The organism is Flavobacterium sp. LHD-80, from assembly GCF_030929605.1.
Taxonomy (GTDB): domain Bacteria; phylum Bacteroidota; class Bacteroidia; order Flavobacteriales; family Flavobacteriaceae; genus Flavobacterium.
Genome location: NZ_JAVFVS010000005.1, coordinates 173,014 through 288,356 on the forward strand (window position 1 = coordinate 173,014; position 115,343 = coordinate 288,356).

Annotated in this window: 94 protein-coding genes, 1 tRNA gene and 1 other RNA gene (1 of these 96 running past the window's edge); 51 read left to right on the top strand and 45 right to left on the bottom strand. The window is 33.6% G+C overall.

The window, feature by feature from the left end; translation table 11 throughout:
- Window positions 1-175, bottom strand: the 5' end (the start) of a protein-coding gene (locus tag RB619_RS08805; RefSeq protein WP_308096488.1) for a cation:proton antiporter. Its footprint begins 1,973 nt before the window's first position; 175 of the gene's 2,148 nt are visible here — the first part of the coding sequence; the start codon lies at window positions 173-175; the stop codon falls past the left edge of the window.
- A 300-nt stretch (window positions 176-475) separates the two neighbouring features.
- Between RB619_RS08805 and RB619_RS08810 the strand changes: the two genes are divergently transcribed.
- From RB619_RS08810 to RB619_RS08840, 7 genes are all read left to right on the top strand, one after another.
- Window positions 476-1,903, top strand: a complete 1,428-nt coding sequence (locus RB619_RS08810; protein WP_308096490.1) for an L-serine ammonia-lyase — start codon at window positions 476-478, stop codon at window positions 1,901-1,903.
- Window positions 1,904-1,994: 91 nt separating this feature from the next.
- On the top strand, window positions 1,995-2,813 hold the full coding sequence (gene panB, locus RB619_RS08815; protein ID WP_308096492.1) for a 3-methyl-2-oxobutanoate hydroxymethyltransferase: 819 nt from the start codon (window positions 1,995-1,997) through the stop codon (window positions 2,811-2,813).
- A 209-nt stretch (window positions 2,814-3,022) separates the two neighbouring features.
- Window positions 3,023-3,712: an RNA pseudouridine synthase gene (locus tag RB619_RS08820; RefSeq protein WP_308096495.1), complete on the top strand. Its 690-nt coding sequence runs from the start codon at window positions 3,023-3,025 to the stop codon at window positions 3,710-3,712.
- Window positions 3,713-3,789: 77 nt separating this feature from the next.
- The gene (locus RB619_RS08825; RefSeq protein WP_308096498.1) at window positions 3,790-5,118 is read left to right on the top strand and encodes an aldehyde dehydrogenase; all 1,329 of its coding nucleotides are present in this window, start codon (window positions 3,790-3,792) and stop codon (window positions 5,116-5,118) included.
- Between the two features lie 119 nt (window positions 5,119-5,237).
- A complete protein-coding gene (locus RB619_RS08830) occupies window positions 5,238-6,032 on the top strand; it encodes a hypothetical protein (protein WP_308096500.1) in 795 nt (264 codons plus the stop codon).
- Between the two features lie 89 nt (window positions 6,033-6,121).
- The gene (locus tag RB619_RS08835; RefSeq protein WP_308096502.1) at window positions 6,122-9,805 is read left to right on the top strand and encodes a response regulator; all 3,684 of its coding nucleotides are present in this window, start codon (window positions 6,122-6,124) and stop codon (window positions 9,803-9,805) included.
- 93 nt (window positions 9,806-9,898) lie between these two features.
- A complete protein-coding gene (locus RB619_RS08840) occupies window positions 9,899-10,747 on the top strand; it encodes a neutral zinc metallopeptidase (RefSeq protein ID WP_308096504.1) in 849 nt (282 codons plus the stop codon).
- A 388-nt stretch (window positions 10,748-11,135) separates the two neighbouring features.
- Here RB619_RS08840 and RB619_RS08845 read toward each other — a convergent pair.
- The 4 genes from RB619_RS08845 to RB619_RS08860 all read right to left on the bottom strand — a co-directional run bounded on the left by RB619_RS08845 (window position 11,136) and on the right by RB619_RS08860 (window position 13,684).
- Window positions 11,136-11,209 (bottom strand) — tRNA-His (locus RB619_RS08845).
- A 77-nt stretch (window positions 11,210-11,286) separates the two neighbouring features.
- Window positions 11,287-12,003 carry a bacillithiol biosynthesis deacetylase BshB1 gene (gene bshB1, locus RB619_RS08850; RefSeq protein WP_308096506.1) on the bottom strand — a complete coding sequence of 239 codons (717 nt, stop codon included), beginning with the start codon at window positions 12,001-12,003 and terminating at the stop codon, window positions 11,287-11,289.
- 181 nt (window positions 12,004-12,184) lie between these two features.
- Window positions 12,185-13,249 carry a chorismate-binding protein gene (locus RB619_RS08855; protein WP_308096508.1) on the bottom strand — a complete coding sequence of 355 codons (1,065 nt, stop codon included), beginning with the start codon at window positions 13,247-13,249 and terminating at the stop codon, window positions 12,185-12,187.
- A gap of 3 nt (window positions 13,250-13,252) precedes the next feature.
- The gene (locus RB619_RS08860) at window positions 13,253-13,684 is read right to left on the bottom strand and encodes a PaaI family thioesterase (protein ID WP_035647170.1); all 432 of its coding nucleotides are present in this window, start codon (window positions 13,682-13,684) and stop codon (window positions 13,253-13,255) included.
- 297 nt (window positions 13,685-13,981) lie between these two features.
- On the opposite strand from RB619_RS08860, the gene RB619_RS08865 reads away from it, so the two are divergent.
- From RB619_RS08865 to RB619_RS08890, 6 genes are all read left to right on the top strand, one after another.
- On the top strand, window positions 13,982-15,496 hold the full coding sequence (locus RB619_RS08865) for a hypothetical protein (protein ID WP_308096514.1): 1,515 nt from the start codon (window positions 13,982-13,984) through the stop codon (window positions 15,494-15,496).
- A 346-nt stretch (window positions 15,497-15,842) separates the two neighbouring features.
- Entirely contained in the window at window positions 15,843-17,690 is a 1,848-nt protein-coding gene (locus RB619_RS08870; RefSeq protein WP_308096516.1) for an endonuclease, read from the top strand.
- 351 nt (window positions 17,691-18,041) lie between these two features.
- Entirely contained in the window at window positions 18,042-21,695 is a 3,654-nt protein-coding gene (purL, locus tag RB619_RS08875; RefSeq protein WP_308096518.1) for a phosphoribosylformylglycinamidine synthase, read from the top strand.
- A gap of 358 nt (window positions 21,696-22,053) precedes the next feature.
- Window positions 22,054-24,459, top strand: coding sequence for an outer membrane beta-barrel family protein (locus RB619_RS08880; protein WP_308096520.1), 2,406 nt, complete (start codon window positions 22,054-22,056; stop codon window positions 24,457-24,459).
- A gap of 133 nt (window positions 24,460-24,592) precedes the next feature.
- Window positions 24,593-25,045 carry a hypothetical protein gene (locus RB619_RS08885; RefSeq protein ID WP_308096522.1) on the top strand — a complete coding sequence of 151 codons (453 nt, stop codon included), beginning with the start codon at window positions 24,593-24,595 and terminating at the stop codon, window positions 25,043-25,045.
- 148 nt (window positions 25,046-25,193) lie between these two features.
- Complete coding sequence (locus RB619_RS08890; protein ID WP_308096524.1) at window positions 25,194-26,972, top strand: long-chain fatty acid--CoA ligase; 1,779 nt, start codon at window positions 25,194-25,196, stop codon at window positions 26,970-26,972.
- Window positions 26,973-27,209: 237 nt separating this feature from the next.
- On the opposite strand, the gene RB619_RS08895 is transcribed toward RB619_RS08890, so the two are convergent.
- Window positions 27,210-27,647, bottom strand: a complete 438-nt coding sequence (locus RB619_RS08895; RefSeq protein ID WP_308096526.1) for a hypothetical protein — start codon at window positions 27,645-27,647, stop codon at window positions 27,210-27,212.
- A 1,604-nt stretch (window positions 27,648-29,251) separates the two neighbouring features.
- Here RB619_RS08895 and RB619_RS08900 point away from each other — a divergent pair.
- From RB619_RS08900 to RB619_RS08930, 7 genes are all read left to right on the top strand, one after another.
- Window positions 29,252-29,710, top strand: coding sequence for a MarR family winged helix-turn-helix transcriptional regulator (locus tag RB619_RS08900; protein ID WP_035647209.1), 459 nt, complete (start codon window positions 29,252-29,254; stop codon window positions 29,708-29,710).
- A gap of 54 nt (window positions 29,711-29,764) precedes the next feature.
- Window positions 29,765-32,155 (top strand): 3-hydroxyacyl-CoA dehydrogenase/enoyl-CoA hydratase family protein, encoded by a 2,391-nt coding sequence (locus RB619_RS08905; RefSeq protein ID WP_089053191.1) that lies wholly within the window; start codon window positions 29,765-29,767, stop codon window positions 32,153-32,155.
- 105 nt (window positions 32,156-32,260) lie between these two features.
- A complete protein-coding gene (locus tag RB619_RS08910) occupies window positions 32,261-33,442 on the top strand; it encodes an acetyl-CoA C-acyltransferase (protein WP_308096531.1) in 1,182 nt (393 codons plus the stop codon).
- Between the two features lie 125 nt (window positions 33,443-33,567).
- Entirely contained in the window at window positions 33,568-33,933 is a 366-nt protein-coding gene (locus RB619_RS08915) for a four helix bundle protein (RefSeq protein WP_308096533.1), read from the top strand.
- 31 nt (window positions 33,934-33,964) lie between these two features.
- A complete protein-coding gene (locus RB619_RS08920) occupies window positions 33,965-35,770 on the top strand; it encodes an acyl-CoA dehydrogenase family protein (protein WP_308096535.1) in 1,806 nt (601 codons plus the stop codon).
- A gap of 243 nt (window positions 35,771-36,013) precedes the next feature.
- A complete protein-coding gene (locus tag RB619_RS08925) occupies window positions 36,014-37,105 on the top strand; it encodes a glycoside hydrolase family 18 protein (RefSeq protein ID WP_308096537.1) in 1,092 nt (363 codons plus the stop codon).
- An 88-nt stretch (window positions 37,106-37,193) separates the two neighbouring features.
- The gene (locus RB619_RS08930; RefSeq protein ID WP_308096539.1) at window positions 37,194-39,701 is read left to right on the top strand and encodes a mechanosensitive ion channel domain-containing protein; all 2,508 of its coding nucleotides are present in this window, start codon (window positions 37,194-37,196) and stop codon (window positions 39,699-39,701) included.
- Between the two features lie 72 nt (window positions 39,702-39,773).
- Here the strand turns inward: RB619_RS08930 and RB619_RS08935 are convergent, their stop codons facing one another.
- The 4 genes from RB619_RS08935 to RB619_RS08950 all read right to left on the bottom strand — a co-directional run bounded on the left by RB619_RS08935 (window position 39,774) and on the right by RB619_RS08950 (window position 42,275).
- Window positions 39,774-40,259 (bottom strand): hypothetical protein, encoded by a 486-nt coding sequence (locus RB619_RS08935; protein WP_308096541.1) that lies wholly within the window; start codon window positions 40,257-40,259, stop codon window positions 39,774-39,776.
- A 79-nt stretch (window positions 40,260-40,338) separates the two neighbouring features.
- On the bottom strand, window positions 40,339-41,253 hold the full coding sequence (locus tag RB619_RS08940) for a transporter (RefSeq protein ID WP_308096543.1): 915 nt from the start codon (window positions 41,251-41,253) through the stop codon (window positions 40,339-40,341).
- Between the two features lie 40 nt (window positions 41,254-41,293).
- A complete protein-coding gene (locus RB619_RS08945) occupies window positions 41,294-41,815 on the bottom strand; it encodes a DUF4251 domain-containing protein (protein ID WP_308096546.1) in 522 nt (173 codons plus the stop codon).
- 34 nt (window positions 41,816-41,849) lie between these two features.
- Window positions 41,850-42,275 (bottom strand): META domain-containing protein, encoded by a 426-nt coding sequence (locus RB619_RS08950; protein ID WP_308096548.1) that lies wholly within the window; start codon window positions 42,273-42,275, stop codon window positions 41,850-41,852.
- A gap of 213 nt (window positions 42,276-42,488) precedes the next feature.
- Between RB619_RS08950 and RB619_RS08955 the strand changes: the two genes are divergently transcribed.
- Window positions 42,489-43,016 (top strand): superoxide dismutase family protein, encoded by a 528-nt coding sequence (locus tag RB619_RS08955; protein ID WP_133524462.1) that lies wholly within the window; start codon window positions 42,489-42,491, stop codon window positions 43,014-43,016.
- A 110-nt stretch (window positions 43,017-43,126) separates the two neighbouring features.
- Window positions 43,127-44,329 (top strand): LETM1-related biofilm-associated protein, encoded by a 1,203-nt coding sequence (locus RB619_RS08960; protein WP_308096551.1) that lies wholly within the window; start codon window positions 43,127-43,129, stop codon window positions 44,327-44,329.
- Window positions 44,330-44,366: 37 nt separating this feature from the next.
- Here RB619_RS08960 and can read toward each other — a convergent pair whose 3' ends face one another.
- The 4 genes from can to RB619_RS08980 all read right to left on the bottom strand — a co-directional run bounded on the left by can (window position 44,367) and on the right by RB619_RS08980 (window position 47,740).
- Window positions 44,367-45,002: a carbonate dehydratase gene (gene can, locus RB619_RS08965; RefSeq protein WP_308096553.1), complete on the bottom strand. Its 636-nt coding sequence runs from the start codon at window positions 45,000-45,002 to the stop codon at window positions 44,367-44,369.
- A 121-nt stretch (window positions 45,003-45,123) separates the two neighbouring features.
- A complete protein-coding gene (locus tag RB619_RS08970; RefSeq protein WP_308096554.1) occupies window positions 45,124-46,773 on the bottom strand; it encodes a SulP family inorganic anion transporter in 1,650 nt (549 codons plus the stop codon).
- Between the two features lie 80 nt (window positions 46,774-46,853).
- Window positions 46,854-47,066: a hypothetical protein gene (locus RB619_RS08975; RefSeq protein ID WP_308096556.1), complete on the bottom strand. Its 213-nt coding sequence runs from the start codon at window positions 47,064-47,066 to the stop codon at window positions 46,854-46,856.
- A gap of 194 nt (window positions 47,067-47,260) precedes the next feature.
- Complete coding sequence (locus RB619_RS08980) at window positions 47,261-47,740, bottom strand: Dps family protein (protein WP_035647250.1); 480 nt, start codon at window positions 47,738-47,740, stop codon at window positions 47,261-47,263.
- Window positions 47,741-47,847: 107 nt separating this feature from the next.
- Here RB619_RS08980 and RB619_RS08985 point away from each other — a divergent pair, with 107 nt between their 5' ends.
- Entirely contained in the window at window positions 47,848-48,792 is a 945-nt protein-coding gene (locus tag RB619_RS08985) for a LysR substrate-binding domain-containing protein (RefSeq protein ID WP_308096560.1), read from the top strand.
- Between the two features lie 32 nt (window positions 48,793-48,824).
- On the opposite strand, the gene RB619_RS08990 is transcribed toward RB619_RS08985, so the two are convergent.
- Together RB619_RS08990 and mnmD are read right to left on the bottom strand one after the other, a co-directional pair.
- Window positions 48,825-49,022, bottom strand: coding sequence for a hypothetical protein (locus RB619_RS08990; protein WP_133524471.1), 198 nt, complete (start codon window positions 49,020-49,022; stop codon window positions 48,825-48,827).
- Window positions 49,023-49,188: 166 nt separating this feature from the next.
- The gene (gene mnmD, locus RB619_RS08995; protein WP_308096563.1) at window positions 49,189-49,854 is read right to left on the bottom strand and encodes a tRNA (5-methylaminomethyl-2-thiouridine)(34)-methyltransferase MnmD; all 666 of its coding nucleotides are present in this window, start codon (window positions 49,852-49,854) and stop codon (window positions 49,189-49,191) included.
- Window positions 49,855-50,164: 310 nt separating this feature from the next.
- Between mnmD and RB619_RS09000 the strand changes: the two genes are divergently transcribed.
- The gene (locus RB619_RS09000) at window positions 50,165-51,235 is read left to right on the top strand and encodes a branched-chain amino acid aminotransferase (protein ID WP_308096565.1); all 1,071 of its coding nucleotides are present in this window, start codon (window positions 50,165-50,167) and stop codon (window positions 51,233-51,235) included.
- 253 nt (window positions 51,236-51,488) lie between these two features.
- Here the strand turns inward: RB619_RS09000 and RB619_RS09005 are convergent, their stop codons facing one another.
- Window positions 51,489-51,869 carry a nucleoside triphosphate pyrophosphohydrolase family protein gene (locus RB619_RS09005; protein ID WP_308096567.1) on the bottom strand — a complete coding sequence of 127 codons (381 nt, stop codon included), beginning with the start codon at window positions 51,867-51,869 and terminating at the stop codon, window positions 51,489-51,491.
- Window positions 51,870-52,313: 444 nt separating this feature from the next.
- On the opposite strand from RB619_RS09005, the gene RB619_RS09015 reads away from it, so the two are divergent.
- The 4 genes from RB619_RS09015 to RB619_RS09030 are packed head-to-tail and all read left to right on the top strand — an operon-like array spanning window position 52,314 to window position 55,058.
- A complete protein-coding gene (locus RB619_RS09015) occupies window positions 52,314-53,528 on the top strand; it encodes a transcriptional regulator (RefSeq protein ID WP_308096569.1) in 1,215 nt (404 codons plus the stop codon).
- Between the two features lie 58 nt (window positions 53,529-53,586).
- Entirely contained in the window at window positions 53,587-54,129 is a 543-nt protein-coding gene (locus tag RB619_RS09020) for a sigma-70 family RNA polymerase sigma factor (protein ID WP_308096571.1), read from the top strand.
- A gap of 33 nt (window positions 54,130-54,162) precedes the next feature.
- Entirely contained in the window at window positions 54,163-54,576 is a 414-nt protein-coding gene (locus tag RB619_RS09025; protein ID WP_308096573.1) for a hypothetical protein, read from the top strand.
- Window positions 54,577-54,593: 17 nt separating this feature from the next.
- Complete coding sequence (locus RB619_RS09030) at window positions 54,594-55,058, top strand: sensor of ECF-type sigma factor (RefSeq protein WP_308096574.1); 465 nt, start codon at window positions 54,594-54,596, stop codon at window positions 55,056-55,058.
- 88 nt (window positions 55,059-55,146) lie between these two features.
- Here RB619_RS09030 and RB619_RS09035 read toward each other — a convergent pair whose 3' ends face one another.
- A complete protein-coding gene (locus RB619_RS09035) occupies window positions 55,147-56,208 on the bottom strand; it encodes an oxidoreductase (protein WP_308096575.1) in 1,062 nt (353 codons plus the stop codon).
- 237 nt (window positions 56,209-56,445) lie between these two features.
- Here RB619_RS09035 and RB619_RS09040 point away from each other — a divergent pair, with 237 nt between their 5' ends.
- The 3 genes from RB619_RS09040 (at window position 56,446) to RB619_RS09050 (ending at window position 61,207) form a co-directional block, all read left to right on the top strand.
- Window positions 56,446-57,735: a hypothetical protein gene (locus RB619_RS09040; protein ID WP_308096576.1), complete on the top strand. Its 1,290-nt coding sequence runs from the start codon at window positions 56,446-56,448 to the stop codon at window positions 57,733-57,735.
- Window positions 57,736-57,869: 134 nt separating this feature from the next.
- Complete coding sequence (locus RB619_RS09045) at window positions 57,870-59,846, top strand: KUP/HAK/KT family potassium transporter (protein ID WP_308096577.1); 1,977 nt, start codon at window positions 57,870-57,872, stop codon at window positions 59,844-59,846.
- A gap of 146 nt (window positions 59,847-59,992) precedes the next feature.
- Entirely contained in the window at window positions 59,993-61,207 is a 1,215-nt protein-coding gene (locus RB619_RS09050) for a methyltransferase domain-containing protein (protein WP_308096578.1), read from the top strand.
- A gap of 301 nt (window positions 61,208-61,508) precedes the next feature.
- Here the strand turns inward: RB619_RS09050 and RB619_RS09055 are convergent, their stop codons facing one another.
- Together RB619_RS09055 and RB619_RS09060 are read right to left on the bottom strand one after the other, a co-directional pair.
- Window positions 61,509-62,549, bottom strand: coding sequence for an AMP-binding protein (locus RB619_RS09055; protein WP_308096580.1), 1,041 nt, complete (start codon window positions 62,547-62,549; stop codon window positions 61,509-61,511).
- 5 nt (window positions 62,550-62,554) lie between these two features.
- Complete coding sequence (locus RB619_RS09060; protein WP_308096582.1) at window positions 62,555-63,493, bottom strand: CPBP family intramembrane glutamic endopeptidase; 939 nt, start codon at window positions 63,491-63,493, stop codon at window positions 62,555-62,557.
- A gap of 112 nt (window positions 63,494-63,605) precedes the next feature.
- Here RB619_RS09060 and arsC point away from each other — a divergent pair, with 112 nt between their 5' ends.
- From arsC to fumC, 3 genes are all read left to right on the top strand, one after another.
- Window positions 63,606-63,950 (top strand): arsenate reductase (glutaredoxin), encoded by a 345-nt coding sequence (arsC, locus tag RB619_RS09065; RefSeq protein ID WP_308096584.1) that lies wholly within the window; start codon window positions 63,606-63,608, stop codon window positions 63,948-63,950.
- Window positions 63,951-64,044: 94 nt separating this feature from the next.
- On the top strand, window positions 64,045-66,507 hold the full coding sequence (locus RB619_RS09070; protein ID WP_308096586.1) for an outer membrane beta-barrel family protein: 2,463 nt from the start codon (window positions 64,045-64,047) through the stop codon (window positions 66,505-66,507).
- An 833-nt stretch (window positions 66,508-67,340) separates the two neighbouring features.
- Window positions 67,341-68,726 (top strand): class II fumarate hydratase, encoded by a 1,386-nt coding sequence (gene fumC / locus RB619_RS09075; RefSeq protein WP_308096588.1) that lies wholly within the window; start codon window positions 67,341-67,343, stop codon window positions 68,724-68,726.
- 184 nt (window positions 68,727-68,910) lie between these two features.
- Here the strand turns inward: fumC and RB619_RS09080 are convergent, their stop codons facing one another.
- A complete protein-coding gene (locus RB619_RS09080) occupies window positions 68,911-70,119 on the bottom strand; it encodes an NAD(P)-dependent oxidoreductase (protein ID WP_308096590.1) in 1,209 nt (402 codons plus the stop codon).
- A gap of 240 nt (window positions 70,120-70,359) precedes the next feature.
- Between RB619_RS09080 and RB619_RS09085 the strand changes: the two genes are divergently transcribed.
- A complete protein-coding gene (locus RB619_RS09085) occupies window positions 70,360-71,562 on the top strand; it encodes a serine hydrolase domain-containing protein (RefSeq protein ID WP_308097196.1) in 1,203 nt (400 codons plus the stop codon).
- A gap of 67 nt (window positions 71,563-71,629) precedes the next feature.
- Window positions 71,630-72,027: a transfer-messenger RNA gene (gene ssrA, locus RB619_RS09090) on the top strand.
- Window positions 72,028-72,110: 83 nt separating this feature from the next.
- Here the strand turns inward: ssrA and RB619_RS09095 are convergent.
- The 7 genes from RB619_RS09095 to RB619_RS09125 form a co-directional block, all read right to left on the bottom strand.
- On the bottom strand, window positions 72,111-72,593 hold the full coding sequence (locus RB619_RS09095; RefSeq protein ID WP_308096591.1) for a hypothetical protein: 483 nt from the start codon (window positions 72,591-72,593) through the stop codon (window positions 72,111-72,113).
- Between the two features lie 174 nt (window positions 72,594-72,767).
- Window positions 72,768-73,346, bottom strand: coding sequence for a DUF4833 domain-containing protein (locus RB619_RS09100; RefSeq protein WP_308096592.1), 579 nt, complete (start codon window positions 73,344-73,346; stop codon window positions 72,768-72,770).
- Between the two features lie 202 nt (window positions 73,347-73,548).
- Complete coding sequence (locus tag RB619_RS09105; RefSeq protein WP_308096593.1) at window positions 73,549-73,980, bottom strand: GtrA family protein; 432 nt, start codon at window positions 73,978-73,980, stop codon at window positions 73,549-73,551.
- 1 nt (window position 73,981) lies between these two features.
- The gene (locus RB619_RS09110) at window positions 73,982-74,668 is read right to left on the bottom strand and encodes a CDP-alcohol phosphatidyltransferase family protein (RefSeq protein ID WP_308096595.1); all 687 of its coding nucleotides are present in this window, start codon (window positions 74,666-74,668) and stop codon (window positions 73,982-73,984) included.
- Window positions 74,669-74,822: 154 nt separating this feature from the next.
- Window positions 74,823-75,629, bottom strand: a complete 807-nt coding sequence (locus tag RB619_RS09115) for a phytanoyl-CoA dioxygenase family protein (protein WP_308096596.1) — start codon at window positions 75,627-75,629, stop codon at window positions 74,823-74,825.
- Window positions 75,630-75,856: 227 nt separating this feature from the next.
- Entirely contained in the window at window positions 75,857-76,645 is a 789-nt protein-coding gene (locus tag RB619_RS09120) for an SDR family oxidoreductase (protein ID WP_308096597.1), read from the bottom strand.
- Window positions 76,646-76,797: 152 nt separating this feature from the next.
- Window positions 76,798-77,118: a helix-turn-helix domain-containing protein gene (locus RB619_RS09125; RefSeq protein WP_308096599.1), complete on the bottom strand. Its 321-nt coding sequence runs from the start codon at window positions 77,116-77,118 to the stop codon at window positions 76,798-76,800.
- 131 nt (window positions 77,119-77,249) lie between these two features.
- Here RB619_RS09125 and RB619_RS09130 point away from each other — a divergent pair, with 131 nt between their 5' ends.
- From RB619_RS09130 to RB619_RS09180, 11 genes are all read left to right on the top strand, one after another.
- The gene (locus tag RB619_RS09130; RefSeq protein ID WP_308096602.1) at window positions 77,250-77,951 is read left to right on the top strand and encodes a hypothetical protein; all 702 of its coding nucleotides are present in this window, start codon (window positions 77,250-77,252) and stop codon (window positions 77,949-77,951) included.
- A 156-nt stretch (window positions 77,952-78,107) separates the two neighbouring features.
- Complete coding sequence (locus RB619_RS09135) at window positions 78,108-78,395, top strand: hypothetical protein (protein WP_308096604.1); 288 nt, start codon at window positions 78,108-78,110, stop codon at window positions 78,393-78,395.
- A gap of 11 nt (window positions 78,396-78,406) precedes the next feature.
- Entirely contained in the window at window positions 78,407-78,868 is a 462-nt protein-coding gene (locus tag RB619_RS09140) for a hypothetical protein (protein ID WP_308096606.1), read from the top strand.
- Window positions 78,869-79,272: 404 nt separating this feature from the next.
- Window positions 79,273-80,682 (top strand): NADP-dependent phosphogluconate dehydrogenase, encoded by a 1,410-nt coding sequence (gndA, locus tag RB619_RS09145; protein ID WP_308096608.1) that lies wholly within the window; start codon window positions 79,273-79,275, stop codon window positions 80,680-80,682.
- Between the two features lie 26 nt (window positions 80,683-80,708).
- Window positions 80,709-82,235 (top strand): glucose-6-phosphate dehydrogenase, encoded by a 1,527-nt coding sequence (zwf, locus tag RB619_RS09150; protein ID WP_308096610.1) that lies wholly within the window; start codon window positions 80,709-80,711, stop codon window positions 82,233-82,235.
- Window positions 82,219-82,935, top strand: coding sequence for a 6-phosphogluconolactonase (gene pgl / locus RB619_RS09155; RefSeq protein WP_308096612.1), 717 nt, complete (start codon window positions 82,219-82,221; stop codon window positions 82,933-82,935). Before zwf ends, pgl begins: the two co-directional genes overlap by 17 nt.
- A gap of 337 nt (window positions 82,936-83,272) precedes the next feature.
- Complete coding sequence (locus RB619_RS09160; RefSeq protein WP_308096614.1) at window positions 83,273-84,997, top strand: hypothetical protein; 1,725 nt, start codon at window positions 83,273-83,275, stop codon at window positions 84,995-84,997.
- Between the two features lie 43 nt (window positions 84,998-85,040).
- Complete coding sequence (locus RB619_RS09165; protein ID WP_308096616.1) at window positions 85,041-85,616, top strand: Crp/Fnr family transcriptional regulator; 576 nt, start codon at window positions 85,041-85,043, stop codon at window positions 85,614-85,616.
- Window positions 85,617-85,907: 291 nt separating this feature from the next.
- Entirely contained in the window at window positions 85,908-86,678 is a 771-nt protein-coding gene (locus tag RB619_RS09170) for an antibiotic biosynthesis monooxygenase family protein (RefSeq protein WP_308096618.1), read from the top strand.
- Window positions 86,679-86,733: 55 nt separating this feature from the next.
- The gene (locus tag RB619_RS09175; RefSeq protein ID WP_308096620.1) at window positions 86,734-87,519 is read left to right on the top strand and encodes a type 1 glutamine amidotransferase domain-containing protein; all 786 of its coding nucleotides are present in this window, start codon (window positions 86,734-86,736) and stop codon (window positions 87,517-87,519) included.
- A 69-nt stretch (window positions 87,520-87,588) separates the two neighbouring features.
- The gene (locus RB619_RS09180; protein WP_308096622.1) at window positions 87,589-88,698 is read left to right on the top strand and encodes an alkene reductase; all 1,110 of its coding nucleotides are present in this window, start codon (window positions 87,589-87,591) and stop codon (window positions 88,696-88,698) included.
- Between the two features lies 1 nt (window position 88,699).
- On the opposite strand, the gene RB619_RS09185 is transcribed toward RB619_RS09180, so the two are convergent.
- Window positions 88,700-89,275, bottom strand: coding sequence for a Crp/Fnr family transcriptional regulator (locus RB619_RS09185; protein WP_308096624.1), 576 nt, complete (start codon window positions 89,273-89,275; stop codon window positions 88,700-88,702).
- A 212-nt stretch (window positions 89,276-89,487) separates the two neighbouring features.
- On the opposite strand from RB619_RS09185, the gene RB619_RS09190 reads away from it, so the two are divergent.
- From RB619_RS09190 to RB619_RS09200, 3 genes are read left to right on the top strand one after another with little or no spacing between them, the layout of a single operon-like run.
- Window positions 89,488-89,745, top strand: coding sequence for a 2TM domain-containing protein (locus tag RB619_RS09190; protein ID WP_308096627.1), 258 nt, complete (start codon window positions 89,488-89,490; stop codon window positions 89,743-89,745).
- Window positions 89,720-90,286: a cupin domain-containing protein gene (locus RB619_RS09195; RefSeq protein ID WP_308096630.1), complete on the top strand. Its 567-nt coding sequence runs from the start codon at window positions 89,720-89,722 to the stop codon at window positions 90,284-90,286. The genes RB619_RS09190 and RB619_RS09195 overlap by 26 nt, the downstream gene beginning before the upstream one ends.
- Before the next feature lie 17 nt (window positions 90,287-90,303).
- Window positions 90,304-90,867 carry a hypothetical protein gene (locus RB619_RS09200; RefSeq protein ID WP_308096632.1) on the top strand — a complete coding sequence of 188 codons (564 nt, stop codon included), beginning with the start codon at window positions 90,304-90,306 and terminating at the stop codon, window positions 90,865-90,867.
- Between the two features lie 63 nt (window positions 90,868-90,930).
- On the opposite strand, the gene RB619_RS09205 is transcribed toward RB619_RS09200, so the two are convergent.
- A complete protein-coding gene (locus tag RB619_RS09205) occupies window positions 90,931-91,578 on the bottom strand; it encodes an NAD(P)H-binding protein (RefSeq protein ID WP_308096634.1) in 648 nt (215 codons plus the stop codon).
- A gap of 246 nt (window positions 91,579-91,824) precedes the next feature.
- Window positions 91,825-92,385, bottom strand: a complete 561-nt coding sequence (locus RB619_RS09210; protein WP_308096637.1) for an NAD(P)-binding domain-containing protein — start codon at window positions 92,383-92,385, stop codon at window positions 91,825-91,827.
- Between the two features lie 210 nt (window positions 92,386-92,595).
- Between RB619_RS09210 and RB619_RS09215 the strand changes: the two genes are divergently transcribed.
- Entirely contained in the window at window positions 92,596-95,607 is a 3,012-nt protein-coding gene (locus tag RB619_RS09215) for an ATP-binding protein (RefSeq protein ID WP_308096639.1), read from the top strand.
- Here RB619_RS09215 and RB619_RS09220 read toward each other — a convergent pair.
- From RB619_RS09220 to RB619_RS09280, 14 genes are all read right to left on the bottom strand, one after another.
- On the bottom strand, window positions 95,604-96,230 hold the full coding sequence (locus RB619_RS09220; RefSeq protein WP_308096642.1) for a response regulator transcription factor: 627 nt from the start codon (window positions 96,228-96,230) through the stop codon (window positions 95,604-95,606). The two genes, RB619_RS09215 and RB619_RS09220, sit on opposite strands and share 4 nt — an antisense overlap.
- Before the next feature lie 431 nt (window positions 96,231-96,661).
- On the bottom strand, window positions 96,662-98,728 hold the full coding sequence (locus RB619_RS09225) for a cytochrome c biogenesis protein CcdA (RefSeq protein WP_308096645.1): 2,067 nt from the start codon (window positions 98,726-98,728) through the stop codon (window positions 96,662-96,664).
- Window positions 98,729-98,854: 126 nt separating this feature from the next.
- Window positions 98,855-101,665 (bottom strand): insulinase family protein, encoded by a 2,811-nt coding sequence (locus tag RB619_RS09230; protein ID WP_308096648.1) that lies wholly within the window; start codon window positions 101,663-101,665, stop codon window positions 98,855-98,857.
- Window positions 101,666-101,713: 48 nt separating this feature from the next.
- Window positions 101,714-102,169 (bottom strand): hypothetical protein, encoded by a 456-nt coding sequence (locus tag RB619_RS09235; RefSeq protein WP_308096650.1) that lies wholly within the window; start codon window positions 102,167-102,169, stop codon window positions 101,714-101,716.
- 31 nt (window positions 102,170-102,200) lie between these two features.
- Complete coding sequence (locus RB619_RS09240; RefSeq protein ID WP_308096652.1) at window positions 102,201-103,583, bottom strand: TlpA disulfide reductase family protein; 1,383 nt, start codon at window positions 103,581-103,583, stop codon at window positions 102,201-102,203.
- Between the two features lie 26 nt (window positions 103,584-103,609).
- A complete protein-coding gene (locus RB619_RS09245; protein ID WP_308096655.1) occupies window positions 103,610-105,082 on the bottom strand; it encodes a retropepsin-like aspartic protease in 1,473 nt (490 codons plus the stop codon).
- 6 nt (window positions 105,083-105,088) lie between these two features.
- Complete coding sequence (locus RB619_RS09250) at window positions 105,089-105,961, bottom strand: thioredoxin fold domain-containing protein (RefSeq protein ID WP_308096657.1); 873 nt, start codon at window positions 105,959-105,961, stop codon at window positions 105,089-105,091.
- A 73-nt stretch (window positions 105,962-106,034) separates the two neighbouring features.
- Window positions 106,035-107,528, bottom strand: a complete 1,494-nt coding sequence (locus RB619_RS09255; RefSeq protein WP_308096659.1) for a PKD-like family lipoprotein — start codon at window positions 107,526-107,528, stop codon at window positions 106,035-106,037.
- 33 nt (window positions 107,529-107,561) lie between these two features.
- Complete coding sequence (locus tag RB619_RS09260) at window positions 107,562-108,335, bottom strand: DUF4843 domain-containing protein (RefSeq protein WP_308096661.1); 774 nt, start codon at window positions 108,333-108,335, stop codon at window positions 107,562-107,564.
- Window positions 108,336-108,351: 16 nt separating this feature from the next.
- The gene (locus RB619_RS09265) at window positions 108,352-109,797 is read right to left on the bottom strand and encodes a RagB/SusD family nutrient uptake outer membrane protein (RefSeq protein WP_308096663.1); all 1,446 of its coding nucleotides are present in this window, start codon (window positions 109,795-109,797) and stop codon (window positions 108,352-108,354) included.
- Between the two features lie 10 nt (window positions 109,798-109,807).
- Window positions 109,808-113,134 (bottom strand): SusC/RagA family TonB-linked outer membrane protein, encoded by a 3,327-nt coding sequence (locus RB619_RS09270; RefSeq protein ID WP_308096665.1) that lies wholly within the window; start codon window positions 113,132-113,134, stop codon window positions 109,808-109,810.
- 169 nt (window positions 113,135-113,303) lie between these two features.
- Window positions 113,304-114,449 (bottom strand): FecR domain-containing protein, encoded by a 1,146-nt coding sequence (locus RB619_RS09275; RefSeq protein ID WP_308096668.1) that lies wholly within the window; start codon window positions 114,447-114,449, stop codon window positions 113,304-113,306.
- A 170-nt stretch (window positions 114,450-114,619) separates the two neighbouring features.
- A complete protein-coding gene (locus RB619_RS21090; RefSeq protein ID WP_374119689.1) occupies window positions 114,620-114,826 on the bottom strand; it encodes a sigma factor-like helix-turn-helix DNA-binding protein in 207 nt (68 codons plus the stop codon).
- Between the two features lie 12 nt (window positions 114,827-114,838).
- A complete protein-coding gene (locus RB619_RS09280; RefSeq protein ID WP_308096670.1) occupies window positions 114,839-115,210 on the bottom strand; it encodes a sigma factor in 372 nt (123 codons plus the stop codon).
- Between the last annotated feature and the right edge of the window lie 133 nt (window positions 115,211-115,343).

Genomic DNA, 115,343 nt, shown 5'->3' on the forward strand with positions numbered 1-115,343 from the left:
CATGAGGCCCAATAATAACTCCCGAAATTATCAATCCAATGATCCCCGGAATATTGATTTTTTTTAATAAAATTGGAGACAGCAGAATTATAAAGAGTATTAAAGAAAAAATCAATACTGGGTTTGTGAGCGGTAATTCGAATTCGTGTAAAAAATGCCTGAAAAATTCTATCATATTGTAATTTTATGCTTTGTGGTATTGTAATCGCAAAAAGACATTTTCAGAATTCAAAAAATTCTTTGAAGTAATTTTTAATTATACCAAACAATTTAAGCTGTTTTAGTGTTAGGCTCTTTACAAAAATACCGAAAAAACACTAACTTTCTACGTAAACTGCATATTAAGCAATTAAATTTATTTTGTTGCCAAATTATTAATATTTAATACCTTTTTTAACAAAAATGCAACATTAACAATCAAAAGCGAATCATCGTTGCATTATTCAATTATCTTTGTAGTAACAAAAATGAAACAATGGAAGAATGTATCTCTGTTTTTGATATGCTTAAAATTGGTGTTGGACCTTCATCCTCACATACTTTGGGTCCTTGGAGGGCTGCAGAACGCTTTTTAGAAGAGTTAAAAAGCGAATCTATTTTAGATCAAATCAAGCGTATAAAAGTCGATTTGTACGGCTCGCTTTCGCTAACCGGAAAAGGGCACGCTACAGATTTGGCCGTTATGCTGGGTTTGAGCGGACAAGATCCTGAATATATTCCGGTTGATGATATTGCCGGAATTATCAAAACTATTGAAGACAAAAATGAAATTATTTTGGCGAATCAATACACGATTCCATTTTATTTTCTTCAAGATATTGTTTTCAATAGAGACTTTCTACCCTTTCATGCCAACGGTTTGAAATTTACAGCGTATAAAAATGATGATTCTGAATATGAATCGACTTTTTATTCGATTGGCGGTGGTTTTGTTGTTAAAGAAGAACGCGAAAATGCCAAAATAAAAGAAGTTATAAAATGTGCTTTTCCGTTCCCTATTCAAAATGCTGTTGAGCTTTTGAATTATACGATTTCTGAAAACAAATCGATTTCTGAAATTGTTTATGAAAATGAAAAATCAATGCGCTCTGAAGATGAAATTCATTCCGAATTAATGCGCATTTGGAATACGATGCTCGAGTGTATGTACATTGGTTGTCACTCTGAAGGAATTCTTCCTGGCGGACTTCATGTTCGAAGAAGAGCTTTTGATATGCATCAAAATTTGATTGGTTTATCAAATTACACTGATCCGCAATCTTGGTTGGAAGAAATCAGAAAAACTGAAGTTAAATTCCGCCAAATTTTAAAATGGGTAAGCTGTTTTGCATTGGCAGTAAATGAAGTAAATGCATCTTTAGGAAGAGTTGTTACAGCGCCAACTAACGGAAGTGCGGGTGTAATTCCGGCCGTTTTGATGTATTATATGGTAATTGAAAACCACAATGCTGGCGAAAAAGAAATCAAACAATTTTTGATGGTTGCCGGAGAAATTGGAAGTATCTTTAAAAAAGGATCTACAATCTCCGCTGCAATGGGAGGCTGTCAGGCAGAAATTGGAGTTTCATCATCAATGGCGGCTGCGGCACTTTGTGAATTGATGGGCGGTACTCCAGCTCAAGTTTTAATGGCTGCTGAAATTGCAATGGAACATCATTTAGGTTTAACCTGCGATCCTATTGGCGGACTGGTTCAGATTCCGTGTATCGAAAGAAATACAATGGGCGCCATAAAAGCTATAAATGCAGCAGAATTAGCCCTTGAAACCGATTCTAAAAACGCGAAAGTGCCTTTAGACAAAGTAATCAACACGATGTGGCAAACAGCTAAAGACATGAATTCTAAATACAAAGAAACCTCAGAAGGCGGATTGGCAATTGCGGTAAATATGGCCGATTGTTAGAATTTATTACTTAATTTTGCAAACTTAAAATCACGTTTTAAAAACATGTATTGTTTTTAAAATCATTATAAAAAACTAAAACTACTACAGAATGTCAGTTGCTAAAAAAGATTATAAAAGAATCACTACCAAATCGTTAATTGAAATGAAAAGCAATGGAGAAAAAATCTCTATGCTTACCGCGTACGATTATACAATGGCCAAAATTGTTGATACCGCAGGTGTTGATGTGATTTTAGTGGGCGATTCTGCATCAAATGTAATGGCGGGTCATGAAACAACTTTGCCAATTACTTTAGATCAAATGATTTATCATGCTTCATCTGTAGTACGTGCTGTTGATAGAGCTTTAGTTGTAGTTGATTTGCCTTTTGGAAGTTATCAATCAGATCCAAAAGAGGCTTTACGTTCTTCTATCAGAATCATGAAAGAAAGTGGCGGACATGCTGTAAAATTAGAAGGCGGAAAAGAAATTAAAGAATCAATCAAAAAAATATTAAACGCAGGAATTCCAGTTATGGGGCATTTGGGTTTAACGCCTCAGTCTATTTATAAATTTGGAACTTATACCGTTAGAGCAAAAGAAGAACAAGAGGCAGAAAAACTAATTGAAGATGCTAAAATCCTTGAAAAACTTGGGTGTTTTGCTGTAGTTCTAGAAAAAATTCCTGCTGATCTTGCTAAAAAAGTAGCCGATAGTATTTCAATTCCTGTTATCGGTATTGGCGCCGGAGGTGGTGTTGACGGGCAAGTTTTAGTAATTCATGATATGCTTGGAATGAACAATGAATTTAGTCCCCGTTTCTTGCGCCGTTATTTGAATTTATACGAATTAATGACAAAAGCAATCGGACAATATGCTGCTGATGTGAAATCTAGTGATTTTCCTAACGAGAAAGAGCAATATTAATTTTAAGGTTCTGAGTTGCTATCCCGATAGCTATCGGGACTAACGTACTAAGTTTTTTTTTAGCCACAAAGGCTCAAAGGAACAAAGATTCAAAGTTTTTTTTTATAAAAGCTCAAAATTCAATAGCCTCCAGCTTTAGCTGGAGGTTCATTTTTAAGCCAACTGGCAGGCTTTAGCCAAATTTTTCTCCAACTAAATTTCACTTCAAAATGAAAATTCTTTCCGATAAAAACAATCTCCAAATTCTTCATGAAGACAATCACATTATTGTGGTTAATAAGCGTGTAGGCGATATTGTACAGGGAGATAAAACGGGCGACAAACCTTTGTCTGATGTTGTGAAAGAATATATTAAAGCTAAATACAATAAACCTGGTGACGTTTTTCTCGGTGTGATTCATCGTTTGGATCGTCCTACAACAGGAATTGTGGTTTTTGCTAGAACAAGTAAAGCTTTGTCTCGAATGAATGAATTGTTCAGCAATCGCGAAACCAAAAAAACATATTGGGCGGTTGTAAAAAACAAACCTTCGGAAGCTTCAGCAAAACTGGTTCATTATTTAAAAAGAAACGAAAAAAACAATACCTCAAAAGCCCATTTAAAAGAAGTTCCAGACAGTAAACTAGCAAGTCTGGACTACAAAATAATTAAAGAGCTTCAAAATTATACTGCTTTAGAAATTAATCTTCATACAGGACGTCATCATCAAATTAGAGCACAATTGTCGGCAATTGGTTCTCCAATAAAAGGCGATTTAAAATATGGCGCTGATCGAAGCAATCCTGACGGAGGCATTCATCTTCATGCCAGAAAACTAGTTTTTGTTCACCCTGTTTCTAAAGAAAACATCACAATTACAGCACCAACTCCAGACGAAACGATTTGGAATGCTGTATGATTTTTTATGATATAATTGTTAATTTTTTAATTATTATCGATTAACTTGCATAGTCTTAGAAACAAGCTAATCATAAAATGGACTACAAAAACGACATCGGATACAGAAAAGAAACGCTTAAAAAACTGTTGTATAACATTCAAAAAAGCGAAGATTTAATTGTAAAAGCGTTGTATGATGATTTTAAAAAACCTGAATTTGAAGCTGTTTTAACCGAAACAAATTATGTCATTTCGGATTTAAAAGATACCATCAAAAACATTAATTCTTGGGCAAAACCTAAAAACATATTCCCGTCACTTCTTAATTTTCCTTCCACTGATTATATTTACAAAGAACCTTACGGAAAAGTTTTAGTAATTGCACCGTGGAATTATCCTTTTCAATTAGCACTTTGTCCATTAATTGCAGCCGTTGCAGCTGGAAACAGAGTTGTTTTAAAACCGTCAGAACTTACTCCGCATACTTCAGCTATTATTGCTAAAATCATTTCTAAAACGTTTCATGTCAAACATGTAGAAGTTTTTGAAGGAGGTGTCGAAGTTTCAAATAAATTATTAGCAAAACGCTGGGATTATATCTTTTTTACAGGAAGCGTTGCTGTAGGAAAAGTTGTTGCAAAAGCAGCTGCCGAAAATCTGACCCCAGTAACTTTGGAATTAGGTGGCAAAAATCCGTGTATTATTGATGAAACTGCCAATTTAAAATTGGCAGCCAAGCGAATTGTCTGGGGAAAATTCATGAATGCAGGCCAGACTTGCATTGCGCCAGATTATATTTTGGTTCAAAAAAACATGAAAGTTAATTTCATCTCATTTCTGATTGAAGAAATCTTGAAAGCTTACGGCAAAAAAATAGACAAATCGCCAGATTTTGCGCGTATCATCAATACTAAAAACTGGCTTCGTCTGGACAGCATGATTGAGCGGGAAAAAGTGATTTTTGGTGGAGAAACAGATGCTGCCAAATTATACATTTCACCCACTTTGATTGAAGAACCAGCATTAGACAGTCCGGTGATGAAAGAAGAGATTTTTGGACCTATTTTACCTATTCTTTCTTATGAAAATGAAGCCGACATTGAAAATATAATCAGCAAATACGAAAAACCATTGGCGTTTTATGTATTTAGCGAGAATACTACTTTTGCAAAAAAACTAATTACGAATTACTCTTTTGGTGGCGGATGCATCAATGATACAGTAATACATTTCTCAAATAAAAGACTCCCATTTGGAGGCGTAGGTCACAGCGGTATTGGCGCTTATCACGGCCAATTGAGCTTTGATATTTTCTCACATCATAAAGCTGTTGTCAAAAAAGGAAACTGGCTGGATTTACCAATGCGATATGCTCCGTACAAAGATAAATTAACTTCACTTAAACGATTATTAGACTGGCTTTAAACCCATAAAAAATGTCTTTGTTAATTTTATAGATTATCATATGTAATTGATTAAAAATACTATATTTACGTTTCAATAACCAGCGTAAATTCTAAAAGTATAAACAATTCCATAATAAAATGAAATCTACTCTTGCTCAAATCGAAAACATTAAAAAAAATGGTTATTCATTTGATTTTTCTACAGTTTTTGACCATGCTTTCGAAAATTATAAAAAAATTGCACTTTACTCCGCGTTGATCATCTTTTTGTTCGCAGTTATTTTCGCAGTTGGCGCAGTGATCATTTTTGGTTCTATCTATGGACTTGAAAATGTTCCTAAAATGCTAGAGGAAAGCATGAAACCTAAAAAAATAACTTTAGAAGATGCCGTAATATCAACCATTGTTTTTTCTTTTATAACGGCTTTATTCGCTCCTTTTGGTGCAGGTTTTTTCAAAATGGCCGATTCTGCTGACAAAGACAAAGAATTTAAAGTTGCTACAATATTTCATTACTACAAAGCTCCTTATTTTGCGCAGTTGTTTACTGCCACTCTAATCATCAGCTTTATCAATAATATAATTGCAAACACTCTTGAAAGTACAGGCTATGTATTTATAGGAGCTGGAATTTCAATTTTCATTAACTATTTCATGTTTTTTACAGTTCCCCTAATCGTATTTGGAGACCTAAAAGCTCTTGATGCTATTAAGGGAAGCATCACATTAGTTACAAAAAACCCACTATTAATTTTCGGTTTATTCATTCTCGGGATGATCGGTTCTATAGTTGGAGTAGTTGCTTGTGGAGTAGGATTATTTTTTACGGTAGTATTTAATACATCGCTGATTTATGCAACTTATTATGCAATTTTTACAATGGAACAAGAAGAAGATTCAATTGACTCTATTGGTCAATCGGATTTAGAATAAAATTGAATTTCTAATTAAAAAGAAAGAGCCTGACCTACTCTTTTGGAAGTTCACAAAATGCTATTAACTAAAGTATATCCCCAAATTCTATGGCAGAAAACTACAGTTTTTATAGTGCATTGATTTCAGGAATTGCCTGCATGGGCAATAGCCTGAAATCAACTATAACAAATTGGTTTGTTTTTAGCTCAGATGTCATTTTTTACAATAATCCTAAACTCATCATTTTAGGACTTTCTTTATTTGGCTTTTTAGGTGTTTTAGTCTATCAATTTTTCAGAATAAAAACCAAAATAGGTTATTTTATTCTGAAGAAAAAAGAAACTGAAACCAGTAGTAAAGAATATCAGCTTTACATACTATTTTTTGGTATCGCAGTCATCGTTATTGAAATTATCAACGAAATTTTTAAAATTCGGCCAACGAGTCTTCTTATTACAAACACCATTATTGGTTCGGGTGTTTTGCTTACCTATGTGCTCACCGATAAAATCAAATACCTGAACGATCGGATTCAGAATATTTTTATTGTTTCTTTCTTTTTTTACATGTCCTATGTGGCACGCAATATCATTTATCTGCCAAATGATGTTTTGCCAATTATCACTTTTCTAATTTCCTTTTTCTTTTCATATAGCATCTTAAAGCCTATAAAAGTATATTGGTTATTCGTTGCATTGGCCTTTTCATTTTTAACCGCTACCGTTGTTTTTCATCTAATTCCGATAAAATCATCGATCCTTTTAATTGATTTTACTATTTTAATTTTCATTATAAATCAAGTAAAATATGCCGTACGGCAAAACAATAAGGACAATTACAGGTTTACAAATGAAATTGTGCATAAAGGAAATTCGCTTACTATTGCAACAAATGAAAATGGAGAATTACTGTTTTGCAGCGAAACCATTACTTCAATTTTGGGTTATCATCCAGATGATGTTATGGCGCTGGAATTTTGGAAACTTACCGAAGATTCTGAATTCAGCAGAGACAATTATTACAAAAACTACATTGACAACAAATTATATATCCGAAAATTAAAAAGCAAAAACGGGGAATACAAATACATTCAATGGAAAGATAAAAAATTCTCCGAAGAATTAATTATCAGCATAGGTCAAGATGTTACTGAGCAAATAATAGTTCAGGATCAATATAAAAACTTGATCCAGACGGCGACCGATATTATCTTCGAAATCAGTATTGAAGGTCATTTTACTTTTATAAACGAATTTGGGTTTTCTATTTTAGGTTATAACGAAAATGAAGTCCTTTTACAGCATTATTCAAATTTTATCCATGAAGATCACATTGGCAATGCTGTAGATTTTTATGAAAATTTAGAACAAAATGAACTCAATTATCCAACAATCGAAATTCCGATTTTAAAGAAAAATGGCGAAGAATTGTGGATTTCCCAAAAAGTAATCGTTCGTAAAAATGATTTAGGAATAACCACTGGTTTTGCCGGAATTGCGAGAGATATAACCGAGTTGAAAAATATCGAAAACGAGAAAAAAAGGCGTTTAGAAAAAATTGAAGCTTACAACAATTCTACTAAAAAGCTTTCGACAACAAATTTCACCGATTACGACAATATGCAAACCGTAATCGACTATATTATTAAAGAAGGTGCGATTGTATCTAAAGCCAATAGAGTAAGTTTCTGGAAGTTTTCTAATGATGTAATCACGTGCAAAAATCTTTTCAGTCGCGATAATCAGACTTTAAGCGATAAAAATATTCTTGACAAAGAGTCTTATCCTATTTACTTTGAAACATTAAAAAACAAAGCTATCATAAATGCTCCTGATGTTTTTGACAAATTAGAAACATCTGAATTTCAAGAAGCTTATTTCAGAAAAAATAAAATCAAGTCGATGCTGGATGTTCCAATTTTCTTAAATGGACAACTGGCGGGTGTAGCCTGTTTTGAAAATACCGGCGAAAAAAGAGAATGGGATAATGAAGATATCAATTATGCCAGAACAATCGCTGATGTTATTTCGCTGGCCATTTCGTCGCAAATGAGACTTAAAGCCGAGAAAAAACTGGAACTGAAAAGTGATTTGCTTTCAGCAATGGCACTTTGTACAGAGAAATTTTTGCTAAGCAAAGGTCCGCAAAAAATGTTTCAGGAAACGTACAACATTATTGGAAAAGCCTCAAAAGCCGATCATATTTTTTATTATGAAAAAGATTTTGAAACCAATACCATCAGTCAGCAATACAAATGGTCAAGAGACGGTGTCGTGCATCAAATAACTGAACTTCAAAAATTTACTGAAGAAAATTTAAAAGAAATCATTTTTCACTCCGAAAGCAAAAGAGCCTTAAGCACACTGACAAAGAATCTCGAAGAAACGTTTTTTAAAAATTTATTAGTTACAAACGACATTAAATCAATTTTGATTCTGCCGTTATTTTCAAACAATGTTTTTTCTGGCTTTATCGGATTTGATGATTGTACCAAAGAAAGAAAATGGACCGAAGATGAAATTTATATTTACCAAACTCTAGCCAATAACATATCATCGGCATTAGACCGCCATCGAAACCAAGCTAAAATCAAAGAAAGTGAAGATGCGATTAAAGCCAAAGAACTTGCAGAAGCGGCAAATAAGTCAAAATCTGATTTCTTGGCTAATATGTCGCACGAAATTCGAACTCCATTAAATGGAATCATCGGATTTACACATTTATTGATGAAAACAAATCTTGAAGAAATTCAGGAAAAATACATGACGACCATTAATCAGTCGGCACATTCGCTACTTGAAATCATAAATGATATTCTTGATTTCTCGAAAATTGAAGCTGGAAAACTGGAATTATATATTGATTTATATGATCTTCAAAAAATCCTCGGCCAGATTTTCGATTTAATTATTTACGAATCAAATCAAAAAAATCTGCTTCTTGAACTGAATGTTGACCCGAATGTTCCAAAATATATTTGGACAGATATTGTACGTTTAAAACAAATTTTAATCAATCTTTTATCCAATGCCATCAAGTTCACTAACGAAGGCTCTATCAAATTAAATGTTTCAGTAATCGACAAAAAATATGATGATCAATATGTGATTCGTTTTTCCGTTATTGACACCGGAATTGGAATATTAGAAAAAAATCAGAAGAAGATTTTTAAAGCTTTTTCTCAGGAAGACAGCTCAACAACGAGAAAATTTGGAGGAACTGGTTTAGGACTCACCATTTCAAATCAATTACTAGCTTTAATGGAAAGCCGTCTGCAGCTTAAAAGCAAAATTGATCAAGGAAGCACCTTTTATTTTGATCTAAATCTTAAAACAAGCCAAAATACAATCAATGAAAAGCTAAAAGCGCTTTCAAACGGAACAGAACCTGATTATTCGTTGAGCTACAATTCGAATTTGAAAAATGTAAATATTCTGATTGTAGAAGACAATAAAGTGAATATGTTGCTTTTAAAAACGATCTTAAAAAATCTAAACATGAATTCGATTATTTTTGAATGTGAAAACGGTTACGAAGCTGTAAAACAGATCGAAAATATAAACCCGGATCTTGTGTTTATGGACATACAAATGCCAATTATGAATGGTTATGAAGCCACAAAAGCAATCAGAACCACTGAAATTGGAAAAACCATTCCTATTATCGCCGTGACTGCCGGCGCTGAAAAAGAAGAAAAAAACAAATGCATTGCTGCCGGAATGAACGATTATATTTCAAAACCTATCATTAGAGGCACTGTAGAAGAAGCATTGCGAAAATGGCTAAAATAGTTAAAAACAAAATGGCTTTCGTTGCTTTAAAATTGCCAAAAAATATATAAATTCGTATTAATAAAAACATAATAAGTTTAAATCGAGTACACTATGAAATGGCAAGGCAGAAGACAAAGTGATAATGTAGAAGACAGAAGATCAATTTCCGGAGGCAAAATAGCTGTTGGAGGTGGGGTTATCGGAATCATTGTTTTGTTGCTGAATGTTTTTGGCGGAGAAACTGGCAAACAAATAGCACCAGTTTTAGAGCAAATGCAAGGCGGACAAACACAAACTGAAGCTGCAGCTCCATTGAGCAAAGAAGATGAAGAAATGGGCAATTTTGTCAGAGTTACTCTGGCCGATACTGAAGATATCTGGAGCAAAATTTTTGAAGAGCATGGAATGACCTACAAAAATCCAAAATTAGTTCTTTTTAGAGGTTCTGTACAAACAGCCTGCGGTGGCGCATCATCGGCTTCTGGACCTTTTTATTGTCCGGGAGATCAAAAAGTCTATATGGATTTGGCTTTTTTCGAAGAATTAAAAACCCGATTTGGTGCGAAAGGAGGCGATTTTGCAATTGCTTACGTTATTGCTCATGAAATTGGCCATCATATTCAGACTTTGCTGGGAACATCGGCAAAAATGCGACAAGAACAAGAGGGAAAAAGTGAAGCCGAAGCTAATAAACTTTCTGTAGCCTTAGAACTTCAAGCGGATTTTTATGCTGGAGTCTGGGCGCATTACAATCAGCAAAATTTAGACACCGGAGATATTGATGAAGCTTTAAGCGCAGCCAATGCTGTTGGCGATGATGCTATTCAAAGCAAAATGCAGGGGCATGTAGTTCCTGATTCGTTTACCCACGGATCGTCTGAACAAAGGATGTACTGGTTTAAAAAAGGTTTTAAAACCGGAGATATCAAACAAGGTACAACTTTCGAAGAAATTCAATAATACACAAACCAAATATAATAACCGCTAAAAAGCATGATCTAATGGTCATGCTTTTTTTGTTTTTTTTCTGAACCATATAAGTAATATAAGTTCATTTTAGGCTTTGATTGTATTTCAATAAAAATCAATTAGAGGTCATATTAGAAAATCTAGCCAGCGGTTTCAACCGCTCGAGCTTAACGCATATCACGACATATTTCTTTATGTATTATAGCGTCCCGGTGGCTGAAACCACGGGCTATACTTGAATTTTAGTTTCTTTATTTAAGCTTTCTTTTAAACCTTAGAATATTCAGCCATGATATAAAATGAACTTATATTACTTATATGGTTCAAAAAAATTAAACGCACAAAAAAAGCCTTGAATTTCTTCAAGGCTTTAAATCTGGGTGGCTGACCGGGTTCGAACCGGCGACCCGCGGCACCACAAACCGCTACTCTAACCAGCTGAGCTACAACCACCATTTTTGCTTAGCGAGTGCAAATATAGAACAAAGGTTCAGTTCTACAAAGAAAAAAATGAAAAAATTTCATAAAAATTATATCAAATTTTCTAAGCTATTGACTGCCAAACATCTTTCAACAGTAAAACCTTCTGCAAAATCTTTCCCAACAAGTCTTCCTAAGTCCTGCGCACGGTAATTTAAACTTTCAAAGAAGTTTTTACTCGTAATAGGCGTTGCAGGTTCACTTGAATTTGGATCATAAAATTGCGTTTTATAGGCCATTATAGCTTCAATTTTCTTTTCTTCAAAACCAGTAATATCCACTACAAAATCTGGAGTCAGGTTTTTCCACTGAATATAATGATATACAACTTTAGGTCTCCAAGCTTCTTGTTTCTGTCCGTCAACAATAGTTTCAATTTTCATCAAACCTGAAAGAAAACAAGAATCAGAGACTAATTTACTTCCTTTTCCATGATCAATGTGGCGATCGTCAATTGCGTTGCACAATACAATTTCGGGTTTGTATTTACGAATCATTTTTATGACCTCTAATTGATGTTTTTCATCATTCGTAAAAAATCCGTCACGCATTGCTAAATTTTCTCTCACAAGAACGCCCAAAATCTTTGCTGCATTGTTTGCCTCTTGATCTCTAATTTCAGCTGTTCCTCGCGTACCTAATTCACCACGTGTCAAATCAACAATACCTACTTTTTTCCCTAAGGAAACTTCTTTTAAAATCGTTCCGGCACAACCTAATTCTACATCGTCTGGATGCGCGCCAAAGGCTAATATATCTAATTTCATTTGTTTTTTTTGTTTTTGTTTGTTTTGTTTCAGGTTTCAAGTTTCAAGTCGCTTGACTTTGAACATAACTTTAACCGCAAAGTTCGCAAAGGTTTAGCGCAAGGTTCGCAAAAAAATAGCGTTCATAGCGTAAATCCTTTGCGAACTTTGCGGTTAAATATAAATGCTAACAACTTCAAATTTATTTTTTCAAAACTCTTTTCATTGTCATTGATTTATTGACGCTTTCTTCCCATTCTTTTTCAGGATTACTTTCTTTTGTAACACCGCACCCCATATATAGAATCGCTTTATTTTCCTGAATCTGCATACAACGTAAATTTACGAATAAATCAGAACTTGCATTATTTCCGGCAAAACTGCTGTTTAATTCGCCAAGAAAACCAGTGTAAAAAGTTCTATCATACTTTTCATTTTCCAAGATAAAAGCTTTTGATTTCTTTTTTGGAAGTCCGCAGACCGCAGGCGTTGGATGCAAAGTATCAACAACTTCTTCCAGCGTTGAATTCTCTTTTAAAACTCCCGAAATATCGGTTTTAATGTGCCAAATCGATCCGGCTTTTAAACTGTAAGGCTCAGAAACGACAACCGAAGCCGTGAATTCTCTAAGTCGTTTTACAATAAAATCAGTCACAAACTGCTGTTCATCTTTTTCTTTTTGCTGCCACACGATTTCTGCGTCAACATTGTCTTTCTGTGTTCCTGCCAAAGCCATGGTTTCAAAAACATTTCCATTTGCCTTTAAAAGTTTTTCTGGCGTTGCACCCATCCAAAGTCCAATTTTTGGATGAAAAAAACAATAACAAAAAGTGGCAGGATATAAGTGAACCAAATGCTGAAAAGTTTCTATAAAATCAAATTCAGACAGAAGTACTTCTTCACTTCTTGATAAAACTACTTTTTTGAATTCTTCATTCTTAATTGCCTGAATTCCTTGCGCCACTAAATATTCATATTGAAATTTAGCCTCAGAATCAGCATTTAAATCATCAATTTCTATTGGCTCAAATGAAGTATTTTCTTTTTCCGAGGTAATAATTTCCGATTCATTTTCAGGAATCAGAATTAGTTGTTTTTCATCAAAAGAAGCAAAAACAAATCCTTTCTCACTGTAATCAGAAACGGTATGTAATATATTGTTTTGCTGTAAAACCCCAACAAGATCTGTTGTACTAGGCTTAGAATAAAGTACAAAAGGCAAGTTTTCCTCTTTATGATTTTTAATTTTTAAGAAAAATGGATTCATAATTTATTCACTTTTCTTTCTGTCCAAAACCATGTTCGTCAATTTACAAAGCGAAACTAAATTTCCAGCTTCATCTGTAATTTTGATTTCCCACAAATGAACCGTTCTTCCTTTATGGATAATTCGGGCTGTGCCAAAAACATAGCCTTCACGAATACTTTTTAGATGATTTGCCGAAATTTCGATACCTCTTACCTCCTGCTCTTTCGGATTAATAAAAAAGAAAGAAGCTGCACTTCCAACGCTCTCGGCCAAAGCTACAGAAGCACCGCCATGCAACAATCCCATTGGTTGATGAACACTTGGATTTACAGGCATTTTTGCAGTTAAAAAATCTTCTCCGGCGTCTATATATTCAATTTTCAGCGTTTCCATTAATGTGTTTTTAGAAAACTCATTACAGCGCGCTAAAATCTGCTCTTTTGTATAATTCATTCAAGTAAACTTTAAAATCGTAAAATTAAAGAAAGATAAGACACAAATCGAAAAATCGGATTCTAAAATTAAAAATCATTTATAAACTTATCAGTTTTTTGCTATTTTTACAAAAACAATCAAAAATTAATCTTTGGCTTTTTTTGCCACAGATTACACAGATTAAAAGGATTTAAAAAATGCATAGCCACGAATTTAAATTACAGTGAATTCGTGAAAATTCGTGGAATTCGTGGCAAAAAAAAAAAAAAAAAATCATTTTAATCCCTTTAATCTGTAGCTAAAAAAACTATTTAAATGCGTCAATACTTTGCAATCTTTATTCTGGGTTTAATTTTAGCTTTTAGTTCGTGTAGAACTGATTTTGAAACTGTTGCCAGTACTGGAGATTTAAAGTTCTCAAAAGACACTGTTTATTTGGATACTGTTTTTAAAAACATTGGATCCAGCACTTATCAATTGAAAGTGTATAATCGAAGTAAAAACGACATCTCAATTCCAGTCGTTCAATTCAAAAAAGGCTTAAACTCAAAATATCGAATGACGGTTGATGGAATGAGTGGCAATAATGGAAAAATTTTTAAAGATGTTACGCTTTTAGCCAAAGACAGTTTGTACATTTTCATAGAAACAACCGCAGATATCACAGACGCAAATCCAAGCGATTTTTTATATACCGATGAAATTCAGTTTGACAGCGGTGAAAATCTACAGCAAGTTGCTTTAGTAACGCTTATTCAGGACGCTGTTTTTTTATATCCAAATCAAAATCCAGACGGAACGAAAGAAAAAATCAAAATCGACGGCAAAGATGTTGACGGATTTTATCTAAACGAAAATGATCCTGTAAACGGAAATGAATTACTTTTTACCAAACAAAAACCGTACGTAATCTATGGTTATGCGGGAGTTCCGGAAAATAAAACAGTAACTTTTGAAGCCGGTTCACGAATTCATTTTCACGCTAATTCCGGTTTGTATATTGGCAATAAAGCCTCTTTACAAATCAATGGAACAAAATCAACAACAGAAAAACTCGAAAATGAAGTTATTTTTGAAGGCGATCGTTTAGAATCTCTTTATTCTGATATTCCAGGGCAATGGAAATCGGTTATTTTTGAAAACGGAAGCACTAACCATTCTATCAACCATCTTACCTTGAAAAATGCCGTAACTGGTTTAGAAATAAGAAATACAACGAATACGATTCCGATTAAAAATAGCCAGTTTTATAATTTTGCAGAATATGGTATTCTAACTAAAAATGCCCGAATTAATGCCGAAAATTTAGTTCTAAATTATGCCGGAATTGCTAGTTTATCTTGCCTTTATGGCGGTAATTATAGTTTTACACATTGTACATTCAATAACAATTGGCAAAACAGTTCTCATTTTGCAGTTAACTTGAGCAATAGTTTGGCTGGAGCAACTCCCGAAACAAATCCGCTTACGCAAGCAACTTTCAATAACTGTATTATTTATGGCTCAGGCACAAACGAATTTAATTTAAGCAAAAGTACCAACGCTGCATTTGTTTATCAATTAAATAACTGCCTTCTAAAATTCAGTAGTTCATCTACAAATCCTGATTATCAGTTTAAAACGGATACGCAACATTATAACAACATTATTCTGAATGAAAACCCAAAGTTTTATAATGTCAATCAGAATAAATTCAACATTGATAAAACTTCATCCGCTTTCGCGAAAGGAAATCAGGCGTATATAATTCCATTAGATATTTTAGGAATTACAAGAACTTCACCACCGGATTTGGGGGCATATCAGAGTCAGGATTTCCCGAAGCAATGATTTTGCCACGAAGGCAGTAAGTTTTCCTCATTTTTTGTCATTTCGAGGAACGAGAAATCTTCACGAGAAACTCGACAAAGGTTTAAAATTCTGTGCGGAGTTACTTGCGAAGATTTCTCGTTCCTCGAAATGACAAACAGGAAGGAATAACTTTTTACACAACAAATACTTCACATCTTAGAATCTTAACGCGAAAAAAATATCCGTAAGAAAATATATCTAAAATTAAACTTTTCATAACGTTTTGCTTCTTAAAAAATAGTAGATTTGCTATAACACGTTTTTAAAACCTTAAAAATCAGAATTTTAAAAACAAAAATCCAACTCAAATCTTAAACTATTACTTATGAAAAAAAACTACTTTTTACTATTATTGTTTCTTACTGCAATTGGTTTTGCCCAAATTCCATCTGGTTATTACACTACCGCAACTGGAACGGGATACACTTTAAAAACACAATTGTACAACATCATCAAAGGCCATACTGATAATGGTTATGCTGGTTTATACACAACCTATCAAACTTCTGACGTTGATAATTTTTATGAGAATGACGGAACTGTTTTAGACATGTATTCTGAAAACCCATCAGGAACAGATCCATATAATTACAGTACAGGAAGTACGCAACGATGCGGCAATTATTCTGTAGAAGGCGATTGCTACAACAGAGAACATATTATCCCGCAATCTGTTTTTAATGAGCAGTCACCAATGGTTGCCGATGCACATTTTATTACTCCAACTGATGGAAAAGTAAACGGAATGCGTTCAAACTATCCTCACGGAACTGTAGCTTCTGCAACTTATACTTCTCAAAATGGAGGAAAATTAGGATCAAGTTCTGTTTCTGGATATTCAGGAACTGTTTTTGAACCAATTAATGATTTCAAAGGCGATATTGCGAGAATGTATTTCTATTTTGCCACACGATATGAAAATACCGTTTCTGGTTATTCTTATGCTATGTTTAATGGTACAAGCAACCAAGTTTTTACAACAGCATTTTTAAATGTTCTTTTGGCCTGGCATACACAAGATCCTGTAAGCACAAGAGAAATTGCAAGAAATAATGCTATTTATGCGCGTCAAAATAATAGAAATCCTTATATCGATCATCCGGAATATGTAAATCAAATTTGGGGCGGAACTCCTTCTGGAGATACTCAGGCGCCAACAACTCCAACAAGTTTGGCTTCAACTTCAAAAACAGCAACTTCAATTTCGCTTTCATGGACAGCTTCTACAGATAATGTAGCCGTTACAGGTTATGATGTTTATGCTAATAGTGTTTTAAAAACAACAGTTTCTGGGACGACAGCTACAATTACTGGCTTAACAGCTTCAACTACTTACTCAATTTATGTAAAAGCTAAAGATGCAGCAGCAAATACTTCAGCATCAAGCAATACGATTTCCATTACAACCAACAGCACCGGAACTGGAACGGCAACAGATTTGCTTTTCTCTGAATATATTGAAGGTTCTGGAAATAACAAAGCTTTAGAAATTGCCAACAATACCGGAAGCTCTGTTAGTTTGTCTGCTTATACTATAAAAAAGCAAACCAATGGTGCAGGTTCTTGGAGCACTGGATTAGCTTTAACAGGAACATTAACGACAGGAAGTAAATTTGTAATTGTAAACAGCTCCATTTCTTCAACTTGTTTTTCTCCAAGCGCAGCCAATATTTCAACAACGGCAACCGAATTGACTTTTAACGGAAATGATGCCGTAGGTTTATTCAAAAACGGAGTTCTAATTGACATAATAGGAACTTTTAATGGTGGAACAGCTAATTTTGCAGCTGATGTAACTTTAAGAAGAAAATCGACTGTAACTTCTCCAAGCACAACTTTCAATTTGAGCGCTCAATGGGATTCGTTTACTTCAGACACTTGCAACAATTTAGCGAGCAAGAAAGCGCAGCCAATCGAAGAGAAAGAAATTGTGGAGCTATCTGATGAAATTGTTGTTTTCCCTAATCCCTCAAATGGAGTTTTTAATGTTGTTTTAGGCAATTCAAATTCTCCTTATTCGATAGAAATCCTTTCTTTTTCAGGGCAAAAAGTTTTTGAAAAACTAAATGCGACAAATACTGTCATTTCAGTAAATCATCTTTCGAGTGGTATTTATGTTCTTAAAATTTCAAACGATTCAAAAACTTTTACTAAAAAGATCGTAATCCTGTAAATAGAATTAAATATTGACTACTTAAAAGCGGCAATTGCCGCTTTTTTTATTTTTAGTACTGAGCGAATTTTAACCATATAAGTGATATCAGAAAACATAAGTTTTGCACGTAAAAAAATTGCTCTTAGTGGCAAAGTTCATTTTAGCTTTGCCAATAAAAACTTTGCGCCATTGCGTCTTTGCGAGATTAAAACATTCAGCATAAATTATTCATACTTCTAAAATGAACTTATATTACTTATATGATAAAAAAGGTCATTACATTTTTTTCAAAAGAGTTTGTTATCAAATTTGCGCTTGCTATTTATTTACATTAAATTTGCAGCTCAATACAACAAACTACACATCACAATGATCCATTTCTTTGAAAACCAAAGCAAAACTGTTTTTGCCGTACAAACGCAAAACGAAATTTCAGCTCAAGACATTTCAAAATTAAACTGGCTTTTTGCCGACTCTAATAAGATCGAAAAATCCGCACTGACGGGTTTTTTTGTTGGTCCCCGCGCCACTATGATCACACCTTGGAGTACAAATGCTGTAGAAATCACTCAAAACATGGGTGTTCCGGGCATTATCAGAATTGAAGAATTTCACCCGGCGACGGAAGATTTTACTGATTTTGATCCAATGCTTTTCCAAAAATTCAATGAATTAGATCAGGAGATTTTTACGATCAACATTCAGCCAGAACCAATTCTGGAAATTGATGATATTGCAACTTACAACAAAGTTGAAGGTTTAGCTTTAAGCGAAGAAGAAGTAGAATACTTAAACAATCTTTCAACTAAACTAGGAAGAAAATTAACTGATTCTGAAATTTTTGCTTTCTCTCAAGCCAATTCAGAACACTGCCGTCACAAAATTTTCAACGGAACTTTTGTTATTGACGGTGAAGAAAAAGAAACTTCTCTTTTCAAATTAATTAAAAAAACATCTCAGGAAAATCCTAACGATATAGTTTCTGCTTACAAAGACAACGTTGCTTTTGTGAAAGGGCCAAAAGTGCAGCAATTTGCACCAAAATCAGCTGATAAGCCTGATTTTTACGAAATAAAAGAATTTGATTCTGTTTTATCTTTAAAAGCAGAAACACACAATTTCCCAACAACTGTAGAGCCTTTCAACGGAGCTGCAACAGGTTCAGGAGGAGAAATTCGTGACCGTTTAGCTGGTGGACAAGGTTCGTTACCATTAGCTGGAACTGCCGTTTACATGACTTCATATTCTCGTTTGAACAACGACAGAAAATGGGAAAATGCAGTTGAAGAAAGAAAATGGTTGTACCAAACGCCAATGGATATTTTGATCAAAGCTTCAAATGGGGCTTCTGATTTCGGAAATAAATTCGGTCAGCCGCTAATTACAGGTTCAGTTTTAACTTTCGAACATTCAGAAAATGACCGTAAAATTGGTTACGATAAAGTAATCATGCAAGCGGGAGGAATTGGTTACGGAAAATTAAATCAGGCAATAAAACATAAACCACAAGAAGGCGATAAAATCGTCATTCTTGGAGGAGAAAATTATAGAATCGGAATGGGTGGTGCTGCGGTTTCGTCTGCAGATACTGGAGCTTTCGGTTCAGGAATCGAGTTAAATGCAATTCAGCGTTCAAACCCTGAAATGCAAAAACGTGCTGCAAACGCTATTCGTGGTTTAGTAGAAAGTGACAACAACCCAATTGTTTCGATTCACGATCACGGAGCTGGAGGTCACTTAAACTGTCTTTCGGAATTAGTTGAAGAAACTGGCGGTTTAATCGATTTAGACAAATTACCAGTTGGAGACCCTACTCTTTCTGCAAAAGAAATTATTGGTAACGAATCTCAGGAAAGAATGGGATTGGTTATTGGTCAAAAAGATATCGATACATTACAAAGAATTGCTGATAGAGAGCGTTCTCCAATGTATCAGGTTGGAGATGTTACGGGCGATCACCGTTTTACTTTCCAATCACAATCAAATGGTTCAAAACCGATGGATTATGCTTTAGAAGATTTCTTCGGAAGTTCTCCAAAAACGGTTATGACAGATAAAACTATCGATAGAAAATATGCTGCAGTTGCTTACAATGCTGCAGATTTCGAAAGTTATTTAAAAGACGTTTTACGTTTAGAGGCTGTTGCTTCAAAAGACTGGTTAACAAATAAAGTTGACCGTTGTGTTGGAGGAAGAGTAGCAAAACAGCAAAATGCAGGTCCGTTACAATTGCCTTTGAATAATGTTGGAGTTATGGCTCTGGATTATTTAGGAAAAGAAGGAATTGCAACTTCTATTGGTCACGCTCCTATTGCAGCTTTGATTGATCCTGTTGCAGGATCTAGAAATGCAATTGCAGAATCGTTATCAAACATTGTTTGGGCACCAATCAAAGATGGTTTAAAAGGTATTTCATTATCTGCAAACTGGATGTGGGCTTGTAAAAACGAAGGTGAAGACGCTCGTTTGTATGCCGCTGTTGAAGGTTGTTCAGAATTTGCAATCGAATTGGGAATCAATATTCCAACAGGAAAAGATTCACTTTCGATGAAACAAAAATATCCAAATGACGAAGTAATCGCGCCGGGAACGGTTATTATTTCGGCTGGAGGAAACTGTACCGATATTAGAAAAGTAGTAGAGCCTGTTTTACAGAAAAACGGAGATTCTATTTATTATATCAATTTGTCTCAGGATGATTTCAAATTAGGAGGTTCGTCTTTTGCACAAATCAGAAATACAATCGGAAACGAAACGTCTACAATTAAAGATGCTTCTTTCTTCAAAAATGCATTTAATACAATCCAAGAATTAATCGGCGAAAGCCAAATCCTTGCAGGTCACGATATCGGAAGTGGTGGTTTAATTACAACTTTATTAGAATTGTGTTTTGCTGATGTGAATCTTGGAGCTAAAATTGATTTCAGCGCTTTCGCGGAAAAAGACTTATTGAAAATCCTTTTCGCAGAAAACATCGGAATTGTTTTCCAAGCTAAATCTGATGCGGTTGTTGAAGCGAAATTAAACGCTAACAACATCGAATTTTTCAAATTAGGAAAAGCGACAACTACTGAGACTTTAGACCTTGGACTTTGGACTTTAGACATCAAAGCTTACAGAGATGTTTGGTTTGAAACTTCTTATTTATTAGATCAAAAACAATCTAAAAACGGAAAAGCTCAGGCACGTTTTGAAAACTATAAAAATCAGGTTTTAAATTATACTTTCCCTGCACATTTTACAGGAAAAAAACCAGAAATCGACAATTCGAAACCAAGACCAAAAGCGGCTATTATTCGTGAAAAAGGAAGTAATTCTGAGCGTGAAATGGCAAATGCAATGTACTTAGCTGGATTTGATGTAAAAGATGTTCACATGACCGATTTAATTTCGGGTCGTGAAACGCTTGAAGATATTCAGTTTATTGGTGCAGTTGGAGGATTCTCTAACTCTGACGTTTTAGGTTCTGCTAAAGGTTGGGCCGGAGCTTTCTTATACAACGAAAAAGCAAAAACAGCTTTAGATAATTTCTTTAAAAGAGAAGATACTTTATCTGTGGGAATCTGTAACGGATGTCAGTTGTTTATGGAATTGGAAGTGATTAATCCAGAACATGAAATTCACGGAAAAATGCTTCATAATGAAAGTAACAAACACGAAAGTATCTTTACTTCTGTAAAAGTTCAGGAAAACAATTCGGTTATGTTATCGACATTGGCAGGAAGCACTTTAGGAGTTTGGGTTTCTCACGGAGAAGGTAAATTCAAATTGCCTTATGCAGAAGACCAATACAACATTGTTTCTAAATATGCTTACGAAGGTTACCCTGCAAACCCTAACGGTTCTGATTATAACACAGCAATGATGTGTGACAAAACAGGAAGACATTTGGTTATGATGCCTCATATCGAGCGTTCGACTTTCCAATGGAACTGGGCACATTATCCAAAAGACAGAAATGACGAGGTTTCACCTTGGCACGAAGCTTTTGTCAATGCCAGAAAATGGATTGAGAAAAACTAAAAAATATATTTTTACTAAAAAGCGCCCGAATTTTATCGGGCGTTTTTTTTATAGCCACAGATTACACAGATTAACACAGATTTTTTTTCAATTAAAAATCATTCTAATCCTTTTATCCCGATAGCTATCGGGAGTGGCAAAAAAATACTTTTCCACAATCTTGTCATTCCGAGGAACGAGGAATCTTCGCGAGAAACTCTACAAAGATTGGCAACTTTTCTGGATGGAGCTACTTGCGGAGATTCCTCGTTCCTCGAAATGACAAACTTTGTGTTTTTAAAACTCTTCTAAGATTAATTTAATGGTATCTTAAGACAGCTTAAGCAAGCGTAAACAATCTGGTAAATATCTTTGTCTCATGAAAAATATGATACACAAAATATACCTTCCAATTCTCTTATTCATTATAAGCCAATTTTCCTTTGCTCAAAAAACTGCAGCTATAAAAGGAAATATAACTGACGGAAAACTTCCTATAGAATTTGTTGATGTTGTTTTAAAAAGAGCTAGCGACTCTACTAAAGTTGCCAATTATGCCGTGACAGATGTTCTGGGAAATTTTGCTTTGGAGAATGTTCCATCTGGAGATTATCAGCTTCAATTTAAATTAATTGGTTTTAAAACTATTTCTCAAAAGATAAAAGTTTCTGAAAGTCCGATTTCCATTGGAACTATCAAATTGCAAAACGACACTAATTTGCTGAATGATGTTGTTGTAACATCTCAGAAAAAACAAATTCAGAAAACTAATGAAGGTTTTATTTTTAATGCTGTTTCGAATATTTCACAATCCGGCGGAACTGCGACAGATATGCTAAAAAGCATTCCAACAGTTGCTGTAGATGCTGAAGGTGGCATTACCTTAAGAGAAAAATCGCCCATGATTTTGATAAACGGAAAAAACTCGGCAATTACGAATCTGGATCAGATTGCTGCAAGCAGTATTGAAAGCATTGAGATAATCAGTAATCCAACAGCGAAATACGATGCTAATGCTGAAAGCGGGATTATCAATATCAAACTCAAGAAAAACAATCAAAGCGGTTTGAATGGAGCCGTTGTTTTAGGAGGCGGTTTTGGTGCTAAAGGCAGAGTAAACAGCTCCGTTCTTTTAAATAATAAAACTGAAAAATGGAATATTGGCTTGGGATACGACAATCGTTTTGCGGGAAGAACCAAGAAAATAAATGCTGACAGAACCAATTATTTTATTGATGACGAACATTATATCCATCAAAATAGAAATGACGCTCGTACAGAAGGTTTGCAAAATTTGAAATTCAATGTTGATTATGCTCCAAATGACAAAAACACTTTTTCATTTGAAGCTTTAGGAAATATCGAAACGCAGGATAATGATGAAACTTTGTACACGCAGGTAAATACAAGTACGAATGCATTTTTCTCCAATAACAAAAGACATTCTTTAGAACTGGAACGTTCAAAAGTGGGAGAATTATCTTTTAATTATGACCGAAAATTTTCTGACGAACGAAAAAGTTTGAATACATCGATTACCTCATCATTCGGGAAACATAGAGAAAATACAGATATTGATACGTATAATTATGACGAATATCAACAGCAGATTGGTGAAGCCAAATTGCAACGCACACATAATTATGAAAACCAAAATATTTCTAATGCAATTGTAAACTATGCTTTTCCTGTTTCAGAAAAAACAATTGTAGAAACGGGTTACAAAGGAACTTTCCGTTTTTTTAATTCTGATTTTGAAAGTGCCGATTTAGTTAATGGTGATTATGTTGTAAATCCTTTAGCCAGCAATATATTTAAATTTAATGAGCAAATAAATGCCGTTTACGGAATGTTGAATTCGTTTATTGGCGAAAGCGAAAATCCGAAATGGAAATACAATTTAGGTTTGCGTGCAGAAAATGTTTCTAACACTGGCGCAACTCAAAATAACAGCGATCGTTTTAGTAATAATTATTTAAAACTCTTTCCGTCAGCTTCACTTCAATTGAATTTGAAAACAGATGAATTTTTCAAAATTGGCTACAGCAAACGTATCAATCGACCAGATTTGGATGATCTGAATCCGTTTATTGATATTACCGATGCGCTAAATCCGCACGGAGGAAATCCTTATTTGAAACCTGAAATTATTCATATTGCTGAAATGAGTTACAATAAAGACTGGAAAAACTATTCGTTGTCAGCCAATGCTTTTTACAGAAATACAACTGACGCGATCAGACAATATGCAGAATTGCTGGACAATGGCGTTATTTTCCTTCAGCCAAAAAATATTGGAAGCACAATAACTTATGGTTTAGAAACTATTTTCAGCCTGAAACCTATTGGTTTTTATGACGCCAACATTAGTATAACTGCCTTTCAGCAAAATATAAATGCATCAAATCTTGGCGAAGATGTTGTAAACAATACTTTTAGCTGGTACGGAAAAATCATTAATAATTTTGTACCATGGAAAGGCGGAAAACTTCAGATTATTGGGAACTACAATTCGGCTTTAGCAACAGCGCAAGGAGAAAGAATTCCGATTTATAATGTAGATATGGGATTTCAGCAAAAACTCGGAAAAGGAAATGCCCGTTTAGGTTTAGTTGTAACCGATATGTTTAATACACTTGAAAGCGGTTATAAAAACAATACACTTTTGTTCAGTAATCACCGAACCAATAAGTCGGACACGCGCGCTTTGATGCTAACATTTGCATACACGTTTAAATCAGATTTTAGAGAAAAATTGCTGGAAAATCAATTTTCAACCGAGTAATCTTTTTAAAAAACAAAAAATATCATTCTTGTAATTGGGATTCATTTTTTTATTGAAATTTGAACTATATTCGCCAAAAAGTTCATGCCACTGAATTTTTTCAGAACCCAAAAAACACTAAATCCTACATAGAATGAAAGCAATTCGTTTTTTACTTATTACCTTAATTTTTATTTCTGCAAAATCATATTCACAAGTTGAAGTAAATGCAATCAAATATAGAGAAAAGGAACGTTTTATTACCACAACAATTGGTTATCCGGCTCCAGGAACTTATACCCCAGCGGGGAAAAAAGAGCCAATATTTTTATTAAATCCAGACGGAACAGGCGTTTATCAATACGAAGATTTAACCAAGCAAAAAATCAACTGGGGAATTGAATGTACTGAAGAAGGCATTCCCGTTTTCAAAGAAGGCTTCAACAGTGCTTCTTATACGCTTTGGTATAGAACCTACGACAGCGAAGAATGGAACTACACGCAATTTTCGATTCATTTTGCCAAGAAAAAAATGTTCATCATGGGCGAAAGAGTGAAAGATTATGAAGATTATAATGATCTTGGAAAAACTGCACCGAATAAATAATTTATAATTTTTTCGAAAATTTACTACAAAAAAGAAAACGTTTTCGTTGATTTTTAAGAGTCCCTATAAATTTTCCCATAAAATTCCACAAAATTAAAAATTATACCTATTTTTTATTTAATTTGCGATAAAATTCAATATATTAAACATGGTTTCAATCACACGCCTTTTTGATTTTCCCTATTATCAACAAGAAACTTACAACCTTCCGGTTGCCTTAGCAACAAAGAAAAACGGAGTCTGGGAAAAAACATCTAGCCAGGAATATATTGCAAAAGCAAATGCTGTTTCAAGAGCATTATTGCGCATGGGCATTCAGAAAGATGATAAAATTGCCCTAATTACATCAAACAACCGTACAGAGTGGAATATTATGGATATTGGAATTCTGCAGACAGGTGCGCAGACTGTTCCAATTTACCCAACAATTTCTGAAGAAGATTACGAGTATATATTAAATCATAGTGGCAGTATGTACTGTTTTGTGTCTGATGATGAAGTACTTCAAAAAGTAAGGCTGATTCAGGCAAATGTACCTACTTTAAAAGAGGTATATTCTTTTAATGAAATCCCAGAATGCAAACACTGGAGCGATTTAATTATTTTAGGCGAAGACGAAAGCAATCAAAATGAAGTTGAAGCTAGAAAAGACAGTATAAAAACAGACGATCTTGCTACAATTATTTATACTTCTGGAACAACAGGAAGACCGAAAGGCGTTATGCTTTCGCACAAAAATATTGTTTCAAATGTTTTAGACAGTGCCCCAAGAATTCCGTTTGATCCAGGAAAAAGTACTGCATTGAGCTTCTTGCCTATTTGCCATATTTTTGAAAGAATGATCTTGTACATTTATCAATATTATGGGGTTTCGGTTTATTTTGGAGAATCAATTGACAAAATCAGCGATAACTTAAAAGAAGTTCGTCCAACTGTAATTACGGCTGTACCAAGACTTTTAGAAAAAGTTTACGATAAAATTTATGCAAAAGGAGCTGAATTAACGGGCATCAAGAAAAAATTATTTTTCTGGGCGATTGATTTAGGTTTACGATATGAGCCATACGGAGCAAATGGCGCTTGGTATGAGTTTCAATTAAAAATTGCCCGCAAACTGATTTTCAGCAAATGGAAAGAAGGTTTGGGCGGAAATTTAGATTTAATGGTTTCTGGAAGCGCCGCTTTACAGCCACGTTTGACTAGAGTTTTTGCTGCTGCAGAAATTCCGGTTATGGAAGGTTACGGATTATCTGAAACTTCTCCGGTAATTGCGGTAAACGACCAAAGAAACAGAGGTTTCAAAATTGGAACTGTTGGAAAAGTAATTCGCAATGTAGAAGTTAAAATTGCCGAAGACGGAGAAATCCTTTGCAAAGGACCAAACGTAATGTTAGGTTACTTTAAAGATCCTGAAAAAACGGCTGAAGCTTTACAAGACGGTTATTTCCACACGGGAGATATTGGAGAAATTGACAACGAAGGTTTCTTGAAAATCACCGACCGTAAAAAAGAAATGTTCAAAACTTCTGGAGGAAAATATATTGCACCACAAATCATTGAAAATGCTATGAAACAATCTCGTTTTATTGAGCAGATTATGGTGATTGGTGATGGCGAAAAAATGCCTGGCGCGTTTATTCAGCCAAATTTTGAATTCGTAAAAGAATGGGCAAAAATCCACAAAATTACTTTAGGAAAAACAGATAAGGAAATAAGCGAAAATCCAGATGTTATCAAACGCATCGATGATGAAGTAGAAAGCATCAATGAGAAATTTGGAAACTGGGAAAAAATCAAACGTTTTGAGTTAACTCCAGATGTTTGGTCGATTGACGGCGGACAGCTTACTCCTACTCTAAAATTAAAACGTAAAATCATTAAAGAAATTTACAAAGATCTTTACGCTAAAATCTATGGTCATAATTAAAATTCCAAAATAATTAACCAAAGAAAAAGGCTGTCTAAATTTTGACAGCCTTTTTTATTTTTTTAATAATTGTGTTTCATTATTTAACCGCAAAGAGCGCTAAGATTTACGTAAAAAAACGCTAAGATTGCTTTCACGCAGATTTAGCAGATTTGAGCAGATTTTTAAATAATCTTTTTAATCCTTTAATCTGTGGCTAAAAAACTTTGCGTCTTGGCGCCTTTGTGGCAAAAAAGCCTAAAAAAACAAGCTTTTAAAATCTAGAAAGAAACTTCTTTTCTTAGACTTTTTTTCAGGCTGTTCCGTTTTAGTTTTAGAATTTTCGTAAAACTTTTTGAAAGGACGTTGCTCAAAACCAACCAAAATTGCAGCCATATTTATAGCGTCAATGTTTGACGGATCTGTTTCACCTTTAAAGAAAGTCTCGATAGGTCTAAACTTATCTTTCGTTTCCTTAAACTTGTTCTTTTTAGTATGATCGAAATCTAAACCCAATAGATTACTGAAGACATTCAAATCATCCTTTGTTGGGTTGTTTTCGAAAATCAGCCAGCAAAAATCACGAAGTTTTCCACGAGAAGGCTTGTACAAATAATCAAAGTATTTACCTTCTTTTTCTTTCTCGTATTTTTTTCTAATTGCGTTTTTATATTGTTGTAAAGTATTGTTTTGCATGGTATTTTGATTTTGTAATTCTTGGGAATCTCAGGAAATCGAAGGCTTTTCCGGAAAATCTAACATCACAAAAGTTCAAAAGCACCATTGCTTTACCAGAGAAATATCTCTAAATGATATATATAATTTTCCTAAAATTCACCTTCCCATTCCATAGGTTAATAAGTTCCAAATCCATTTCTCTACTCGAGGCAAATGGCAACTCACTAAATTCCACTTTATCTGTTTGACCACTATAGTCTGACCTAAGTCCTATTTTTTGATTCATCCTTATTTTTTTTGTTTTTTGAGGGACTAAGATGCTGAGATACTAAGTTTTTTCTTTTAGCACTCTCAACCTTTGTCACTTTGTTTCTTTATTACTTTGTCACTTGCCGTTAAGGCATAAAAAAAGCACCCGATTAAAGGTGCTTCATAACAAATACGATATAACTATCCTATTGCCTATATTGATGCACCGACATGTAAAAGCATTCAAGACCCGAAGTCGAGGCTGCTAATCCTGCGTTGTGTATGTATAATTTAAAACTCATTTTATTTATTCTTTTAATTGTTGTTGTAATTGTTGTTGTAATTGCTATTGCTATTGTTATTGCAATTTGTTTCGATTTTGTTCAGCAAAGATATGATAGAAAAAATCATATTTCCAAATCTTTTTTAAGATTAATTTTCTGAGTATCAAATAGTTAACCGCAAAATAAAAACAAAGAAATTCCTGTCCGCAAACTGGTGCAGCTCTTAATTATGTATCAAATGACTGTTGCTCATTAGATTACGTTCCAAGACTATATTTCGCTATTTTGATTAATCATTAAACATTTTGGTCAATTATTTTTTTAGTTTTTTTTAGTTATGGTTTGTTTAGCTGTCACACTGAGCGTCCCGAGGCTTCGGGAGAAGTGCTTTTTAACCGAAATCGAAATGCTTTAAAACAAAAAAAGCGTCCTACAATGAGGACGCTTTTCTGTTTTATGATGAGTTTGACTCTAAATTTTATATTTCAATTTCACAAAAACACACACGCATCCTGAGCTTACAGCTGGAGAATCTCCGGCTAAAGTTTCAAAAATTTGGTTTGCTGAAAGTATCATTGTGTTTTTATTGTTTTTAATTACAGATACAAATGTAGTATATTTTGTGATAATTTAACAAAATTTAAATAAAATATATTATTTGTAACAAAAATTATCCACCAAACTTGCCGAACTGGTTTGATCAAAAAAAAAAAATCAAATGAGTTGCAAAAGATTTGCTTACAGGATTTTTCTTCTTCTTCATATAATTGAAAACTGAAATGTTTAAGATTATCTCTTTTTTGTTTTTACTCTATTTATCCTTTTAAAGAGATATAAACCACAAAACAACACTAAACTAAACGCATAATTTTTTGAATAATACCGAATTAAACCTCGTTTTAAAATCAAAAAAGATTTTTTACAACATTAATTTTGTTAAAATTTCAAAAAAGAATAGTATATTTCAGTTAAAATTTAACCACAAAACACTGTAAACCAAAGACATTTTTTAATTAACCAAAAATTTATTTAAAAATAATATGCATGCATAGTATTTTTTAATTATATTTGAAATCGATATAGTTACCTATGAAAGATAAAACGATAGATTATATTTTGAGAGCGACATGGCAAGCTGTTTCAAGAATGTATAACGAAGAAGCTGCAAAGTACGATGCAACAATGGCAACCGGATTTGCACTTTTAAGTATGGACAAGGAAGAAGGAACACCATCGACCGCTTTAGGCCCGAGAATGGGTATGGAAGCTACAAGCTTAACCAGAACGCTCAAATCTATGGAGGAAAAAGGTTTAATTGTTCGCAAAAAAAACCCAAGCGACGGCCGAGGCGTATTAATCTACTTGACCGAATTTGGAAAAGAAAAAAGAGATTTATCTAAAAATACAGTTCTGAAGTTTAATGAAACCGTTAGAAAACATGTCTCAGACGAAAAACTGAAACATTTTATCGAAGTTTCTGAAATCATCAACGAACTGATTCACGATAAAAACATATTTAATCAAACAGAAAATACAGAAAATGAATAGTATTTCTTTAAAGAGATAATTCAGATTCTGGCAAAAAACAAATATTAAGTACCTATGAAACGCACAATTAAAAAAGTTGCTGTAATTGGATCCGGAATTATGGGTTCAGGAATAGCTTGCCATTTTGCCAATATTGGTGTTGAAGTTTTACTTCTTGACATCGTACCGCGCGAATTGACCGAGGCTGAAGCTAAAAAAGGATTAACTCTTGAAAGTAAAGCTGTTCGCAACCGAGTGGTAAACGAGCACTTGGCGAATTCATTAAAATCGAAACCATCTCCTATTTACAGTCAGAAATTCGCAAATAGAATTACGACTGGAAATACGACTGATGATATGGCAAAAATTGCCAATGTTGATTGGATTATCGAGGTTGTTGTAGAGCGTTTGGATATCAAAAAATTGGTTTTTGAACAAATCGAGAAATTCCGTAAACCGGGAACTTTGGTTACTTCTAATACTTCTGGTATTCCAATTCATTTTATGAGTGAAGGAAGAAGCGAAGATTTCCAACAACACTTCTGCGGAACACACTTTTTTAACCCTGCGCGTTACTTAAAATTATTTGAAATTATTCCTGGTCCAAAAACTTCTACTGAAGTATTGGATTTCTTAAACGAATACGGATCTAAATTCTTAGGAAAAACTTCGGTTGTTGCTAAAGATACTCCGGCGTTTATTGGGAACAGAATTGGGATTTACGGAATCCAGAGTTTATTCCACCTCGTAAAAGAAATGGGATTAACGATTGAAGAAGTTGATAAATTGACTGGCCCTGTAATTGGTCGTCCAAAATCGGCTACTTTCCGTACGGTTGACGTTGTTGGTTTAGATACTTTGGTACATGTTGCCAATGGTATTTACGAAAACTGCCCGAATGACGAACAACACGAATTGTTCAAACTTCCTGATTTCATCAACAAAATGATGGAAAATAATTGGTTAGGAAGCAAAACTGGACAAGGTTTTTATAAAAAAGTAGATAAAGATATTCTTTCTTTAGACTTAAATACATTAGAATACCGCGCTGCGAAAAAAGCAAATTTTGCTACTCTTGAACTAACAAAAACCATCGATAAACCAATCAATCGTTTTAAAGTCTTAGTAAAAGGAACAGACAAAGCGGGAGAATTCTACCGTAAGAGTTTCGCTGGAATGTTTGCGTATGTGTCAAACAGAATCCCTGAAATCTCAGACGAATTATACAAAATTGATGATGCCATGAAAGCTGGTTTTGGATGGGAAAATGGTCCATTCGAAATCTGGGATGCAATTGGTGTTGCCAAAGGAATTGAAATCATGAAAGCTGAAGGTTTGGCGCCTGCTGCATGGGTTACTGAAATGTTGGCTTCTGGAAGTGACAGTTTCTATACTGTTAAAGAAGGAGCAACTTATTTCTATAACATTCCGACAAAATCACAAGTAAAAGTTCCTGGACAAGATTCATTCATTATTCTGAACAACATTCGCGAAAGCAAAAAAGTTTGGAGCAACAGTGGAGCAATCATTCAGGATTTAGGAGACGGAATTTTGAATTTAGAATTCCAATCTAAAATGAATACAATTGGTGGCGATGTTCTACAAGCTATCAATAAAGCAATCGACTTATCTGAAAAAGAATATCAAGGTTTAGTTATTGGTAACCAAGCAGCGAATTTCTCTGTTGGAGCTAATATCGGAATGATTTTCATGATGGCGGTTGAGCAAGAATACGATGAATTGAACATGGCTATTAAATTGTTCCAAGATACAATGATGCGTGTTCGTTATTCTTCTATTCCAGTTGTAGTGGCGCCTCACGGAATGACTTTTGGTGGTGGATGCGAAATGAGCTTACACGCTGATAAAGTGGTTGCTGCTGCAGAAACATACATGGGATTAGTTGAATTTGGTGTTGGTGTACTTCCTGGTGGTGGTGGATCTAAAGAAATGGCTTTGAGAGCTTCAGATTTATTCCGCAAAAATGATGTGGAATTAAACGTTCTTCAAGAGTATTTCTTGACTATCGCAATGGCTAAAGTTTCGACTTCTGGTTATGAAGCTTTTGACACAGGACTTTTACAGCACGGAAAAGATGTTATTGTAGTAAACAAAGATCGTCAGATTGCTGAAGCTAAAAAACATGCTTTATTAATGGCTGAAGCTGGTTACACACAACCTATCAGAAGAACGGATGTGAAAGTATTAGGAAAACAAGCTCTTGGAATGTTCTTAGTTGGAACAGATCAAATGGAAGCTGGAAAATACATTTCTGAGCATGATAAGAAAATCGCGAACAAACTAGCTTATGTAATGGCTGGTGGTGATTTATCTGAAGCGACTTTAGTATCTGAACAATATTTATTAGATATCGAACGTGAAGCTTTCTTATCTCTTTGTACTGAGAGAAAAACGCTGGAGCGTATTCAATATATGTTAACTAAAGGAAAACCGCTTCGTAATTAGAGAATAAGATGAAAGAAGCAAGAAACAAGACTTCAAAACAAAGTTTTGTCTTTTCTCTTGTCTCTTGCCTCTTTCTTCTAATAAATCTTAAAAAAACAAAAACAAATGAAAACAGCATATATAGTAAAAGCATATAGAACAGCAGTTGGAAAAGCTCCAAAAGGTGTTTTTAGATTTAAAAGACCTGATGAATTAGCTGCAGAGACCATTCAGTTTATGATGGACGAACTGCCTAATTTCGATAAAAAACGTATCGATGACGTTATGGTAGGAAATGCCATGCCGGAAGCGGAACAAGGTCTTAACGTTGGACGTTTAATCTCTTTAATGGGATTAAAAGTGGAAGACGTTCCTGGTGTTACAGTAAACCGTTACTGTGCTTCTGGATTAGAAACTATCGGAATGGCGACTGCTAAAATCCAATCAGGAATGGCAGATTGTATCATTGCTGGTGGTGCTGAAAGTATGAGTTTTATTCCGATGGGAGGTTACAAACCAACTCCAGATTATAAAGTTGCCGCTGCAGGTCACGAAGATTACTACTGGGGAATGGGTTTAACTGCTGAAGCGGTTGCCAATCAATATAAAATCTCAAGAGAAGATCAGGATGAGTTTGCTTATAACTCTCATATGAAAGCTTTGAAAGCGCAGGCAGAAGGAAAATTTGACAAACAAATCGTTCCAATTACTGTTGAGCAGACTTTCATCAATGAAAACGGAAAAAAAGAAACTAAGTCATACGTTGTAAAACAAGATGAAGGTCCAAGAGCTGGAACTTCTGTTGCTGCTTTAGCTGGTTTAAGACCTGTTTTTGCTGCTGACGGAAGTGTAACTGCGGGGAATTCATCTCAAATGAGTGATGGTGCAGCTTTTGTTTTAATCATGAGTGAGGACATGGTTAAAGAATTGAATCTTGAGCCAATCGCCAGATTAGTAAACTTTGCTTCTTCTGGTGTTGAGCCAAGAATTATGGGTATCGGTCCGGTAAAAGCAATTCCGAAAGCGTTAAAACAAGCTGGATTAACATTAAACGATATCGAATTAATTGAATTAAACGAGGCTTTTGCTTCACAAGCTTTAGCTGTAACTCGCGAGTTAAACATTAATCCAGATATCGTAAACGTAAACGGTGGAGCAATCTCTTTAGGACACCCTCTTGGATGTACAGGAGCTAAACTTTCTGTTCAGTTATTTGATGAGATGAAACGCAGAGGTAACAAATACGGAATCGTTTCGATGTGTGTGGGAACTGGGCAAGGAAGCGCTGGGATCTACGAGGTATTGTAGTTTTTGAGAGGAAAGAAGCAAGAAGCAAGACTTAATTTTGGGATGAAGATGCTCTGAAAACAAAAGCTTTAAAAGTAGTAAAAAACTTACTTTTAATTTTTCTTCTTATCTTGGCCTCAAAAAACATGAGACACAATTTTAAGAATTTGAAAATTTGGATTTTAGCTATGGAAATCACTAATGATATTTATAAACTAACTGCCTCTTTTCCAAAATCAGAAACGTATAGTTTGACAAGTCAAATGAATAGATGTTCTGTTTCAATGCCTTCTAATATTGCTGAAGGCTCTAACAGAGGAAATAAACACTTTCAGCATTATTTGAATATTAGTTTAGGTTCATCATTTGAATTGCAAACACAATTACTGATAGCTTTTCAAAATGAATATCTATCTAAGACAAAAACAGAAGAAATAGAAAACAAAATAATTGAATTTCAAAGGATGACATCAGGTTTCATAAGTAAGTTAGATCAAAGTCTTTCTTCTTGACTCTTGCATCTTTTATCTAAACAAAAACAAAATGGCAGATACAATCGAAAAAAACGTGACTCGTGGTGGTCAGTTTTTAGTTAAAGAAACAAAATGCGAGGATATCTTCACACCAGAAGATTTCTCGGAAGAGCAGTTAATGATGCGTGACTCTGTAAAAGAGTTCGTTGACAAAGAATTATGGGCGCATAAAGATCGTTTTGAGAAAAAAGATTACGCTTACACAGAATCATCTATGCGTAAAGCTGGTGAACTTGGACTTCTTGGAGTTGCAGTTCCTGAAGAATACGGCGGATTAGGAATGGGATTTGTTTCTACAATGTTGGTTTGTGACTACATTTCTGGAGCAACAGGTTCGTTCTCAACTGCTTTTGGTGCACACACTGGAATTGGAACTATGCCAATTACGCTTTATGGATCTGAAGAACAAAAGAAAAAATACGTTCCGAAATTGGCTTCTGGAGAATGGTTTGGAGCTTATTGCTTAACTGAGCCAGGTGCAGGTTCTGATGCTAACTCAGGAAAAACTAAAGCGGTTTTATCTGAAGACGGAACTCATTACTTAATTACAGGTCAAAAAATGTGGATTTCGAATGCAGGTTTCTGCTCGGTTTTCATCGTTTTTGCTCGTATTGGAGATGATAAAAATATTACAGGTTTCATCGTAGAAAACGATCCTTCAAACGGAATTTCTATGAATGAAGAAGAGCATAAATTAGGAATCCGTGCTTCTTCTACTCGTCAGGTTTTCTTTAACGAAACAAAAGTTCCGGTTGAAAACATGTTGTCTGAAAGAGGAAACGGTTTCAAAATCGCAATGAACGCTTTGAACGTTGGTCGTATTAAATTGGCTGCTGCTTGTTTAGATGCGCAAAGAAGAGTTACTTCTGGAGCTGTAAAATATGCTAACGAAAGAATTCAGTTCAATACTTCTATTTCATCTTTTGGAGCTATCCGTTCTAAATTAGCTGAAATGGCAACTAACGCTTACGCTGGAGAAAGTGCTTCTTACCGTGCTGCAAAAGACATCGAGGACAGAATCGCTGCTCGTGAAGCAGAAGGAACTTCTCACCAAGAAGCTGAATTGAAAGGTGTTGAAGAATATGCTATCGAGTGTTCTATCTTGAAAGTAGCAGTTTCTGAAGACGTTCAATCTTGTTCTGACGAAGGAATTCAGATTTTTGGTGGAATGGGATTCTCTGAAGACACTCCAATGGAAAGTGCTTGGAGAGATGCTCGTATCGCTAGAATTTACGAAGGAACAAACGAGATCAACAGAATGCTTTCTGTAGGTATGTTGATCAAAAAAGCAATGAAAGGTCACGTTGATTTACTTGGACCAGCAATGAAAGTTCAAGAAGAATTAATGGGAATTCCATCTTTTGATACTCCAGATTTCTCTGAATTATTTGCCGAAGAAAAAGGAATCGTTGCTAACTTGAAAAAAGTTTTCTTAATGGTTGCTGGTAGCGCTGTTCAAAAATATGGTCCTGAATTAGATGCTCACCAACAATTATTAATGGCAGCTTCTGATATCTTAATCGAAATTTATATGGCTGAAAGTACAATTCTTAGAACTGAGAAATTGGCTAAAGCTCAAGGTGAAGATAAAGTTCAGGAGCAAATTGCTATGGCAAAATTATACTTATACAAAGCTGTAGATATCGTAAACTCAAGAGGAAAAGAAGGAATCGCTTCTTTCGCTGAAGGTGACGAACAACGTATGATGTTAATGGGATTAAAACGTTTTACAAAATACACTAACTTACCAAATGTTGTAGCGTTAAGAGAAAAAATCGCAGCAAAATTAGTAGCAGAAGATACTTACTGCTTCTAATATCACAATAGTTTTTAGCTTTTAATTTGTTTAAGCCCGCGCAAGTCCGAAACTGCGCGGGCTTATTTTTTTGTTTTTTGTAACCATATAAGTGATATAAGTTCATTTAAAAAGAATGTTGATTTAGTGGGCAACTTTGTCAAAGTTTATTTACTAATAAAAGCGCAATCTAAAATGAACTTATATCACTTATATAGTTTAATAATTCTATATTTAACATTCTAAAACTTCAAAAAATAAAAAATGAAACAAATTAACCTAATTGCATTTTTATTTCTCTGTGTTTTTTCCACAACAACTTTTGCTCAGAAAAATAAAAAATTGGACATTATCGCTTACTATACAGGCGATTCTAAATTAATTGACGAATATGAAGTCAATAAACTAAATCAGATTATTTTTAGTTTTTGTCATTTAAAAGATGGAAAACTAAGCGTCGATTCTCCTAAAGATTCATTGACGATCAAACATTTAGTTTCGCTGAAAGCAAAAAATCCGCAACTAAAAATCATTTTATCACTTGGCGGCTGGGGTGGCTGTGAACCTTGCTCTTCGGCTTTTTCAACTGCTGATGGGCGTTTGAAATTTGCTAAATCAGTAAAAGAAGTCAGTGATTATTTTAAAGTTGATGGATTAGATTTAGATTGGGAATATCCAGCAATTGAAGGACTTCCGGGACATTTGTTTCAAGCTGTTGACAAGCCAAATTTTACTGAACTGCTTAAAATTTTACGTTCTACTTTAGGAAAAAAATACGAATTGAGTTTTGCAGCTGGCGGTTTTCAAAAATATCTAGATGAATCTATTGATTGGAAAGCTGTTACACCGCTAGTAAATCGTATCAATATCATGAGCTATGATTTGGTTAACGGATATTCTAAAGTTACGGGACATCATACACCACTATACAGTACCAATCCAAAAGAGGAATCAACAGACAGAGCCGTTACTTTTTTATTAAAACAAGGAGTTCCTGCTGAAAAATTAATTATTGGAGGCGCATTTTACGCGAGAACATGGAAAAATGTCGAAAATATAAACAATGGTTTGTATCAATCTGGGGAGCATATTCAGGGAGTTGACTTTAAAAATTTTGCTACAACTTATACCGAAGCCAATGGCTGGAAGTATTTTTGGGATGATAAAGCCAAAGCTCCTTATTGGTACAACGAAAAAGAAAAAACTTTTGCAACCTCTGACAATCTTGTTTCAATCAAAGCGAAAACAGAATATGTAAAATCTAAAAAATTGGGCGGTATCATGTTTTGGGAACTTCCTTTAGATACGCCGCGCGACGGAATGGTAAATGCCATTTATAAAGTCAAAAACAAATAATTAAAACGTAAAAGTGTAACCTGAAAAGATTTTTTCAGGTTATTTTTTTTTGTAGTATTTTTGATATACTTCTCAAAAACAAACTGTTATGGCATTTTATAATTTTACACCAAATAGGCTTCTTTATGAAAATGCCAAACTTCAATCATTAGCTTCAAAAACATTTGCCGTACTATTTTTCTTTTTTTTCCAATTTTATGTGTCTTATTCCCAAAATCAGACCACAGCTGATTCTTCGAAATCAGAAGATAAAAACTCACATTACAATAAAATCGAAAATTTATTAAAACTGGATGAAGAAAAAAGCAATACACTTTTTAAAGAAAATCAGATAAGTAGAGAGCGAGCAGAATTATTTGATGCCATTTCTAAAAATATTCAAAAGGCAGATCTAACCTTAAAAACTGGAATTGATTACAAAGGTTTTACATCTGAATTAGATTATGCTATTAAGCTTAAAAAAACGGCAATTGATGGAATCATTAAAAACAAAAATGATTTTCAGACGCTAAGAAACATTACCGTTACTTCAATAATGCTCAAGGAATTGCAGACACGACTAGAAATTCAGCTTACAAAAATCAAAAAGAATCGAACAGAATTAAGCGAAATACAAGGCATAATTGATTCTTTATCAATAAAAAAATCACTCTTTACACTTCCAAAAGATTCCGTTAGAAAAGCGCTTTACTACGAACGTTATTCACAAATGAATACTGATGTTGGACTACTAAACAAGCGATTTAAAGATGCTTTAGATAGTATTAGCAAACTTCAAATTATTGGAAGCCGATTTAAATATGATCTCCAAAGTGATATTATTGAAACTGACAATATTAGAAAAAATGAATTTCAAAACCTTTTGAATTCTGATGGCGAGATATTTAACGCAAATGAAGGAAACACAACTTTCAGAGAAGCTTTCTTTTATTCGCTGACAAAAGTCGCAATCATTTTGCTGTTTTTTATAACAAACCACTTTAATGCCATTATTTTAATGCTTTTAGCGGCTTCATGTTTAATCCTCTATCTGTTTTTTCTGAAAAGTAAATTTATAAAAGAGGGACTTTATAATAACATTAAACTTTCTAAACAAATTTTTGTTCATCCCGTTAGTTGCGCCATATTGATTGTATTTACATTATTTAATTTTCTATTTATTTTTCCGCCATTTGCCTTTACATCAATTATTTGGTTTGCTTGTATAATCGCATTAACTATTGTAAATAAAGAGCACTTTTGTGAAAAAGAAAAGTTTGTATGGAAAATTTACGTGCTTTTAATTCTACTTGGTCTTTACGACAACAACATTTTGATTCATTCTGTAACCGAAGTTTTTTTAATATTATTTATTGCATTTGCTTCGGCAGTTTTCAGCATTTACAATTTAAAAAAGAACAAAGAAATTCTAAATCCCTTTTTTAAATACAGCCTTATCGTAATGATTATCTGCGAAATAGGCTCAATAGTATTTATCTTATTAGATCAAAATTATAATTTAGGAAAACTATTGATGATCAACGGAATTATTACGATTCTGATGTATTATTTGTTTACAAACACTTATCGTTTGATTGTCGATATTTTAAAATATTCCAACTTTTTAAAAGAATCAAACGAAGGAAAACCACAAGAACTGAATGAACAAGAAATCATCCACTACGGTCCAATAATCAATGTACTATTTGTAATTGGCTGGTTGATTTCGATCGTAAAAAACTCTTATTTTTTTCATGCAATCATAGATCCAATAATTGGCTTTTTTAATGAACCACGAACTATTGGAGACATTAATTACTCGTATCAAAGTATAATCGTTTTCTTTTTCATTATCATAATCTCTGTTCTTATTGCTAAAATTGTTTCCTTTTTAACCAGCAGTTCTTCAAATTCAAGCAATAACGACAGAAAAAACAGATTTGGAAGCTGGATTCTACTTGTTCAAATTTCAATTTTCAGTATTGGCATTAGTCTCGCTTTTATCTCCGCAGGAATTCCAGTTGATCGTTTAACCATTATTATAAGTGCCTTGGGAGTTGGAATTGGGTTTGGGCTTCAGACTTTAGTAAACAATTTAGTGAGCGGACTTATTATTGCGTTTGAAAAACCGGTCAGTATAAATGACACCATTGAAGTTGGCGGGCAGACTGTTAAAATGAAATCTATTGGAATTAGAAGTAGCGTCGTGGCAACTTTTGATGGCGCCGATGTGATAATTCCGAATGGAGATTTGTTGAGTCAACATCTTACCAACTGGACTTTATCGAATTATAAAAAACGAACCGATATTTCGATTGGTGTTGCATACGGCACCAATTTAGAAAATGTCAAAGATTTATTAAATGAAATTTTAAGCAGTCATTCACTTGTTTTACAAACTCCCGAACCTATTATTTGGATCACAGAATTTAAAGCAAATTCTATTGATATTGTTGTGAAATATTGGGTCAGTAATATCAACGTTGCAAATGATGTAAAGAGTGATTTAATTATTTCGATTGACAAAGTTTTTAGAGACAATAATATCGAAATTCCTTTTCCGCAACAAGATATTCATATTATACACAGCAATTCGACTGACTCCGAAAAAAAATAAAATGCCATTTAAATAAAAAAAAAACGGCAACAATTTACCAACTGTTGCCGTTTTTCTTTTTAATGAAAAAGTTTACTGAACTTTTGTCTTATCTAATTCACCAATAAACGGAATTGCTTCTAAAATTTCGCTTCTAATAATTGTCTGAAGATAAACTTCAAGCTGAATAAATTTTGCTGCATTTATAGGACCAATTGCCTTTTTAGCCTGATTATACGTTTTCTCATATAATTTCTCATAAGCAATATGATTTTTCAAAGTGCCTTTGGCTAATTCATCAGCTTTAGCATCTGTAAGAGTCGCATAATTTGCCGCATAATCATTAATAAGCTGAAATTTTGTTTGCCCTAAAGCTTTTCGCTGTGTTTCATAATTATCATAAACTTTTGTAAAAGCGACTGACTGCTCATCAGACAAATTCATGTATTGTTTTACTAGATCACTTTTAGATTTTCCATAAAGACTTTGCAAAACTTCAACATCTTCCTTAAATGATGATTGTGCATAAGATGAAAACGAGGTAATAAGGACAATAAAAATAAGACTTAATTTTTTCATAGTTTTGATTTTAAAATTGTTTCTATTTAATTACACATTCTAAATTTACTGATTATAAACGCATTAGCCGCTATTTGTCTTAAAAAAAAGAATATTGATATACAGCAGATAATGCATAATAATTTAAGCCATTGTTAGTATAGGCTCCAACGTGATACTGGAACCGTATCGATTGTCCTTTTCCAATAGGCGTTGAAAACGTTCCTCCCACACGCCAGTTATCAATCTGACTATCGTCTGAAACTCCGTTTGTTATGGTTCGCCCCCCAAAAAACCAATTGGTATTAAATCCAATCCACATTTGATTTTTAAAATAATAGCTCGCATGAGCCTGCAGACTATAAGTTGGCTTTTGTTCCAATTTTTTTCCTAAGAAATCATTATTATCGGTATAAAACCATACACCACCGTAGGCTTCGGCATATACATGAGTAAAACGTTTTGATACTCCAATTTCCGGTTTAAAAGCCCAGCGGTTGGTACCAATATTAACTTGTTTATCTTCATAATATTTCCCTGTTGGTATCGAGGTAACCAAACTAACTCCCAAAATAGTTTTTTGCTCAAATTTTCTAAATTCAGATTTGTCAAGTGCCGGAGAACCCAATAAATTAATTCCAAATCGCACTTTCATATCTGCAAAACCAGTTCTGGAGCCGGTAATCAGCTGGTCACTGATAACGGCAGATCCATCCATAAAAGAAAATGGCAACGCTACCTGAATACGTGCAAGTTTATTTGACAAACCAAAGGTTCTAATATAGTTTACAGCTAAATTGTGGCTTTGAAGTGTAAAGTCCTTAATTGGCAACGCGGGATCGGTCAAGACATTCCCATTCATAAAAACGTAGCCAGCCGCCACAACGTTGAGTTTTATTGGAACATTGGCATAAACCCTAGGTTCCAAATCTTGGCTATAACTTAAAAATCGGATAAAAAGCAGTGCTGCACACAGGTATTTTTGAGGCAAAACAAAAACGTATTTTTTTGGCATAAATTAAAAATTTGGCGACACAATAATTAAATTAGAACTCTTATTTTTTGACTTCATCTGTTTTGGGAGCTTCTACCACACCATCGTAAGATATAGGAGCTCTATTATTGCTATTAACTGAAAGGGAAGCGTCTCCATTAAAAAAAACAGTCAATAAAAGATCATAAACATCATTTTTGCCTTTTACTGTACTTCTTACAATAATTTTTTTCTTGCTCTTCTCAATTCTTGTGTTTTCAGGAACGCCTTCAAACTTAATACCACCGTCACCACCATAAGCAACGTTGTAGGCACGTCCAAAAAATGGAAGGTCGCACGTTGTATTGGCTTCGTTAAATTTTAAAAAATAAGTATTATAGTCAAGATTTAAAAGCCTTCCGCCTTGCGGAGTCGCTTTCTGTGCTTCAAAAGCAAAATTTTTAGAATCGATTAAAGCTTCAATTTCTTTTTGCTTTTTTAATTCTTGTTCTGCTTTCAATTCTTTTTTGCTTTTTTCCTGAGCGAAAGCCGGTAAAGTAAAAAGACAAGAGAACGCTAATAAAATGGATAATTTAACTGACATAAAATCGAGATTTAAGCGTTAAAATAGAATGGTTTTATTTTTTGGTAAATCGCATCATTGCAATATCTCCAGAAATAAAATTTAAAGTTTTTCCGCCATCGGTAACGTCGTACGAAGTGATTTTTTGGAGCGTACTCATGTAAACCTGTTCGCCCTGTCCGTCTAAACACATCATTTTTGTAACCGCCATTGGCTGTGTGAAATCAATTTTATTTCCCGTAACATTAAGTTTTCCGGTGTATGAATTACAGCCGTTGTTTCCTGAAACCTGATTTTCTTTTGTATTAAAATTGATTGTTGGTTTTTTATTTGGATATAAACCATCAAAAGCGATTCGAGGGCCTGTAATATAATTTAGTTCCCAATTTCCATCCAATTTTGAAACTGAATCTGTTTTTTGACATTTGCAGGAAATTAATACCGTGCCTAAGAAAACCATTGTAAAAAAATTCTTCATCATAATGTTAAGCATTAAAAATTAATGAATTAGAAAACAAGACTTGGGAAATTTTTCGTTAAAAACGTATACGAATTTAAGCAATATTTTTGTGTTCTCCGCTCAAACTGTCGTTAAATTGCGTTTAATAGTTTTAGATTTATTTAACTTTTAGTGTTAATTATATCGGCTTTTTTATGTTAAATTTACTTAATCTTTAATTTAAAAGCCTCACATATGAAAAAAGCACTTGTTTCTTTCGCTATAATTACAGCCTTAATTATTGGGTGTAAGACAAATACAAAATCAAATGATGCCAAAACTTTAACTGTAAATTTGGAGCCAAAAAGCAACAGTACAGTTTCTGGAACTGCGACTTTTACTGAGAAAAACGGAAAAGTAACGTTTGTTGCAAAAGTTGCTGGATTACAACCAGGAGTTCATGCAATCCACATTCATGAAAAATCAGATTGTTCTGCAGCCGATGGAAGTTCTGCTGGTGGACACTGGAATCCAACTTTCAAAAAACACGGAAAATGGGGAGTTGGCGAATATCATAAAGGTGATATCGGGAACTTCACTGCAGATGCAAAAGGAAACGGAACAATCACTTTGACAACTGACGAATGGTGCGTTGGCTGCGGAGATGCAAACAAAGACGTTTTAGGAAAAGGTTTAATTGTTCACCAAGGAACCGATGACTTTACGACGCAACCTACTGGAAATGCAGGAGGTCGAGTTGCCTGCGCAGGAATCATCAAATAATAAAAAAATGCAATAACCACTATTTTTTCACAAAATCTAGTGGTTATTTCATTTAAAATGAATTCTAAAACAAGAAAAAAAATTAGCTTTGCAGTCTCAATCGAAAGTTAATGATTAACCCATCGGCACCAGGCTGGATAGATAAGTTTTTTAGTGAACAAAAGTTTTCAGAAGCTATTCCTTTTGAAACTACAGATTCCTTTTACTATAAAGTCAGAGAAACTGGCTTTATCTATGGGCATATCATCTCTATAGATACTCAAATTCCTATTCCTATAAAAGGTTGGTTTAAAACCGAAATTTCTAAAGTTGCCCTTTTAAATACATTATATCATGTTTTTTGTTTAGAAAAAAGAAACTCTGAACCCAACAATTTTATTTCAGAAGTTTTAAAGTTCTACAACCAGATGAATCCGGAAGGTTTTAATTTATTTAAAATTTTACTTCCAAAGGACTCTCCTTCTCTTTCAGTAGAAAACATAATAGATCAACGTGTACAGACGAATGACAGTATTATCAGTAAAAACTTTTCGCATTTAGTTACTAATGCTTTGTTGTTTATTGATGTATTGGCTTTTAGACAATATTTAGAACATGGCGCTATTCCTGATAAATACTTAAAACGTATTGAAGAAACTGTTCTAGGAATTGTTGGTCTTGCACTTAAAACAAAAACGGTCAAATCGCAGCACGACGATTTATTAATAAAACTTTTTGAAGCTTCAATTCGTTATTCTAAATTTTCAAAAGTTACAGTTGAAACTTTAGAAACACTTTCGCTGGATTATTTCAATAATACTTTAGAGCATTATTATTTAATCGATATGGCAGGAATGGCTTTATGGAGCGATGGAGTTGTTGAAAATGAAGAAGCTTACTTTTTATATTCATTAGGCTCGATGATGAATGTTTCTGATGATTTTGTAACTAAAAGTATCGCAACGACTAATTTTTTCATTACCACTCATAAAAAGAAAATTCCGTATTTCAATTATTCAAATCCGGTGAAACATTTTTATGATCAAATGACCCACACGGTTGTAAAATTGATTATAAGAAACAAAAACCGACTGGTAAAAGAAATTGTTCAGAGTAAGGAATTAATGGTTTTATTGGCTTACTCAACAACACGAGATTTGGACGCCAAAGAAAAGAAAAAAGTAAAAAAACAACTTTTGGACATTTGTAAAACGATTCCGTCTTTGACCATATTTTTACTTCCGGGCGGCAGTTTATTATTGCCAATTTTAATAAAATTTATCCCAACAATGCTTCCGTCAGCATTTAATGAAAATCTTGACGAAAACGAATAAAAAAAATCGCCCTTTTGAGGCGATTTTTTATTCTCTATTACAAATCTAACTGATAAACTTCGTCAAGTTCTTCGTTTGAACTGATCGTTACATTCAAGTCAGTTACAAAACCAGAATTCAATCCGTAAACCCAGCCGTGAAGCATTAGGTCCTGGCCATTTTTCCAAGCTCCTTGAACGATTGATGTTTTTGCTAAATTGTAAACTTGTTCTTTTGCATTGATTTCAACAAAAGCATTAAAACGCTCTGTTTCATCTTCAATTGAATTTAGATATTTGTCGTGTAAACGGTATTCATCTTTAATGTGACGAATCCAGTTATCAATAATACCAACAGACTGTTGTCCCATAGCAGCTTTTACACCACCGCAACCATAGTGTCCGCAAACAATAACGTGTTTTACTTTTAAAACATTTACTGCATAATCTAAAACACTTAACATGTTCATGTCAGAGTGAACAACCATGTTAGCAATGTTTCTGTGTACAAAAACTTCACCTGGTTTTGCGCCAATAATTTCGTTTGCAGGAACACGGCTATCAGAACATCCAATCCACAATAAAGGTGGCTGTTGGCCTTTTGCTAAATCAGCAAAATAATTAGGGTCTTTCGCTAACGAATCTTCTACCCATTTTTTATTGTTCTCAAGTATTTGTTTATAAAATTCTCTCATTTTGTAATTGTTTAAATAGTATTTTCTATGTGATTAAAGCTTATAAAAAGAACTTTTGTAAAGTTACCTAAATTTTAACCGTTCTAATCACATAGAAATATTTTAATTTAATTTATTTGTTTTAAAATTGTTCTTTAGATGTTTCTCTTTTTACCAATGCTCTTTTAGCAACATCATAGTAATGTTCGATGGTAACGTGATTGTTGTTATCAGGGGTATTCTCCAGTTCATACGCTTCTTTAAAACCTTTAAGTTTCACTTTAATGTTTTCATCAAGAGCGCGTGTTTCTTTAAACTCACGTATCAAATCTAAAACGTCATGAGCAATATATTCAGTATCATGAGCATTGATTACCACTTTTGAGTTTTCTGGAATTTCACTCAATGTTTGTTTAATTGCCGCTTTATTCAAGAACGAAACTTCCTGAGCTAAATCAATATGAATGATATCTCCATCTTCATATTCTTCTTTTTTGAAAATGTAAGCTCTTTTAAGGTTTCCTCTTAATACAAAAATGATACTAATGATAATTCCTAACGCAACCCCTTTCAGCAAATCTGTAGCAACAACAAAGACTAAAGTTGCTATAAAAGGTACAAATTGATATTTGCCCTTTTCCCAGAAATGCATGAAAGTTGCTGGTTTTGCTAATTTGTATCCAACCAAAATTAAAACGGTCGCCAAAGTAGCCAATGGAATCTTATTCAGGATTGCCGGAATCGACAATACACTGATTAATAAAAGTACACCATGAATAATAGTTGACATTTTAGATTTTGCACCTGCATTATTATTTGCAGATGATCTTACCACAACAGATGTCATTGGCAAACCACCTAAAAGTGAACTTATCATGTTACCAATACCTTGTGCTCTAAGCTCAACATTGGTATCAGTATAACGTTTTTGAACATCCATTCTATCAGAAGCTTCAATACATAACAATGTTTCGATAGAAGCCACAATTGCAATTGTAACACCTACTACCCAAACCTGTGGATTTGAAATTGCACTGAAATTTGGCATAATCAGAATCGATTTGAAATCATCAAAAGATTTTGGAACTGGCAAAGAAACCAAATGATCTTTTGCAATTGCCAATGAACTTCCCGTAGAAACAAAAACTTCATTAAGCACGACTCCAGCAATAACTGCAACCAATGCTCCTGGAACTAATTTTAAGCGTTTTAAAAACGGCACCTTATCCCAAGCAAGCAATATAACTAGTGAAATTGCCGAAATTACTACTGCACCTAATTGAATATGATTGACAACATCAAATAAAAACGAAAATGAGTTGCTTCCATCATTTTGAATAAAAGCTTGATCGCCTTCAAAATCAGCATCGTAACCAAAAGCGTGAGGCAATTGTTTTAAAATTATAATAATACCAATACCTGCTAGCATTCCTTCAATTACATTGGTAGGAAAATAATTTGATATACTTCCGGCTTTTAAAAACCCTAATGCTAATTGAATTATTCCTGCGATAAAAACAGACAGTAAAAACACATCAAAAGCACCAAAATCAGTAATAGCGGTTAAAATAATTGCTGTTAAACCAGCAGCTGGACCCGAAACGCTAATGTGCGATTGGCTCAAGTAACCTACTACTATACCACCAATTACACCCGCAATAATTCCAGAAAATAATGGCGCTCCAGAAGCCATTGCTATACCTAGACACAATGGAAGAGCCACCAAGAAAACCACCAAACCTGAAGCAAAATCAGATTTTAGGTTGGCAAAAAGATTGATTTTTTTTGTCATAACACAATACTAAAAAAATTATTCATTAAAGATGTACCGCATTTATCTAAATGCAGCTAAGTTCAAAATAATCGGAAGTATTATGCCAAGTTGGGAGGTGGAGCAAATATGCTCGGAGAGATATTCTCTAATTTAACAATATTTTCAGACGCTATGGTCTTTTTTTCAATATAAACTGGCACTATTACCTCATGTTGCAGTATTGCAGGGTAAACAGCAGCCTTAAGTTCTTTATGTGAGTGCTCCTCTTCAGAAAAACTGAAAAACATAGACGCATCATTGCTTTTCTTCATTAGCGTCACCACTGTTGGTGTTGCCAAGAAAGCAATGAATATGAATAATAATATGCGAGCGACTAATTTCATTGAGGCAAAAATAGCGTTAAAGAAATAAAATCAAAGAAATTTTTATAGAAATTTAACATTAACAAAAAAGCAGAACGCATTTCTCATGACGTTCTGCTTTTAATTTATTAAAATACAATAACTTAAATCGTTTCTTCAAGCCATGCATTCATCATCCAAATTGTTTTTTCTTGCTCTGCAATAAAGTCACTCATCATAGAATTCGTTCCTTCATCATTAATTTCCCCAGATTTATTTAAGATTTCTCTTTCGATTTTCAGTAAATCAGATAACGAATGAACAATCAATTGAACTGCTTTTTCATCGTTTGAGATATTTTTTCCAACTGTTAATTTATTATTTTTAATATAATCTTCAAAGGTATGTAATGGAGTACCGCCAATAGTCAAAACTCTTTCGGCTATCATATCAATTTTAAGTTGCGAATCGGTATATAATTCTTCAAATTTTACATGAAGATCAAAGAAACGCTTTCCGCGAATGTTCCAATGAATTCCTCTTAAGTTTTGATAATATACTTGAAAATTTGAAAGCAATATATTTAATTCTTTTACTAACAATTCTGATTCTTTAACGGGTAATCCTAAAATATTTGTTTTCATAATCTAATTTTTTACACTAATTTACTACAAATTTAAAGTAAGTTTGATAAATTTTATATAAATAAAAATTATATTTTCTTATTTTTGCATCAAAAATTACTATCAATATGACTATAACTCAATTGCAATATGTGCTAGCAGTTGCCGAACACAAAAACTTTACTCTCGCAGCCGAAAAATGCTTTGTTACGCAGCCAACTTTAAGCATGCAAATTCAGAAAATTGAAGAGGAACTCAATATTTTAATTTTTGATAGAAGCAAAAAACCTATTCAATTGACTGATATTGGACAAAAAATTGTCAATCAGGCAAAAAATATTGTAAATGAAGCAGACCGAATTAAAGATATTGTTGAACAGCAAAAAGGTTTTATTGGCGGTGAATTTCGTTTAGGAATTATTCCGACGATCATGCCGACACTTTTGCCAATGTTCTTAAATAATTTCATTAAAAAATATCCAAAAGTAAAATTGTTGATTGAGGAACTCAATACTGACGAAATTATAGTAAAACTAAAAAACGGCCATCTTGATGCCGCAATCGCTGCAACACCGCTTGAAGATGAAAAGATAAAAGAAATAGTTTTATATTTTGAACCTTTCGTAGCTTATATTCCGGAACATCATCATAGTTTTCAAAAAGAAGAAATTGAAGTTGCTGATTTAAACCTAAACGAGATTTTACTTTTGCAAGACGGCCATTGCTTTAGAGACGGAATTTTAAACTTGTGCAAAAACGGCACTGACATTGACCAAAACAATTTTCAGATTCAGAGCGGAAGTTTTGAAACTTTAATAAAATTAGCCGATGAAGGCCTTGGCACAACATTACTTCCGTATTTGCATACCTTAGACTTAAAAGATTCCGATAAGTTGAAACTCCGTAATTTTAAGGAGCCAAAGCCTGCTCGTGAGGTAAGTTTAATTTACCCTAAAAGTGAATTGAAAATGCAAATCATAGACGCTATCAGATCAACAATTGCCGGTGTTGTAAAAGGAGCAATTGTTTTCCAGAATGTACAAATCATCAGTCCGCTGCAAAAGAAACAGTAAATAAAAAAGGGAGCCAAATTGGCTCCCTTTTTTTATACTTTAATCAGTAGTAGACTTTGTTCTAGTTCCGGTTTCTCAATTATGAAATTTAATAACCATTCTTTTAGTTGTTCCATTTCATAAGGTAATAGTGTTTTGATAGCTTTTTCTACCTCTTTGCAGAAAAGTACCGGGTCGAAACTTACTCTCTCGAGTATTGATTTCGTGTAATCAAACATCATTTTTGACATAATAAAATAAGATTTTTGGGGGTTATCTAATTTTTTAAACTCGCACCAAATTTAAACAAATATCACATATAAAGATCATTTTTAACTTATTTTTTTCAAAACTTTATCAACGAATACGTTTTCTTAGTACATATAAATCAATATAGAACTATTCTAAATAACTTAATCAGACCTTTTTAAAAGCTCTAAACATCTCGCGTTTCCCCGGCGGACCGGCCAATTTTTCGACTGTAAATCCAACTGAAATCATACTCCTTTTAACAACACCGCGAGCAGCATATGTTACTAAAACGCCATTTGATTTTAAACTATTGTGCATTTTCTGGAAAATTTCAGTGCTCCATAATTCGGGTTGCACTCTATATCCGAAGGCATCAAAGTAAATCAAATCAAAAGTTTCAAAATCGTCAATTTCATCAAAAAATTGTTTCCTTTTGGTTAACGAGAATTTGCTGCTAATTTCGGTTTTCTCATTCCATTCACATTTATGCATTTTCTCAAAAATGTTACTAAATTCCAATGCCTCTAATTCGTCGACGTAATTCATACCTAAAACTTCCTCTGCTCCAACTGGATACGCTTCTACTCCCACATAATCAATTTTCTGTTGCTTTTGTTCTGATTCTAAAAAAGTGATAAAAGCGTTAAGTCCGGTTCCAAAACCAATTTCTAAAATAGCAACAGGTTTATCTTCAAACAAGGAAAGTCCATTTTTTATAAAAACGTGTTTTGCTTCCTGTATTGCACCATGTTTTGAATGATAACTTTCATTCCATTCTTCCAAATGAATTGTAGTTGAGCCATCTAGCGTTTTAATTATTTCTCTTTTCACGATTTTCGAATTTTACAATAGTGTTTGGCTGATTTTCAGCTGGTTTTCTTCATCAAAATTAATCAAAACAAATGCGTAAAGCCTTAAAAAATCGCACTTTTTTCATAAATTCTTTATAAAACTCTGCCAAAATTTTGGGTTTATTATAAGATAAACAAATCTCAATTAAACGCAGGAATTAATGCAGTTTTACCAAGTAAATTACATATTTTTCCGTAATTTTGCATTCAACAAAAACCTATTCTTCATCAGATCATTACGTTATATTTTCATCTGTTAAGAATTCAATTAGATAAAACTTTACATAATTATGAGTACAACTCAAACAAGCAAAATTGAAATCAGAAAAGCTGAATCGTCTAAGATAAGCTCTGTAGACTTTGAAAACTTAAGCTTTGGTGCTGTATTTACAGACCATTTATTTGAATGTGATTACAAAAATGGACAATGGCAGACTCCGGTCATTAAGCCTTATGCGCCTATTTTAATGGATCCTTCTTCTAAAGTCTTTCATTACGGACAAGCGATTTTTGAAGGAATGAAAGCTTATAAAGACGAAAATAATGATGTTTGGTTGTTTAGACCTGATGAAAACTACAAACGTTTCAACAGTTCTGCTGTTCGTATGGCAATGCCTGAAGTTCCAGAAGATATTTTCTTAGAAGGTTTAAATGAACTATTAAAAATCGACCAAGAGTGGATTCAGAGAGGAAACGGAGCAAGTATGTACATTCGTCCTTTCATGATTGCTACAGGACCTGGAGTTATTGCAAATCCATCTGATGAATATAAATTTATGATCTTGCTTTCACCAGCAAAATCATATTATGGCGGTGAAGTAAAAGTAATTATTGCCGAGCACTATAGTAGAGCTGCAAATGGCGGAATTGGTGCTGCAAAAGCGGCAGGGAACTATGCTGCGCAGTTTTACCCAACTAACTTGGCAAACAAAGACGGTTTCCAACAAGTTATTTGGACTGACGACGCAACGCACACAAAACTAGAAGAAGCTGGAACAATGAACGTTTTCTTCAGAATCAATGATACTTTATTGACTGCTCCAACAAGCGAAAGAATTTTAGATGGTATCACCAGAAAAAGTTTAATTGCAATGGCTGAAAAAGAAGGATTGAATGTTGAAGTTCGTCCTGTTATTGTTTCAGAATTAGTTGAAGCTGCTAAAAACGGATCTTTAAAAGAAATTTTTGGAGCTGGAACTGCTGCAGTTATCAGCGTAATTAAAGGATTCTCATATAAAGATGAGTATTATGAATTAGCTCCAATCGAAAATTCATACGCTTCATTTTTAAAAGAAAAACTAACAAGTCTTCAAAACAAACTATCTGAAGATACTTATGGATGGACTGTTAAAGTTCAATAATCAAAAGACAAACATTAGATATAAAAAACCCGACAGCTAATAGTTGTTGGGTTTTATTTTTTCACAATCTTGTCATTTCGACGAAGGAGAAATCACAATAGAAACTTCGCAATCAAAATCGCCAATCTTTGTCAAATCCCGAGTGTGATTTCTCCTTCGTCGAAATGACAAAAATGACACAAAGCTTTGCGAACTCTGCGTTTTTTTCAAGAACCGCTAAAAAAAACTTAGTGTTCTTTGCGGTTAATCTTCTTTATAACAACTTCGAGAAATCGGGCTTAAAATAATTAGGGCCTTTCATCACTTTTCCATCTTCGCGATAAATTGGTTGGCCATCTTCACCAAGTTTACTCATATTGCTGCGTTGAATTTCATCAAAAACGGCTTCAATTTTATCCTGCAAACCGTGCTCAATAATTGTTCCGCACAAAATATACATCATATCACCAAGTGCATCAGCAATTTCAACCAAATCATTGTTTTGCACTGCTTCAAGATATTCTTCGTTTTCTTCTTTCATCAAATTATAACGAAGCAGTTTTTTAGTTGAACCCAAATCAGCTTTTGGAGTTTCACTGTGACCTATTTTAAAAGCAGTATGAAATTGTGTTACTGCATCCAGTTGTTTCTTCATGTTTTTAATTGATTAAATGAATTGGCAAATTAGCAACAATTCGTATACAATTCTCTAAATTTGCCAAAAATAATTTTAACTATGTTTAGTCAAGGACAATTAATATTCGGAGTGTGTTTTTTTATTGCTTTTGTAATCGTTATGATTTTTGCTTATCGAAAAGATCTTGCGCTTCATAAAATATTTTACAAAGGAAATTACAAAGTTTTAATTGTATTTCTACTTTTCATCGCTATTTTGTTTGTAATCAAATTTTTCTTCAAAAGATAATTTGTACAAATTAAATAAATCCAGAAAATTTACAATTAAACTCACCCAAAATCGTTTTATTTGAATATTTTTTGATCAGTACAATTTTACAAACTTGTTTTTATTATAATGCCATTTTATACGACGAGTGATAAAAATTTATAACTTTACGACAACAGCAAACAACCTACTCCAATGAAGATTCTAAAATATTTATTTCTACTATTATTACTAAGCTTAGTTGCTCTTACTGTTTTTGTAGCTACCCAAAAAGGGATTTTTTCTGTAGAAAGAAGCAAGGTGATCAATTCACCAAAAGCGACTGTATATAATTATGTAAATGATTTTAGAAACTATGAAGATTTTGAATCTTGGGCAGTTGAAGATTCGTCTCTAAATTTCACTTTCCCGAATAAAACGGCTGGAAACGGCGCTTCATTTTCATGGACAGGAACTGAAGGAGCCGGAAATGCAATCACTTTAAAAGCAAAAGACGGAGAAAGTATTCAACAAAAAATGAAATATGACGGCACAGAAGCCGATGTAAACTGGACTTTCAAAGATACTTTAGCTGGAAAAACAAAAGTTACCTGGAAAGCAAAAGGAACAATGAGCTTTTTGTTCAAAATTTATACGGCTTTAAATGGAGGTTCTGACAAAGTTATTGGAACAATTTACGAAAAAAGCCTTGCAAACATTGATAAAAATCTTGATTACGAAACCAAAACGTACAACATTCAAGTAAATGGAGTTGTTCAAAAAACTGAGATTCCATATATCAAACAGACTTTTACAAGCGAAATTTCTAAAATAAATAAAAACGCAAGAATTGTTATTCCAAAACTTATTCAGTTTAGTGAAACCAATGCGCTGCAGGCAAACGGAAAACCGTTTATTATCTATCATACTTATGATACCAAAACTGGATTAGCTAAAATTTCGATTTGTTTGCCAATAAACAAAGAAATTTCAATTACTTCTGGAAGCGATATTTTATCTGGTAAAATGAATGCTTTTGAAGCTGTAAAAACAACTTTAACGGGTGATTATTCGCATACTAGCGAAGCAATTGCCAAAACTACAGCTTACATCAACAATCAAAAAATAATGCCGGATTTAAGCTGGTCGCATCTTGAGATATTGTCAGTTAGCAAATTAGATACTAAAAGCCCGTCGAAATTAGTTACTGAAATCTATTTCCCAACAAAACCTAAAGTTGTTCCTGTTTCTACAGTTCCTGCAACTTATGACACTACTGTTGATCCTGCAGTAAATACTACAACAACAGATCCAACGGCGACAAATCCTGCTACAAATGTTCCTGTTATTAAAAAACCAGTGAAGCCAAAACCGGCAGCTCCAAAACCTGCAACAACTACACCTGCAACACCAGAAGAAGACGAATTCTAAAACAAAGATTTTTAAACCTTTAGCTTAAAATTCATTCTAATAAGATAAATGAGCAAATTTGACAGACGAGAAGGAATTTATACAACAATTATTAAATCCTAAAACGCAAAATACGGCGTTTCAAAAACTCTTGTCTGATTACCAAAAACCGTTGTATTCTCATATCCGAAACATTGTTTTGGATCATGAAGATGCTAATGATGTTTTGCAGAACACTTTTGTTAAGGTTTTTCAGTATTTAAAAAACTTTAAAGGCGAAAGCAAGCTTTTTTCTTGGATGTATCGTATTGCAACAAATGAAGCTTTGACCTTTTTAAACCAAAAAGCAAAATTAAGCGGATTGACATCTGAAGCTTTACAGACAAAAACTATAGAAAATCTAAAATCTGATGTTTATTTTGATGGAGATGAAATTCAAATCAAGCTCCAAAAAGCCATTATTACTTTGCCCGAAAAACAACAATTAGTCTTTAAAATGAAATATTTTGAAGAATTAAAATACGAAGAAATAGCTGAGATTTTAGGCACTTCCGTTGGTGCATTAAAGGCATCTTATCACCATGCGGTAAAAAAAATTGAATTATATGTTACATCAAATTAAACCTTTTGTAAAAAAAACTATCTTATAGACATTATGAAAGCATTTAAATTAGAAAACGAACCGAAAATCAAATCTGGATTTAAAACTCCAGAGCATTATTTTGATGATTTTTCGGCAAAAGTTTTACAGCAGATTAACGAAAAAGAAGTAAAAGTAATCCCTTTTTACAAGCGTAAAAATGTAATTTCTCTTGCTGCGGCCGCAGTGATTGTTTTTGCATTAATGATTCCTATAGTAAATAATTATAATGCAACTTCTAAAGAACTTGACGAAGCAACTTTAGAAACTTATTTATCTTATCAATCTAATTTTAATCAGTATGACCTGATCCAAAATTTAGACGCAAAAGATATTCAAAAACTTAATAAAAATGTAGCTATTGAAGATGAAACTCTAGAAGACATCTTAGCATCGAATCCAAATATCGAACACTTAATTTCTGAATAAAAAACAAAACTTAAAAGATGAAAATCAAAAATATCCTGCCGATAATTTTATTCCTGGTAAGTTTTTCATTTTATGCCCAAAGTGGGAAAACAGATGAAAAACGTGAAAAGATCAAAGCTTATAAAGTTTCTTTTTTAACAACTGAATTAGAATTGACTCCAACAGAAGCTGAAAAATTCTGGCCTATTTACAATGCCTACGACGACAGACAATTCGAATTAAGGCATCAAAAAATGAAAGCGTATTTAGAGCGCCTAAATGATGATAATATCAATTCTATTTCAGAGAAAGAAGCAATAGTTTTACTTTCACAAATGGAAAGCACTGATAAAGAACTTTATACATTGCGAGAGAAATACAATTCAAACTTAAAAAAGATACTTTCAGCAAAGAAAATATTAAAGCTTAAAAAATCTGAAGACGATTTTAATCGAAAATTGCTAAAACAATACCGAGATAAAGTCGCAAAAGATAAAGATTAATACAAAGGTACAACAGCGACAAACCCCCTATATAATAATACTTACTTTATTATTTAGGGGGTTTGTTATTTTTAAAAATCTGATCTGACTATATAAAAGTGATTCGGATTAATTTATTGTAACCTGCAGCGATCGCAGTATTTTTATTAATGAATCGAATGGTAAAAAGTTTAGAATCATCTGACAACTGTTTCCACGTTGCGCCTCCATCCTGAGAATACTGAATCCCTGAAGAGCCAACACAAACCAATTCTCTAGCATTACTTCCCGGAACGTACTGAATACATGAAGCATATCCAAAACCTTGATTCTGTCCAACTAATTCCCAAGTTTTTCCTCCGTCTTTAGTACAAATTTTATTGTCTGAGTTTTTCTCCGGATATTCATAATCACCTCCTGCAGCAAATCCGTGTTTTGCATCATAAAAATCGGCTGTAAAAATTCCCGTCATTGCTTTGCCTTGAGTTATAGGCGTATCAACAACTTTCCAAGTTTTGGCTTTATCAGGAGAATAAAAAACACGTGATTTTTTTCCGCCAGAAACCAGCCAAGTATCATTTCCTTTAATTACAATATTAGTATTACTTGCGGCAAAAGCAGCTTCGCCTTGGGTATTTGTAGGCAATTTATCCGATAATAATTTTGTCCATGTTTCACCGCCATCACGAGTCACTATTATCGAAAAAGTATCTTCTGTAGGATCGCCAATTGCGATTCCTTCTTTATCATTCCAAAATTGCATACTGTCGTAAAACACTTTGGAATTTACTTCTTTATAAACTAATTTTACTTTTCTCGTTTTTTTATCAACTTGATATAACAAAGCAGGATTTGCAACGCTCAATAAAAACACACTTTTATCATTTTGTGCAATGCTTCTAAACTCTAAATTAAGCGTATCACGATAAATATGATCTTCAAATTTTTCTCTCTTATCTAAATCAAAACATCCAAAACGAGAATTATCGGCGCCATACCATACTTTATTATTGTCAATTGTAATGGCTCGAATACTAATTTTATCCTGAAATAAAACTTCGGTCTGCATTGAAACAAAGCCTCCTGCTACTGGCCCTTTCTCATTATTTTTCAACGCTTTAAAGGACACCAATAAAACAAATAAACTAAAAAATAATATTAATTTTCTCATGTAGGTTAAGATTTTAGTTGTTGCTAAAATACAATTATTTATAACATATAAAATAGCTTTTGTTTTTTTTGATAATAATCTTTTTAACAGCCTTTTTTGCAAAATCAAAATTAAAAACAAACCAATAAACTACAATTTTCTAAAAACCAAACACTTAGACTAAACAAGCTTTACAGTTTCTTTTTTGGCACAGTAATTGGATATTCCACAATAATTAATTTTTTAATACTATTTGCCATGAAAGCGAAACTACTTATACTAGCATTAATAACCATAGGACTTAGTTCTTGTACAGCACAAAGTCAAACTACTGTTTATGCAAAAAACTCAGATATCAGCGACAACTTAGACTTAAGAGCCGTTGCATCTATGTTTGGGGAATCAGCAAATCTTCAAGATTTTGAAAGAAGATTAAATGACCCAAAATATCAAATATCAAATCTTGACTTAAATGGAGATGATGAAGTTGATTACTTACGCGTAATTGAATCTGTAGAAAACAGAACTCACGTTGTAATTATTCAAGCTGTTTTAGATCGCGATGTTTTTCAGGACATTGCAACAATCGATGTAGAGAGAGACAATTACAATAAAGTAAGTGTACAGGTTGTCGGCAATACTTATTTGTATGGTGCAAACTATATCTATGAGCCTGTTTATAATGTTGTTCCGGTAATCTATAGTTCATTTTGGGTTACAAATTACAGACCTTACTGCTCAACTTGGTACTGGGGATATTATCCAACATATTACACTGCATGGAGACCTTATCCGGTTTACCGATACAGAAACAATGTAAATGTATGTATCAATGTTCACAATAGCTATAACTATGTTAACTATAGAAGAAGCTACAGAGCTCCAGTCCTTTACGAATCTAGACGTACTTATGGCTACGAAAGAATGAGACCTAACAACAGTTTTGCAGACAGACATAATAATGTAAGCAATAGATATGATTTGGACCAAAGAAGAGTAGCAAGCAGAAACTATAACACTTCGCAAAACAACAACAATCCAATCAGATCAAGCGCTGGAAGACCTCAATATGGAGAAAATAGAGTTTCAGACAGAAGTAATACTGCAAACAGAACAAATGATAGAAACTATAGCAATACAAGCCGTCCAACAGTAAACAACAGAGAAAACAACATGCCTGTTGCTGCACCTTCAAGACCAGATTACAACAGAAATAATAATGCAGTTTCTGTTCCAAGAGAAAGCTCAGAAAACAGAAACTATGCAGACCGAGCGGCATCACAAAATAATACTCCTTCTAGAAGTTATTCTGAAAACAGAGGAAACCCAATGAATAGATCAAGCAATGAAAGAACTGCTCCTGCTCAACAAGCGCAGCCGTCAAGAAGCTACTCTGAAAACAGAGGAAATAATGAAAATAGATCTTACAGCGCAAGACCACAAAGCCCACAAAGTTCTGAATCTCCGCGTGTAAGCCAAGAATCTAGAAGTAATCAGCCACAAAGAGAAAGCGGTTCAAATTCTAGAGGAGGCGGAAGAAGAGGATAATTTAAGATATTTCAATTTTTATTAAAATTAAAAGCACAATTTGGGGATTGTGCTTTTTTTTATCTTTTTAATTATAATTGCCGCTAATTTGTTTTAAAACAGTAAATTTGCAACCGTCTTTTATAAAATCAAACATGAGCGCAGCGCATAAAAACTTACATAGTAAGTTGTCTATAGGTGGTCTATTGATCACATTAGGAATTATTTATGGAGATATTGGTACCTCTCCATTGTATGTAATGAAAGCCATTCTTGGTGAGTACGCGATAAATTCGGATATTGTTTTAGGAGGTATTTCATGTGTTTTTTGGACTCTTACTCTTCAAACTACAATAAAATATGTACTTATTACTTTAAGTGCTGACAATCATGGTGAAGGTGGAATTTTTGCTCTTTATGCTTTAGTTAAAAAAACAAAAATTCAGTGGCTCATTGTGCCCGCCATTATTGGGGGAAGTGCGCTTTTAGCTGACGGAATCATAACCCCGCCCATCTCGATTTCATCTGCAGTTGAAGGAATTCGGGCTTTCTATCCTACGATGGAAACGAAGACTATTATTTCGATTGTAATTGCAATTCTTTTCGTCTTATTTACGATCCAGCAATTTGGAACAAAATTAGTTGGAAAGTTTTTCGCACCAATGATGTTGATTTGGTTTGCGATGCTAGGAACTTTAGGAGCTATTCAGATTTTTCACTATCCAGAAGTTATCAAAGCAGTAAATCCTTATTACGCTTACCATTTATTATCTATACATCCTGACGGATTTTTTGTTCTTGGCTTTGTATTCCTTTGTACAACGGGAGCTGAAGCTTTGTACTCAGATATGGGACACTGCGGAAGAAAAAACATTCGTATTAGCTGGATTTTTGTAAAAGCAACTTTAGTATTAAACTACTTTGGTCAAGCTGCTTATTTAACACACCATGAAGGAAGCACATTACAGCAATTAGGCGGAGAAAATGGAAACCCATTTTACTTGATCATGCCTCACTGGTTTCTTCCATTCGGAATTGTAGTAGCAACTTTAGCAGCTGTAATTGCTTCACAAGCCTTAATTAGTGGTTCATTTACTTTGATCAACGAAGCAATGCGCTTGAATTTCTGGCCAAAAGTAAAAATCAAATATCCTACAGAAGTTAAGGGGCAATTATACATCCCGTCAATTAACTGGTTGTTGTTTTTTGGATGTGTTGGAATTGTATTGCACTTCGAAAAATCAGGAAATATGGAGCATGCTTATGGTCTTGCCATTATTTTATGTATGATCATGACCACAATTTTGCTGAATTACTATTTGATCATGAAGCGTGTAAAACTGTACTTTATGGTACCGTTGATCACAATTTATTTATTGATCGAATTCAGTTTCCTTTTTGCCAATATTACAAAATTTGCCGAAGGAGGTTATGTAACTTTGATTATTGCAATTCTGTTGATTTCAATTATGACGATTTGGTATTTGGCTAAGAAAATCAACAAAAGCTATACTAAAATCATCAAAATTGACGACTATAAAAAGGTATTAGTAGAATTAAGCCAAGATTTATCAATTCCTAAATATGCAACACATTTAGTTTATATGACAAACGCAAACCGTGTTGACGAACTAGAGGAAAAAGTAATTTATTCAATTTTACAAAAACGTCCAAAAAGAGCCGATATTTACTGGTTTGTACACGTTAATATTCTAACTGAGCCTTATAAAACAGAATATAAAGTTACTGAGATCGCAAGAGATGATATTTACAGAATCGATTTTAACTTAGGTTTTAGAGAGCCTACTAAAATCAATCTAATGTTCAGAGAAGTAATTCGTGATATGGTGAAACGCGGAGAAGTAGATATTACCAGCCGTTATGAATCATTAAACAAAAACAATATTATTGGTGACTTTAAATTTGTATTGTCTGAGAAATTCTTATCAAACGACAATGATTTAAGATGGCATGAAAATATTATTATGAACTCTTATTTCTTTATCAAAAAACTGAGTTTATCTGAAGAAAGAGCTTTCGGTTTAGACAGTAGTTCTGTTAAAATAGAGAAATTCCCAATGGTGCTTCACGCTCCAGAAAACATTGGATTGACCCGAATTATAAAAAATTAATTTTTATAAAATATTTCTAAAAAACACTCTTTTAAAACTTTATCAGAGTGTTTTTTTTCTTTTTAAATGAAAGTCAAATCAACAATCAGAATTAAAAATTTAACTTTCAATCAATTAATAGTACCTTTGCAACTCAAATTATTAAAATGAGATTACACAGAAATTTAGTTTATACTACCATCGACTCTTTAAATGCAATTTTCAATGAAGGAGAATATGCAGATAAAGTGGTAGCCAGAGCCTTAAAAAAAGACAAACGTTGGGGAAGTTCTGACAGGAAGTTTGTTGCTGAAACAATATATGAAATTGTTCGTTGGAAACGTCTTTATTCGGAAATTGCCGAAGTAAAGGAGCCATACGACAGAGATAATTTATGGAGAATGTTTGCGGTTTGGGCTGTTTTAAGAGGATACCCAATCCCTGATTGGAGACAATTAGAAGGAACTCCTGAAAGAAAAATAAAAGGTCGTTTTGACGAGCTTTCAAAAGTTAGAGCTTTAAAAGAATCTATTCCAGACTGGATGGACGAATTGGGCGTAAAAGAACTTGGTGAAAAAGTTTGGGCAAAAGAAATCACGGCTCAAAATCAGCCGGCAAAAGTTATTTTAAGAACTAACACACTTAAAGGAACTAAAGAAGACTTAAGAAACAAGTTGATGGATTTAAATATTGAAACAGAATATTTAAAAGATCAGCCTGAAGCTTTAGTTTTAAAAGAAAGAGCAAACGTATTCTTAACAGATGCTTTTAAAGAAGGTTTGTTTGAAGTTCAGGATGCCAATTCACAATTAGTTGCAGGATTTCTTGACGTAAAACCTGGAATGCGCGTTGTTGATACATGTGCAGGAGCTGGAGGAAAAACATTGCACATGGCTTCGTTGATGGAAAACAAAGGCCAATTGATTGCAATGGATTTATACGAAAGCAAATTGAAGCAATTAAAATTGAGAGCGAAAAGAAATGGAGCTTTCAACATTGAATACCGTATTATCGACAGCACAAAAGTGATCAAAAAATTACACGAAAAAGCTGATCGTGTATTAATTGACGCACCTTGTAGCGGACTTGGAGTTTTGAAAAGAAATCCAGATTCTAAATGGAAATTACAACCTGAGTTTATCGACAACATTCGTAAAGTTCAGAGTGAAGTTTTAGAAAACTATTCTAAAATTGTAAAACCAGGCGGAAAATTAGTTTACGCAACTTGTTCTGTTTTACCTTCTGAAAATCAAGAACAAGTAGAAAAATTCTTAAAAACAGAAATTGGAAAACAATTTACTTTTGTTGAAGATAGAAAAATGCTAGCATCTGAATCTGGTTTTGACGGATTCTATATGGCACTTTTGGAAAGAAAGAAATAAGATTAAATTCCAATATATTAAAATCCCAAATTCCAATTTTGAAATGGAATTTGGGATTTTTTCATTTAAACTCTTTATATATAGTCCCTACGGGATATTATTATTCATGTATATTTTTTTCTACCAATATTTTACTCCTAACGGAGTATCTCGTAGAGATGCAATATTGGTAGAAAAAATTAATCCACAACAAATATTTGCCCCGTAGGGACTAAACTGTTTAACGCAAAAAAATCCCAAATCCCAATCTGAATTATTGGAATTTGGGATTTCTTTTTTGGAATTTCTCTTGGAATATCTCTTAATCTAAACTTGGCTTACGTAATAATTTTCCATTTTCATTTTCTTTGAATTTTGGAACAAAAACAATTTCTTTTGGTTTTTCAAACTTTCCTAGAACATCAAAAAAGTCAGGTGCAAACTCTTGCTTTTCACCTTCAATAACCAAAATTAGTTTTTCGCCTAAAAGAGAATCTGGAACTCCCGTCACAAAAAAACGGTTTGAGATTTTTCCAACTAATTTTGATTCAATCTGTTCAGGAATAAGCTTTACCCCTCCACTATTGATTACATTGTCAATTCTTCCTAAAAAAACAAATTGTTTGTCATTGATCAATTCAACTAGATCATTGGTAACAATTGGTTCTTCTGAAATAGATGAAACATAAATGACAAGGCAACCACGGTCATCTTTTTCAATTTTTACATTTGGCAAAATTGAGAACGCACTTTCGCCTACTTTTTTAGCAGCAATATGCGTTATCGTTTCCGTCATTCCATACGTTTCGTATATTTCTCCATTTAGCTTTAATAATTCTGCTTCAAGCGCCGAATCAATTTTTGCTCCGCCAATAATTAATTTCTTAACATTTTTCAGCTTATCGATCGAATTCTGAACCTGTAAAGGAACCATCGCAACAAAATCATATTCATTAGAATTAAAAGCTAAAGGCTCAGTGCTTGGCGCTTTTACATCAATATCAAGTCCTAAAATCAAACTTCTTACCAACATCATTTTTCCGGCAATAAATTGTGTTGGCAAACACAATAAAGCCCTGTCACCCGGCTCTAAACCAAAAAAATCACCAGTTGCCAAAGCCGACTGAATCATGGCTTGTTTTTCTAATCTGACTAATTTTGGAAGTCCAGTTGTTCCAGAAGTTGTCATTTCGATATACTCTTTATTATCAAACCAATCTAGAAAAAATTCACCTATTGCACGTTCATACGCATCGCCTTCTTTTATAAAGCTATATCCAACACGGCATAAATCTTTTGCATTTAAATGGTATCCGTTGATTTTAAAATAATTATGTACGTTTTTATGAGTTAACTGTAACATGATTGTTAATTTGAAGATTTATATAATTCAACATTTATTTCACCCGTCAATTTTTCTTTCCAATTTGTCCATTTGTATTTTTTACTGAAAATAAAAAGCAAAATTGGATAAACGATAACAACCGGCAGTATTACATCAAGCCCCGCCGAAGGCTCAGACATATCTTTAAAAATAGAATGTGTCTGAAAAACAGTCCAGTCTGACGTAACCAGCAAAGCGCCGGTCAAATTATTGGCTGCATGAAAACCAAGTGCCAATTCAATTCCTTCATCCATCAGCGTAATAATACCTAAAAACAAGCCGGTGCCTATGTAATAAACCATAACTATGTAGCCCATTTTTGCCACTTCGGGATTAAAGACATGCATGGATCCAAAAATAAGCGAAGTCATCAGCAAAGGAAACCATCTATTTTTGGCCAAATTTGCAAAACCCTGCATTAAATATCCTCTAAAAACATATTCTTCTGTGCTGGTCTGGATAGGAATAAGCAAAGATCCTATTACAACCAAAATCAAAAAAGGAACCAACTTAAAATTCCAAACAAATTTTTCCGGATCTTTTAAATAAACAGCCCAAAAACTTAAAACTGAAAAAACAACCCAGATTAGAAATGAAAATAAAATTCGGTTCCAATCTACTTTTCTTCGTGCTGTTGTAACTGATAAAAGCGTTTGCTTATGAAGATATTTTACAACCAAATAAACTCCAACAAATGCAAAAACAAAAGAAATCATTACCAGAAATAACGTGAGATTAGGCTCAAATACTTTTAAAACGCCATCATTATCAGTTGGCACTTCGGTTTTATTTTTGAAACTCGAATAAAGAACCGCCACAGAAAGCGGAATTTGGCCAATAAACGAAGTGATTATAATAATGACTGACCCAATTAGATACAGAAAAAATTTATTGTGAGGTTTAATTCCTTGTTCTAAAAACATTTACATATAATTTTAAAATGAGAATTCAGTTTACTAACTAAATAGTAATTTTGGTACTGCGAAAATACCTATTTTTCGCGTAATCTTCTTACAACATATTAAATATAACAAAATGATACAAATTTATCATAATCCGCGTTGCGGAAAATCAAGAAACTGCTTGGCTTTTATTGATCAGTCAAAACAAGAATATGAAATTATTCCGTATTTAACTGATACACCAAGTTTTACAGAATTAAAAGAGCTTCTTGCAAAACTGAATTTAAAACCACTTCAATTGGTCCGAATTAAAGAAACGATCTGGATCGAAAATTTCAAAGGAAAAGACTTAAATGACGACGAAATTATTCAGGCAATGGTCGAAAATCCAATTTTAATCGAACGCCCAATCGTTATTAAAGATGGAAAAGCGATTATTGGAAGAGATCTTGATTTAGTTGCCGATTTCCTTGGATAATTAAAAAAGGATGAATTAACATTTTTTTGTGATTTTACTCTTTAAACCTAAAGGTACATTTAGCGTCTAAAGAGTAAATGAAACCAAAAATAAAATGAAGAAAATCAAATTTGCTGTACTGCTTGTTCTTTTTTTTACAAGTTTTTACAACTATGCACAACAGGCGCCTCCTGGTAAAAACAAGGTAAAAGTTACTGGAAAAGTTTTAGAAAAAGTTAGTAAACAGCCACTTGAATATGCTACTATATCACTTATGGCACCAAACGATACTAAAGTTGTTGCCGGTGGTATCACCAACCCAAAAGGTGAATTTGAAGTTGCAGTAGCACCTGGAACTTATGATATAAGAGTTGAATTTATTTCATTTAAATCTACTGAAATCAAAGGAAAAAACATTTCTGGCGATACTAATTTAGGTGTTGTCAATTTATCTGAAGATGCAGCACAATTAAGCGAAGTTGTAGTTCGTGCCGAAAAATCATCTGTTGAAATCAAATTGGACAAAAAAGTGTACAATGTTGGTCAGGATATGATGGTAAAAGGAGGAACTGTAAGCGATGTTCTTGACAACGTACCATCTGTTTCTGTTGATACAGAAGGAAATGTGAGTTTAAGAGGAAGTGATAATATCCGTATTTTAATTGACGGAAGACCTTCTCAAGCAATTAACGTTGCAGAAGCTTTACGCCAGCTTCCGGCAGATGCTATTGATAAAGTTGAAGTTATTACAAATCCATCAGCGCGTTATGATGCCGAAGGTGGATCTGGAATCATTAATATCATCTTGAAAAAAGGTAAAAACCAAGGTTTTAACGGAACTTTTATTGCTTCAACAGGTATTCCTGAAACATATGGTTTAACTGGAAATTTAAATTATAAAACAGAAAAATTAAACTACTTCACGACTTTAGGGTACAACCACAGAACAAATGAAGGTGGAGGTTTAACAAACACTTCATACTGGAATGCGGATGGAACTCCAAAAGGATTCCTTGACGAAGATCGTGATACAAAAAGAGAATCAGACGGATTTAACGGAAGAGCTGGTATCGAATGGACTGTTGGAAAAAATACTTTCTGGACAAACGCCATTAATTACCAAAACAATTCTGGAAATACGACAGATTTAATCAACTATAATAATTTTGATGCTGCTCATAATTTTACTGGAACTTCTTTCCGTTTAAATAATGGCGATACATCAAGCGAGAACGTTGAATATACTTCAAACTTGATTAAAAATTTCAACGACAAAGGTCATAAACTTACGGCTGACTTATCTATTTCAAGAAATACAGACGACAGCAATAGTGTTATTACTGCTTCTCCAAATTTTAATAATACTTTAAATAATCAGGTACAAAAGCAAGTTCAATTGCAAGCAGACTATGTTTTGCCATTAGGAAAAGGAAGTCAGTTTGAAGCAGGATATAAAGGAAGTTTTAGCGACTTAAATAACGAATATTTTGTTACAGATAATGCAGGTATAAAAGATCCTAATTTATCAAACACATTAGAATACAAAGAAAACATCAACGCATTGTACACGCAATACGGTTTCAAAGTAAATAAATTTTCTTATTTATTTGGTTTACGTTGGGAAGACACAAATATCCAAGTAAACTTATTGGACAACAGCGATTTCAACACTAAAAAATACAATAACTTGTTTCCAAGTGCATTTATTAGTTATGAAATTTCAGATCAAAGTAATTTTACAGCAAGCTACAGTAAACGTTTAACAAGACCAAGAGGTCGTTTCATGAACCCTGCGGTAAACTACTCAAGTAACGTTAATATTTTTCAAGGAAATCCAGACTTAGATCCATCTTTGACTGATAAATATGATGTAGGCTACATCAAACGTTGGACTAAATTAACATTTAATACTTCGGCTTATTTTGAAGATACTAAAGACGTTTTCAGCTTTGTTCGAACTCCAAACGGTAATGAAGTAAACGGAATCCCGGTTATTTTAAGCCGACCAATCAACTTAGGAAAAGAGCAAAAATTTGGTTTTGAGTTTACATTGAACTATACACCATTCAAAATATGGAGAGTAAACAGTAACTTCAACCTTTACAACGTAAAAACAACTGGAGAAAACACTTATGTTGATGTAAACGGAAATACTGTTGTTCAAAATCTTGACAATCAAGCCAACACATGGTTTGCAAGAATCAACTCTAAACTTACACTTCCGTACAAAATTGACTGGCAATTGAACGCTACTTACAATGGCGAACAAAAAACAGCACAAGGTAAAAACCTAGGTCAGTTTGGTATGAATACGGCATTCAGCAAAGATGTATTAAAAGACAAAGCTACAATTGCTTTCAACATCAGTGATATTTTCAACTCAAGAATCATGAGATCGTACACGTACCTTCAAAATGATGTAACAAATGAGAGCCAAACATCATATGGCGAAATGCAGTTCCGTAAACGTCAATTCAATTTATCGTTTACATACCGTTTCAACAAGCCAAAAGGTGAAAGAGATAAAAACGCCCAGCCAAGAAATGAAGGCGAAGGCGGAGGAGAATTCCCTGGATAACACCGGATAAATTCCCAAAAATAAAATTACAATCTCCAATTACTTAAAATCCCAAATCCCAATTGATTAACTCAAATTGGAATTTGGGATTTTTCATTTCAAAATTATCTCTTTAGCTGTCCAACTTTGACAAAGTTCTAAACTCAAAGCATTGGATTTTTTTTATTGGAATTTCTTTTTTGCACAAAAAAAAAGAACCCAAAAGGGTTCTTTTTATGAAATCAATTTAAAATTAAATTGACTGTTCTTCTTGTCTTTTTTTAGCTCTCTTTTCTTTGAACATTTCCCAGCTTGCTCCCGTAACCCAATAAGATACGAAACCAACTAAGAAAAACATTAACCAAAACCCTATAGTTAGTATGGTTAAGAAAAGTAAAAAGCCTAAGTACTGTGAAAATTCAAACATGTTTTCCGGAATTTTTGAATGTTACGACAAATGTAGGTTATATATTCGTCCTTGGCAATAAAATCTAAATCAATTTTCACGAAATAACATTTATCCGTATATTTATACTCATTTTAAATAAGGATTTTTTTCCGAATAATATTCAACTATCTAAATAAGAAGAATATGAGTGTTTTCAGGAGCTGATACCTGCTGTCTGCTGTATTCCCGATAAACAAAAACTACGGCTAAAAAGCCTTGTTTTTCTAAATCGGGAGATGCCGCTTCCATCAGGGCTAAGACACTTATTTTCAGAAGAAATTTCAAGCATTAAAATAAAATCTGTTTTAATCAGCGTTTTTACTAAGTAAATCAGCGTCATCCGCGTTCCATTTACCTCTAAAGATTGTAACTTACATTTCACATATAACTTTTTACAAACAACACAATGAAATACAGAATAGAAAAAGACACCATGGGCGAAGTTCAAGTCCCAGCCGATAAATATTGGGGTGCGCAGACAGAACGTTCCCGTAACAATTTTAAAATAGGAAACGCAGCCTCAATGCCTAAAGAAATTATCGAAGGATTTGCTTATCTAAAAAAAGCTGCCGCTTTTGCTAATTATGATTTAGGCGTTTTACCAATCGAAAAAAGAGATGCAATTGCAGCAGTTTGCGATGAAATTCTAGAAGGAAAATTAGACGATCAGTTTCCACTGGTAATTTGGCAGACCGGTTCTGGAACCCAAAGTAATATGAACGTGAATGAAGTAATTGCAAACCGCGCTCAAGTTTTAAAAGGTTTTGAAATTGGCGAAGGCGAGCAATTTATAAAAGCAAATGATGACGTAAACAAATCACAATCATCAAACGACACTTTCCCAACCGGAATGCATATTGCCGCTTACAAAATGGTTGTTGAAACCACAATTCCGGGAGTTGAAAAACTTCATGCTACTTTAGTAAAAAAAGCAACCGAATTTAAAGACGTTGTTAAAATTGGCCGTACACATTTAATGGATGCAACACCTTTAACACTCGGACAAGAAATTTCAGGTTACGCCGCACAATTAGCTTTCGGACTAAAAGCATTGAAAAACACTTTAGCCCATTTATCTGAAATCGCTTTAGGAGGAACTGCAGTAGGAACCGGCCTAAACACCCCAAAAGGCTACGACGTAAAAGTAGCCGAATATATTGCCAAATTCACCAATCACCCATTTGTAACAGCTGAAAATAAATTTGAAGCTTTGGCTGCACACGACGCCATCGTAGAAACACACGGAGCGCTAAAACAATTAGCTGTTTCCTTGAATAAAATTGCAAACGACGTGAGAATGTTAGCTTCTGGACCAAGATCCGGAATTGGTGAAATTCATATTCCAGAAAACGAGCCTGGATCTTCCATCATGCCCGGAAAAGTAAACCCAACACAATGCGAAGCGTTGACAATGGTTTGCGCTCAAGTTATTGGAAATGATATGGCAATTGCCGTTGGCGGTATGCAGGGACATTATGAATTGAATGTTTTTAAACCTGTAATGGCTGCAAACTTTTTACAATCGGCACGTTTACTTGGAGACGCCTGTGTTTCATTCGATGAACATTGCGCGCAGGGAATCGAGCCAAACCATAAACGTATTAAAGAATTAGTAGATAATTCGCTTATGCTTGTAACCGCTTTAAATACTAAAATTGGGTATTACAAAGCCGCAGAAATCGCTCAAACCGCTCACAAAAACGGAACAACTCTAAAAGAGGAAGCGGTTCGTTTAGGATATGTTACGCCAGAGGATTTTGATGATTGGGTAAAACCGGAAGAAATGGTTTAAATTTAATTGTTAATTATGAATGGTTAATTATAAATTAAAAAAGCCTGAAATTATATTTCAGGCTTTTGTTTTTTTCTGTCACCCTGAGCGAAGTCGAAGGGCATTACGTTAACCAAAGCCCTTCGACTTCGCTCAGGGTGACAACGTATTAATTATATCTGAATTTCAATTAATAATTAACAATTTACAATTCACCATTATCAACGTAATCCTGCAAATAACTAAATCTTTCGGTCAGTTTTCCATTTTCTGTGATTTTGGCGCGTTTTAAAATTCCGTCTTTATCTCCGTTGAAGAAAGCCGGAATTACATGCTCCATAAATTGTTCTCCAAAACCTTGACTGGCATCTTTTGGGATTTCGCATGGCAAATTATCAACCGCCATAACTGCAACCGCTGCCGGATGAAACACATCTACTTCCCTATCTTCTAGCGGAAAATAACCATAAATAGGATCTGCAATTGTTGACGAACGAATTGTACACGCGATTGGACCATTCACATCGCACGAAATATCGGCTACGACTTTTAATCTGCAGTCGCTTGCATTTAGCATTTCTCTCGTCAAAATCATTGGCGCCGCACTGGCGTGAAAATGTCCAGCAAAATAAATATCAGAAACCTTTGTGAATTTTTCAAAATCAGAAACGTATTCTTCTGGATGATTTACAAAATCTTTAAAATCCAAAACCTGTCCGTCGATACGTTTGTTATATTCTAAAACATCCAATTGCACATAAACAGCTTGAGCATATTTTTTAGTCAAATAATTATCAATAGTAATTTCTTTCACTTTAATCGCATCCAAAATTTCCTTGGCACCACTCCCTACTTTTCCGGTTCCAGTAACTACGAATTTTAAGGCTGGCATTGTGATGCGCTTTAAATGCTTAATCAAATCTTCTTTTCCTGAAAGTGTTTCCGCTTTTGGAAGTTTAAACAATTCGAATTTAAGTCCGAAAGTCCGAATTCCATTATAAACACCAACCATTCCTGCATATTTTCCAAAACCAATCAAACGATGATCTAATTCATTTACAATGGTTTCATGGTCGTATAAATCAATGTTTTTTTCTAAAATGGCCTGCAATAATTTTCTATTATGAGGCTGTTTTTTAATCGTATGAGAAAAAAAGAAATATGCTTTGTTTGGAATTAAATTTTCAACTGGAACTTCTTTTACTCCAAATAAAACATCACAGTCTGAAACATCATCAGTTACTGTAATTCCCATACTTTTATATTGAAGATCCGAAAAAATCCTAATATCTGAACTCTCTACTTCTACGATAGCGTCATGATATTGCTGTTTCAGTTTTGCCAATTCATCTGGAGCAAAAACTACGCGTCGATCTGGTGGGTTTTTTCTTTCTTTTATAATTCCGAATTTCATTTAAATAGGTTTAAAGCATTTAATAATATAACTTTTCACATCTTATTTGTTTCAAATATAACAAATTTCGTTAAAGTTTTCTTCAAAAATTACAATTTAGAATCTTTAAAAACCGTTTAAAGCTGACTTACAATCGACTAACTAAAATTTTAGTTAATATTATGTTAAAGCAACCGGTTGGCTTTTTCAAAATATCCAAAACATAAATATTGAATTCTATATATTTGTTTTTAAAGAATGATGAAAATGAGTTTCCTTAAAAAGACAAAGATACCACAAATACTTTTTTTAATTTTAGTTTTAAGTTCATGTGGCAACGATAAGAAAACAAGTGTTGATACTGCAGCAACCGTAGAAGATACGTTGCCTAAGATGAAGCCTTTAGGCCCAGAAAAAAGACTTACCCAAGCGTATATAAATTCTGTTCAAGGCAGAATTAACCACTTTTACAATAAAAATTGGCCAAACAATAGTATGAACGGAAGCTTCTTGGTAGCAAGAAACGGACAGATTATTTTTGAAAGATACAACGGCTACGCAAACAAAAACGAAGGAACTAAAATTACTGCAGATACTCCAGTGCAAATTGCATCTGTGAGTAAAGTACTTACTGCAACGGCAATTTTAAAATTGGTAAATGCCGGCAAAATTGATCTGGATCAAAAGGTCAATACTATTTTGAAAACATTCCCATTTGAAGATTGTACCATCAGAATGCTTTTGAGCCACCGCACAGGAATGCGCAACTACGCTTATTTTACAGATCACGACAAATCGGTTTGGGACAGACACAATCAGTTGACAAACAAAGACATTTTAGATATTTTAGCAACAAAAAACATTGGTCTGGAAGCAAAAACCGGAACACGTTTTGGTTACTGTAATACTAACTATGCCATGTTAGCATTGATTATTGAAAAAATCACAGGATTAAAATATAAGGAAGCAATGTCTGAAATGATTTTCAAACCATTAGGCATGAAACATACTTATGTTTTTGATGATGATAAAGACAGAAAAACAATTGTTCCTTCTTATAAAGGTAATGGTGCCGAAATTGGTTTTGACTATTTAGATAATGTTTACGGAGATAAAAATGTATTTTCTACTGTTCGTGATCTTTTAAAATTTGACAGAGCCAGAAATTCTCCTGACTTTTTAAAACCAGCATTATTAAAACAAGTTTATACAGGTTACAGCAACGAACGCAAAGGAACCAAAAATTATGGCCTAGGAATCAGAATGATTAACTGGGAAACGGGACAGAATTTTTACTTCCACAACGGTTGGTGGCATGGCAATACCTCATCGTACATTACTTTAATGAAAGAGCATGTAACGATTATTGCGCTGTCAAACAAAATGACCAGAAATACTTATGCAGTGCGTAAACTGGCTCCAATATTTGGAGATTATCCTTTTAATTTCAAGGACGAAGAATAATACAATTTTTCTGAAAATTTTAGCAGAAAGTAATTTCAAATAGTATAAATTTGCAGACTTAATTTTTGGGGTCGACTGGTTTTGACAGCAAGTCGAATTGAACAGTAAGCACGTCGAGCATTGAGACCTTGCTCGTAAATATAAGATCTCACACTTTTACACGGCGAAAATAATTACGCTTTAGCTGCATAATCCGAATCATAGTAAGATTGCGCCACGTCTCTACAAGGTAGAGAAGCTGGATTCTCCTGGAAAGCCTTGGTTTGTGGCGTTCCGTTCAGGGGAACCGTAAAAATAAACCTAGATATCCATGAGCTTCGGGTGGGTTTCGAAAATTAAGAAGATAAGTGTTCGGTGGCTGTTTCTGGCCTAGCTTAACAACGAAAATCTAATCAGGAAATAAGCGTGTAGAAAGCTCTTTAGTTGCTTGTTTGGACCCGGGTTCGATTCCCGGCGACTCCACAAAAAGGTAGAAAAACTTAATGTTTTTCTACCTTTTTTTATATTATCTAAATAGCAAAGTAAGAGGCTAACTTGTTATTATTCAACTACTTAATATAATAAGGTATACTATACAAACACCTTACCGGATTTCCATCTTTCATTGCCGGAATCCAGTTTGGGGATAATTTTAAAACTCTTTCTAATTCTTTTCCTGAACCGTAACCAATGTCACGTAGGATTTTTACCTCAGACAAACTACCGTCTTTTTCAATTGTCAAGTTTGCAAAAACTCCGCCTCTAGAAGATTCATCATCAAGTATTTCTTCCGGAATAACATAATTCTTCTTTATAAAAACATGCAGTTTTTCAATACCACCAGGGTATTTTGGTAGAATATCTATTGCGGCTGTATTATAAACTTCATTATCTTCTGGCTTACTGTCACGATACTTTTCCACTTTTATTGTTTGTTCAGGAACAGTCTTTTCGATATTTTTATAAGCAGGTTTATCCGCAACCGAAACACTTTTATTTTGACAGCTAAATAACTGTAGAAAAATTATGGCTATTAGAAAATTTCTTTTCATAGTTTTTTAGTAAAGCAAAGATGTTGTGTCCGTTCAACTTTTTTTTATAAAAGTAAAAAAACAAAATTTATTCCAATGCATGAGTAATGAATCAAAAATCTTTAAATTATCTCATCAAGCCCACAAAAAAGGTAAAAAACCTAATGTTTTCTGCTTTTTTTTCATCCAAGTATCTCATTTCAAAAACATCCTTTCAGTAATAATCTTATTTGAGAAAGTATCAATTCCGGTAACTTCGGCATACTTGACATTTGGGAACCAAAAAGAACCTCCTTCAATGCGCACAAATATTTTTTCTACTTGTATTTTCTTCTGATTTAAATTTACAAAAACATGATATTTTTGATCTGAATCTATCTTTTTCAATGTTAAAGACAACTTTTTATACGATACAAATTGAAGTTCAAATTCCTCATTATTTAAGGCTTTACTTTCTACTCCGTATGCAAATTTGCGTTGCAGATAATTAAAATCTTTTTTTTCTCCATTCTCAGCATACCGAATCCAATATGCTTTTATAGGATTGCTTTTGTCTATTTTTCCATTTTCTTGATAATTTATAGCATAAATAGCAGTGTTTATATTTGGATCTCGCTGAATGTAAAACAACATATTGTCTATATTTTTAGGTGTTGGAAAATTTAATGGCGATGGATTTTTGGATTGTGCCAAAAGATTTCCAGAAATTATATTTACTAAGAATGTTATAACGATTAGTGATTTTGCGAAATATTTAAATGATAATTTATTCATATGAAATTTTTAATGTAAACCTTTGGATGCAATTATTTTAACACATAGAAACATAGATTTTAGGAATCTTAAAAAAGGCGTTTCACTTGTTTTAAAAAACATAGTTGACTATGTGTTAGAAACTAGTTTCTTTTTAAATTCTTTTTATGCATCTAACAACTATGTTTCTATGTGTTAAAATAATTGCACGAAACGGATTATTTTAATTTGATTCGATTACATTCTGTTTTTCGTTTGTTCTAAAAACCCAATATTTAATCAGTGGATAATTAAATCCATAAGAAACAAAACTATCGGTGATTAATCTTCCGATTCTGTAATCAATTTGAAATACTTTTTGAAAAATAAGCGTGCCGAATGATTTTAAAGAAATACTTCCCAGTACAACCAAAGCAAATTTAAAAAGCTGATTATTGATGTGGTTGCTATAACCAGATTGATTTTTAAATACCCATAATCTATTGATGCTGAAATTGATAATTGCGCCAACGGTTCCAGAGATTAGAATAGAAAAGGCAAAATGCAATTTGAATACTTCCGTCAACAAAATCATTAGTCCATAATCTATAATGCCTCCTAAAAACGCTGCAACTTGTGCTTGCAGAAAAGTAAAAACGGATTTTCTCTTGAACATGTCAATTTTGGGTTTTATCTTTTAAATCGCCCAACTTTAAAAGTTTCAAGCTATCAATGGTATTTATTATAAACAACACAATAGTGATTAAGCCGGCCAAATAGGTAATCGATCCGTGAAACAAAACTTCTATGATTAAAATTAAAGCAATAATAAATCGAAGTTCGGTTGGGCCAACAAAGCCAGAATCGATACTGTATTCATTTGTAATTTTGTAGCGCAACTGACTGATGATGATTGACCAACCGTACAATGCAACAAAAGCAAAGGCTATTACTTGTGTGCTATTTTCAGCATAAATGTAATAGCCAAAACCTATAAGTACAATGCCAATCCAATCGGCAATAATATCTAATGCAAAGCCGTACCAACGACGTGGAATATTTCTATAATAAGCCAATCTTCCATCTAAAGAATCGCCTAGCCAATTTATCCCCAAACCAATAATTCCCAAAAGTAAATACCCGTTTGTGAAATAAGCACCTAAAACAAAAGCTAAAAAAACGAATCCCGAACCAAGTGTACCAATTAAGGTTAGCAAGTTTGGCGAAATGAATTTAGGCACCTTTGGAAGCAAAAATACAATAGCTGACTGTTCTGCTTTTTTTAAAATATTAGTTCGCTTACGGTCTGAAAATGTTCTTTGTGCAATTGCACTATAATCCTCAATCTGTGTTTCCTTTTCCATTAATAACGCAATATTTGTAAGCCTGATACTATACTCAATTCTACTTTTGTAATTTTCAATTTTACTTTTCTGTGCGTATTTTTAAAAAAATCTGTGGTACTTTTTAGTTTACCTGATCTAACCAGATAACTAAATGCGATAATAATCAGCATAACTATTTAACAATACCCGCAAAACGTTGATAGAAAACCGTTGGACTGTTCTCATTTTTAGGAGCGTATTTTCCTGCTATAATCGGAATATAAATAACCCTTCTTCTGCTCTCTTCGCCTCGTATAGATGATTGTGCAACTCTGTGCCACAAACGTCCATCGTGAATGGTCAAATCTCCTGCTTCCGGAGTGATGGAAACTTCCTCTGGATCGGCTTGATGATCTAAAAAGTATTTTTTACGGAAAAGCATTTGATAAATACTTTGCTTGTGAGTACCAGGAATAATTTTAAGACCGCCGTTTTCAGGTTGCAAAGTGCTTAAGTGAATCCCCACATTTAGCATCGGATTTAATTTTCCACCATAAAAAATATCTCTCAAACCATCTGTATGCCAGCCCATTTTAGTAAACTTGCTTTCTGGTCCATTGATATAATGATTGAAAACCATTCCGTCTTTTTCTTCAGTTCCCAATCTTGCGCCATCGCCAGCCAATGGCAATAAACCATTAAATCTTGGATCAAGCAAAAGACCGCTTAAAGCTTGATGATGTTGATTGATAAAAGCAAAACGTTGTACAATAGGAGAACCATCTAAATCTTTCCCGTATTTAATAGGAACACCATTTACTTTTTGAAGATCGTTTTCAATCCAATTTTGCTCTACTTGTTTAGAGGCATCAATGATGGATGAAACCGTTTCTGGGTTTATAAATTTTTTGAAATGAATGAAGCCATGTTCGTTAAAAAAAGCAATTTGCTCATTAGTTAATTGCTCAGTAAGGGTAAATGTTTTATAAGAAGATACCATGATAATATGTATTTAATAAATGAAATAATAAGTTTGAAATTTTATCTAAAAGTTTAGCAACAGCAACAACAACACATTCGCATGTTTGCCTGCATTTGACCTTTAGGAAAATTAAACTCATTTTTTCTTTTATTTGACATACTCTATAGGATTAGTAGAATTTAATACAAACATAATATATATTTTCTCTTTTGCAAAAAATATTTTTTATTTTTTTTCGAAAAAAATTAAATTTTATAAATCCCAGCTGCCGTTTTTTCAATGAATGCCTTTGGTAGTATACGATTGGCATAAACCGAAATGATATTGGTAAAACCCGGAATAACTTCTGATTTTTTGTTAAACATGGCTTTTACTGCAATTTTTGCAACTTCATCAGGTTGCATATTAAACTTTTGAGCCATTTTGCTAAGAGCGTCTAAACCAGCTCTTGAAGCAAAACCAGTATCAACCGGACCTGGACTAAAACAAGTTACTGAAATTGAAGTTTGGGCAAGTTCAAAGCGTAGGGCACGCGTAAATGATAAAACAAAAGCCTTTGTGGCAGAGTAAATAGCTAATGTAGGTACCGCTTGGTAGGCAGCAGTACTCGATATATTTAAAATATAAGCTTGTTTTTCTTTTGAAAGTATGGGTATTAATAAATGTGAAAGCTCTACAATTATATTCATATTAAGTTGCATCATGCCAAGCTGATCGGTTAAAGAAGACTGACTAAAATCGCCCCACACTCCATAACCGGCATTGTTCACTAAAACGCCAACTGGATAGTTATTCATTTTTATCCAATCGGTTACTTTTAGTGACGCACCATTAGTAGAAAGATCAATCGATAAAATAGAAGCATTGATGCCGTATTTATCCTGAAGATCATCAGATAATGCTTTTAATTCGGCTGCACTTCTTGCAACAAGCAATAGTGGATAACCTTGTTTAGCCAATTCATAAGCTATAGATTTTCCTATTCCTTTACTGGCGCCAGTTATTAAAGCATATGGTTTGGTTTTTTCGCTCATTTTAATAATTTAATAATCAAATATAAAGATTAATTGTAATTCGTTAAACGTTATAAATCGATTGCTTTTAATATTGTTTATCTCTCTATCAAAATTATTACTATTATAAACTTTATAGTTGAAAGAACTAAGAGTCAACGGATACTCCACAATCAACTCAAACCCATTTGCTTTTCGCCCCAAATTCGCATTTGATTAATAAATGGCACTAATTCTTTTCCAGTTTCCGAAAGACGATATTCTACGCGAGGTGGCACTTCTTTATAAACCTTTCTGATTATTAATTTATCAGATTCTAATTCTCTTAAAGTTTGAGTTAGCATTTTGGGCGTTATTCCTTCTACAATTCTTTTCAATTCGCCATATCTCATAATACCATCTTTTAAATACCACAAGATTCTTCCTTTGTATTTTCCGCCAATTCTCTGAAACGCATAATCAACCGGACAAAATGCAGTTTTAATTATTTTCATGATATTTTAAATTATAAATTATTGATAATCAACATTAGTATACTTATTGTATGTAGATTACAAAATTGTATCTACTTGCCATAAAGATATCAATTAATTTACTTTGTATAAACATTTTAAATAAAAACGATATGATATATACTGGACAAGAAAGCGCTGAAGATATTAGTGTGCTGGAAATTCGGAATTATTTGCTAAAGCCAAATTTAGCTGATGAATTCAGCCATTATTTTCACTCAAAATTTGTTGCGCCTATGCACGAATTTGGGGGCTACACTTTGGGAGAATTCAAAATCGATGCTTCAAATGACCGATTTGTTTGGTTTCGTGGTTTTAAAAACATGCAAACAAGAGTGAAATTTTTAAATGACTTTTATTGTGATAGTGCAACTTGGAAAGAACATGGAAAAGATGCAAACGAAATGATGATAAACTCTGATAATGTTTATTTGCTAAAACCATTATATAAAAATGTAAATCTTCCAACCGATAAATGTTATACGGTTATTGACTTTTACATTTGCAATAACACAATTGAAAAGACAATAAAGTTATTTGATACGGAGTACATTCCATTTCTAAAAACCATCAATGTTACTGATATTTCTTTTTGGGTAAGTGAAATGGCCGAAAATGATTTTCCTAAACTACCAGTTTTTCAAGATAAAAACCTGATTGTTGCCATAACTAATTACAAAGACAAAAGTGAATTTGAAGCAAAACAAACGGAAATAAACCATATGCCATCTGCATTAAATTTCTCAATGTTGGGATTGATAACCGTACATAATAAATTACTGCTTATCAACCAAAACAATTTACCCACAAAATAAAAATCATTCAGCTTAAATATCTAACTTAGAGGGAGTGAAAATTCGACAATCTTCCAAGAAAATCATATAAAATAATTAATCGTCTTACGAAGTACTTTTAAGATAATCTAATAACAGAATTAGATTTCATTTAGTAAACTATTTAAATTGATTAATATGAGACACGAAAATTATATGCTCGAAGAATTTGCAGGTGAAATGAATTCGTATGAAGAACAACTTCTATTAAATTATGATGGAAATTTTGAAGATGATTTCGCAAATAGACTGAAAGCTTCCAACCATTATAATCTAGAACTTGGTGAACTGGAAGAGGATCTTGAATATGATTTTGATTCTGAATATGACGAAAACGACTGGGAAGAAGAAGATTCAGAGGGAAATCTGGCTGGCGAATATGACGTAAATGAAGAAAAACCTGGAAGTTTTGAAATGATCAGCTAAAAAATATCGTTATGAAAAATTTGTTTATACTGCTACTATTATCCCTCTCCTTTTTTTCATGTGAACAAAAGAAAAACAATGCCATTACATTCGCCCCTTCAGCTCCTATTGTTAAAGAGGAAAAGAAACAAGAGAACATACAAGAAAGCGATACTATCTTTATGAATTTTAAAGATGATGAAAATGCATTTACAGCTGAAAGTCGCTTAGATTCTCTACATTCAAAAGTATATATCAAATTTAAAAATGACGATTTGGGCGAATTAAAAGCTGAAATTCTCCCAGCAGACGGAAAAGGAAACATTCGTTTCAACCAAATTCTTTTTCCCGATAAAACTTCAGATGGTCCTTTTGGAATGGATTTGAAAATGCCACTTAAACAAAAAGGAAATTATATTTTAATAATCGGACATTCTTTAATGGCTGACAATCCTTACTATGGTAAATTCAATGTAAAATTGGAAATCAAATAATAATTATTGATCTGCGCCATTGCAGATAAAAATTTCTAAACTCTCACAGAATAATACAACCAAATCTAAACTTCATCATCGCCGACAAAAACTCTTCTGTCAACGATGCATTGCTATTTCATTTCAAGCTTAAAAAATACTGCTGTTTTCTGCTTTTACTATTCTCACCTCTTGAAATAAGTATATTAAATACACTTAAAAAGTATCACAATATACCCCAAAAGTGAACTATTTTACTCCTAATCTTTCAGCATTTTTCGCTAACTTAGCGCTCTGTATTTTAAAATGTAAGATTAAAATAAACTTTGTTTTGCTGCAAAACATTGAATGAAAAAGAATTACCATCCTTTCTCCTACTTTTTGCTGCAAAAACATTCTTCTAATAATTTAGTTAATTGAAAACTATGAGCAAATTTGATTTTGGAATTGTAGGACTCGGTGTAATGGGCCGTAACTTACTTTTAAATATCGCCAGCCATAACTTTGCGGCTGCAGGTTTAGACTTAGACACTGAAAAAGTCAACTCTCTTCAACAAGAAGCTGACGAAAACCAAACAATTGAAGCAACAACAGATGTAAAACATTTCGTTGAGCTTATTCAACAACCAAGAGCAATTATGCTATTAGTTCCTGCCGGAAAACCGGTTGACAGTGCTATTGCAAGCTTACTTCCTCATTTAGATAAAGGAGATATTATTATCGACGGTGGAAACACTTATTTTACTGATACTGATAGAAGATTTTTAGAATTATCAGAAAAAGGAATTCATTTCTTCGGAATGGGAATTTCTGGCGGTGAAAAAGGAGCTCGTTTTGGTCCTGCAATGATGCCGGGCGGTGATCAAAAAGCATACGAAAGACTTCGTCCAATTTTTGAGGCAATTGCTGCAAAAGTTGACGGTGAACCTTGCGTAGAATATCTTGGAAATGGTTCTGCTGGAAACTATGTAAAAATGGTTCACAACGGAATTGAATATGGAATTATGCAGTTGATTTCTGAGATCTATGACTTAATGAAAAGAGGTTATAATCTTGATGACAACACGATTCAGAAAACTTTTGAAGAGTGGAATCAGACGCATGATTTGAAATCATACCTAATTGAAATCACTGGAAAAATCCTAAAACAGCAAGATGAAGACGGAAGTCTTTTAATCAATAAAATATCTGATTGGGCAAGATCAAAAGGTACAGGAAAATGGACTTCGCAAAACGCAATGGATTTGCAAGTTCCAGTTCCAACTATCGACGCCGCAGTTAACATGCGCGATATGTCTAAAACCAAACCAGAAAGAATTGAAGCTGCTAAAAACTTAGTTTGGAATGCTGATAACGGAAATGTAAATACGAGCGAAGCAATTGCGGCATTAAAATCGGCTTTATATTTTTCTATCGTTGTGACGTATGCACAAGGGTTGGCACAACTTCACACGGCTTCAAAAGAATACAACTACGGATTAAATTTAGAAACTGTTGCCAAAATCTGGCGTGGTGGCTGTATTATTCGTGCTACAATTTTAGAAGATTTCAGAAAAGCGTATGTAGCAAAAACAGATTTGCCAAACTTGCTTTTAGATGCTGGAATCGCTTCAAAATTATCAGAAAACCAAGCAGGAATGCGAGCTGTTATTCAGTTTGCTGTTCAAAAAGGTTTGCCTGTATCAGGATTAATGAATTCGCTGTCCTATTTTGATGCTTATAGATCTGCAAATCTTCCAACAAACTTAATTCAGGCGCAACGTGATTATTTCGGGGCACATACCTACGAACGTATTGACAAAGAAGGAGTTTTCCACACGCAATGGCCTGAATAACAAAATAAAAACAACACAACTACACAATGACTAAAAATAAAAATATAAATCCAACGATTATTGTAATTTTTGGAGGAACCGGAGATCTGGCAAAGAGAAAGCTCTTTCCCGCATTTCAAAATCTGTATCTTGACAGGCGTATGTCTGAGAAGTTTCAGATTATTGCTCTTGGAAGAGCAGAAAAAACAAATGAGGATTTTCGCAATTATGTGGCAGAAAATCTAAATGTCTTTTCAAGAAAAAAAGAGATTGATGCAGAGACGCAAAAATTTCTTTCACACATAACGTATCACAGTCTTGATATTGACAAAGAAGAATCCTACCAAGGTTTAAATGAAAAGATCAACAATTTTGATCTGGCATTTGGAGAACGTGCCAATCGTCTTTTCTATCTTTCGATTACGCCTTCTTTTATCTCGACGATTTCGAGCAATATCAAAAAAATCGGACTTGCAGCTAATCCTAAACAAGACCGTATTATTATTGAAAAGCCTTTTGGTTACGATAAAACGTCAGCAATTGCATTAAATGAAATGCTTTCGCAGACTTTTAAAGAAGAACAGATTTACAGAATCGACCATTATTTAGGAAAAGAAACGGTTCAAAATATTTTGGCTTTCCGTTTTGGAAATTCGATGTTTGAACCTTTGTGGAGCCGTAATTTTATTGATTTTGTCCAAATTACCGTAGCCGAGGAAGTCGGAGTTGAAGAACGCGGCGGTTTTTATGAAGGCGTTGGTGCTTTAAAAGACATGATTCAAAACCATTTGTTTCAGATTCTATGTATGACGGCCATGGAAGCGCCAGCTTCATTAGCAGCAGATGATATTAGAAATCGTAAAGCCGATGTTTTAAAATCGATTCGCCGTATCAAGCCTGATGAAGTTGATCATTACATTGTTAGAGGTCAATATGGTGAAGGTGAAATAAAAGGAACTCCTGTTCCAGGATATCGTCAGGATAAAGGAATTGCGCCAGATTCTAATACAGAAACCTATGTCGCAATGAAAATTTATCTGGATAACTGGAGATGGCAGGGAATTCCGTTCTATCTGCGTTCTGGAAAAAGAATGGAAGAAAAACAATCTTCTATTATTATTCAGTTTAAACCAGTGCCACATTCTTCATTTTCATATGGAAAAGGAGGAATGACTCCAAACCGACTGATTATCAACATTCAGCCGTCTATGGATATCAAATTGCAGTTTATGACCAAGAAACCTGGTTTATCAATGTCGCTGCGACCAGCTGAAATGGTATTTGATTATTTTGAATGCTCTACGATGTCGCCAGAAGCTTATGAAACTTTATTAGCAGATGCTTTGGCAGGAGACCCTACACTATTTATGCGTTGGGATCAGGTAGAAGAAGCCTGGGATGCTATTGATACGATTCAGCAAGTATGGAAAACTACTGCTCCAACTAATTTCCCAAATTACAAAGCAGGAAGCTGGGGACCAGAAGAAGCAGACGAATTATTAGCGCGTCAAGGCCACAAATGGATTCCGAATACACAAACAAAACAAGAAGTTTTAGATGATACAGATTTATAATAATACAGAAGAAATTAATATGGCTGCTACCAATCTATTTGTAGAAGCAGCACAAAAAGCAATTGCCGAAAAAGGCAAATTTACCGCTGTACTTACCGGAGGTTCTTCACCAGCTGGGATTTACAAATTATTAGCTTCTGATGATTACAAAAATAAAATAGACTGGAGCAAAGTTTTCATATTTTGGGGAGACGAAAGATGGGTGCCTCTTAATGATGATTTGAGCAATGCAAAAATGTCTTACAGTACTTTATTAAGCCACGTTCCTATTCCGCAGGAAAACATCTTTGAAATGTATAAAGATGGCGTAACTCCAGGAGATTATGCAGTGGAATATGAAAAATCAATCAGAACTGTTCTTGGTGAAGAAGGGAAATTTGACCTAATCTTATTAGGAATGGGAGATGACGGACACACGGCTTCTCTTTTCCCTGGCGAAGCAGTTTTAGAAGAACAAAACAAATGGGTTGATGCTTATTATTTAGCGCCTCAAAAAATGCACCGCATTACACTTACTGCACCATTAATCAATAAAGCTAAAAAGATTGTTGTTGTTGCTTTTGGAGAAAAAAAAATTAACGCTTTGAAAGAAGTAACTACAGGAGAATACAATCCAACGCTTTACCCAATGCAATTGATCAAACCAGTTTCTGGCGAATTATTGTTTTTGGTTGATAAAGTTGCTGCCGGAACGAATTAGAAATTATTTTATATTGATAATAAAAGGTTTATGCTGAAAAGTATAAACCTTTTTTTTGCTTTAATTTTTCACGCAGATTTTAAAAAAGATTTAAGCAGATAAACGCAGATTTTTAATTAATTTAATCTGCTTAGATCGGCCTAAATATGCAAAATCTGCGTGAAAAAAACTCGGCAAAAATAACTTATCACATTGAAAAAAAATTATTTACAAAAACATATTTATTTTTTTTATACTTTTACCTAAGAGACTCATATTCAATTTGATAGATTATTTATCCGAGTTTTATTCCCCCAAGCTTTTACACGAATTATATAACTGCAAATACATTTTTGAGATGAAATATAATTACATAATAATTGCTGTTTTTCTTCTTTTTGCTTGCAATAAAAATAAAAATGCAGAAACTGAATCCCCTAAAATCAGTGCCAATCAAGGATGCTACATGCCGAAAACAAATGATAAAGATTGGTATTCCGAAAATAAAAAAGCACCAAAGTTTAAAGGTCTTGATGGCGTAAATTTTAAAATTTCAACTAAAAATCAAGAAGCTCAAGAATACTTTAATCAAGGAATGATGCTGGCGTATGGTTTTAATCATGCCGAAGCAGCAAGATCGTTTTATGAAGCAACCCGCTTAGATCCCAATTGTGCAATGGCATATTGGGGTTTTGCTTATGTTTTAGGTCCAAATTATAATGGAGGAATGGAAGAGGATAATTTTCAGCGGGCTTATGATGCAGTTCAAAAAGCCAAAAAACTTTCGGCAAACTGTTCTCCAAAAGAAATTGCGCTAATTGATGCCCTCACGTTTCGATACGCCGAAAAACCGCCTACCGACCGAAAACCTTTAGATAGTGCTTATGCTGCCACAATGAAAAAAGTGTACATCAAATTTTCATCAGATCCTGATATTGGTGCGCTTTACGCCGAATCACTTATGAATCTTCATCCTTGGGATTTGTATGAAAAAGATACCGAAAAACCAAAAAAATGGGCGCCACAGATATTAAGCGTTTTAAATGAATTAATTAAAAAAAATCCGAAACATCCTGGTGCACATCATTTTTTAGTCCATGCCGAAGAAGCTTCTGCACATCCTGAAAATGCGCTAAAAAGTGCTAAATTATTAGAAACTTTAGTTCCGGGTTCTGGTCATTTGGTACACATGCCATCTCATATTTACATTCGTACTGGCGATTACCATAAAGGCTCGCTTTCAAATATTGAAGCCATAAAAATTGACAGTCTTTATACAACTGTTTGTCATGCACAAGGCGCTTATCCTCTCGCCTATTATCCACATAATTATCATTTTTTAACGGCAACTGCGGCGTTGGAAGGCGATTCTAGATTGGCTTGGAAATCGGCACAAAAACTTCAGGAACATATTTCGACTCAAATTATGCGTGAACCTGGCTGGGGAACATTGCAACATTATTATACTATTCCGTATTATATCGCTGTAAAATTTTCGATGTGGGACAATGTTATGGCACTTCCAAAACCAGATAAAGATCTTATTTATCCAAGTGCTATTTGGCATTACGCACGAGGCATGGCATTTCTTGGAAAAAATGAGGTAAAAAATGCCGAAAAAGAACTTGCTTTACTCAATGAATTATCTACAAATAAAACTTTAAAAGATCTAACAATCTGGAATATCAATACAACGCTCGATCTCATTCAGATAGCATCAAACGTACTTTTGGCTGGAATTGAAGCAAAAAAGAATAACTTAGATAAAGCAATTGTGCTGTTAAACAAAGCTGTAGCAATTGAAGATCGCTTAAATTACAATGAACCGCCAGATTGGTTTTTCTCTGTAAGACATTATTTAGGAGCGGTTTTAATCAAATCTGGAAAATATAAAGAAGCTGAAAAAATTTATCTCCAAGATTTAGAAACTTTGCCGAAAAACGGCTGGGCATTAATTGGACTTTATAATGCTTTGCAACAACAGAAAAAAGAAAAAGAAGCGTTGAAAATAAAAACTGCTTTTGATAATTCCTGGCAGTTTGCCGATGCAAAAATTAAATCGTCGTCGACAATTGCCGATTAAAGTGATTTGATGTATACAAAAAGTTTAGCTAAATTTACTTCATATGGAAGAACTGAGAAAACATATTGAAGAAATTTCGCCCTTAACAAATGAAGAATTTGATTATATCAAGACATTCTTCAAAGAGAAAAAAGTAAAAAAACATCAATATCTGCTTCAGGATGGCGACAAAGTGACTTCCGAATATTGGATTGTAAAAGGCATTTTTCGTGCTTTTTATATTGATAAAGACGGAAAAGAACATATTTTGCAATTTGCATTAGAAAATTGGTGGCTCTCTGATTACAATGCTTTTTTTAATCAAACGGAGTCGAATATTAATATCATTTGTATGGAAGATGCTTTAATTTTATCGCTTTCACTTTCTGCTCGGGAACAATTAGCTTCGGAGCTTCATAAAATGGAGCATTTCTTCAGAATGAAATTGACCAGCGGTTATTCGGCGCAGCAAAGACGAATTATTTCGCTTCTTTCCAATAATCCGAAGAAACGATATGAAGATTTTGCAAATCTCTATCCAAGCATTATGCAAAAAATACCCAAAAAATATATAGCCGAATATTTAGGCGTTAGCCGAGAAACTTTAAGCCGTTTATACTCAACTACTGGCCGAGATTAACAAAACCTCAAGCGTGATTTTTATCGCGCTTTTTTTATACCCTCATTTCAACAGCAAAAATCATTCTTAACCAAAGTCAATGATTTTAAAGAAGCTGTAAATCTACTTTTGCTCCGTAATCAATGTTAAATCAAGCTTTTTTGAAAGTGTGATTTGAATCACAGTTTTAAAGTGAGTTCGATCAACCGCCAGGTTTTAAACTTGACGGAAATTTGTCTCAGATGAAAAGCTAATTATTTCGCTTAGAATTTATTTAACTGAAAACATTCAATAATTAAAAAAATAAGAATCATGAAAACAACTGCTTTTAAATCCATTAATAAAAAAATTATCGCTTCGATAAATGTGCTCGTTCTTATGACAGTAACAGCCAAAGCTCAAAATTCAATAACTGTAAAGACAAAAATTTTGAACGAAACAATTTCAAAAATGACCATGTACGAAGTGAAAGAAGGAGAAGTTACTCAATTTCAAAAAACACTTTCAGATTATGTTTTTAGTGCAATTGCTTCAAAAGAAAATATCATGGCCGAAGCTTTTTACGAAGAAAAAAAACCGAATATTTTATGGCTGATTGAAAGATGGAACAGCAAAAATGAATTAGAAAAATTCAGCAAAAAAACGCAGGTAAAATCCTTAGCAGCATTGGCTGAAAAATCACTTCAAAAACCTGCTAAAACGTATTATGTAAAAGATCTTGAACCATTAACAAAGGAACAATGGAGAAGAACTTCTAAAAAAGAAGACAATCAGCTTGTTATAATGCTTTTTGTTGATGCCAAAAAAGGAACGCAGCAAAACTTTAAAGACACCTATCATATTGCAATGCCACAGTTTCGCAGTGAGCCTGGAGTTGTAACCTATCAGCTTTCTGAAATTGAAGGTGATGATACACAATTTGTAACCTATGAAAAATTCAGAAGCAAAGACGCTTTTCAATATCATCTGAATTTCCCTCCAATTAAGCCAGTCATCGAATATTTAGAAACAAGTATTAAAACGCAGCCTTTTCAAAACGGATTGCATAATCTGATTGAATTTGCACCCTTAACTAGAGAATAATCCAAAGAATTTCATTCATAAAAAACAATTATAAATATTTTAAAAATTAGAAATCATGAAAAATTTAAAACAAGTTATCGCCGCCGGTTTAGTTGGCACAGCATTAAGTGCAGAAGCTCAAGTTAATCACGAACTGAACGTAATGAATCAATTAGCAACTCCTTCACATGTGTCTGTGATGCCCGTTTCTCAGTTATTAAACGCACCTGGAAATGAGGCTTTGAGAGATTTCTTTTTTACTCCTGTAAAAGATAAAACGATATTAAAAGGCAAAAAAATTGCTGTACTTGCTGCAGATGGTTTTGAAGAAATTGAATTAACTGGACCGGTTTGGTATTTTAGAGAACTTGGTGCTCAAGTCGATATTATTGCTCCAAAATTTAATCCAGCTCCAGCAAGATATGGCTTAAGCACTCCAGAAATGGCAAAAACGCATATCATGGCAATTCAATATTTACAGCCAGTTGGGTGGATTAAATTTGACCGCACTGCAGACCAAATAAAAGTAAGCGATTATGACGCCGTATTTATTCCGGGTGGTGCTTGGAATCCAGACAACCTTCGTTATGACAAAGACGTTATCAAATTCATTAAGGATTTCAATAAATCAGGTAAACTAATTGCTGCTATATGTCACGCTCCTGTGGTTTTAGCTTCTGCAGATATTCTTAAAGGCAGAAAATTAACCGGATATTGGAACATTCAAATTGACCTTAAAAACGCAGGCGGAATCGTTTCTGACGAACCTGTAGTAGTTGATGCCAATATTATTACAAGCAGACACCCAATTGATGTTGCTGATTTTTCAAAAGCAGTAGAAAGCTGGTTGGCGAAAAAATAATTATTCTAAAAATTTAACGGAAACTGAACTTTCAGTTTCCGTTATTCAAACAAAACAACTTATTAAATAATGAAAATAAATATTTTTGAACCTGCTTCTTTAGGTTCTTTACAACTAAAAAACCGTATTTCAATGGCTCCAATGACAAGAGCGAGAAATGCAGACGGAATTCCGAATAATGATAATGCAAAATATTACGCACAGCGCACCGGAGCCGTATTAATTATTACCGAAGGAACAGCAATTTCTGATACCGCAAAAGGAGTTCTTTATATTCCAGGTTTATATACTCAAGAGCAAATAGAAGGCTGGAAAAAAGTTACTAAAGCGGTACATGAAAAAGGAAGTACCATATTTACACAATTATGGCATGTTGGCCGAGTTTCCCACACATCCAATCAGCCGGGCGGAATTGCTCCTGTTGGTCCGTCAGATATTCAGGCGACAAGTTCTTTTGCTTGGGGTTACGATGAAAATGGAAAAGAAGGCCCAGTAATTTCTTCTAAACCAAGAGCGCTTTCAAGTTTAGAAGTTAAGCAAATTGTAAAAGACTTTGCAAATGCTGCTAAAAATGCAATCGATGCCGGTTTTGACGGCGTTGAACTTCATGGAGCCAATGGTTATTTGATCGAACAATTTTTAAATCCGTTTGTGAATAATCGTTCTGATGAATATGGAGGCAGTATTGAAAACAGATCCCGATTTTTATTAGAAGCTGTTGATGCCGTTATTGCAACTGTTGGGCACGAAAAAACTGCCATCCGACTTACACCATACGGCGGTTTAGGCGATTTGCCTCATTATGATGAAATCGAAGCCACTTATCAGTATTTGGCAAAAGAATTATCAAAAAGAAATCTTGCCTATTTACATTTAATGGATCAGCAGTCAAAAGGAAGCCACGCATTGCCTGACGGATTTTTGGAGCGTTTTCGTTCTTGGTACGATGGTGTTATAATTTTAGCAGGAAGTATGGACAGAGAAAAATCTGAAAAACTTATAAACGCCGGAATTATCGATATTGCAGGTTTTGGTGAACCATTTATCTCAAATCCTGATTTGGTTGAACGTTTAGAAAACAATTGGGAACTAACGCCACCAAACAGAAATTTACATTACGGTTTGGGAAATCACGGTTATACGGATTGGAAAACGTATAAAGAACTAGAAGTCGCTTAATTTACTTGCCAATCATTCTTTTTCGAAGTCGGCTTAAGGATTCTGGTTTAATGCCAATGTACGACGAAAGCTGATTTTGCGACACTAATTGAAAAAGATAAGGTTCTTTTTTCAAAATGGTCTTGTAGCGCTCTTCTGGTGTTTGAAAATGAAGCATTTCCTGTCGTTCAATAATAATCAAATAAGCAGATTCGGCAATAAGTCTTCCAAATTTTGACCAATTTGGACAAGTGTCATATAAACGTTCTACTTTCTCATATTCTAAAACAATTACTTTCGAATCTTCCATCGCTCTGCAACTGTAATGAGCAGTTCCTTGCGTGATAAAACTAGCGAAATCAACCAGAAAATCATTTGCTTTTGCAAATCTGCTGTTGATTTCGTTTCCTTTATAATCCACATAAAACATTCTGAAAAAACCACTTTCAATAAAATAGATATGACGGCATATTTCACCTTGCTGTAAAAGGTCGGTATCTTTTTTTACATCCATGTGGCCAATTATTGGGAGCATCAAATCATACTCCGCGTCAGACATAGGCACAATTGATGTAATCACATTTTTAAGCGCATCCATAATACTGATTTTAAGAGAAATAAGTATTTAAAATTAGATTTAATTCTGCTAAGTACAAAATCTGATTCTAAATATTAATCATTCGTTCTTAACCAAAGTCAACGGTATCTGCAAAATTACGGCGCTACCTTTGTCATGTAAATAAGCTGAAAAACAATAATTTACAACATTTTAAAATTAATCTATTACTAAATAATTAAAAAAACTTAATCATGAAAACCACATTCAACATCGAAGCAAAATCAAACAAGAATCCAAAACTAGGATTTAGAATCCATCTTCTTGTATTTTTATTAGTTACCCCAATTGTATTTATTGTTTGGTACCTAACCAGCACAACTTATCCTTGGCCACTTTGGTCAACTCCAGCATGGGCAGTGGGAGTCGTTTTTCACTATTTAGGCGTATTTGTATTCAAAAAAAATAATACTAAATCTTTTGGTCATGGAAACAAATCTTACAGCATTTAAGCGCATTGTAACCGGTCATGATGCTGATGGAAAAGCCATTATAGTATCAAACGAAGTGCCTTCTCGCACGTATATGGTTGGCGGACCAAACGGTGCTAAGTTTCACGAAATTTGGAACACACAACAAACTCCAGCATTCATTGACAGTGAAACAAATCCAGAGGAAAACGCACTAACATTAGGTCCACCAAAACAAGGCACAAGAATTCGAGTTATTGATTTTCCGCCCGAAAGTGATGAAATTCGAAATCTTACTAAAGAGCAAGCTTTTGAGCATTTTAAAACAATGAAAGGCGAACACGCTTCAAAAGCAGATGAAGATGCACCGCATCCATTGATGCACAAAACAGAAACCATTGATTACGGAATTGTTCTTGAAGGCGAACTTACCTTAATTGTTGATCGAGGCGAAACCATTGCAAAAGCCGGCGACATTATCATACAGCGAGGCACAAATCATGCTTGGAGCAATAAATCCGGAAAAATATGCCGTGTTGTATTTATTCTGATTGATGGAAAATTTGACGAAAAACTACTTTAATTTCAATAAACAAAGCCATGCGAGTAAATCCTATAAAACCCGAAACAATGACTCCCGAAGTTCGTTATGTGCACGATGAAATTTTCAAACTCATCACACATAGCCAAGGCCCGGTTTCTATGACAAATGATGAAGGTGCTTTAACAGGCCCGTTCCCTCCTATGCTTGCTTTTCCGCAATTTGGAGTTCCCGCTTTAAGTTTTGTACGTTCATTAGACAATCATGCAACGCTTTCTAAAAAAGTCAGAGAAGTTGCCATTCTAACAGTTGGTGCAACATATGGAGCTCGTTTTGAACTTTATGCACACGAAATCATGGCAAAACATCTTGGTTTCTCTGCGGAAGCTGTTGCATCATTAGCATCAGGAAATCGTCCGACAGAATTGAATCAGGAAGAAGCCATAGCTTTTGAAATTGCTTCTGTTTTAGCAAAAGGTAAAATTGTTCCCGATGCCGCTTATAACTTGGGGAAAGATTTACTTGGAAGAGATGGTGTCGCTGAACTTATATTCTTGATTGGCTCTTACAGCTTTCTGGCAATGATTTTAAATGGTTTTGATGTTCCTGCGCCAGAAAATTAAATAGAAATCATAAGTTCCTTTATTTAAAAAGCCTTGAAAAAGTAAATTTCAAGGCTTTTTAAATTATGATTGATGTAAATTAAAAATCGATTTAAGTTCCAGAATAGTTTTTCCTGACGGAAGTTCTTTGGCGCCAATAATTAATTTTTCTGCCAAAAGCGAAGTTGTAATTGGTTTTAGATTATTGAAAAGTCCTATTACATTAAGTGCTTTTATTATTTTAATAGAAATCTTTTCGCCTAAACGATCTGTATTTTCTCTAATCAGCGGACCGGGTCTGAAAATTAAATATTGTTCAAAATGAAGATCAGCAATAAAATCTTCTAGTTGTCCTTTCATTTTAGAATAAAAAACACTGCTCTTTGCCGAAGCTCCATAAGAAGAAACCAAAACAAAAGATGTCACTTCATTATTTTTAGCCGCTACTGCAAAATCTGCAGGAATATCATAATCAATTTTCCATTGATTTTCTTTTGAGCCTGCATCTTTTAATGTTGTTCCGAGGCACGAAAACAGCACATCTCCATTTATTAAATCTTTGAACTGATTTATTTCTGAAAAATTCACAATATGTTCTGCCAATTTAGGATGCGATTTTCCTGTTGCACGACGCACAAAAATAGAGACAGAACTATAATCATCATTTCCGAGAAGCTGTTCTACCAATTCTTTTCCCGTTGCGCCTGTAGCTCCAATTACTAATGCTTTCATATTAAAATAGAAGTTTAAAGATTAGATTTCTTTCTTTGGAAAAATTTAATTTGAGACTAAATTTAATGAAAAAAAGAATTTCAATCTTGAAATAAGCAGACTTTCAAATAAACTCATAAAGACTACTATTATAAACAAAAAAAAACTGCTTTTTTTAAAGCAGTTTTTAAATTCAAAATCTAAAAAATAACCCCCAATAAACTCAACAAATTATAAGAAACCTTCCCTTTTTTTACTGACTTTTAATTAGTTTGGAGAATAAGCGAATTTTGTCTCAAGGTACATTTCGTCAAAATCAATTCCCAAAAAATTCAAGGTTTTTAAAAAGCTTTTCACCTTGTTTTTTGCTTCCTTATTTGCTCCAGTATAAAACAATTCATTTCCAGATTGTACTTTCTTTGGCGATACCTGAATTTCAGAATCGACAATATTGTGTATTTTAACTATATGTGCTTCTGGCAAAAGCGACGCAATAATTTCGCCAGATGATTTCAAATTTAAGCTTGGTGCAAGACATTCTAAACTATAAATTGGATTGTTTGCATGAAGCAGTATTTTTTCTGACATATCAGGCAGATCAGACAAAAAAAGCTGGATATCTTCCCGAGGCACAAATACTACAAGCATTTTTGCTTCTGCAGCTTCCCGTCTGCTTACTAATTTTACTTTACCTTCCATCATTCCAACAAGATCCCGTACGTGATTGTTGCTTCGTGTATGACTAATTAATACTTGATGTCCTGATTTGGCTGCTCTTGCTGCTAAATCCATAGTTGTTCGGCAAACTCCAATAAATCCAATTTTCATAATTTTTTCGTTTTTAATCTACTTTGATTTTATAAAAAAATTCTTAAATCGTTAAAGTAAAATTTGTTAGCATTACAAATATAATTCTATATGCAATCGATTGAATTGCAAGAGCGTACCAATAAACCTACATTTTTGTAGATTTAAAACTACAAATCAAAAATTCTTGATTTTGTTTGTTATGTTTGTGCTATAAATCTGATTTCAAAAATGACGTTATTGCCCACTTTTCGTTATTATTGGTTGCTGCTGCTGTTTGTTGCAGGCAAAGGTTTTTGCCAAGAAAACTATTCTTTCAGATGGTATACTGCTGACAATAACGAATTGCCTCAAAGCAGTATAAAGGCAATCGTTGCTGATAAATACAATTTTATTTGGATGACAACAGAAAACGGAATCGTTCGTTATGACGGTAACGTTTTTACTGCTTTCAATTCATCTAATACTTCATTGGAACAAAGTCGTTTTACAGATATTTTTGGAAGTATTCAAACAGATAGTCTGACCGCTTATAATCAAGGAAAAAAAGAGCTGGCATTGATTAATCAACGAAAAGTAAAGATTATCAAGAAAAGGGGTGAAGCACTTAATATCACTAGAAATGGTCAATATTTTTTCTTTCACGACGGATTGCCTTCCTACGTTACAATTGATCCGTTTGAGCCCTATTATATCAAATTATCTAACGGAAATATCTTTTTTATAGATTCTAAAACTATTGAGTTATGTGATGCTAAAATGAAAAGCATCTATAAAATCGCTTATAAAAATAATAACGTCTTTAATTTTTTTGCCACTGCAAATACACTTTATTATCTAAATGAAGATGGTAAATACGACAGTTTTTCGGAGTCAGGAAAATCTTCTGGCTCATTAGATCCAAGTATTTTTACTGCTAAACGTAATCTTTTTTGGAACATAACCACGCACCAGATTTTTTTCTCTATTAAAAATAAAGTCTATTTTCTAAGAGAACATAACAACCAGCTTTCTGCAAAACTAATTGTTGAATTCAAAGACTTTGAAAAAAGCAATATTATTTCGATTTATTACGACCAAATCAATAGAAAAGTATACTTAGGAAGCAGTACAGACGGTTTGTGTATTATTAATTTTCCCGTTTTTAAATCGGTTAAAAAAGACTCTAAAAATTCGGAAGTTTATTATGCCGCTCATGCTTTTAGCGACAGCACCATAATCACGCCTAGAGGATTAATATTCAATAACAAAAAGTTTCTTGATAGTATTGTTTTTCCAAAAACTGTTTTTTTAGATGAGAAAATTACGCTCGCTTTGGACGAAAACAAAAATATCTGGATTGCCCGTTTGTACAATGTTCTTTGTTTTTTAAAAAGTACCAATTACAAAAAGTCAATTGTTTATAAATTCAATCAAAACCCAAAGGTCATATTTAAAGATCAAGATAATACAATCTGGGTAAGTTTGAGTGAAGATGAGTTTAATAATGCAAAATTATATAGCATCAAAAATGGAAAAGTTTCTTTGATTGCTATATTAAAAAGCAAGATTACTTTTATTGCACAATATGACAAAGATATCCTGTACTTTGGAACTGAAAAAGGTCTTTTCAGATTTAATAAAAAAGAGCGAAAACTATTTTTCATAAAAGGTTCTGAAAAAATAAATATCAGAAGCTTATTCATTGACAGTCAGAAAAAAATATGGCTGACTACTTACGAAAAAGGCTTCTTTTTGTATGATAATAAAATGTTCCATTCTTTTCCGAAAGACGAAGACAATTATCTAAATTCAGCTCATTCTATAATTGAAGATAAAAAAGGTTTTTTCTGGATTCCGACCAACAAAGGTCTTTTTCAAGTGTCCAGAAAAACTTTAATTAAGTATAATAAGAATAAATCGGGTCCTATCTATTATCATCAATACAACAAATCAGATGGTTTTTTAACAAATGAATTCAACGGTGGTTGCCAGCCCAACAGCAATCTTCTTAAAAATGACAATATTGTTTTACCGTCAATCAATGGTTTTGTATTTTTTAATCCTTATAATGTAGTCCCGTTGTTTCCTGGCAGAGATCTTTATATAGATAAAGTAATTGTTGATCAAAAGCCAGTTCAGTCAAATGATACGATTGTATTGCCAAATAATTTTCAAAGAGTTAGCATTTTAATTGCTTACCCGTATTATGGAAATCCTGAAAATTTACATATTGAAGCAAAGCTTGAAAAAACGGCAAATAGTCGTTGGGAACGTATTAAAAATGAAAGATCAATATCATTTACCACGTTACCACCAGGGGAATACAAACTGACAATCAGAAGTTTATCTGACTTTGACTCTGAGTACGTTTATAAACGAATTTTACTCAAAGTTCCAGCTAAATTTTATCAAACAATCTGGTTTACAATCTTGAATTATGTTTTATTGATTGCTTTTATCATTTCACTTTGGTATGTACGATTGTATTATATCAAAAGAAAGAGCATAAAATTGCAACAGGTTATTGATATAAAAACAAAAAAACTGGCAGCGACAGTTAAAAAACTACAGAAAACAAAAAGTAATCTAAAGCAAGAAATAAAGCAACAAGAAACACTGGTTAAAAGTATAAGCCACGATATCAAAAGCCCTTTAAAATTCTTGACAAACTCGATCACGCATTTATTTGAAAATGAAATAATTCAAGACGATTCGAAGTTAAAAAAACATGTAGGAACAATTAAAATGTCGACTACACAGCTGTATGAATATGTTGAAAATCTAATTAAATACTCCTCTATTTTTATTGAAGGAAAAAAATTGGAAGATCACAGTTACTCATTATACGATCTGATCGAGGAAAAATTTGATATTTTTGAAAAAATTGCCGAAGCTGAAAATATAGAAATGATCAACAGCGTAGATCCTAATCTACGAATCAGAACGAATAAAAAAGCGCTTCCTATCATTGTGCATAATCTTGTCGATAATGCGCTAAAAAACACATCAAATGGTCACGTAGAACTATTTTCAGGGACAAAAAACAATACGCTTTTACTCACCATTATTGATAATGGAAAAGGAATGAGTCCTGAGCTTATTAATTATTATTTAGAATTTTACAAAAAACCTATTGTCAAAAACTATCATTTAGGATTGCACATGATTATTGAACTTTTGCTGATTATTGAAGGAAATATCAATATTACAAGCGAACTTAACCATGGAACTGCAATTGAAATAATGGTGGAATACGACTAATATTCGAAAGTTTTGAAAAGATTAATAAGTTCAACTAAGTTTGTGATTTTAAGTTTTTCAAAAAGCCTTGCCTTATAAGTACTTACTGTTGACATGTGAATATTAAGCATGTTTGAAATTTCAAGATTTCCGTTGCCATTTATCAGCATTTCGGCAATTTGAAGTTCTCTTTTTGATAAGGTTTCAAGAGGATTTCTTGTCTTTTTTGCTGTTCTTACTTCCAATAATTTACTCACCAGTTCTGGAGAAATATAAGACGAAGTTTCAAAAACAGATTTTATAGCAAACATCATTTTTTCTTCACTGCAAAGTTTGTTCAGATATCCGTTTGCACCAGCCGAAATATACTGAAGTGCATATTGATCTTCTTCGTGAGCCGAAAAAACAAGAATTTTAACTGCAGGCTGAATCGCTCTAATATCACTGATCATTTCGGTGCTTTTTCCGCCCGGAATATTAATATCCAAAAGAACCATACAAAAAGGCTTTTCCCTTAAAAGGGCAACAGCTTCAAAGAAATTTTCGGCATTTGAAATTTCTACGTTTTCGATTTGTTTCTCCAAAACCATGGATACTCCATTGCGAACCACTAAATGATCATCGACAATTAAAATTTGCTTCATACATAAATATATTCACCGCCAAAATAAATACTATTTTTTAAACAAGTGAATATTTTAGAACGATATTTTTCAAAAAAAATGAACCGCTTTGGATTTATCTCAGATGTTTTGTTCGTAGTCTTAAATTAGCTAGGTCTGAAAAAGCTTATTTTAACCACAAATTACACAAATTTTCGCAAATTAATTTGTGGTAATTTGCGCAATTTGCGGTAAAAAATTTTTAAAAACTCAAAGTTAACAAACTAAAAAACAGAAATTTTAACTAGTTTCCAGACCATATAAGCATCAAAATCTTCCATGTTTTGCAACCGTGATTTTAATTGGTTTCATGACTTTTTGAAACAAAAAAAGGAATAGCTATTACACTATTCCTCTTTTGCAATTTAACCTTGCTTAACAAAAAATAAAAATTAAAATAAAGACTCTTTACGCTAAAACTGTGTTAACTGCATATCTGATTGATTATTTCTAAAATTAGAAACTCCGATGTTTAACCAATTAAGGTAATCCTCAATATCTGGATTATAGGCCGACGATTCGTTTAGTGATTCGCCTTCATTGTTTACCAAAACATAAAAAGGTTGTGCATTGGTTTTGTATTTAATGGTTTGAAACTCACTCCATTTTTGCCCAATATATTTAATCTTTTTTCCCGTTAACTCAGATACAACTTGCTCATTTGAAGCCAGTTCTCTTTTATCATCAACATATAAAGAAATAAGAACAACATCATCTTTCAAAACCTTGAGCACTTTATCATCAGACCATACATTGTCTTCCATTTTACGGCAATTTACACAGGCATGTCCGGTAAAATCAAGCATAACCGGTTTTCCCATTTTTTTGGCGTATGCCATTCCCTTATCATAATCAGTAAAGGCAACAATATTATGAGGGCCTAATTCAGCTCCATCTGGCAGTTTTGAAGTCATTTCATCTGAATTTGTTCCAAAGCCATTCGGAATCTCACTGTAATTCAACGGCGGCGGAAAACCGCTGATCAATTTTAAAGGTGCGCCCCAAATACCAGGAATCAAATAAATAGTAAATGACAAAACAATAATTCCTAAACCTAATCTCCCAACGCTGATATGTGACACCGGGCTGTCATGAGGCAATTGTATTTTTCCAAATAAATACAAAGTAAGCGCTGTGAAAATGGCAATCCAGATCGCGATAAAGGTTTCTCTTTCTAGTAAATGCAATTGCAGCACCAAATCGGCATTTGATAAAAATTTAAACGCCAAAGCCAATTCTAAAAATCCTAAAAACACTTTTACTGAGTTCAGCCATCCACCCGATTTTGGCAATGAATTCAACCAACCCGGAAAAGCAGCAAATAAGGTAAAAGGCAAAGCCAAAGCAAAAGAAAAACCAAACATTCCCACAAAAGGTGCAACACCGCCTCGAGAAGCCGCTTCGACTAATAATGTGCCTACAATTGGGCCAGTACAAGAAAATGAAACAATTGCCAATGCCAAAGCCATGAACAATATACCCACAATACCGCCTTTATCTGCTTGGCTGTCTACTTTATTTGCAAGCGAATTTGGAAGCATAATTTCAAAAGCGCCTAAAAACGACAGTGCAAAAATTACTAAAAGCAAAAAGAAAATAACATTAAACCAGACATTTGTAGACATCGCATTTAATGAATCGGCACCAAAAGCCCAAGTTACAACTGCACCCAGAAAAATGTAAATGGTGATGATAAAAATTCCGTAAAAAACGGCTTTTCTAATTCCTTGCGATTTTGTTTTGCTTTGTTTGGTAAAAAAGCTCACTGTCATAGGAATCATTGGGAAAACGCAAGGCGTAAGCAATGCAGCAAAACCAGAGAAAAAAGACAATATAAAAATCGTCCACAAATTATCTAATTCGGCTTTATTATTCTTTTTTGTGATCACCGGTTTAGCAATTACAATTGGTTCTTTTACTGCGATTGGTTCGGCTTGAACTTCATCGATTGCAGTTGAATCAGATACTATCTTTTCTGACGTTGCTTCAATAACGGTTTCTTCAACAACTGCAACAGTTGCTGTTGATGGACTTACAGAAAATTCAAGTGAATCGTAACTTGGTGGCAAACAATTTTCATCATTGCAAACCATAAATTCAACCTCTGCTTTAATTTTAAAAGGTTTATTTCCGGCAAGTTTTATACGTTGTCTAAAAGTGGTTTCTTTTTCAAAAAACGTAATCTGCATTTTAAAAACAGGATCGTTGATCGTTTGTCCTTTTTCTTCTTTTACATCGCCATTTAATTTAAATTCTGGTGTTTTTGTAAAAGTAAAATGAGTTGGAATTGGCCCTCCGTCAGCAACATTTTGGCTGTATAAATGCCAACCACTTTCTATGATGGCTTTTGCCTGCAATTCGTATTCAGTATCTGAAATTTTTTGAACGCTGGTTTTCCATTTTATCGGATTATATATCTGTGCCTGCACCATTATGGTGAACAACAACAGAAGACTCACTAAAAATTTGTTCTTGTTCATGGGTAATTTTTTATAAAAGAGGGCTGAATAGCAAAAACAACCCCCTGTTTAATCCGTTGCAATTAACAATGCTTACTAATTCAAAATATTAATTGATTCCGGAAGTACAAATTAAATTCTAGTAGATTATTTTAAGGGTTTGAAAACGATTTGATACGAATCGGCTTTGTTTAAAAACGAATTCGCAAAATTCTGAATATCCTTTGCAGTAATTGACTTTACAATATCTTCATAATTTTTAGGATCATCCATATTGTAGTTTTCCCTAAAATAATTGTAAAGCAAGTCGCTTGTATATTTATTAAAATTTTTACTATCCGCTTTAGTTTTCAAATAATTTGTTCTAGTTTTCTCCAAATCTTCAGCAACGATTTCACCCTTTTTGATTTTATCCATTTCTTGATAAACAATAGGGACTAAATGATCTACTCTGTTTGCATCACAATCAAACGAAATTTCAAGTTTAGCCTTAGGAGAAGGGTATTTTGTAGCGACACACACTACATATGCCCCATACGTACCGCCTTCCTTTTCACGAAGACTTTCTGTATATCTTAAAGTCAAAATATCACCAAAAAAAGAAGCTAAAATTTTATTCTTTTCAGAATAAGCAATCTTGTTACTATAGTATATTTTTACTGCACTTTTGGGAGTTTCCATTTTGATAAAAATTTCTTTATCAATTTTGTCAGAAATCATTTTAGCAGTTTTGTCTTTGAAATTCTCCTTGCGTTTGATCCCCTCAATACTAGCGATGTATTTTTCTAAAAATGGCTTTAGAACCTCCGGCTGAATATCTCCAACTATATTAAACTCGAAATTCGAAATATCAGAAAATCTATCTTCATAAATTGCTTTCATTTTATCAAAAGACAAATCATCAATGTACTTTTGGTCTATTGAGTATACTCGCGGATTATTTTTCCCGTATACAGCAACTGACACGCTATCTGACATTTTTGAATTGATATCTTTTTCTTTATTTTTTAGAAAGTTTTGAAATCTTTGTTTCATCAATAAAAATTTCTCCTGATCAAATCTTGGTCTCTCAAATCGCAAATAAACTAACTGCATCATTGTTTCAATGTCTTTCACATTAGCTGACGCTGATACAAATTCAGACATAGGGCTAATTCCAACACCAGAACTAACTATTTTTCCTTTTAATATTTTCTCTAAATCAGTATCTGAAAATGAACCTAATCCCGACATCATAGCAAAGTCTGTGCAACGTTGAGCTGATGGCATATCATTACCGTCATACAAAGAAGTTCCTCCATAACTATCTGCCTGAAGACTAATCGTTTTTTTATTTTTATCAGCAAATTTATAATGCACTTTTACGCCATTACTTAAGACATATGTAGTCGCGCCAATTTCTTTAGTTTCTTTTTCCGATACTATTTTACCTGGCTTTAAATCTATTCCATCCATAAGTGATTTAGAAACAAAAGTATCAGCATAAGGCTGTAAAGAAGCATCATTTTCTGCTTTCTGAATGATATCAAATGCTTTTTCCTGCATTAAATTTTCTTCGCCTTCTACTCCAGTTACTGTTACAACACGGTTTTCTTTGGTGTATAATTTAGCAACTTGATCTTGCAACATTTTACTGTCGATATTTTTCAAAATGCTTTTTGTCATTTCAAATTCTACTGCAGGATCTGCAATTACTTCGTGGTTCAAATAATCGTCTTTTACCATTCCGATTACTTGTTTGTGCGAAATCTCATTTATTTTTTCTAAATAATTTTCATAACCAGAAATCGTTTCTTTAGCCGCTCTTTCTATTTCTCCTTTTGAAAAACCAAATTTATAAGCGCGAACCCATTCGTTCATAACAGCCTCAAAAGCTTCAGCTTGTTTTCCCGGTTTTGGACTTAAGCCTAAAACAAAAACATCATTCAGACGCGAATACTTTTGGTATCCAATTTGAGCGCCTTTAAAAGGACATTCTTGTTTCTGAGCCATTTCAGATAAACGATTGTTTATGATTCCGAAAGCAATGCTTCGTTGCGTCGATTTTTCTAAATCGGCAAAAGTTCCTGTTGGTTTTTCAGCCGTATGACGAACCATGAAATTAATATTCGAAGCCGAAATTTCTTTATCCAAAGCCAATTTAAAAGCTGGTTCTGCTCTTTCTGGAATGGCAATTTCAAAACGTTTTTTAGGATTTATTGGCGTTGGAATATCAGCAAAAAGTTTTTTGATTTTTGTTTCAACTTCATCAGCATTGATATCACCAACAATAGCGATTGCCTGTAAATCTGGTCGGTACCAATCTTTATAAAAATCTTTTAAAACCTGATATTTAAAGTTTTTTATGATTTCCATATCACCAATTGGCATGCGGTCTGCATAAAGCGAATTGTTGTAATAATACGGCGCAAGCTGATTGTAAATTCTTGCTCTTGCATTTTGTCTTGTACGCCATTCTTCGGTAATTACACCGCGCTCGGCATCGATTTCTTCATTTGTTAAAGACAAGAAATTAGACCAATCGTGCAAAACCAGTAAACAAGTATCAACCACTCCACCATCTTTTGACGGAATATTATCTAAATTGTAAACCGTTTCGTCTGTGCTGGTGTATGCATTGATATTTTTCCCAAAAACCGCTCCTTGTTTTTGGAGTGTATTCAAGATTCCCTTTCCTTCAAAATGTTTGGTTCCGTTAAATGCCATGTGTTCCAGAAAATGCGCCAAACCTTTCTGTTGGTCATTTTCTAAAATAGAACCCACATTTTGAATGATGTAATAACTTGCTGTATTTTTATTAACCTCAGTCGGATAAATATAATACGTCATTCCGTTTGGCAAAACGCCTTTTTTTATTTTCTGATTGACCGCGATTGGGTCATTTGCTTTGTAATTTTGGGCGTAACCAGAAAATATACAACCCGTTAGCATTACAAATATTGCTACTAAATTCTTCATTTATTTATAATTGTTTTTTTATACCATTAGTTGTTATCTTCAGCTATTTCATTCTCTAACATTACACATATTAATAAAAATGACTCTATATTTAATACCTTTTTTATTTTCTGAAAAATCTAGAATGTAAAAGACTTTGGATCTATTGAACAATTCACATTGTATATCTTGATCATCAAATTTTTCTAAGGAATTAATTTTCACAATTTTTCCTTTATATCTCTTTAAAAAAGTTTTATTAATAATCTGTTTTTCAAAAGCTTGACTTGCATTTTTCTTGAATTCAAAATTGTAAACATTTTTCTTGTTTTTATTAAAAACATAACGTCTATTTTTAAACCCATCCCTTTCCACAGGAAAATTAATCTTAACATTATACTTTCCTTCTTTAAAAGGTATATATATTGTGTCAAGTTTTTTTATCTGCTCATAACTTTGAGAATAAGCAGGCCCTGAGAGAAGCAAAATAATTACTATTAAAAAAAACGGTAGAATCGATTTCAATGCTTTAGAAAATATTTGAACCAAACACTTTTTAACCTTTCAACAATTTATCCAACTGCACTCTCAACTCAGGATTTGAAGGACGAAGCGCATCGGCATTGATGATGTTTCCTTTTGTGTCAAACAACAAAAATCTCGGAATCGCATTTACATCATAATTTTTAGCCACATCAGAACTGAAATCTTTGTCGGCCATTAACTGAATTCCTTTTAATTGCTCTTTAGTCACAAAATCTTTCCATTTTTGAGCGTCTTTTGGTTTATCCAAAGAAAGACTTACAAATACAATATTTTTTCCGTGATAATCTTCCTCGATTTTTTTCATATGAGGAATCTCAGCTTTACAAGGTCCGCACCAAGTTGCCCATAAATCGATGTAAACAAATTTTCCTTTGAAATCTGAGAACGAAACCGGTTTATCGTTAACGTCGTTATATGTAAATTCAAGTCCTTTTTGACCTACACTTTTATGAAGTACTTTTTCGTATTCTACTAAAAATGTTTTGCTTGCAGCAGAAATCATAAACGGTTTAATGCTTGGCGCTACTTTTTCATATTCTTCAATTTTCATTCTTGATGTTGCAACAGCATCACGTAAATAAACATCTTTTAAAGCCGGATCTGTTATGTGTGTTATTGCTTCTACTAAATCTAAACGTTTTGGCGCATCACCAGAATTCATCGTCACATAAAAGAAATAATTTGACATTAGAGAAACTCCATTTTGCAGTTTCAATAAATCTGGATCAGTGAATTTTTTATCTGCCTGCCAAGTTTTTATAACAGCCGGACAATCATCTTTAGCAGGAAATGCACTTCTTGGCATTCTGAAAAAAGTATATGTAAGTTCTTCAACATCTGTTGCTACTGCTAATTTTAATAACTTATCAAATGTAGCATCTTTGGTTTTGATTGATTTTGAGAATTCATTCGCTTTTGCCAAACCTTTATCGATCCAAGGATAAAAATCTACATAAGTAATATTTGTTCCAAGTCTCGAAAAGGGAGCAAATTCATTGTAGATTTCATTTGCTTTTTGAACCAAATCATTCTTTCCAACATTTTTTCCGCTTAAAACATAATTCTCTTTATTGATAACCAAATTGATGTCTAATTTTGGCTCTAAATACAAACGAATTAACTGGTTTCTAGATTTAAATTGGCCATAATCAACATAATAAAAGCCAGCAGCTGAAACTGGTGTCATAAAGCCAAACTCCCCCAGCGAATTAACTTTAGCGGTAGCAGCAACGGCTGGCTTTCCTTCTTCAACATTGTAAAGCGTAACTTCTTTTGCAATAAAATCTGGAATCGAAATGGTTCCTTTAATTACTGCATATTCTGAAATGCTCGTCGCAAAACTCATTTGAGCCGTAAACACGGTCAAAATGAAATAAAAAATGTGTTTTTTCATGATATTTATTGTTTTTTGTTTGATGTTTAAATTGAAATTCGAAGCGACTGATCATCTTGTTCAATAATCAAATCTTTGCTTTCTTTGGTTTCTTTTAGCTTTTTAAGATTTTCTGGTTTCAGTAAATCTTTAGCTTCAAAATCATTAATTTGAGTGACTTTTGCGCCAATTTTTACTTTCTTTAAATCTTCGTTCTGCTGATCTATAATTCGTTTTACTAAAATATTCTGGTTCTCGTCAAATTCTAAATCAAGTCCAGCGAAATAAAATGAAGGCTTCTTTTTGAAGCTTTTATTTGGTTCTAAATAAACTGTCTTGTGCAATACATCGATCGTAAAATTGAAACGTTTTATTAAATCAATTCCCAAAGATCCATCGGCGAAAGCCCAATTTTTATTGGCTTCATCATATTCCTGAAGTGCGATAGTTATATCTGGAAAATTATTTCCGTTAATCGCAATATTTGGAATTGCACCGCCAACAATTTTTGTCTGTTTTCCTAAACTGTAATTGACCGATGTATATTCGGTTTTTAAACTTCCCTCCAGATTATTTTTATGATTAAAAGGTCCGTAAGCAATTAAATCATAACCAGCGCCAGTATCAAAAGTGAAATTGCCTTCGACTGTTTTTTTATCTTCAAAAGTCAGATTCATTTTTACTACCGGAAGCCCCGATTTATAATCAAAAACTAATGGTTTTGCTTTTCCCCAATAATTGAAATTTCCAAAATTGTACAAGTCAATTGTCATCGTATCAAAATTGACAGATGTGATATAATTTCGAAGCAAATTGGCACCAAATAATCCGTCATAAACGCCATGTTTTGGAAAAATGACCAAACCTTGATTTTTTAAAACCTGATCACCAATATAAATCGTGTTATCTGCCGAATACTGCACTTGCTGACTTCCGCCAACCACAGACGCCGATTTACTTTTGGTAACCACAACTCCGGCTTTGTAAGCGCTGTCAGGATTCAAAGCCATTCCGTCTGCGCCGGTATCAAAGAGCATTAAAAACTCACGATCGGCTTTGTTTAATTTGATTTTAATAGCGATTCCGTTTTCGATAATTTGGAACGGAATACTGGCTACTTCTTTAACTTGTGCATTTCGGTCGACTCTATACAAACCATCGAAAAAAGTTACATACAAGATTTTGTTCTCTGAATTGAAAACAATTTGCGTTGGCTTTTTTTCTTTTCCATTGAAACAAAAATCGGCCAAAACAAAAGTTTCATTTTTAATTGTCACCGATTTTCCAGTTTGAATTGAATCTAAAACCGGAAAAGCATTAAAAATTGTGTTCAAATAAAATTCATTTGAAGAAGAATCTCCAGCGCCCACAGAAAACTCGGGCGCCAGAAGATTTTTCATTTCGCTGTAGCTTTTATTTTGAAAAGCTTTTTCGAAAGATTCAATAGATTTTTGAACGCTGTTTTGAGCGTAAACTGCGCATCCAAAAATCAGGATTGAAAACAAGAATATCTTTTTCATTTCGAATTACTTTTGTAAAGTATAGGGATTGTTTGCAGTTTTTGTAGCTCCAAAATCTTTCAATAAAATGCCTTCAAATTTTGTCCAATCTTCTGCAGAATAAAGTGGTTTCATTTCTTCTAAAAGTTTTTTGAAACCTGCTAAATCATTCGTTTTTTCAAACTCCTTTTTCTTGCGTTGCAAAATGGTAAATACATGATTTGAAACACTTCCAGAGCCATAATCTTTATAAAGCTGTTTTGCATTTTTCAAATAAAAATCATCATATTGACGGCCAATTCGCAATCCAGTAATAATTACAAATGGAACTTCGGCAGTTAATGAAGGCTGCGCCTTTAAATATGCATCGGCAGTTTCAAAAGAAACGTTTCTTTTGTTTGCTAAATAAGCCTGTGCATAAAACTCTGGATACTCTTTTTCCTCAATTTGTGGACTGTATTTTTTAAATACGCCTTTTTTAGCAGCCTCTTTTGCATTTTGAAGTAATGCCGTTAACTGCTCTACACTTTGAAATCCACTTTCAATATCAATCACTTTTCCATCAGAATTCAGGAATAAAAAAGTTGGAAATCCGGTAACGCCATATTTCATGCATAATTTTTTTCCGATTTCTTCTTTTAAGATATCCGATTTGAAAGTGACAAAATCTTTACTTAAAACTGCAGCTACTTTTGGATCTGGAAATACGTCTTTGTCCATTTGTGCACACGGCATACAGCCAGTGAAATACAAATCGACAAAAATTAATTTTTTCTCCGTTTGAGCTTGTTTTTTAGCTTGTTCCCAGCTTTCTTCGGTAGATTGTGCGTGTGCTTTTAAGGCAATAGAAGGACAGGCAAGCAGCAAAACTGCGCTTGCGATTTTGATAAATCGTTTCATAAAATGTGATTGTTAAGAAACCGAATGAAGAATGAAATTCAAACTTCATTCGGCTTTTTTTTTAAGTTTTAGATTATCTGCGGCGGTATGCAACATCAACGATTTTGCATAAGCCCTCATATTTATTAGTTAATATTAAATCGCCGTTTACAGGAGGAACTGTATAAAGCTCTAATGTGCCCGAAGTTCCATAACTGCCCACAATTAACTTCTTGTCTGCATTTTTTGCTAAAGGATTGAAAGCAATATATGTTATTTCTTCGATACCTTTATTAATCATCAATTTAGCCGATTGGGTTCCGTTGTCATATTCATACACTTTGCCTCCGGCCGCGTAAAATAAATATCCTGAATCTGGACTTACAGCAAATTTTGTCGCTTTATCAAATTCTGGCGCATTCAAGATTTCTTTGTAATAACTCTGAATCAGACCTTGAGAGAAACGCAGTAAATAGTATTTTCCTGTTGATCGATTTTTTAAAACTGCAAAATTCTCATAACCATTAAAACCAGAAGTCGTCATGTAAATTAGATTGCAGTTTGTATTGTTCCAATCTAAAGTTGTTGCAGATCCCGTAACAGGCGGCATTGCGGAGCAATTCCCTTTTGAATAATTAAAACGAACAAAACTGCGGGTATCATTATTAAAGAAAACCGGTGCCGCAATAGATCCACTATTCGAAGCTATAAAAGGAGCAGCATAAAAAGTTTTTGTATCAGTCTCTAAAATGTTTTGAGGCAAACCGTATTTTATATTATAAGTACGATAATAATAAAATATGTCGCCTTTGCTGTAAATAAAATTTTCACTACCCGCTCCTGGAGTTTCCATAAAATCAACTCCAAAGTTGGTTGGGAATGAACCTCCCAAAGTTTCGTAAGCCAAATTTTGCGACTGAGTCCACGCAAAAGAATCTGGATCAAGTCTGGCGGTACCATTTTCTGTAGTAGTTACATAAATTCCATAAGCAGAAGTAGTATACACGGCACCTCCAAAACAAGAAACATCTACAGCTTTTCCCGTTAATTTTAAAGCAGAACCTGAAGCATCTAAAACATCCGTAATAATTCTTGGTTGTGCAACACCTGGCACAATTGAAACCATATCAAGACGAGCCTTTTCGTTTACATTTCCAATCACCATCCAGCCCTCATAAATCGCAGAAACCACATTTAAAACAAAAGGAACTTGCTGCCAAGTCACGCCTGTAACTTTATCTTTAACAAAATAATATACATTGTATTTACCAGGCGCCAATTTTATGACACCATCAAAATTTTTGGCCGTTCCAAGAAGCGTTCTTGATTCTGCTAAAAGTTTAGAAGGATTAAGCGCAACCCATTCGTAAGTATAGCGGTCTGCATTGCTGCCATCGTCTAAAGTAGGATTCAAGTTAGGTGTTATTTTAAAGTTATCACCCGTATAAACCGTGTAAGCTTCTTCGATACCGCTTGCCTTAATTTCATTTATCGCATTGTAGTCATAATTCCCTTCATCCTCAGCACAGCTATAAGTTAAAACCAGCATCAATGATAGAAGAAATTGAATCTTTATATTTTTTAACATAATGTTCTATTTTTAAAATTTACTAAATGATTTTTAAGGAAAGACCATTTCTTTCCCATCTTCTTCATAAACAGTATTGCCAGATGCTTTTTGATCAGCAAGATAACGTTTCATAAAAGCTTGATAATACATAATATCAGGAATAGAAAGTCCTATTGAACCCAATTTCTGATTGAACATTGCTGGTTCTAAATGAATCAATTCGCACATCAGGAAGAATTTCTTTGCCGAAAAGACGCCTAAATAAGGTACATACCAGCCAATTGGCTGTGTCAATTTATCATCAATAGAAAGTTTGAACGTAATAAAGCTTATTGATTTATTGGTCAGCTTATTTATTACTCTGCTTTTCATATTCGTATTGAATGATTCATTCTCTTCTAAATTCAAAATGAGCAAGAAGCCTTTTTGCTTCATATCTGCAGTTCTGTTAATCGTCACAGGAAGATCGTTTACTACCGTTCCAGCAGGAATTACAAAATTTTCGGGAATTTTAAAATGAGTTCCAGCAATGGCGGTGCTTTTTGGATCGATAACCACTTTTACTTTTCGATCTACATCGCTGCTTTTTCCTTGCACTCGAACTGGAATATTATAAGTTCGACCTACAATTTCAGCTTTGTCTAAAGCAAAGGTTAGTCCAATACTATCTGTTATTGCTGTAGTGGCACCATCAGAAATTCCATAAACTGAAGGCGCAAAATAAATACTGTCGCTTCCGCTATACGTTTCAATTCCGTCTTGATCGCATGAAGCCAAACCTAAAATAGATAATAACAATATGCTTAAAATCACTATTTTTTTCATGTTGCTTTGTTTTAAATTATTGGAAATTAACTTCAATATCCGGCAATGGCACAACATATTGAAGCGCACCCATTGCTATGGTTCCAGAAGCTGCTGAACCGTTAGGAACTGTAGCACTATTTATTCTTTTGTAATAAAAGAAAAGCTGTCCCTCGCCAATAAATTCTTTTTTATACTCTTTAGTAACTTCTGTAGTAACATTTGCCGTCGCCGCAAGATTGGTCAAACCACGGTTAAAACGAAGCGTATTTAAATAGGATATTCCATCTGCAGCCACTGGCGCTGTTTCTGCAGCAATCAAATACATCTCTGAAAGTCGGAACATAGGAATCTGAAAACGAAATAATCTCGTTTTATTCTCTACATCTTCATATTTATAAAAAGTCTTTTGCGTTTTACCCCCTACAACAGGAATTTTCCAACTTGGCAAACTTCTATAATCATTATCATTTGATTCAAAAACGGCAGTCAATCTGCTTAACAAAGGCGCATAAATAGCTTCATTGGCTAGATTATAATCAAATAAAGCCTTTTGTTTCAAATACAATCTGTAATCGCTTAAAGCGAAAAAGTTTTCTGATGAAAAAATACGATCCGGATTTGCTGCATTTGTAGCTTCTAAAAATGGAGTCCAAGGAAAAAAAGACGTCGTTTTAACAAAATTAATTACTTCGTTTGCTACTGCAGAAGCTTTCGTTTTGTCTCCAGAATATAACAATACACGTGCTTTAAGACATTTTACCGCTAAATAATTCATACGCAAACCTCTATTTGCAGAATAATACGGATTAGCATCAAAATCGGTTGTTGCGTTATATTTTCCTGAAGTCAGAATTGGATCTTTTTGAAGTAATTCTAAGGCTTTATCTAGATCAGCCAGAATCTTAGCCACAACATCTTTTGCCGAAATCAGAGGCTGATTTGCTGTAACAGCATTTTCATAATACGGAATTGCAGGAAGAGAGGGATCAACTTTGTAAATTGGTCCATACAAACGCAGCATATCAAAATGCAGCATTGCTCTTATTCCGTAGGTTTCCCCTTTTAAAAGATCTGCTTTTTCTTTTGAAACAATTCCCGCATGCTCGTCCATGCTTTCTAAAAATTTATTGGCAAACAAAATCGTTTTATATCCTGATTCCCAAATATTTGAAAACACTAATTTTGGATGATTTTCTGTATACGAATAAGAGGCGATTTTACTTTTATTAAGATTGTTTGTCATATTGTACTGCTGTCCCAAAATTTCGACTGCGTCCATTGTAAGCTGTCGTCCGTAAAGATCATCAGATACAAGACTTAAATAAAGTCCGTTGTGCACATTTTGCATTCCAGCTTCATTATCAAATATTTGACTTTCTAAAATTTTGTCTTGAGGCGTTACATCCAAGAAATCACTACAGCTTGAAGCTGCCAATGAAATCAAGATGATGAATGCTATTTTATTTAAATACTTTTTCATAATTGCTGTATTAAAATGATACGTTTATACTTAAAGAATAAATTCTTGAAAAAGGATACTCAATACCTCGCTCCGCTTTTATAGTAGAAACTCTAAAAAACTCATTTGCATAGGCGTTGAATGCTAAACCAGCTAATCCTGATTTATTAAGCCATGCTCTATTAGTTACACGGTATCCTAAACGAAGTGATTCACCAGAGATATAATCATCTTTTTGAATGAAGCGGGAAGAAATCGGCGTTTCATTTGTCAAGCTGATCGCTTTAAACTGCGCCATTTGTCCTGGAGTTGTCCAGCGGTCAGTAAAAGCTCTGGCATCTTGGTTATTAAAAATGGTACTTGAGCTGATGTTTTCGACTTTGTCATATAAAGCAGTATTAAATCGGTCTGCTCCAAAACTGTAACGAATGAATACTCCTAAACTGAAATTTCCGTAATTGACACTTGTAGAAAAAACACCCGTTGCAATTTCTCTTGAATTCCCCATGATTCTTTCATCATTTTTATCTAGAATAAAAGTCGTTTGTCCATTTTTCTTCAAGAAAACTTCTCTTCCTGTAGCCGGATCAATTCCTAAAGAAGGCACTGCCCAAAGATCATTTGTACTGGCTCCATCGTAAAATCTTGTCAAACTTGTCGTTTTTTTAGCGGCGTCATTCAATGAAGCAAGTGCATTATTAAAGCCTCCTAATTCATTTTCATTTGTAGTAGCTGTTAATCCAACTCCCCAATAAAAATTAGCCTTAGCATTATTTATGATTGTATAATTGGCTTTAAGTTCTAAACCTTGAGTCGTTATATATCCAATATTTAAAGGATAAGCGGTAACACCCGTTGAAGCCGCAAGATCGATCTCAACAATTTGTGGTGAAGTTCGGCGTCTGTATGCTCCCAAAGTAGCTGTAAGCCTGTTTCTAAACATTGCCAAATCTAATCCTAGAGACAAATCTTTTGTTTTTTGAGGCTCCAGATTTACGTTTGCCAATTGTGAAACGTTTAATCCGGCTCCAAAAATATTAGTATTAGGATCGTAAGTATAAATATCATGAGATGCAAATCCCACAAGATTTTGATTTCCTGTCTGACCAAAATTTGCACGAAGTTTCAAGATATTAACGATATCCTCGTTCATGTTGAATTCGTAGTTCATATTCCAACCAATACCAATTCCGTAGTATGGCGAATATTTTTTATTTGTTCCAAAATTGGTTGCGCCAGAAATCGTATGCGTCAAATCAAGCAAATATTTTCTATTGTAAGCATAATTTAGCTGATTGGTTAAATCGACGCTTCGCACCATTTCGCTGTACGTTTCTGGTTTTGAATTCGCTTCAAATCCAAAAGCGAAATTAGGATTACCTGGAACACCTAGTGGAAAACCTCTTAAAGTTGAACCATAATATCCATATCTTGTCTCTAAAGCTGAAGCTCTCAAAGTGTAATTAACCGAGTGAACATTATTGAAAACATTTGAATAAGTTCCTCCAATATTTCCATTCCATTTATTAGTCAGATAATCTTTTCTCTCATAACTTCCTTTTTCGGTTGGAATATCCGAAATAAATTGTGTGTTATCTGGCGAAATAAATTTTGTTGATGTCGTCTGTAATCTTGAAACTGATATTGCTGCAGTTGTTTTGATATGAGGATTTATATCATAATTTACAGCAAAGTTATTTGTGAAATTAAAATCTACACCTTTGTCATAACTGTTTAAACGAACATTATACAAAGGGTTTTCTGCCTGATTTACATAATCATTTACGATTGGTTTTCCAACCGGAATGTTGGTTCCGTCCATATAACGTGTTGGAACGCCATTTTCATTGTATTTCTCATAATACGGACTCGCTTTTGCCCAAGTAGAAAAAGAACCATAAGGAGATTCCTGATTATTTCCTCCAGAAATAAAGAAGTTATTATTAAAACTTACTTTTTTCTTTCTGTAAATCAAATTCGCATTATATCCCCAAGTATTGTGTTCAGAACCTTTCATAGTTCCTGACAGCGATTTGTAATTTCCAGCAAGATTAAATCTAAATTCGTCTGATCCTCCGCCAATTGCCAAACTATGACCAGAAGTAATTCCCATTTGAATAGGTTCGCTCAGCCAATAGGTATCAATACCTCGGCGCACATTGGCTAGACGTTTGTTGTAAACTTCGTCCCATTTAAATTGTTGCGCATAATCACCAAGACGCGGTACGACATAAGCTTTAGAAAGTCTTTCAAATTCTAATTTTTGCTCGGCATTCATTAAATTATAAACGCTTAAATCTGCCAATTCATAAGATGAGTTATAAACGTACGAGATTTGTAATTTTCCTGCTACAGGCTTGTTCGTTTCAATAACAACCACTCCGTTTGCAGAACGCGAACCGTATAAAGCTGTAGAAGCGGCATCTTTAAGCAACGTAATATTTGCAATTCTGTTAATATCCAAATCAACAACCTGCTGTAATGTCGTTGGGAATCCGTCCAAAATAAACAAAGGCTGATTTGGATCTTCTTTAAAACGGTCATTAACCTGATTAACAGACAAACTAGTCTGTCCTCTAACCTCGATTACTGGCAAAACATTTGGGTTTGAACCTGCAATATTATTATTCAAAACCATAAAAGAAGGATCTAAAGTTTTTAAAGCCTGAACAACGTTTTGAGTAGAAACTTGTCTTAATTCTTCACCTTTGAAAGTAGAAACTGCTCCTGTAATCAACTCCTTTTTACGAACTGTAACTCCAGTATTTATGGTTACGCCACCAAGTTCTTTGGTTTGCTGTTCTAAAACAACATTGATAACTTTTCTTTTATTAACAGATATAATTTGTGCAGAATGCCCAACATAGGTAAACAAAATTTGACCTTCTTCTGGAGCTATGATCACATATTTTCCGTCAAAATCAGTTTGAGTAGCCACAGTACTACCCTTCACTTTTATATTTACACCAGGCAGAGGTTCTTTTTTTTCATTGGTAACAATACCTCTAATTTCAATATTTTTAGATTGCATTACGACCACTTTTTCAACTGGAGTTTCTTTAACCACAATTGTGTTGCCGTTCATAAAACTGAAATTAAAATTTTTGCTTGGAAAACTAGCCTCCAGCAAATCATTTACTTTAATTTTGCCCTTTTTTAAATGTACTTTAGGTAATTTTTTAAATAAATCTTCCTGATAAATAAAAGTATAATCTGTCTGCTGCTTGATAATGTCAAAAACTTCATCGACAGTTACCGTTTTATCAGAAGCAATTACAACTTTTGTGTTTTGCGAAAATAGATTTACGGGAGAAAAACCAAAAATTGTTGTACAAAACAAGAAGATAAAAGTTCTCATAATGTTAATAATTAGCCTATTTCTAATATAGAAATAAGCACTGGTTAATTTAAATTTCATAAATTTACATGTTAATTGGTTGGTTGTTAAAAAATGATTAATTGATTAATACACAGAAAGGGATGAAGTGCGGTACGGTGAGAGGTCTGAACTTTAATCCCTTTTCTTTTTATTTTATTATAATCTTATTGTCTTTTTTCTCATAGGCATTAATGAAATTAATATTCTTGATCGTGGTCAATATGTCTTCTAATTTTTGATTTTTATTCAAAACTCCATTGAATTTTACATTACCAAGAGTCGAATCTGCAAATTCAATATCAGTATCATACCATCTTGACAATACTTTCGCGATATCTCTTAATGGCATTCCTTTAAAAACAAACAAACCTTTTCTCCATGAAATTTCGTTGTAAACATCGACTTCAGAAATTGCAATGCGATCATCGCTTTTGCCAATTCTAGACTGTTCATTTGGTGCTAAAATTTCTTTGTTTGCCGCATTGCTCACAGCTACTTTTCCTTTTACTAATGTGGTGTAAATTGTATTTTCGTCTTTATAAGCCTTGATATTAAATTCAGTACCAATAACTTCGACATTTTGCATTTGAGTTTTCACTTTAAACTTAGAACCTTTGTGTTTTGTACTTGGTGACACTTCAAAATACGCTTCTCCATAAAGCAGCTCGACTTGTCTGGTTTCGCCGTCAACAAAAGCGACAGGATATTTTAACTGCGATTCTGAATTCAGCCAAACTCTCGTACTATCTGCCAATTGAACAAAAAACTGCCCTCCTCTCGGAATTGTTAAAAAATTGTTTGCAATTGCTACAGGATTATTTTTGGCATTATAAATTAATTTTTCGCCATTGCTTGATGCATTTCCTGTTGCGTAGCCTTTTCCTTTTTCCAATGCAATCACAGATCCGTCTTCTAAAGTCAAAGTGGCTTTATCAGTTCCTATCAAAATATTTTTATTGGCAACTGCAGGAATATTGTTTTTTGCGTTTTTGGCTGTATTGAATAATAAAGAAATTGAAATCAACATAGCAACTGATGCTGCAACCGCAACTCTAAAACTTGTTCTGGTGTAAAAAGGTCGTAACGGAATAACTTCTGTTTCGTCAGCTTTTATTGCTGTCTGAATTCTGTGAAGCATTTTATGTTGCATTTCTTCTTTTGATCCTAAGCTTTCATCCCATTCTGCTGCAGTCTGGAAACTTTCGTAAAAATGAAGTAATTTTTTACTCTCCTCCCGATTAGTATCGCCAGAAAGATATCTGTTTAATAACGTTAAGAATTCTTCTTTTTTCATTTTTTTTATTATTAATGCGGGAGTATATTAAGTAAGTATCTAAAAAGACATTTACCCCCTAGTCCAAATTGTATTTTTTTTGATTTTTTTTACTTTTTTAAGAAAAGCCCCGTCGCATAAGAGAAAATTCAACGGTATAGACTTATAATCGGTAATCATTTTAAGACTTTCTATAAATTTTTAGAAAGCCAAAAAACCATTGCAACACCCAAAGAACTTCCCATTGATAAACGAATGGTGTGAAGCGCTTTTGTAATATGATTTTCAACCGTTTTGGTTGAAATATTAAGTCTTTCTCCAATTTCTTTATGGCTTAACTGTTCTTCTCTGCTGAGTTTGTAAACAGCTTGGCATTTCTCTGGAAGTGTTTCGATAATTAAGTTAAGCTGTTACACCAATTCTTCATGCATTAGCTCCGTTTCTGGCGTTGTGTGTTGAAAACGTTTTTCTAAATCATCAAAAAGTTCGACTTTAACTTTGTCTTTGTTTTTTCTTAAATGATTAAAAACTTGATAACGCGCAGAAGCGTACATATATCCTTTTAAAGAAATATGAATTTCCAATTTTTCTCGATTTGTCCAAATATTCAAAAATATATCCTGAATAATATCTTCGCACAATTCTTTGTCTTTAATGACATTATAGGCCGACATAAAGAGAGCCTGCCAAAAAGTATTATACAATTCTGTCAAAGCCGATTCATCTCCGGTGCGAAGACGATCGATTAAAATTTTATCCTGATTTAATAAGGGTAATGACAATTTTTTTGCTTTAGAGAAATTGAATAATTCGCAACAAACTTAATAATATTATCCAATAATCCTAATTTGCTCTTGTCTTTGTTCTTTAATAAAAAACATTAAATTATTCTTACAAAAAACTTTTTTACTTAAA

Coding starts and splice junctions, on each gene's coding strand:
- RB619_RS09170 (WP_308096618.1), top strand. CDS start 85,908: ATGAAAACAACTGCTTTTAAATCCATTAATAAAAAAATTATCGCTTCG.
- RB619_RS08930 (WP_308096539.1), top strand. CDS start 37,194: ATGGCATTTTATAATTTTACACCAAATAGGCTTCTTTATGAAAATGCC.
- RB619_RS09275 (WP_308096668.1), bottom strand. CDS start 114,449: ATGAAAAAAGAAGAATTCTTAACGTTATTAAACAGATATCTTTCTGGC.
- RB619_RS09250 (WP_308096657.1), bottom strand. CDS start 105,961: ATGAAACGATTTATCAAAATCGCAAGCGCAGTTTTGCTGCTTGCCTGT.
- RB619_RS09255 (WP_308096659.1), bottom strand. CDS start 107,528: ATGTTAAAAAATATAAAGATTCAATTTCTTCTATCATTGATGCTGGTT.
- RB619_RS09140 (WP_308096606.1), top strand. CDS start 78,407: ATGAAAAATTTGTTTATACTGCTACTATTATCCCTCTCCTTTTTTTCA.
- RB619_RS09015 (WP_308096569.1), top strand. CDS start 52,314: ATGAAGATTCTAAAATATTTATTTCTACTATTATTACTAAGCTTAGTT.
- RB619_RS08925 (WP_308096537.1), top strand. CDS start 36,014: ATGAAACAAATTAACCTAATTGCATTTTTATTTCTCTGTGTTTTTTCC.
- bshB1 (WP_308096506.1), bottom strand. CDS start 12,003: ATGAAATTAGATATATTAGCCTTTGGCGCGCATCCAGACGATGTAGAA.
- RB619_RS08830 (WP_308096500.1), top strand. CDS start 5,238: ATGAAATCTACTCTTGCTCAAATCGAAAACATTAAAAAAAATGGTTAT.
- RB619_RS08985 (WP_308096560.1), top strand. CDS start 47,848: ATGACTATAACTCAATTGCAATATGTGCTAGCAGTTGCCGAACACAAA.
- RB619_RS09240 (WP_308096652.1), bottom strand. CDS start 103,583: ATGAAAAAACACATTTTTTATTTCATTTTGACCGTGTTTACGGCTCAA.
- RB619_RS08860 (WP_035647170.1), bottom strand. CDS start 13,684: ATGAATTATACAAAAGAGCAGATTTTAGCGCGCTGTAATGAGTTTTCT.
- RB619_RS09180 (WP_308096622.1), top strand. CDS start 87,589: ATGAAAATAAATATTTTTGAACCTGCTTCTTTAGGTTCTTTACAACTA.
- RB619_RS08970 (WP_308096554.1), bottom strand. CDS start 46,773: ATGACAAAAAAAATCAATCTTTTTGCCAACCTAAAATCTGATTTTGCT.
- RB619_RS08840 (WP_308096504.1), top strand. CDS start 9,899: ATGAAATGGCAAGGCAGAAGACAAAGTGATAATGTAGAAGACAGAAGA.
- gndA (WP_308096608.1), top strand. CDS start 79,273: ATGAGCAAATTTGATTTTGGAATTGTAGGACTCGGTGTAATGGGCCGT.
- RB619_RS09100 (WP_308096592.1), bottom strand. CDS start 73,346: ATGAATAAATTATCATTTAAATATTTCGCAAAATCACTAATCGTTATA.
- RB619_RS09070 (WP_308096586.1), top strand. CDS start 64,045: ATGAAGAAAATCAAATTTGCTGTACTGCTTGTTCTTTTTTTTACAAGT.
- RB619_RS08980 (WP_035647250.1), bottom strand. CDS start 47,740: ATGAAAACAAATATTTTAGGATTACCCGTTAAAGAATCAGAATTGTTA.
- arsC (WP_308096584.1), top strand. CDS start 63,606: ATGATACAAATTTATCATAATCCGCGTTGCGGAAAATCAAGAAACTGC.
- RB619_RS08865 (WP_308096514.1), top strand. CDS start 13,982: ATGCGTCAATACTTTGCAATCTTTATTCTGGGTTTAATTTTAGCTTTT.
- can (WP_308096553.1), bottom strand. CDS start 45,002: ATGAGAGAATTTTATAAACAAATACTTGAGAACAATAAAAAATGGGTA.
- RB619_RS09175 (WP_308096620.1), top strand. CDS start 86,734: ATGAAAAATTTAAAACAAGTTATCGCCGCCGGTTTAGTTGGCACAGCA.
- RB619_RS08905 (WP_089053191.1), top strand. CDS start 29,765: ATGAAACGCACAATTAAAAAAGTTGCTGTAATTGGATCCGGAATTATG.
- RB619_RS08895 (WP_308096526.1), bottom strand. CDS start 27,647: ATGCAAAACAATACTTTACAACAATATAAAAACGCAATTAGAAAAAAA.
- RB619_RS09220 (WP_308096642.1), bottom strand. CDS start 96,230: ATGAAGCAAATTTTAATTGTCGATGATCATTTAGTGGTTCGCAATGGA.
- RB619_RS09120 (WP_308096597.1), bottom strand. CDS start 76,645: ATGAGCGAAAAAACCAAACCATATGCTTTAATAACTGGCGCCAGTAAA.
- RB619_RS08810 (WP_308096490.1), top strand. CDS start 476: ATGGAAGAATGTATCTCTGTTTTTGATATGCTTAAAATTGGTGTTGGA.
- RB619_RS09035 (WP_308096575.1), bottom strand. CDS start 56,208: ATGAGAAAATTAATATTATTTTTTAGTTTATTTGTTTTATTGGTGTCC.
- purL (WP_308096518.1), top strand. CDS start 18,042: ATGATCCATTTCTTTGAAAACCAAAGCAAAACTGTTTTTGCCGTACAA.
- RB619_RS09245 (WP_308096655.1), bottom strand. CDS start 105,082: ATGAAAAAGATATTCTTGTTTTCAATCCTGATTTTTGGATGCGCAGTT.
- panB (WP_308096492.1), top strand. CDS start 1,995: ATGTCAGTTGCTAAAAAAGATTATAAAAGAATCACTACCAAATCGTTA.
- RB619_RS09000 (WP_308096565.1), top strand. CDS start 50,165: ATGAGTACAACTCAAACAAGCAAAATTGAAATCAGAAAAGCTGAATCG.
- RB619_RS09135 (WP_308096604.1), top strand. CDS start 78,108: ATGAGACACGAAAATTATATGCTCGAAGAATTTGCAGGTGAAATGAAT.
- RB619_RS09210 (WP_308096637.1), bottom strand. CDS start 92,385: ATGAAAATTGGATTTATTGGAGTTTGCCGAACAACTATGGATTTAGCA.
- pgl (WP_308096612.1), top strand. CDS start 82,219: ATGATACAGATTTATAATAATACAGAAGAAATTAATATGGCTGCTACC.
- RB619_RS09215 (WP_308096639.1), top strand. CDS start 92,596: ATGACGTTATTGCCCACTTTTCGTTATTATTGGTTGCTGCTGCTGTTT.
- RB619_RS08820 (WP_308096495.1), top strand. CDS start 3,023: ATGAAAATTCTTTCCGATAAAAACAATCTCCAAATTCTTCATGAAGAC.
- RB619_RS08950 (WP_308096548.1), bottom strand. CDS start 42,275: ATGATGAAGAATTTTTTTACAATGGTTTTCTTAGGCACGGTATTAATT.
- RB619_RS09105 (WP_308096593.1), bottom strand. CDS start 73,980: ATGTTCAAGAGAAAATCCGTTTTTACTTTTCTGCAAGCACAAGTTGCA.
- RB619_RS09055 (WP_308096580.1), bottom strand. CDS start 62,549: ATGTTACAGTTAACTCATAAAAACGTACATAATTATTTTAAAATCAAC.
- RB619_RS09270 (WP_308096665.1), bottom strand. CDS start 113,134: ATGAGAACTTTTATCTTCTTGTTTTGTACAACAATTTTTGGTTTTTCT.
- RB619_RS09060 (WP_308096582.1), bottom strand. CDS start 63,493: ATGTTTTTAGAACAAGGAATTAAACCTCACAATAAATTTTTTCTGTAT.
- RB619_RS08915 (WP_308096533.1), top strand. CDS start 33,568: ATGAGACACAATTTTAAGAATTTGAAAATTTGGATTTTAGCTATGGAA.
- RB619_RS09095 (WP_308096591.1), bottom strand. CDS start 72,593: ATGAAAAGAAATTTTCTAATAGCCATAATTTTTCTACAGTTATTTAGC.
- RB619_RS08975 (WP_308096556.1), bottom strand. CDS start 47,066: ATGAAGAAAAGCAATGATGCGTCTATGTTTTTCAGTTTTTCTGAAGAG.
- RB619_RS08885 (WP_308096522.1), top strand. CDS start 24,593: ATGAAAGCAATTCGTTTTTTACTTATTACCTTAATTTTTATTTCTGCA.
- RB619_RS08935 (WP_308096541.1), bottom strand. CDS start 40,259: ATGAAAAAATTAAGTCTTATTTTTATTGTCCTTATTACCTCGTTTTCA.
- RB619_RS09165 (WP_308096616.1), top strand. CDS start 85,041: ATGGAAGAACTGAGAAAACATATTGAAGAAATTTCGCCCTTAACAAAT.
- RB619_RS09190 (WP_308096627.1), top strand. CDS start 89,488: ATGAAAACCACATTCAACATCGAAGCAAAATCAAACAAGAATCCAAAA.
- RB619_RS09040 (WP_308096576.1), top strand. CDS start 56,446: ATGAAAGCGAAACTACTTATACTAGCATTAATAACCATAGGACTTAGT.
- RB619_RS08990 (WP_133524471.1), bottom strand. CDS start 49,022: ATGTCAAAAATGATGTTTGATTACACGAAATCAATACTCGAGAGAGTA.
- RB619_RS08900 (WP_035647209.1), top strand. CDS start 29,252: ATGAAAGATAAAACGATAGATTATATTTTGAGAGCGACATGGCAAGCT.
- RB619_RS09110 (WP_308096595.1), bottom strand. CDS start 74,668: ATGGAAAAGGAAACACAGATTGAGGATTATAGTGCAATTGCACAAAGA.
- RB619_RS09225 (WP_308096645.1), bottom strand. CDS start 98,728: ATGAACAAGAACAAATTTTTAGTGAGTCTTCTGTTGTTGTTCACCATA.
- RB619_RS08870 (WP_308096516.1), top strand. CDS start 15,843: ATGAAAAAAAACTACTTTTTACTATTATTGTTTCTTACTGCAATTGGT.
- RB619_RS09130 (WP_308096602.1), top strand. CDS start 77,250: ATGATATATACTGGACAAGAAAGCGCTGAAGATATTAGTGTGCTGGAA.
- RB619_RS09080 (WP_308096590.1), bottom strand. CDS start 70,119: ATGAAATTCGGAATTATAAAAGAAAGAAAAAACCCACCAGATCGACGC.
- RB619_RS08855 (WP_308096508.1), bottom strand. CDS start 13,249: ATGAATCCATTTTTCTTAAAAATTAAAAATCATAAAGAGGAAAACTTG.
- RB619_RS08955 (WP_133524462.1), top strand. CDS start 42,489: ATGAAAAAAGCACTTGTTTCTTTCGCTATAATTACAGCCTTAATTATT.
- RB619_RS09025 (WP_308096573.1), top strand. CDS start 54,163: ATGAAAGCATTTAAATTAGAAAACGAACCGAAAATCAAATCTGGATTT.
- RB619_RS08940 (WP_308096543.1), bottom strand. CDS start 41,253: ATGCCAAAAAAATACGTTTTTGTTTTGCCTCAAAAATACCTGTGTGCA.
- RB619_RS09045 (WP_308096577.1), top strand. CDS start 57,870: ATGAGCGCAGCGCATAAAAACTTACATAGTAAGTTGTCTATAGGTGGT.
- RB619_RS09005 (WP_308096567.1), bottom strand. CDS start 51,869: ATGAAGAAACAACTGGATGCAGTAACACAATTTCATACTGCTTTTAAA.
- RB619_RS09160 (WP_308096614.1), top strand. CDS start 83,273: ATGAAATATAATTACATAATAATTGCTGTTTTTCTTCTTTTTGCTTGC.
- RB619_RS08835 (WP_308096502.1), top strand. CDS start 6,122: ATGGCAGAAAACTACAGTTTTTATAGTGCATTGATTTCAGGAATTGCC.
- RB619_RS08910 (WP_308096531.1), top strand. CDS start 32,261: ATGAAAACAGCATATATAGTAAAAGCATATAGAACAGCAGTTGGAAAA.
- RB619_RS08945 (WP_308096546.1), bottom strand. CDS start 41,815: ATGTCAGTTAAATTATCCATTTTATTAGCGTTCTCTTGTCTTTTTACT.
- RB619_RS09030 (WP_308096574.1), top strand. CDS start 54,594: ATGAAAATCAAAAATATCCTGCCGATAATTTTATTCCTGGTAAGTTTT.
- RB619_RS09195 (WP_308096630.1), top strand. CDS start 89,720: ATGGAAACAAATCTTACAGCATTTAAGCGCATTGTAACCGGTCATGAT.
- fumC (WP_308096588.1), top strand. CDS start 67,341: ATGAAATACAGAATAGAAAAAGACACCATGGGCGAAGTTCAAGTCCCA.
- RB619_RS09260 (WP_308096661.1), bottom strand. CDS start 108,335: ATGAAAAAAATAGTGATTTTAAGCATATTGTTATTATCTATTTTAGGT.
- RB619_RS09185 (WP_308096624.1), bottom strand. CDS start 89,275: ATGGATGCGCTTAAAAATGTGATTACATCAATTGTGCCTATGTCTGAC.
- RB619_RS09050 (WP_308096578.1), top strand. CDS start 59,993: ATGAGATTACACAGAAATTTAGTTTATACTACCATCGACTCTTTAAAT.
- RB619_RS09200 (WP_308096632.1), top strand. CDS start 90,304: ATGCGAGTAAATCCTATAAAACCCGAAACAATGACTCCCGAAGTTCGT.
- RB619_RS09230 (WP_308096648.1), bottom strand. CDS start 101,665: ATGAAGAATTTAGTAGCAATATTTGTAATGCTAACGGGTTGTATATTT.
- RB619_RS09085 (WP_308097196.1), top strand. CDS start 70,360: ATGAAAATGAGTTTCCTTAAAAAGACAAAGATACCACAAATACTTTTT.
- RB619_RS09115 (WP_308096596.1), bottom strand. CDS start 75,629: ATGGTATCTTCTTATAAAACATTTACCCTTACTGAGCAATTAACTAAT.
- RB619_RS09265 (WP_308096663.1), bottom strand. CDS start 109,797: ATGAAAAAGTATTTAAATAAAATAGCATTCATCATCTTGATTTCATTG.
- RB619_RS08890 (WP_308096524.1), top strand. CDS start 25,194: ATGGTTTCAATCACACGCCTTTTTGATTTTCCCTATTATCAACAAGAA.
- RB619_RS08960 (WP_308096551.1), top strand. CDS start 43,127: ATGATTAACCCATCGGCACCAGGCTGGATAGATAAGTTTTTTAGTGAA.
- RB619_RS08825 (WP_308096498.1), top strand. CDS start 3,790: ATGGACTACAAAAACGACATCGGATACAGAAAAGAAACGCTTAAAAAA.
- RB619_RS09125 (WP_308096599.1), bottom strand. CDS start 77,118: ATGAAAATAATTAAAACTGCATTTTGTCCGGTTGATTATGCGTTTCAG.
- zwf (WP_308096610.1), top strand. CDS start 80,709: ATGACTAAAAATAAAAATATAAATCCAACGATTATTGTAATTTTTGGA.
- RB619_RS08880 (WP_308096520.1), top strand. CDS start 22,054: ATGAAAAATATGATACACAAAATATACCTTCCAATTCTCTTATTCATT.
- RB619_RS09205 (WP_308096634.1), bottom strand. CDS start 91,578: ATGAAAGCATTAGTAATTGGAGCTACAGGCGCAACGGGAAAAGAATTG.
- RB619_RS08920 (WP_308096535.1), top strand. CDS start 33,965: ATGGCAGATACAATCGAAAAAAACGTGACTCGTGGTGGTCAGTTTTTA.